This is a genomic window from Aminomonas paucivorans DSM 12260, assembly GCF_000165795.1.
GTDB lineage: Bacteria > Synergistota > Synergistia > Synergistales > Synergistaceae > Aminomonas > Aminomonas paucivorans.
On sequence record NZ_CM001022.1, the window covers coordinates 1512288 to 1627630 of the forward strand.

At 65.2% G+C, this 115343-nt stretch carries 103 protein-coding genes, 5 tRNA genes and 1 other RNA gene (2 of these 109 cut by a window edge); 54 read left to right on the top strand and 55 right to left on the bottom strand.

The genetic code is table 11. From position 1 onward, the window contains the following. From wecB to argF, 12 genes are all read left to right on the top strand, one after another. Nucleotides 1-973, top strand: partial view of a non-hydrolyzing UDP-N-acetylglucosamine 2-epimerase gene (gene wecB, locus APAU_RS07120; protein ID WP_006301034.1) — the 3' portion only. The gene continues 182 nt to the left of window position 1, outside the view; 973 of the gene's 1155 nt are visible here — the last part of the coding sequence; its start codon lies off the left edge, out of view; the stop codon is at nt 971-973. Nucleotides 974-1013: 40 nt separating this feature from the next. Continuing rightward, nucleotides 1014-2318, top strand: coding sequence for a UDP-N-acetylglucosamine 1-carboxyvinyltransferase (gene murA, locus APAU_RS07125; RefSeq protein WP_006301035.1), 1305 nt, complete (start codon nt 1014-1016; stop codon nt 2316-2318). A gap of 27 nt (nt 2319-2345) precedes the next feature. Beyond that, nucleotides 2346-3458, top strand: coding sequence for a histidinol-phosphate transaminase (gene hisC, locus APAU_RS07130; protein WP_006301036.1), 1113 nt, complete (start codon nt 2346-2348; stop codon nt 3456-3458). A 6-nt stretch (nt 3459-3464) separates the two neighbouring features. Continuing rightward, nucleotides 3465-4313 carry an Asp23/Gls24 family envelope stress response protein gene (locus APAU_RS07135; protein ID WP_006301037.1) on the top strand — a complete coding sequence of 283 codons (849 nt, stop codon included), beginning with the start codon at nt 3465-3467 and terminating at the stop codon, nt 4311-4313. Beyond that, nucleotides 4313-4999 carry a uracil-DNA glycosylase gene (locus APAU_RS07140; protein ID WP_006301038.1) on the top strand — a complete coding sequence of 229 codons (687 nt, stop codon included), beginning with the start codon at nt 4313-4315 and terminating at the stop codon, nt 4997-4999. Before APAU_RS07135 ends, APAU_RS07140 begins: the two co-directional genes overlap by 1 nt. Beyond that, nucleotides 4996-5715, top strand: coding sequence for a polyprenyl diphosphate synthase (gene uppS, locus APAU_RS07145; protein ID WP_006301039.1), 720 nt, complete (start codon nt 4996-4998; stop codon nt 5713-5715). Before APAU_RS07140 ends, uppS begins: the two co-directional genes overlap by 4 nt. Beyond that, nucleotides 5699-6526 (top strand): phosphatidate cytidylyltransferase, encoded by an 828-nt coding sequence (locus tag APAU_RS07150; RefSeq protein WP_006301040.1) that lies wholly within the window; start codon nt 5699-5701, stop codon nt 6524-6526. Before uppS ends, APAU_RS07150 begins: the two co-directional genes overlap by 17 nt. A gap of 22 nt (nt 6527-6548) precedes the next feature. Continuing rightward, nucleotides 6549-7706, top strand: a complete 1158-nt coding sequence (locus tag APAU_RS07155) for a 1-deoxy-D-xylulose-5-phosphate reductoisomerase (RefSeq protein ID WP_006301041.1) — start codon at nt 6549-6551, stop codon at nt 7704-7706. Next, nucleotides 7703-8734 (top strand): M50 family metallopeptidase, encoded by a 1032-nt coding sequence (locus tag APAU_RS07160; protein ID WP_006301042.1) that lies wholly within the window; start codon nt 7703-7705, stop codon nt 8732-8734. The genes APAU_RS07155 and APAU_RS07160 overlap by 4 nt, the downstream gene beginning before the upstream one ends. Nucleotides 8735-8755: 21 nt before the next feature. Further along, nucleotides 8756-9823, top strand: coding sequence for a (E)-4-hydroxy-3-methylbut-2-enyl-diphosphate synthase (ispG, locus tag APAU_RS07165; RefSeq protein WP_006301043.1), 1068 nt, complete (start codon nt 8756-8758; stop codon nt 9821-9823). Nucleotides 9824-9939: 116 nt separating this feature from the next. Next, the gene (locus tag APAU_RS07170; protein WP_232207703.1) at nt 9940-11151 is read left to right on the top strand and encodes an arginine deiminase; all 1212 of its coding nucleotides are present in this window, start codon (nt 9940-9942) and stop codon (nt 11149-11151) included. 95 nt (nt 11152-11246) lie between these two features. Beyond that, a complete protein-coding gene (gene argF, locus APAU_RS07175; protein WP_006301045.1) occupies nt 11247-12200 on the top strand; it encodes an ornithine carbamoyltransferase in 954 nt (317 codons plus the stop codon). Nucleotides 12201-12282: 82 nt separating this feature from the next. On the opposite strand, the gene nikR is transcribed toward argF, so the two are convergent. Then, on the bottom strand, nt 12283-12738 hold the full coding sequence (nikR, locus tag APAU_RS07180) for a nickel-responsive transcriptional regulator NikR (RefSeq protein WP_006301047.1): 456 nt from the start codon (nt 12736-12738) through the stop codon (nt 12283-12285). A gap of 100 nt (nt 12739-12838) precedes the next feature. Here nikR and APAU_RS07185 point away from each other — a divergent pair, with 100 nt between their 5' ends. The 22 genes from APAU_RS07185 to APAU_RS07290 all read left to right on the top strand — a co-directional run bounded on the left by APAU_RS07185 (nt 12839) and on the right by APAU_RS07290 (nt 33922). Further along, nucleotides 12839-14464: a M20/M25/M40 family metallo-hydrolase gene (locus APAU_RS07185; RefSeq protein WP_006301048.1), complete on the top strand. Its 1626-nt coding sequence runs from the start codon at nt 12839-12841 to the stop codon at nt 14462-14464. After that, on the top strand, nt 14461-15309 hold the full coding sequence (locus APAU_RS07190) for a carbon-nitrogen family hydrolase (RefSeq protein WP_006301049.1): 849 nt from the start codon (nt 14461-14463) through the stop codon (nt 15307-15309). The genes APAU_RS07185 and APAU_RS07190 overlap by 4 nt, the downstream gene beginning before the upstream one ends. Nucleotides 15310-15352: 43 nt before the next feature. Then, nucleotides 15353-16105, top strand: a complete 753-nt coding sequence (gene nadE, locus APAU_RS07195; protein WP_006301050.1) for an NAD(+) synthase — start codon at nt 15353-15355, stop codon at nt 16103-16105. Between the two features lie 76 nt (nt 16106-16181). Further along, entirely contained in the window at nt 16182-16934 is a 753-nt protein-coding gene (locus tag APAU_RS07200; protein ID WP_006301051.1) for a YebC/PmpR family DNA-binding transcriptional regulator, read from the top strand. After that, the gene (ruvC, locus tag APAU_RS07205) at nt 16927-17442 is read left to right on the top strand and encodes a crossover junction endodeoxyribonuclease RuvC (RefSeq protein ID WP_006301052.1); all 516 of its coding nucleotides are present in this window, start codon (nt 16927-16929) and stop codon (nt 17440-17442) included. The genes APAU_RS07200 and ruvC overlap by 8 nt, the downstream gene beginning before the upstream one ends. Continuing rightward, nucleotides 17439-18035: a Holliday junction branch migration protein RuvA gene (gene ruvA, locus APAU_RS07210; protein WP_006301053.1), complete on the top strand. Its 597-nt coding sequence runs from the start codon at nt 17439-17441 to the stop codon at nt 18033-18035. The genes ruvC and ruvA overlap by 4 nt, the downstream gene beginning before the upstream one ends. A 30-nt stretch (nt 18036-18065) precedes the next feature. Beyond that, nucleotides 18066-19103 carry a Holliday junction branch migration DNA helicase RuvB gene (gene ruvB, locus APAU_RS07215; RefSeq protein ID WP_040345846.1) on the top strand — a complete coding sequence of 346 codons (1038 nt, stop codon included), beginning with the start codon at nt 18066-18068 and terminating at the stop codon, nt 19101-19103. 2 nt (nt 19104-19105) lie between these two features. Next, on the top strand, nt 19106-19333 hold the full coding sequence (locus tag APAU_RS07220) for a DUF2905 domain-containing protein (RefSeq protein ID WP_006301055.1): 228 nt from the start codon (nt 19106-19108) through the stop codon (nt 19331-19333). 44 nt (nt 19334-19377) lie between these two features. Next, a complete protein-coding gene (locus APAU_RS07225; RefSeq protein WP_006301056.1) occupies nt 19378-20778 on the top strand; it encodes a SpoIID/LytB domain-containing protein in 1401 nt (466 codons plus the stop codon). Next, entirely contained in the window at nt 20775-21842 is a 1068-nt protein-coding gene (queA, locus tag APAU_RS07230) for a tRNA preQ1(34) S-adenosylmethionine ribosyltransferase-isomerase QueA (RefSeq protein WP_006301057.1), read from the top strand. The genes APAU_RS07225 and queA overlap by 4 nt, the downstream gene beginning before the upstream one ends. Nucleotides 21843-21913: 71 nt before the next feature. Next, nucleotides 21914-23239, top strand: a complete 1326-nt coding sequence (amrA, locus tag APAU_RS07235) for an AmmeMemoRadiSam system protein A (protein ID WP_006301058.1) — start codon at nt 21914-21916, stop codon at nt 23237-23239. An 11-nt stretch (nt 23240-23250) separates the two neighbouring features. Then, nucleotides 23251-24231 carry an AmmeMemoRadiSam system radical SAM enzyme gene (gene amrS / locus APAU_RS07240; RefSeq protein ID WP_006301059.1) on the top strand — a complete coding sequence of 327 codons (981 nt, stop codon included), beginning with the start codon at nt 23251-23253 and terminating at the stop codon, nt 24229-24231. 87 nt (nt 24232-24318) lie between these two features. Further along, nucleotides 24319-25851, top strand: a complete 1533-nt coding sequence (hutH, locus tag APAU_RS07245) for a histidine ammonia-lyase (RefSeq protein ID WP_006301060.1) — start codon at nt 24319-24321, stop codon at nt 25849-25851. A 134-nt stretch (nt 25852-25985) separates the two neighbouring features. Then, complete coding sequence (locus APAU_RS07250; protein WP_006301061.1) at nt 25986-26849, top strand: branched-chain amino acid ABC transporter permease; 864 nt, start codon at nt 25986-25988, stop codon at nt 26847-26849. Nucleotides 26850-26862: 13 nt separating this feature from the next. After that, nucleotides 26863-27747, top strand: a complete 885-nt coding sequence (locus tag APAU_RS07255; RefSeq protein ID WP_006301062.1) for a branched-chain amino acid ABC transporter permease — start codon at nt 26863-26865, stop codon at nt 27745-27747. Continuing rightward, nucleotides 27744-28514: an ABC transporter ATP-binding protein gene (locus tag APAU_RS07260; protein WP_006301063.1), complete on the top strand. Its 771-nt coding sequence runs from the start codon at nt 27744-27746 to the stop codon at nt 28512-28514. The genes APAU_RS07255 and APAU_RS07260 overlap by 4 nt, the downstream gene beginning before the upstream one ends. After that, nucleotides 28504-29214: an ABC transporter ATP-binding protein gene (locus APAU_RS07265; RefSeq protein WP_006301064.1), complete on the top strand. Its 711-nt coding sequence runs from the start codon at nt 28504-28506 to the stop codon at nt 29212-29214. The genes APAU_RS07260 and APAU_RS07265 overlap by 11 nt, the downstream gene beginning before the upstream one ends. Nucleotides 29215-29277: 63 nt before the next feature. Then, the gene (locus APAU_RS07270) at nt 29278-30426 is read left to right on the top strand and encodes an ABC transporter substrate-binding protein (RefSeq protein WP_006301065.1); all 1149 of its coding nucleotides are present in this window, start codon (nt 29278-29280) and stop codon (nt 30424-30426) included. Between the two features lie 127 nt (nt 30427-30553). After that, nucleotides 30554-31477 carry a glutamate formimidoyltransferase gene (ftcD, locus tag APAU_RS07275; RefSeq protein ID WP_006301066.1) on the top strand — a complete coding sequence of 308 codons (924 nt, stop codon included), beginning with the start codon at nt 30554-30556 and terminating at the stop codon, nt 31475-31477. Beyond that, on the top strand, nt 31474-32718 hold the full coding sequence (gene hutI / locus APAU_RS07280) for an imidazolonepropionase (protein ID WP_006301067.1): 1245 nt from the start codon (nt 31474-31476) through the stop codon (nt 32716-32718). Before ftcD ends, hutI begins: the two co-directional genes overlap by 4 nt. Nucleotides 32719-32743: 25 nt before the next feature. After that, complete coding sequence (locus tag APAU_RS07285) at nt 32744-33379, top strand: cyclodeaminase/cyclohydrolase family protein (RefSeq protein ID WP_006301068.1); 636 nt, start codon at nt 32744-32746, stop codon at nt 33377-33379. Between the two features lie 102 nt (nt 33380-33481). After that, nucleotides 33482-33922 (top strand): NUDIX domain-containing protein, encoded by a 441-nt coding sequence (locus APAU_RS07290; RefSeq protein ID WP_006301069.1) that lies wholly within the window; start codon nt 33482-33484, stop codon nt 33920-33922. On the opposite strand, the gene APAU_RS07295 is transcribed toward APAU_RS07290, so the two are convergent. Genes APAU_RS07295 through APAU_RS07305 form a run of 3 tightly spaced genes read right to left on the bottom strand, consistent with a single transcriptional unit; the run spans nt 33919 to nt 37366 of the window. After that, entirely contained in the window at nt 33919-34572 is a 654-nt protein-coding gene (locus APAU_RS07295; protein ID WP_006301070.1) for a histidine phosphatase family protein, read from the bottom strand. The genes APAU_RS07290 and APAU_RS07295 overlap by 4 nt on opposite strands. Then, the gene (gene serA, locus APAU_RS07300; protein WP_006301071.1) at nt 34572-36221 is read right to left on the bottom strand and encodes a phosphoglycerate dehydrogenase; all 1650 of its coding nucleotides are present in this window, start codon (nt 36219-36221) and stop codon (nt 34572-34574) included. Before serA ends, APAU_RS07295 begins: the two co-directional genes overlap by 1 nt. After that, nucleotides 36203-37366, bottom strand: coding sequence for a pyridoxal-phosphate-dependent aminotransferase family protein (locus APAU_RS07305; protein WP_006301072.1), 1164 nt, complete (start codon nt 37364-37366; stop codon nt 36203-36205). Before APAU_RS07305 ends, serA begins: the two co-directional genes overlap by 19 nt. 457 nt (nt 37367-37823) lie before the next feature. Between APAU_RS07305 and mltG the strand changes: the two genes are divergently transcribed. The 4 genes from mltG to APAU_RS07325 are packed head-to-tail and all read left to right on the top strand — an operon-like array spanning nt 37824 to nt 43177. After that, complete coding sequence (gene mltG / locus APAU_RS07310; RefSeq protein WP_232207704.1) at nt 37824-38888, top strand: endolytic transglycosylase MltG; 1065 nt, start codon at nt 37824-37826, stop codon at nt 38886-38888. Further along, complete coding sequence (locus APAU_RS07315; RefSeq protein ID WP_006301074.1) at nt 38885-40267, top strand: TldD/PmbA family protein; 1383 nt, start codon at nt 38885-38887, stop codon at nt 40265-40267. The genes mltG and APAU_RS07315 overlap by 4 nt, the downstream gene beginning before the upstream one ends. Further along, on the top strand, nt 40254-42464 hold the full coding sequence (locus APAU_RS07320) for a DNA translocase FtsK (protein WP_006301075.1): 2211 nt from the start codon (nt 40254-40256) through the stop codon (nt 42462-42464). The genes APAU_RS07315 and APAU_RS07320 overlap by 14 nt, the downstream gene beginning before the upstream one ends. A 2-nt stretch (nt 42465-42466) precedes the next feature. Further along, nucleotides 42467-43177 carry a thiamine diphosphokinase gene (locus APAU_RS07325; RefSeq protein ID WP_006301076.1) on the top strand — a complete coding sequence of 237 codons (711 nt, stop codon included), beginning with the start codon at nt 42467-42469 and terminating at the stop codon, nt 43175-43177. Nucleotides 43178-43209: 32 nt separating this feature from the next. Here the strand turns inward: APAU_RS07325 and rpmB are convergent, their stop codons facing one another. Continuing rightward, complete coding sequence (gene rpmB, locus APAU_RS13030) at nt 43210-43404, bottom strand: 50S ribosomal protein L28 (protein WP_006301077.1); 195 nt, start codon at nt 43402-43404, stop codon at nt 43210-43212. A 118-nt stretch (nt 43405-43522) separates the two neighbouring features. Between rpmB and xseB the strand changes: the two genes are divergently transcribed. From xseB to rsfS, 14 genes are all read left to right on the top strand, one after another. Further along, nucleotides 43523-43717: an exodeoxyribonuclease VII small subunit gene (gene xseB, locus APAU_RS07330; RefSeq protein ID WP_232207705.1), complete on the top strand. Its 195-nt coding sequence runs from the start codon at nt 43523-43525 to the stop codon at nt 43715-43717. A 15-nt stretch (nt 43718-43732) separates the two neighbouring features. Then, nucleotides 43733-44644, top strand: coding sequence for a polyprenyl synthetase family protein (locus APAU_RS07335; RefSeq protein ID WP_006301079.1), 912 nt, complete (start codon nt 43733-43735; stop codon nt 44642-44644). After that, nucleotides 44644-46539 carry a 1-deoxy-D-xylulose-5-phosphate synthase gene (gene dxs / locus APAU_RS07340; RefSeq protein WP_006301080.1) on the top strand — a complete coding sequence of 632 codons (1896 nt, stop codon included), beginning with the start codon at nt 44644-44646 and terminating at the stop codon, nt 46537-46539. The genes APAU_RS07335 and dxs overlap by 1 nt, the downstream gene beginning before the upstream one ends. Beyond that, nucleotides 46514-47326, top strand: coding sequence for a TlyA family RNA methyltransferase (locus APAU_RS07345; protein WP_006301081.1), 813 nt, complete (start codon nt 46514-46516; stop codon nt 47324-47326). The genes dxs and APAU_RS07345 overlap by 26 nt, the downstream gene beginning before the upstream one ends. 22 nt (nt 47327-47348) lie before the next feature. Continuing rightward, nucleotides 47349-48236, top strand: coding sequence for an NAD(+)/NADH kinase (locus APAU_RS07350; protein WP_006301082.1), 888 nt, complete (start codon nt 47349-47351; stop codon nt 48234-48236). Then, the gene (locus tag APAU_RS07355; protein ID WP_006301083.1) at nt 48233-49870 is read left to right on the top strand and encodes an AAA family ATPase; all 1638 of its coding nucleotides are present in this window, start codon (nt 48233-48235) and stop codon (nt 49868-49870) included. Before APAU_RS07350 ends, APAU_RS07355 begins: the two co-directional genes overlap by 4 nt. Before the next feature lie 143 nt (nt 49871-50013). Further along, a complete protein-coding gene (locus APAU_RS07360) occupies nt 50014-55821 on the top strand; it encodes a flagellin N-terminal helical domain-containing protein (protein ID WP_408626244.1) in 5808 nt (1935 codons plus the stop codon). Between the two features lie 185 nt (nt 55822-56006). Further along, nucleotides 56007-56318 (top strand): 50S ribosomal protein L21, encoded by a 312-nt coding sequence (gene rplU, locus APAU_RS07365; RefSeq protein WP_006301085.1) that lies wholly within the window; start codon nt 56007-56009, stop codon nt 56316-56318. An 18-nt stretch (nt 56319-56336) separates the two neighbouring features. Further along, nucleotides 56337-56678 (top strand): ribosomal-processing cysteine protease Prp, encoded by a 342-nt coding sequence (locus APAU_RS07370; RefSeq protein WP_006301086.1) that lies wholly within the window; start codon nt 56337-56339, stop codon nt 56676-56678. Next, nucleotides 56662-56946: a 50S ribosomal protein L27 gene (rpmA, locus tag APAU_RS07375; protein ID WP_006301087.1), complete on the top strand. Its 285-nt coding sequence runs from the start codon at nt 56662-56664 to the stop codon at nt 56944-56946. The genes APAU_RS07370 and rpmA overlap by 17 nt, the downstream gene beginning before the upstream one ends. A gap of 120 nt (nt 56947-57066) precedes the next feature. Continuing rightward, nucleotides 57067-58449, top strand: a complete 1383-nt coding sequence (gene obgE, locus APAU_RS07380; RefSeq protein WP_006301088.1) for a GTPase ObgE — start codon at nt 57067-57069, stop codon at nt 58447-58449. Next, the gene (gene nadD / locus APAU_RS07385) at nt 58446-59117 is read left to right on the top strand and encodes a nicotinate-nucleotide adenylyltransferase (RefSeq protein WP_006301089.1); all 672 of its coding nucleotides are present in this window, start codon (nt 58446-58448) and stop codon (nt 59115-59117) included. The genes obgE and nadD overlap by 4 nt, the downstream gene beginning before the upstream one ends. A 57-nt stretch (nt 59118-59174) precedes the next feature. Beyond that, nucleotides 59175-60557 (top strand): LCP family protein, encoded by a 1383-nt coding sequence (locus tag APAU_RS07390; protein WP_232207706.1) that lies wholly within the window; start codon nt 59175-59177, stop codon nt 60555-60557. Between the two features lie 104 nt (nt 60558-60661). Beyond that, complete coding sequence (gene rsfS / locus APAU_RS07395) at nt 60662-61072, top strand: ribosome silencing factor (protein ID WP_006301091.1); 411 nt, start codon at nt 60662-60664, stop codon at nt 61070-61072. Between the two features lie 141 nt (nt 61073-61213). On the opposite strand, the gene tpiA is transcribed toward rsfS, so the two are convergent. The 29 genes from tpiA to rnpB all read right to left on the bottom strand — a co-directional run bounded on the left by tpiA (nt 61214) and on the right by rnpB (nt 94446). Beyond that, on the bottom strand, nt 61214-62014 hold the full coding sequence (tpiA, locus tag APAU_RS07400) for a triose-phosphate isomerase (RefSeq protein ID WP_006301092.1): 801 nt from the start codon (nt 62012-62014) through the stop codon (nt 61214-61216). Nucleotides 62015-62165: 151 nt separating this feature from the next. After that, complete coding sequence (locus APAU_RS07405; RefSeq protein WP_006301093.1) at nt 62166-63356, bottom strand: phosphoglycerate kinase; 1191 nt, start codon at nt 63354-63356, stop codon at nt 62166-62168. A 2-nt stretch (nt 63357-63358) separates the two neighbouring features. Beyond that, nucleotides 63359-64381 (bottom strand): type I glyceraldehyde-3-phosphate dehydrogenase, encoded by a 1023-nt coding sequence (gap, locus tag APAU_RS07410; RefSeq protein WP_006301094.1) that lies wholly within the window; start codon nt 64379-64381, stop codon nt 63359-63361. A gap of 137 nt (nt 64382-64518) precedes the next feature. Further along, nucleotides 64519-66492 carry an amylo-alpha-1,6-glucosidase gene (locus APAU_RS07415; protein WP_006301095.1) on the bottom strand — a complete coding sequence of 658 codons (1974 nt, stop codon included), beginning with the start codon at nt 66490-66492 and terminating at the stop codon, nt 64519-64521. Continuing rightward, entirely contained in the window at nt 66455-67378 is a 924-nt protein-coding gene (gene whiA / locus APAU_RS07420; RefSeq protein ID WP_006301096.1) for a DNA-binding protein WhiA, read from the bottom strand. The genes APAU_RS07415 and whiA overlap by 38 nt, the downstream gene beginning before the upstream one ends. Further along, nucleotides 67366-68502, bottom strand: a complete 1137-nt coding sequence (locus APAU_RS07425) for a gluconeogenesis factor YvcK family protein (RefSeq protein ID WP_006301097.1) — start codon at nt 68500-68502, stop codon at nt 67366-67368. The genes whiA and APAU_RS07425 overlap by 13 nt, the downstream gene beginning before the upstream one ends. Continuing rightward, nucleotides 68502-69392 (bottom strand): RNase adapter RapZ, encoded by an 891-nt coding sequence (gene rapZ / locus APAU_RS07430; RefSeq protein ID WP_006301098.1) that lies wholly within the window; start codon nt 69390-69392, stop codon nt 68502-68504. Before rapZ ends, APAU_RS07425 begins: the two co-directional genes overlap by 1 nt. 45 nt (nt 69393-69437) lie before the next feature. Then, entirely contained in the window at nt 69438-70259 is an 822-nt protein-coding gene (locus APAU_RS12590) for a MogA/MoaB family molybdenum cofactor biosynthesis protein (RefSeq protein ID WP_006301099.1), read from the bottom strand. Then, nucleotides 70247-70765 (bottom strand): cyclic pyranopterin monophosphate synthase MoaC, encoded by a 519-nt coding sequence (moaC, locus tag APAU_RS07440; RefSeq protein ID WP_006301100.1) that lies wholly within the window; start codon nt 70763-70765, stop codon nt 70247-70249. Before moaC ends, APAU_RS12590 begins: the two co-directional genes overlap by 13 nt. A gap of 3 nt (nt 70766-70768) precedes the next feature. Next, entirely contained in the window at nt 70769-71707 is a 939-nt protein-coding gene (moaA, locus tag APAU_RS07445; protein ID WP_232207707.1) for a GTP 3',8-cyclase MoaA, read from the bottom strand. A 29-nt stretch (nt 71708-71736) separates the two neighbouring features. Beyond that, nucleotides 71737-73653 (bottom strand): substrate-binding domain-containing protein, encoded by a 1917-nt coding sequence (locus APAU_RS07450; RefSeq protein ID WP_006301102.1) that lies wholly within the window; start codon nt 73651-73653, stop codon nt 71737-71739. Then, nucleotides 73638-74879, bottom strand: a complete 1242-nt coding sequence (locus APAU_RS07455; protein ID WP_006301103.1) for a molybdopterin molybdotransferase MoeA — start codon at nt 74877-74879, stop codon at nt 73638-73640. Before APAU_RS07455 ends, APAU_RS07450 begins: the two co-directional genes overlap by 16 nt. Before the next feature lie 3 nt (nt 74880-74882). Beyond that, complete coding sequence (locus APAU_RS12595) at nt 74883-75578, bottom strand: SPOR domain-containing protein (protein ID WP_006301104.1); 696 nt, start codon at nt 75576-75578, stop codon at nt 74883-74885. Beyond that, entirely contained in the window at nt 75575-77119 is a 1545-nt protein-coding gene (locus tag APAU_RS07465) for a B12-binding domain-containing radical SAM protein (protein WP_006301105.1), read from the bottom strand. Before APAU_RS07465 ends, APAU_RS12595 begins: the two co-directional genes overlap by 4 nt. Nucleotides 77120-77160: 41 nt before the next feature. Next, the gene (gene ftsZ / locus APAU_RS07470) at nt 77161-78381 is read right to left on the bottom strand and encodes a cell division protein FtsZ (RefSeq protein WP_006301106.1); all 1221 of its coding nucleotides are present in this window, start codon (nt 78379-78381) and stop codon (nt 77161-77163) included. A gap of 26 nt (nt 78382-78407) precedes the next feature. Continuing rightward, on the bottom strand, nt 78408-79751 hold the full coding sequence (gene ftsA, locus APAU_RS07475; RefSeq protein ID WP_006301107.1) for a cell division protein FtsA: 1344 nt from the start codon (nt 79749-79751) through the stop codon (nt 78408-78410). A 22-nt stretch (nt 79752-79773) separates the two neighbouring features. Next, nucleotides 79774-80538: a hypothetical protein gene (locus tag APAU_RS07480; RefSeq protein ID WP_040344981.1), complete on the bottom strand. Its 765-nt coding sequence runs from the start codon at nt 80536-80538 to the stop codon at nt 79774-79776. A gap of 61 nt (nt 80539-80599) precedes the next feature. Continuing rightward, a complete protein-coding gene (gene murB / locus APAU_RS07485; protein WP_006301109.1) occupies nt 80600-81517 on the bottom strand; it encodes a UDP-N-acetylmuramate dehydrogenase in 918 nt (305 codons plus the stop codon). Continuing rightward, on the bottom strand, nt 81495-82919 hold the full coding sequence (gene murC, locus APAU_RS07490; RefSeq protein WP_040344983.1) for a UDP-N-acetylmuramate--L-alanine ligase: 1425 nt from the start codon (nt 82917-82919) through the stop codon (nt 81495-81497). Before murC ends, murB begins: the two co-directional genes overlap by 23 nt. A gap of 29 nt (nt 82920-82948) precedes the next feature. Beyond that, a complete protein-coding gene (locus tag APAU_RS07495; RefSeq protein WP_006301111.1) occupies nt 82949-84037 on the bottom strand; it encodes a UDP-N-acetylglucosamine--N-acetylmuramyl-(pentapeptide) pyrophosphoryl-undecaprenol N-acetylglucosamine transferase in 1089 nt (362 codons plus the stop codon). Further along, the gene (locus APAU_RS07500) at nt 84034-85188 is read right to left on the bottom strand and encodes an FtsW/RodA/SpoVE family cell cycle protein (protein ID WP_232207830.1); all 1155 of its coding nucleotides are present in this window, start codon (nt 85186-85188) and stop codon (nt 84034-84036) included. Before APAU_RS07500 ends, APAU_RS07495 begins: the two co-directional genes overlap by 4 nt. Further along, a complete protein-coding gene (gene murD, locus APAU_RS07505) occupies nt 85178-86566 on the bottom strand; it encodes a UDP-N-acetylmuramoyl-L-alanine--D-glutamate ligase (RefSeq protein ID WP_006301114.1) in 1389 nt (462 codons plus the stop codon). The genes APAU_RS07500 and murD overlap by 11 nt, the downstream gene beginning before the upstream one ends. Then, complete coding sequence (locus APAU_RS07510; protein WP_006301115.1) at nt 86563-87534, bottom strand: phospho-N-acetylmuramoyl-pentapeptide-transferase; 972 nt, start codon at nt 87532-87534, stop codon at nt 86563-86565. The genes murD and APAU_RS07510 overlap by 4 nt, the downstream gene beginning before the upstream one ends. Continuing rightward, the gene (locus APAU_RS07515; RefSeq protein WP_006301116.1) at nt 87534-88937 is read right to left on the bottom strand and encodes a UDP-N-acetylmuramoyl-tripeptide--D-alanyl-D-alanine ligase; all 1404 of its coding nucleotides are present in this window, start codon (nt 88935-88937) and stop codon (nt 87534-87536) included. Before APAU_RS07515 ends, APAU_RS07510 begins: the two co-directional genes overlap by 1 nt. Next, complete coding sequence (locus tag APAU_RS07520; protein ID WP_006301117.1) at nt 88927-90450, bottom strand: UDP-N-acetylmuramoyl-L-alanyl-D-glutamate--2,6-diaminopimelate ligase; 1524 nt, start codon at nt 90448-90450, stop codon at nt 88927-88929. Before APAU_RS07520 ends, APAU_RS07515 begins: the two co-directional genes overlap by 11 nt. Nucleotides 90451-90474: 24 nt before the next feature. Continuing rightward, entirely contained in the window at nt 90475-92106 is a 1632-nt protein-coding gene (locus APAU_RS07525) for a peptidoglycan D,D-transpeptidase FtsI family protein (protein WP_232207709.1), read from the bottom strand. Between the two features lie 440 nt (nt 92107-92546). Beyond that, complete coding sequence (gene rsmH / locus APAU_RS07535; protein ID WP_198003998.1) at nt 92547-93518, bottom strand: 16S rRNA (cytosine(1402)-N(4))-methyltransferase RsmH; 972 nt, start codon at nt 93516-93518, stop codon at nt 92547-92549. Beyond that, entirely contained in the window at nt 93518-93949 is a 432-nt protein-coding gene (gene mraZ / locus APAU_RS07540) for a division/cell wall cluster transcriptional repressor MraZ (RefSeq protein WP_408626245.1), read from the bottom strand. Before mraZ ends, rsmH begins: the two co-directional genes overlap by 1 nt. A 168-nt stretch (nt 93950-94117) precedes the next feature. Further along, an RNA gene (gene rnpB, locus APAU_RS12795) (RNase P RNA component class A) lies at nt 94118-94446 on the bottom strand. A gap of 99 nt (nt 94447-94545) precedes the next feature. Between rnpB and APAU_RS07545 the strand changes: the two genes are divergently transcribed. Next, the gene (locus APAU_RS07545) at nt 94546-95373 is read left to right on the top strand and encodes a CheR family methyltransferase (RefSeq protein WP_006301122.1); all 828 of its coding nucleotides are present in this window, start codon (nt 94546-94548) and stop codon (nt 95371-95373) included. Here APAU_RS07545 and APAU_RS07550 read toward each other — a convergent pair. From APAU_RS07550 to APAU_RS07650, 21 genes are all read right to left on the bottom strand, one after another. Continuing rightward, nucleotides 95355-95888: a gamma carbonic anhydrase family protein gene (locus APAU_RS07550; protein ID WP_006301123.1), complete on the bottom strand. Its 534-nt coding sequence runs from the start codon at nt 95886-95888 to the stop codon at nt 95355-95357. The two genes, APAU_RS07545 and APAU_RS07550, sit on opposite strands and share 19 nt — an antisense overlap. A 70-nt stretch (nt 95889-95958) precedes the next feature. Beyond that, nucleotides 95959-96585 (bottom strand): V-type ATP synthase subunit D, encoded by a 627-nt coding sequence (locus tag APAU_RS07555; RefSeq protein ID WP_006301124.1) that lies wholly within the window; start codon nt 96583-96585, stop codon nt 95959-95961. A gap of 12 nt (nt 96586-96597) precedes the next feature. Beyond that, nucleotides 96598-98013 carry a V-type ATP synthase subunit B gene (locus APAU_RS07560; RefSeq protein WP_006301125.1) on the bottom strand — a complete coding sequence of 472 codons (1416 nt, stop codon included), beginning with the start codon at nt 98011-98013 and terminating at the stop codon, nt 96598-96600. Continuing rightward, nucleotides 98003-99790: a V-type ATP synthase subunit A gene (locus APAU_RS07565; RefSeq protein WP_083806783.1), complete on the bottom strand. Its 1788-nt coding sequence runs from the start codon at nt 99788-99790 to the stop codon at nt 98003-98005. Before APAU_RS07565 ends, APAU_RS07560 begins: the two co-directional genes overlap by 11 nt. Nucleotides 99791-99840: 50 nt before the next feature. After that, the gene (locus APAU_RS07570; RefSeq protein ID WP_006301127.1) at nt 99841-100185 is read right to left on the bottom strand and encodes a V-type ATP synthase subunit F; all 345 of its coding nucleotides are present in this window, start codon (nt 100183-100185) and stop codon (nt 99841-99843) included. Beyond that, nucleotides 100172-101185 carry a V-type ATPase subunit gene (locus APAU_RS07575; protein WP_006301128.1) on the bottom strand — a complete coding sequence of 338 codons (1014 nt, stop codon included), beginning with the start codon at nt 101183-101185 and terminating at the stop codon, nt 100172-100174. The genes APAU_RS07570 and APAU_RS07575 overlap by 14 nt, the downstream gene beginning before the upstream one ends. A gap of 16 nt (nt 101186-101201) precedes the next feature. Then, on the bottom strand, nt 101202-101789 hold the full coding sequence (locus tag APAU_RS07580) for a V-type ATP synthase subunit E (protein ID WP_006301129.1): 588 nt from the start codon (nt 101787-101789) through the stop codon (nt 101202-101204). Nucleotides 101790-101804: 15 nt separating this feature from the next. Further along, nucleotides 101805-102308, bottom strand: a complete 504-nt coding sequence (locus tag APAU_RS07585; protein ID WP_006301130.1) for a V-type ATP synthase subunit K — start codon at nt 102306-102308, stop codon at nt 101805-101807. Nucleotides 102309-102378: 70 nt separating this feature from the next. Continuing rightward, on the bottom strand, nt 102379-104388 hold the full coding sequence (locus tag APAU_RS07590) for a V-type ATP synthase subunit I (protein WP_006301131.1): 2010 nt from the start codon (nt 104386-104388) through the stop codon (nt 102379-102381). Continuing rightward, nucleotides 104375-104701: a hypothetical protein gene (locus tag APAU_RS07595; protein ID WP_006301132.1), complete on the bottom strand. Its 327-nt coding sequence runs from the start codon at nt 104699-104701 to the stop codon at nt 104375-104377. The genes APAU_RS07590 and APAU_RS07595 overlap by 14 nt, the downstream gene beginning before the upstream one ends. 170 nt (nt 104702-104871) lie before the next feature. Then, nucleotides 104872-104947, bottom strand: a tRNA-Gly gene (locus tag APAU_RS07600). Nucleotides 104948-105076: 129 nt separating this feature from the next. After that, the gene (rlmB, locus tag APAU_RS07605) at nt 105077-105877 is read right to left on the bottom strand and encodes a 23S rRNA (guanosine(2251)-2'-O)-methyltransferase RlmB (RefSeq protein ID WP_232207711.1); all 801 of its coding nucleotides are present in this window, start codon (nt 105875-105877) and stop codon (nt 105077-105079) included. Beyond that, on the bottom strand, nt 105874-108741 hold the full coding sequence (gene uvrA, locus APAU_RS07610) for an excinuclease ABC subunit UvrA (RefSeq protein ID WP_083806784.1): 2868 nt from the start codon (nt 108739-108741) through the stop codon (nt 105874-105876). The genes rlmB and uvrA overlap by 4 nt, the downstream gene beginning before the upstream one ends. Further along, a complete protein-coding gene (gene uvrB / locus APAU_RS07615) occupies nt 108668-110686 on the bottom strand; it encodes an excinuclease ABC subunit UvrB (RefSeq protein WP_006301135.1) in 2019 nt (672 codons plus the stop codon). Before uvrB ends, uvrA begins: the two co-directional genes overlap by 74 nt. Before the next feature lie 97 nt (nt 110687-110783). Then, nucleotides 110784-112703 (bottom strand): ATP-dependent zinc metalloprotease FtsH, encoded by a 1920-nt coding sequence (gene ftsH, locus APAU_RS07620; RefSeq protein ID WP_006301136.1) that lies wholly within the window; start codon nt 112701-112703, stop codon nt 110784-110786. A gap of 82 nt (nt 112704-112785) precedes the next feature. Continuing rightward, nucleotides 112786-113322, bottom strand: coding sequence for a hypoxanthine phosphoribosyltransferase (hpt, locus tag APAU_RS07625; protein WP_006301137.1), 537 nt, complete (start codon nt 113320-113322; stop codon nt 112786-112788). Beyond that, complete coding sequence (gene tilS, locus APAU_RS14900) at nt 113312-114697, bottom strand: tRNA lysidine(34) synthetase TilS (RefSeq protein ID WP_083806785.1); 1386 nt, start codon at nt 114695-114697, stop codon at nt 113312-113314. The genes hpt and tilS overlap by 11 nt, the downstream gene beginning before the upstream one ends. A gap of 18 nt (nt 114698-114715) precedes the next feature. Continuing rightward, nucleotides 114716-114792: transfer RNA gene (locus APAU_RS07635), tRNA-Met, on the bottom strand. A gap of 1 nt (nt 114793) precedes the next feature. Then, a tRNA-Met gene (locus APAU_RS07640) sits at nt 114794-114870 on the bottom strand. A gap of 33 nt (nt 114871-114903) precedes the next feature. After that, nucleotides 114904-114980 (bottom strand) — tRNA-Met (locus APAU_RS07645). Between the two features lie 11 nt (nt 114981-114991). Further along, nucleotides 114992-115078, bottom strand: a tRNA-Leu gene (locus APAU_RS07650). 251 nt (nt 115079-115329) lie between these two features. Here APAU_RS07650 and APAU_RS07655 point away from each other — a divergent pair. Continuing rightward, nucleotides 115330-115343, top strand: the 5' end (the start) of a protein-coding gene (locus tag APAU_RS07655; RefSeq protein WP_269490168.1) for an aminotransferase class I/II-fold pyridoxal phosphate-dependent enzyme. Its footprint extends 1054 nt past the window's final position; 14 of the gene's 1068 nt are visible here — the first part of the coding sequence; its start codon is at nt 115330-115332; its stop codon lies beyond the right edge, outside the window.

Below are 115343 nucleotides of genomic sequence, written 5' to 3' on the forward strand. Positions count from 1 at the left end.
CGTGGACCTGCGGATCATGAAGGAGAAGCAATCCCTGGATTACGTGACCGCCTCGGTGCTGGAGAAGGTGGGGGAGGTCCTCGATCGCTGGACCCCCCGGGCGATCCTGGTTCATGGTGACACCACCACGACCATGGCGGCGACCCTTGCCGGATTCTATCGGCACCTTCCCGTGGGACACGTGGAGGCGGGACTGCGCAGCAGGGACATGGATAAACCCTTCCCCGAGGAGATGAACCGGGTCGTAACGGACCGCCTCTCCTCCCTGTGGTTCGCCCCCACGGAAGGGTCACGGGATAACCTCTTGGGGGAAGGGGTTCGGGAGGACCGCATCTGGGTCACGGGCAATACGGTGATCGACGCCCTCCTCTGGACCCGATCCCGCGTGGAGATCCCGGGGGAGCCGGCTCTGGGTCCAGTGCTGGGGAACGTTCCCTTCCTGCTGGTGACCGCCCATCGCCGAGAATCCTGGGGAGCCCCCCTGGAGAGCATCGCCCGTTCCGTCAAGGAACTCCTGGATCGCCACGGGGACCTCCACGCGGTGGTGCCCATGCACCGAAACCCGGAGGTGCGAGAAATCCTGAGGCGTCACCTGGGAAGTGAAGAAAGAGCCATCCTCTGCGATCCCCTGGATTATCCGGACTTCGTGTGGGCCATGTCCCGCGCCCGCCTGATCTTGAGCGACAGCGGAGGGGTCCAGGAGGAGGCTTCGGCCCTCCGGAAACCCGTGCTGATCCTCCGGGAAGTCACGGAACGCCCCGAGGCCCTGACATCCGGCAGCGGCATCCTGGTGGGCACTTCGGAAGAACGAATCCTCCAGACGGCGGGGGGGCTTCTGCAGGACTCCGCAGCCTATGAAACGTTGCAGCAGCGGTGCGGCACTCCCTTCGGGGACGGGAAGGCGTCGGAGCGCATTGCGGAAGCCTTGGGAACCTTTTTGACTCAATCGGGAATCAAGGGTTGCAGAGGATGAGGGACCACGCGGCTCTTCCCGAAGAAGGGATGAAAACCCGATGGAGAATGGAGTGAAGGACGTGACCAGCCGCCTGGTGATTCAAGGGGGTACCCCCTTGCGGGGAAGCCTGACCGCTCAGGGCGCGAAAAACGCGGCACTCCCTGTGATGGCCTCGGCGCTCCTGCTGAAAGGGCGGAGGCTGACCTTGGACCGGGTCCCCAACCTGCACGACATCCACACCATGGCAGACCTGCTCCGGCACCTGGGGGTACAGATCGAGTTCAAGGGACAGCGCATGACCTTGGACGTCCCGGAGGATCTGCAATGGGAGACGCCCTCGGCCCTGGTGCGCAAGATGCGCGCCTCCTCCCTGGTTCTGGGCCCCCTGATCGCCCGCTGCGGGAGGGCCATCCTCCCCCTGCCGGGAGGGTGCGCCATCGGCAGCCGCCCCATGGACTTCCACCTGAAGGGGCTGGCCAAGATGGGCGCTTCCTTCGACCTGGTCCACGGGGCGGTGCATGCGGAGACCCCTCGGCTTCGCCCGGGGCGGATCTACCTGGACTTCCCTTCCGTGGGGGCCACGGAAAACCTCCTCATGGCAGCGGTGCTCACGGAGGGGGAGACCATCATCGAAAACGCCGCGCGGGAACCGGAGATCGTCAACCTGGCGGAAACCCTCCGGGCCATGGGAGCCCAGGTGGAGGGGGAGGGAAGCGGCACCCTCCGCGTGGAGGGACAGAAAGACCTCCAGGATGCGGAGGTCCGGATCATTCCGGACCGCATCGAGGCCAGCACATACCTGCTGGCCGGGGTCATCACCCGTGGCCGCGTGACGGTGAAGGACATCGTACCCGACCACATCGAAGCCCTCCTCTCCAAATTGGAGGAAGCGGGGGTGGGGATCCAGATCCAAGGAGATAGCGTCACCGTCCAGGCCCCGGACCGATGGAAGGGCGTTTCCCTGAAGACCCTTCCCTACCCGGGTTTCCCTACGGACCTTCAGCCGCAGATCATGGCGACCCTCACCCTGGCGGAAGGAACCAGCGTCATCCACGAAAGCGTGTTCGACGCCCGCTTCCTGCACGTGGGAGAATTCAAGCGGATGGGCGCCAAAATCGAGCTGCAGGGGAACACGGCGGTGGTGACGGGGGTTTCGGAACTGGTGGGGGCGGACGTCCACGCCTCGGACCTGCGGGCCGGGGCCGCCCTGGTCCTTCTGGGCCTGGCGGCCCGAGATGAGACGACGATTCACGAATTGGGACACATCTGGAGAGGTTACGAAGGACTGGTGGAGAAACTGCGAGCGCTGGGAGCCAACGTGGTGGTCCTGGATGCCTCGGCCGATGATCCACGCCACCGCTGACCGGAAACGCAAAGGAGGCATGGCGCCATGACCTGGATGGAGCACCTGATCCGAAAACCCCTGGCAGAGCTGGAGCCGTACAAACCCGGGAAACCGGTGGGGGAGGTACAGCGGGAATACGGTCTTCGGGAGATCATCCGCCTCTGCTCCAACGAGAATCCCTGGCCGCTCCCGGAACGGGTCCTGCAGGCGATCCGCGAAGCAGCGGGGGACATCCACCGCTACCCCGATCCCGCGGCCTACCACCTGCGAAGGGCCATCGCGAGGCACCTGGGCGTTTCGCCCCAGGAGACCATCGTAGGAGGGGGCACGGAGGGCATCCTCTACGCCTTCTTCCAAGCCCTGATCGACGAAGGGGACGAAGTGGTCTACCCCGTCCCCACCTATCCGATCTACCGCCTGGCGGCCTGCGCCGCCGGAGCGCGCTGCGTCACCCATCCCCTTCGGGAGGACCACACCGTGGACGTGGACGGGCTGGTGGCCCTCTGCGGGGAGCGGACCAAGGCCCTGGTGCTCTGCAACCCCAACAACCCGACGGGCAACATCCTCCCCCGGGCAGACCTCCTTCAGATGGCATCGCAGCTGGAGGAGAAACAGGTCCTCCTGGTGGTGGACGAGGCCTACGCGGAGTACGTAACGGACCCCCGGTACGTCTCGGGGGTGGACCTCTTCCGCCAGCTGGGCAACATCGTGATCCTGCGGACCTTCTCCAAGATCTACGGCCTGGCGGGACTGCGGGTGGGGTACGCCATCGCTCCGAAACCCGTGGTGGAGGCCTTTGCCAAGGTCCGCCGGGTCTTCGGGGTCAACAGCATCGGCCAGGCCGCCGCACTGGCAGCCCTGGAAGGACAGGACTTCATCGCCCAGGTCCGGGAACGCACCCTGTTGGAAAAGGAAAAGATGGTTCGGGGCATCACGGAGACGGGAGTCAAGGTCTTCTCGACCCAGACGAACTTCGTGCTTCTGGAACTGCCCAACGCCCCGGCGGTCTACGAGAACCTCCTTCGCGCGGGGATCATCGTCCGCCTGGGGGAAGACCTGGGAATGCCTGGAACCCTCCGGGTCACCGTGGGGCTCCCGGAGGAGAACGACCGTTTCCTGAAGGAACTCCGCAGGGCCTTGCGACGTCTGGACCGGTAGCGCTTCATGGCTGACGATGCTCCCTTTCCCCCGGAGGGGAACCGACCGAACCAGCTCTTCGCCTTCGTGGGACCTGCCGGGACGGGAAAGAGCCAACGGGCCCAGATGGTCGCCTCCTTCCTGGAAGCGGAGTACATCGTGGACGACGGCCTGGTGATCCACCGCGGTCAGATCGTCTGCGGGAAGAGCGCCAAGTCGGAGCGCAACCAGGTGCGGGCCATCCGAAGAGCCCTGTTTGAGTTTGAAGACCACCGCAGGGCGGTGGCAGGCTTCTTCGAACAGGCCCGCCCCTGCACGATCCTTCTGATCTCCACCTCCGAGGGCATGGCCAAACGCATCGCCCGAAAACTGGGGCTGCCGGAGCCCTGCCGTTTCCTGCACATCGAGGAAGTGGCCACCACGGAAGAGATCGCCCGGGCCCGAAGGGAACGCACCAGCAAAGGGCAGCACGTGATCCCCGTGTCCCACGTGCAGGTGCGAAGGAACTTCACCGGGAAACTGGTGGGACGGTTGCGGGTTCTGTGGCGTCCCAAGGATCTCTACGAAGGGGAGAAGACCATCGTACGCCCTCCCTTCAACTTTTACGGGGAAGTGCACATCGAACCGGAGGCCATCGCCCAGCTGGTGGCCCATGTGGCCTTGATGACCGGCCAGGTGGGAAAGGTGGCGCAGGTCCGGGTTCGCCCGGAGGAAGACCAGCTTTCGGTGAGCATGGACCTGGCCCTGGAACCGGGAAGCCGCAACTTCACCGAGGTGGCCCGACAGGTCCGCCAGCGGGTGGCTTCCAGCGTCCGCTACTTCAGCGGCCTGGAGGTGCGGCAGGTGGACATCCAAATCAGCGAGGTGCTTGTTTGATGACGGACCCGAGCGAGACCCGCAGCGGAGAAGAGCCCCTCTTCCAGCTCTCCCCCTCAGAACGCCGTCACCAAGAGGCGATTCTGCTGGAGGAAGCCCGACACCGCGTGGAAAGGTGCCTCCGATGCCCCCTGGGGAAAACGAGGAACAAATCGGTCTTCGGAGAGGGGAACCTTTGGGGCAAACTCCTTTTCGTCGGGGAAGGTCCCGGCGCGGACGAAGACGAGCAGGGCATGCCCTTCGTGGGGCGGGCAGGCCAGCTTCTGACGCAGATTCTCCAGGCTGCGGGGATCCGAAGAGAGGACGTCTACATCACCAACGTGGTCAAATGCCGTCCCCCGGGAAACCGGGTCCCCACCTTCGAGGAGATGATGGCCTGCGACGAATACCTGCAGACCCAGATCGCCCTGGGACGTCCGTCCCTCCTGGTGCTGCTGGGGAACACCCCGACGAAGTGGATCCTCAAGACCACCGAGGGGATCTCCAAACTTCGGGGGCGCTGGTTCTCCTGGAAGGGCATGTCCGTGCTCCCCATGTTCCACCCCAGCTACCTTCTCCGCTACCCTTCCTCCACCGAGGGGAGCCCCAAACACCTCACCTGGCTGGACATCCAGGAGGTCAAACGGAAGTGGGACGAGGTCCGAGGGACAGACCTCTGCTCGGAAGGGGAAGGACAGCTCTCATGATGCCCCAGGAAGAGCTTCGCCTGGAAAGGCTGCCCGCCCATGTGGGGATGGTCATGGACGGCAACGGGCGCTGGGCCAAGGAAAGGGGCCTTCCCCGGGTCATGGGACACCACGCGGGGGTCAAGGCGGTGGAGCGGGTGGTCCAGGCCGCCAAGGACTGGGGCATCCGCACCCTCTCCCTCTACGCCTTCTCCACGGAAAACTGGAAGCGCCCCCAGGGGGAAGTCCTGGGGCTCATGGGCCTCTTCCGCTACTACCTTCGAAGCAAGCTGGACCGTCTCCGGGAGGAGCGGGCCCGGTTGCGCTTTGCGGGGAGGCTCGAGGACCTGCCCGAGGACATCCGGGAGATCCTGAGGGAGTCGGAGGAGGCTACCCGGGATAACGACGCCATCACCGTGGTCATCTGCATCAACTACGGAGGGCGGCAGGAGGTCCTGGACGCGGTGAACCGCATCCTGGCGCAGGGAACCCCGGGCCCCGTGGACGACCAGGCCTTCCGCAGGCACCTGTACCTTCCGGACCTTCCGGATCCGGACCTGCTCATCCGCAGCAGCGGGGAACTCCGGATGAGCAACTTCTGGCTCTACCAGGGAGCCTACAGCGAATACTACTTTTCTTCCCTCTACTGGCCCGATTTCGGCCCCGAGGAGTTCGAGAAGGCCCTGAGGGACTACGCAGGAAGAGAGAGGCGGTATGGTGATGCCCGGGCTCGGTGATTCCTTTCGGGAACAGTTGATCCTTCGCTCCATGAGCAGCGCGTTCATCGTCTTCCTGGTTCTGGGAGCCCTCTTCGCGGGAGGTTGGTTCTGGATCGCCGTGGCTTCCGCCGTGGCTCTGGTCTCCCTCTGGGAGTTCTACGCCCTCCTGAGCACCAAGTACAAGCTCTCCCGAGGTCTGGGGATGGCGGCGGGGGCCATCCTCCTCTGGGCGGCGGCGGCGGACCTGAGCCTTTCCGCGCTGCTTTCGGTGCTCTCCCTCATCGCCTTCCTGGTGCTCCTCATCGAGATCCTCCGCAGACAGACCACAGAGGAGAGCTTTGCCCTTTGGAACATGGGGGGCACCCTCGCGGGGATCGCCTACGTGGTGCTTCCCTGGAGCTTTATGATCCTCATCCGCGCCCAGACCTGGGGACATCTCTTCCTCCTCACCCTCTTCCTCTGCACCTGGAGCTGCGATGTGGCGGCCTACCTGGTGGGAAGCCGGTGGGGCAAGACCCCCCTCTGCGAACGAGTCAGCGCGAAGAAGACCTGGGAGGGTTTCGGGGGCGGGGTGCTGTGCAGCCTGCTCTGCGCGGGCATCCTGGCCTTCTGGTTCGAGTTCCCCCCCCTGCCCCTCATCCTCCTGGGGCTCCTTTGCGGCGTGGCGGGACAGCTCGGCGACCTGGGGGAATCGGTGCTGAAGCGGGAAGCGGGGGTCAAGGACAGCGGAAACCTCATTCCGGGGCACGGAGGCATGCTGGATCGCTTCGACAGCATCCTGGTGAACGCCGCCCTGGCCTTTCTGATCTTCGAAGTCATCGGAAGGTAGGCCCATGACAGGACAGGAACCCATGCGCGTCGGAATCTTGGGAGCCACGGGCAGCGTGGGATCGGCGACTCTGGACATCTGCCGTCGATTCCCCGACCGCTTCCGGGTCACCGCTCTGGCCGCCCGCAGCAACGGGAAGGCGCTGCTCGCCCTGGGAAGGGAACTGCAGGCGGAGGCTCTCTGCCTGACCGCCCCGGGGGAGGCTTTTTCTCCCGATCCGGAGACGCGCTTCTATCGCGGCACCCGAGGACTTCTCGACCTGGTAGAGACCGAACAGGTGGACCACTGGGTCTTCGCGTCCTCGGGGACCGACGCCATCGAGGCGTTGGTCCAGGCGATCCGTCTGGATCGGGACGTCTCTCTGGCCAACAAGGAGAGCATCGTGGTGGCGGGGCCCTGGGTTCTCCCGGAACTGAGGCGCCCGGACCAGCTCCGGCCGGTGGACAGCGAACACAGCGCCCTGTGGCAGTGTCTCCACGGAGAACCGACCCTCCGGCTTCGGCAGCTCTGGCTCACCGCCTCGGGAGGCCCCTTTCGGGACCTCCCCCTGGATCGTTTCGACGCCGTGACCCCTCAAACCGCCCTCGCCCACCCCGTCTGGCGCATGGGGCCCAAGATCACCGTGGACAGCGCCACCCTGGTAAACAAGGGGATCGAGTGCATCGAGGCGATGCGCCTCTTTGCCCAACCCATGGAAAAGGTGGGAGCCCTGATCCACCCCCGATCCCAGGTCCACGGGTTGGCGCTCTTCCAGGACGGTTCGTGCAAGCTGCTCCTTTCCTCCGCGGACATGAGGCTTCCCGCCGCCGCAGCCTTGGCTTATCCGGATCGCCTGCCCCTGCTGGACCAGGGTTTCGACTTTCCCGGCCCGGAGGTGTGGGACCTGCGCTTCGAGCCGGTGGATCCGATCCGCTTTCCCGGTTTCACCGTGGCATGCAGGGCAGGACAGGAGGACGGCCCCTACCCGGCCCTGCTGGTGGGGGCGGACGAGGTGGCCGTGGAGGCCTTTCTCTCGGAACGGATTCCCTTCTTCCGCATCGCCGCGGTGTTGGACCAGGTGCTCTCCTCCTACGACGGCCCTGCCCCCGCCTCCCTGGCGGACGCGGTGGACCTGGTGGAACAGGGCAGACGCAAGGCCCGAAGCCTCTGCGGCATGTCCGAGGAGGTACGCCCCCGTTGACCAGCCTTCTGGCCTTTCTTGTCGTCATCGGCATCAGCGTGGTGATCCACGAGTCGGGGCACTTCCTGGCCGCCCGGGCCTGCGGCGTCCGGGTGGACGAATTCGCCTTCGGCATGGGACCCGCCGTCCTTTCCCGTCAGGGAAAGGAAACCCGGTGGTCCTTGCGCCTCTTCCCCTTGGGAGGGTTCGTCCGCCTTGCGGGGATGGGGGAGCCGGGGGAGACCCCCTGTCCCCCGGAACGGAGCTTCGGGGGGAAGACGGCGGGACAGCGCTTCGTCATCCTGGCGGCAGGATCGGCCTTCAACCTCCTCCTGGCCTGGATCCTCACCGTCCTGCTTCTGATGGGCTACGGAATCCTGGACCTCCAGACCCCCCGTGTCGGGGAGGTGATGGCCGGATACCCCGCTCAGCAGGCGGGGATCGAGCCCGGAGACCGCATCGTGGGCATCAACAACCGCAAGGTGGAGGACTGGAAGGCCATGGCTTCGGCCATCCGTCGGGAGGCCCCCAAGGGACCCGTCCACCTGGAGGTGGAACGGGAGGGGGTTCTGCGTTTCCTCACCGTGGAGATCCCCACGGACCCCAAGGAAAAGGCCCCCCTCCTGGGGGTCCGACCGGCGAGGCGAACCATGGGCCTTCTGGAGGCCACGACCCAGGGGTGGGGGTACTCCTGGAGGATGGGCATGGAGATCCTCTCGGGCATCTGGCGGTGGGTCTTCCGGACCCAGAAGGTGGACCTCACGGGGCCCGTGGGCATCGCCTCCATGGCGGGAGAAGCGGCTCGACAGGGCTTTTGGGAATTCCTCTCCTTCCTGGCCATCCTCAACCTGCATCTGGGCCTCCTCAATCTCCTTCCCTTCCCCGCCCTGGACGGGGGGCGTCTGGTCTTCGTGGGACTGGAGGCGGTGCTGCGCCGCAAGGTGCCGGAGCGCTACGAGAACTACATCCACTACGCCGGTTTCGTCCTGCTTCTGACGATGATCCTCTTCGTGACCTGGAAGGATGTAAGCCGTCTTCTTCAGCATTAGGCCCAAGAAAGGAGAACGCTTATGGGAAGCCATGGATCCCTGCTTCTGGGAGGGTTGAGCATCGGGGCGGGGTCTCCGATCCGAGTGGAAAGCATGCTAAAGACCCCCCTTGCGGACCCGGAAGGGTGCATGGAGGAGTTGAACGCCCTGCACGCCAGTGGATGCGAGCTGGTGCGCACCGCCTACACGTCCTTGGACCAGGAACCGATCCTGGCCCGCGTCGTGGAGAAGAGCCCCATCCCCTTGATGGCGGACATCCACTTCAACCACCGCCTGGCCCTTTCCGCCCTGACCGCAGGCTGTCCCTCCGTGCGAGTCAACCCCGGGAACCTGGGAGGGGAGGGGCCCCTTCGGGAAGTTCTGGGGGAAGTGGAGAAAACGGGGGCGGTGTTGCGCATCGGGGCAAACGGAGGCTCCCTCAACCGGGGGCAGCTGGAGCGGGCAGGGGGCGACCGGGGGCTGGCCTTGGCCCAGGCGGTGGAGGAACAACTTCGGGTCCTCCTGGATCGGGGCTTCGAGCGGGTGCTCCTGTCCGCCAAGTCCTCCGACGTGGGGGAGACCGTCCGAGCGAACCAGCTTCTGAGCAGCCGCTACGGATACCCCATGCACGTGGGCATCACCGAGGCGGGCCCCCTGGAGGAGGGAACCGTGCGCAGCTCCGTGGGGTTGGGGATCCTCCTCTCCCAGGGGATCGGAGATACCCTTCGGGTCAGCCTCTCTGCCCCGGGGGTCCGGGAGGTTCGCGTGGGGTACGAGATCCTTCGCTCCCTGGGACTTCGGGAACGGGGAGCCCATTGGGTGAGCTGCCCCACCTGCGGGCGGCGACGCATCGAGGTCCTCCAATGGGTGGAACGGCTCCGCCCCCTGGCGGAGCGTCTTCCCGACGGATTCACCCTGGCGGTGATGGGCTGCGAAGTGAACGGTCCTCGAGAGGCGGCGGGGGCGGACCTGGGGGTGGCCGGAGCCCCAGGGGGTTTCCTCCTCTTCCGAAAAGGCGTCCCCCTGGGAACCTGGCCGGTGGAGGAGCTGGAGGAGCGGGTCCAAAAGGCGTTGGAGGACATCCTGATCCGGAGGTGCACCGACGCCTGACGGGGAATTGGCAAGGGAGAATCGCTGTGCTATGATCCTTCGCGTGAACTGAAAACGCAAGTTGGTTTATTTTCAAAGGGGAGGCCGGTCGGGTGTGCACGAATCGATCCTTTAGCGTGGGCTCGGAAGTCGGCAAACTGAGACGGGTGATGCTGCACCATCCCGGCAAGGAACTGGAACGCCTCACCATCGACAACAAGGACGAACTGCTCTTCGACGACATCCTCTGGGTGGAGGAAGCCCAGAAGGAACACGACGCCTTCGCGGACCTCCTGCGGGACAACGGCGTCGAGGTGGTGTACTTCAGCAACTGCCTGGCCCACGTCCTTCGGGAGAAGGAAATCCGCTCTCCCCTGCTGGACGAGGTTCTGGCCCTGGAGGCCCACGATCCGCTCCTTGCCTCGGGCCTCAAATCGGTGCTCATGGAGATGGACCCCGCCAGCCTTGCGGAAGTCCTCATCGCGGGACTCACCAAGAAGGAGGCGGTCTCCCTCCTGGGATCCTGCCGAAGCCTGGTCCTGAGGTCCTCGGGTGAGTACGACTTCTTCATCCGCCCCCTGCCCAACCTCTACTTCCAGCGGGATCCCTACATGTTCGTCAATCAGGGGGTCCTCGTGAGCGTCATGCACTACCCCGCCCGGCGCCGGGAACCCCTCTACGCCAAGCACATCTTCCAGCACCACCCCTACTTCGAAAACGTGCAGATCCTCTTCGGCGAGGAACCCCGAGACACCTACCCCTACACCATCGAGGGGGGGGACTTCCACGTCTTCTCTCCCACCTGCGTCGCCGTGGGGATGAGCGAACGCACCGCTTCGGGAACCGTCCAGCTCGTGGGACGCCGTCTCGCCCGGGATGCGGGGATTCGCACCGTCCTGGCGGTGGACATCCCGAAGCACCGCGCCTGCATGCACCTCGATACGGTGTTCACCATGGTGGACCGGGACGCCTTCACCATCTACCCGGGGGTCCAAAAACAGATGCGGATCTGGGAGCTGAACTACGACGAATCGGGGGACCTTCTCTCGGTGGAGGAAAGCTCCGACCTGGTGGACTGCCTGCGGAAGAACCTCTGCATCGACCGGGTGCGTCTGATCGAGACCGGCGGCGGGGATCCCATCGCCGCAGCCCGGGACCAGTGGAACGACGGGACCAACACCCTCTCCATCGCTCCGGGGGTGGTGGTGACCTATCGGCGCAACGTGGTCTCCAACGGCGTCCTGCGGGAGAACGGGATCAAGGTCTTCGAGATCAAGGGGGCGGAACTGGGCCGGGGTCGTGGCGGCCCCCGCTGCATGAGCATGCCCCTGTGGCGGGAATCCCTTTAGGGAAGAAACAACACGCATCCCCTCCCGCAAGGGATGGAGATAGAGCACCGCTTGAACCAACCCATTCCAAACCAATCCTGAAGGAGGAAACAACCATGGCTGTCAACCTGCGCGGTCGCCATCTGCTCACCCTGAAGCACCACACCCCCTACGAGATCCAGTTTCTCCTGGACCTTTCCCGGGACCTGAAGAACAAGAAGCGCGCCGGAATCCGGGGGGATCTGCTGGCGGGCAAGAACGTGGCCCTCATCTTCGAGAAGCCCTCCACCCGCACCCGCTGCGCCTTCACCGTGGCCACCATCGACGAGGGCGGCCACCCCGAGTACCTGGGCAAGAACGACATCCAGCTGGGACACAAGGAAGACGTGGCGGACACCGCCCGCGTGCTGGGCAGGATGTTCGACGGCATCGAGTTCCGGGGCTTCAAGCAGTCCGTGGTGGAGGATCTGGCCAAGTTCTCCGGCGTGCCCGTGTGGAACGGTCTGACCGACCAGTTCCACCCCACCCAGGTGCTGGCGGACTTCCTCACCATCCAGGAGGAGTTCGGCACCCTGAAGGGCATCAAGCTGGTCTACGTGGGGGACGGACGGAACAACATGGCCAACTCCCTCATGATCGGCGCCGCCAAGATGGGCATGCACTTCGTCATCGGTTCCCCCAAGTCCCTCTTCCCGGAGGATGGGCTGGTGGCGGAGTGCCGGAAGATCGCCCAGGACTGTCAGTCCGGAGCGGTCATCGAAGTCCTGGATGACCCCAAGGCGGCGGTGAAGGGCGCCCACGCAGTGTACACCGACGTGTGGGCCTCCATGGGCGAAGAGGACAAGCTGGCGGAGCGGAAGGCCCTGCTGCAGCCCTACCAGGTGAACAAGGAACTCATGGCCGCCATCGGCCGGGAGGAGGCCATCTTCCTGCACTGCCTCCCCGCGGTGAAGGGCTACGAAGTCATGGAGGACGTCTTCGAGTCCCGCTGCTCCCGGGTGTTCGACGAGGCGGAGAACCGCATGCACACCATCAAGGCCACCATGGTGGCCAGCATCGGGAACCTCTAGGTCTCTTCGACCCGTCCCGATCAAGACCCGAGAGGGGAGACGGCCCGCAGGGCCGTCTCCCCTCTCGCTTTATGCCGAAGGATCAGGAACGTCCCCAAAGGGATTCCTTGAGAGGAGTCAGGGAGGGGGCGGCGTAGAGGAGCCCCTTTTCCATCAGGGCCTCGGAGAACGCCCGGGCCCGGCAGGTCGGCCCCTTGAGGAGCACCGCCTCCAGACAGTGGTCGTGGTCCAGATGGATGTGGGTGGTGCAGACGATCACGTCCTCGAAGTCGTGTTCCAGTCTCGTCAGCTCCCCCACCGCGTCCCTGCTGTGGTGGTCGTAGAGGAGGGTCAAGGTGCCGCACACCTCGCCGCTTCGTTCCTCCCAGAGGGACTCGGAGATGAACCTTCGGATCAGCTTGCGCAGGGCTTCGGAGCGAGTCCCCAGGGACTGTCGCTGGATCCAGCGGTCAAAGGCCTCCAGAAGCTCCTCGGGAAGGGACACGCTGAAGCGCGCCAGAGCAGGGGTTTTCCCGTTTTCTTCTTCACTTGAGCTCACGAACCTCGCCTCGCTCTCAGGGTGGGGGCTACAATCCTGGAAAGGACACCCCCTCAGTATCGGGGGACCGTCCGGCCCAGGCAAGAGAAGGAGGATCAGGATGGATCGTTTCGACAAACTGCGGGCGACCACGTTGGAGCTGTGCCGCATTCCCAGCCCTTCCGCCGCGGGAGACGGCGAGAATCGGGTCATGGACGACCTGGAAAGGCGCCTGTCGGGAGCCCTGTCCCGCAAACCCGGGTGCTGCTCCCTGTTCCGCTACCCTCTGCCCCGGGACCCCTACGGGCGAAGCCACGTGGCGGCCCTCTGGAGGTGTCCTTCCGGAACGAAGGACACGGTGATCCTCATGGGGCACGTGGACGTGGTGGAGGCGGAGGGGTACGGCCCCCTGACCCCCTGGGCCTACGACCCCGAGGAACTGACCCGAAGGATGGCCTCTGCGGACCTGCCGGAGGAGGCCCGGCGGGACCTCCGTTCCGGACGCTTCCTCTTCGGGCGGGGCACCATGGACATGAAGGCGGGCATCGCCCTCCACCTGGACCTCTTCGAAGAGGCCCTGGAGAATCCGGAACGCTTCGGGGTGAACCTCCTCTTCTGCCCGGTGGTGGACGAGGAGAACGATTCGGCGGGCATGAGGGGCGCCATTCCCTTCCTGACGGACCTGGCCCGGAACGAGCGGCTGCGCTACCTGGCCTGTCTGAACGCGGAACCCTGCGATCTGGGGTCCGAAGGACCGGTCCGTCCCCTCTACGTGGGCACCATCGGCAAGATCATGCCCCTGGCCCTTCTGCAGGGTCGGGAGGCCCACGTGGGGGAGGTCGCCCTGGGAATCAACGCGGCCCTCCTGGCCTCCTCCCTGGTGGAGGCCCTGGACGGGGACCCCCAGACCTGCGAGCGGACCCCCGACGGGGTCTTCTCCCCGGCCATCTGCATGGGCCTGGAGATACGCCGTCGCGCCTATTCCGTGACGGTACCCGCCCGGGCGGCGGTCTACTTCAACCTCCTTACGGTAACCCGAACCCCCGCAGAGGTGCTGGATCTGTTCCGGGACCGGGCTTCGTCCGCCCTGGCGACGGCGCTGGAGAAACGACAGCGGGACCTGACGGCCTGCGGTCTGCTGCCCCAGGACGCCCCCACTCCGAGAGGGCAGGTTCTGGAGGCGGGAGACCTGCTGGAACAGGCCCGAAGAAAGGGGTTCGACCCGGAAGGGGTTCTGGCCCGCCTGGATCCCCACTTGGATGCGCGGGAAAAGTCCCTCCGCATCCTGGAAGCCGCCCTGGACGCGGTGGGGGTCCAGGGTCCCCTGGCGGTCCTGGGTTTTCTCCCCCCGTACTACCCCCAGCGGCTGAACCAAAACCGAACGGAAGGGGAGAAACACCTTCGGGAGGTGGCCCAGGACCTGGTGGGACACGCACAAAGGACCCACGGGGAGACCCTGGAGATCCGGGAGGTCTTCGGGGGGATCACGGACCTGAGCTTTTTGGGTTTCCAGGGCAGGAAAGAGGACCTGGAGGCCCTGGCGCGCAACCTGCCCGGCTGGGGAACGCTTTACGATCTGGACAGGGAACGGCTCCTGGAGCTGGACGTACCCATCCTCAACGTGGGAACCGCCGGCAAGGACGCCCACAAGTGGACGGAACGCCTGGACACGGAGTATTCCTTCCGGGTCACCCCGGACCTGCTGCGTTTCGTGGTGGACCGGCTGGCGGAGCAGGGAAGGCCGTGAAGACCCTGCGGGTGGCGCTGCTCCAGCTGGACGTCGCGTGGGGGAACCCTCAGGCCAACCGCGCGAAGGTCCGCCGAGCCCTGGACGGGCTGGCTCCCTGCGATCTGGCGATCCTGCCGGAGCTGTGGTCCGGTTCCTACGACAACCCCCGCATGGAGGCCCTGGCGGAGGAAAGCCCCGCCTGCCTGGAGGAGGTGGCGACCTGGTGCCGGGACACCGGGTCCTGGGCTCTGGCGGGTACTCTGCCCTGGCGAACTCCCGAGGGACTGGCCAACCGGGCCTTCCTCCTGGACGAGGCGGGGGGAGTGCGGGGCACCTACGACAAGGTCCACCTCTTCCCCCTCCTCGCGGAGCCGGAGCACTTCATCCCGGGAAAGGCCCCCCTCCTCGCTTCCCTTCGAGGGGTACGCTTCGCCGCGGCGGTCTGTTACGACATCCGTTTCCCCGAGTTTCTGCGCCGCATGGCTCTTGAGGGAGCGGAGGTGATCGGAGTCTGCGCCGAATGGCCCCTCTCCCGGATCGACGCCTGGAGAACCCTGCTTCGGGCCCGGGCCATGGAGAACCAACTTTTCGTGGTGGGGGTCAACCGGGCGGGCTGGGGAGGAACAGACCTATACGGAGGCCACTCCCTGGTGGTGGCTCCCGACGGGACGGTGCTCTACGAGGCGGGGGAGGAGGAGGAGATCGGGACGGCCGACCTGGAACTCTCCCTGGTGCCCCGAACCCGCAAGGCTCTCCCGGCGTTCCGGGATCGCCGACCGGACCTGTACGGTTTCTTAGGAGAAAACCGGGAAAGGGAGGACACCTCCGTCGCTCCAGGGGAGGAGGAAACGGAGATATGCTAAAATGGATTGCTCGAAGAAACCCGAAAAAGGACGGAGGCATCCCATGACGGACATCCCGGTTCGCAACCCCGAGGGTTTGGCATCGTTCCTGGAATCCTGGTTGACGGAACGGGCCCGGGAAGCGGGAGCCCGAGGGGGCATCGTGGGCCTGAGCGGGGGAGTGGACTCCGCGGTGGTGGCGGCGCTGCTTCGGCGCTGTTTCGGCAGGGACCGCATGTTGGCGGTGCTTCTGCCCTGCCACAGCCAGCCTGTGGACGCGGAACACGCCATGCTTGTGGCCCGGGCCCTGGACCTGCCCACCCGCACGGTGGACCTGGGACCGACTCACGACGCCCTCCTGGCGAGCCTGGAGGCCGCTTCCCCGGAGCCCCTGAGCCCCCTGTCCCGGGCCAACCTGAAACCTCGACTGCGCATGACTGCCCTCTACGCCCTGGCCCAGACCCTGGGCTACTTGGTGTGCGGCACAGGGAACCGGGCGGAGCTGGCCTACGGGTACTTCACGAAACACGGGGATTCGGGGGTAGACCTTCTGCCCCTGGGCAACCTCCTGAAGCACGAGGTCTGGGAACTGGCCCGCCACCTGGGGATCCCCCCGGAGGTGGTGGATAAGCCCCCCACGGCGGGGCTCTGGCCGGGGCAGACCGACGAGGGGGAGATGGGGCTTTCCTACCGGGAAATCGACACCTACCTCTCCGGAGGAGACGTCACCCAAGCGGTGCGGGAGCGCATCGAAAAGGCCCTCCTCTCCTCGGAACACAAGCGCTCCATGCCCCCCGTCGCCATCCCCGGAGCCTGACCCCCGCGTTTTCGGCATCGGCGGGGCCCTTTACGGGCTCCCTTTGAACCCTACTATACGGATGAGGTGATTCAACGTGTCCGGACATTCCAAATGGGCAAACATCAAGCACCGCAAGGCGGCTCAGGACGCCAAGAAGGGTGCGGCCTACCAGCGTCTGACCAAGGCGGTCATCGCCGCTGCCAAGGCGGGAGGGGGGGACCCCAACGCCAACTTCCGGCTGAAGGTCGCCATCGACCGGGCCCGGGAGGGCAACGTGCCCATGGACAACATCGAGCGGGCCATCAAGAAGGGTTCCGGGGAAATCGAAGGGGCCATCTACGACGAAGTGACCTACGAAGGTTACGGCCCCGCCGGGGTGGCCATCATGGTGGAGACCCTGACGGACAACCGGAACCGCACCGCCCCGGAAATGCGCTCCCTCTTCACCAAGAGCGGCGGGGCCATCGGGGAAGCGGGGTGCGTGGCGTGGAACTTCGAACGCCGCGGGGTCATCCGGGTGGAGGGCAAGGGCATCGACGAGGAGGCCCTCCTGGGCGTGGCCGCCGAGGCAGGAGCCGACGACCTCCAGGGGGACGACGAAGGATTCGACGTGTACTGCGACCCCTCTTCCCTTTCCGAAGTGGGCATCGCCCTGAAGGGAGCGGGGTACCCCGTGGAATCCATGGAGATCTCCATGGTTCCCAAGAACACCGTCTCCATCACCCGAAAGGACGAAGCCTCGAAGCTCCTCACCATGGTGGAGCGCTTCGAGGAACACGACGACGTGCAGAACGTCTACGCCAACTTCGACATCCCCGACGAGATCCTGGAGGAACTCGGTGACTGACCCCGCCTCCCCCCTCTGCCTGGGCCTGGACCCGGGCCTCGGCACCCTGGGTTACGGCCTGGTGCGCCAGAAGGGGGACCGCCTGCTGGCGGAGGAGTACGGGGTGGTACGCACCCCTCCCGGAGAACCTCTTCCCGACCGGCTTCGGATGCTCTACGAGGAACTGCGACGACGGACGGGAGCCTGGCACCCGTCCGTCGTCGCGGTGGAACGGCTCTACTTCGGCAAGAACGTCACCACCGCCGAGATGGTCTGGCAGGCCCGAGGGGTGGTGCTTCTGTTCGCCACCCAGCTGGGAGTCCCCCTCTTCGAACCCAAACCCTCGGAGGTCAAGCTGGCGGTCTGCGGGAACGGGGGGGCGGAGAAGCGGCAGGTTCAGGGGATGGTCCAATGCCTCCTGGGCCTGTCCGAGCTGCCCCGACCCGACGACGCGGCGGACGCCCTGGCAGTGGCGGTGGCGGGTCTCGCCCTCGCCTCCCTGGAGAGGAAGGAGGTCCTGTTCCCATGATCCGCAGCCTTTCGGGCGTCGTGGAATCCGCCCGGGACGGAGCGCTCTGGATCGACGTGAACGGCTTCGGCCTGGAGGTCTTCGCCTCCCGAACCGTCCTGGAGCAGGCGGAGGAAGGACATCCTCTGCGGCTTCTGGCCCAACTGATCCTCACCGACTCCGGTCCTTCCCTCTACGGTTTCGGGGGGGAGGAGGAGCGCAGGCTCTTCCAGGAACTGATCCAGGTGAAGAACATCGGGGGACGGATGGCCATGGCCCTCCTTCGGGTCTTCTCGGTGGCGGAACTGGTGGCGGCGATCCGCGCCCAGGACGTGGCCTCCCTGGGGCGAGCCCCCGGCGTGGGGGCCAAGCGGGCGGAGCGGATCTGCTTCGAGCTGCGTCCCAAGCTGGATCGGCTCTTCGGGACCGCGGCGGGAGAGACGGGCCCCCTGGAAGCGGGGGTGGAGTCCCTGGCGGACGCTCTGGAAGGGTTGGGCTTTTCCCGAAGCACCGCTCGATCCGCCCTGGAGGAGGCCCGTCGCTCCCTGGAAGGGGAGGAACCTGCGGAGGAGGACCTGCTCCGCCTGGCCCTGGCCCGGCTTCAGAAGCGGTAGGCCGCCGTGGAGAGCCGGGATCGCAAGCTCATGGAGACTCTGAGGCAGGGCAACGGGACCCCCCGGAAGGACGAGGAGGACCATCTGTCCCTGCGCCCGGAGACCCTGGACTCCTTCATCGGACAGGACTCTCTGAAGGAGAAGCTCCGCATCTTCGTGGCCGCCTCGCGGCAACGAGGGGAACCCCTGGACCACACCCTCTTCTACGGTCCCCCCGGCTTGGGGAAGACTACCTTGGCCAGCATCATCGCCCGGGAGATGGGGGGACAGCTCCGGATCACCACGGGCCCCGCCCTGGAACGGGCGGGGGACCTGGCGGCCATCCTCTCCAACCTTCAGCCCCACGACGTGCTCTTCATCGACGAGATCCACCGGCTGCCGGTGACGGTGGAGGAGATCCTGTACCCCGCCATGGAGGACTACAACCTCTGCATCGTGGTGGGCAAGGGACCTCTGGCGCGAAGCGTCCGCCTGCAGCTTCCCCGATTCACCCTGGTGGGAGCCACCACCCGGTTGGGCCTCATGACCTCCCCCTTGAGGGCACGCTTCGGCATCGTGGAACAGCTGGACCTGTACGACCCTCGGGACCTCACGAAGATCGTGACCCGAGGCGCGGAGGTGCTGGGCGTGCAGATCGAAGAGGACGCCTCCCTGGAGATCGGCCGTCGTTCCCGGGGAACCCCTCGGGTGGCCCTGCGGCTGCTCCGCCGGGTACGGGACGTGGCCGCCGTTTCCGGTGAAGCGGGCATCCGTCGGACCGTGGCCTGTTCCGCCCTGGACATGCTGGGGGTGGACCCGGAGGGCCTGGACGACGGGGACCGCAAGCTCCTTCGGGCAGTGGTGGAACTCTTCGACGGGGGCCCCGTGGGGCTCTCCACCCTGGCGGCGGCGCTGAACGAGGACGCCCAGACCATCGAGGACATCTACGAACCCTTCCTCATCCAGAAGGGCTTTCTGGAACGCACCCCCCGGGGCCGCAAGGCCACCCGGGGAACCTTCGCCTACCTGGGCTTCGAGCCCTCCTCCCGGTTCCGGCAGCTTTCCCTCCTGGAGGAACCGGAAGGGTAGCCGTGACGGCTTTCGGTCGAGCCCTGGCGGCCCTGGGCCTGGGGCTTCTGATCCTGGGAGGGGTGCTGCTCCTCCTCGCCCGGGTCCCCCTTCCCTGGGGACGGCTTCCCGGGGACGTGGTGGTGCACCGAAGAGGGTGGACCCTCTTTGCCCCCTTCGGCACAATGTTGTTGGTCAGCGTCCTCCTCACCCTGGGGGTCAACCTGCTGGCGCGGCTCTTCCGGCGGTGAGGCGGGGTCTCTTTGCCCCCGATTCGAGTTCGAGGAGGTCCATCATGTTCGGTTTCGGTGATCGTTTGGGAAGGTTCGTTCTGGCACTGGGGCTTCTGGCAGCCCTCAGGGCTTTCCCCGGGATCGGAGAGGCTCAGGAGCGGCTGTTGCGCGTGGGGGTCGCCCAAGGGGTTTCCTCGGGCATCCTGGAGGGGCAAGGCTGGGCTCAAGGAGCCGACGGAAGGAGGGTTGCCCTGGCGGGCCGGGCCGACGTGGTCCACCAGGGGGGAGCCCTCTACCTTCGGGGAGAAACCCTTCCCCTGCCCGTTCGGGTGGAGGGTGAGGGTCTTCGATGGGGACCCACGGGCTACCGGGGCTCCCTGTGCCTGATCCCCGCCTCCCGGGGCTTCACGGTGGTCAACGAGGTGGACCTGGAATCCTATCTCCGGGGGGTCCTCAAGATGGAGGCCAACCCCGCCTGGCCCCAGGAGGCGCTGAAGGCCCAAGCGATCATCGCCCGGACCTTCGCCGTGAAGAGCCAGGGAAGACACCGAGCCCAGGGCTTCGATCTCTGCGCCCTGCCTCACTGCCAGGCCTATCGGGGAAGGAACGCGGAGGATCCCGCCACGGACCGGGCCGTGGCCGCCACCAGGGGGCAGATCCTGGTCTACGGGGGCGTCCCGGCGTCCACCTTCTACCACGCCGACAGCGGGGGCGTCACCGCCGATGCCTCCCAGGTGTGGGGAGGTCGGGTGTCCTACCTCGTCTCCCGAGGGGAGCCGGTGTCCTACACGAGCCCCTACTCGTCCTGGCGGACGGTCCTGACGGCGGAGCAGCTGGAGAGGGTCCTCGGGAAGATGGGGCAAAACGTGGGCCGGGTCCGTTCCCTTCGCGCCGCCTCCCGGGACTCGGGAGGACGGGTGGTGCTCCTGGAGGTGACGGGAGACCGGGGAACCGTCCGGGTGAAGGGACACGCCTTCCGCATGGCTGCAGGAAGCAGCCTCGTGAAGAGCACCCGCTTCGAGATCCGGGGAGACCAGGGAGGAGAACCCCCTCTACCGCCGAACCTCCCGCCCCAGCCCGTCGTCCCGGTCTCCCGCCCCTCCTCCCAGGAGGACGTGCTGGTGCAGCTCACGGAACAGGGGGTCTTCTCCAAGGAGGAGCTGATGGACATGCTCCTTCATCCGGAAAAACGCAAGGCCTACCAGGATCTGGGCCTCTCCCGAAAGGGCGAGCCGAACCCGGTGCGTCCCGCCCCCCCCCTTCCCGTCACCCCCGCATCCCCCCGAACGGCCCCGACCTGGAACGCCGCAGGGGGGGACCGGTTCGTCCTGGAGGGACGGGGCTGGGGACATGGGGTCGGGCTTTCCCAGTGGGGAGCCAAGGCCCTGGCGGAGCAGGGCTGGTCCTGCCCTCGCATCCTGGAGCACTACTTCCCCGGGACCAGTCTGTGCACCCTCCCATGAATCCCCCTCAGAAGACGGCGGCTGTCGATCTGGCCTCCGTTTCGGCCTACCAGTACGACCTGCCGGAGGAACTGATCGCCCAGGACCCGGCGGAACCCCGGGATTCCTCTCGACTGCTGGTCCTGGAGCGAGGACGAGGGGTCGCAGCCCACCGGACCTTCCGCGACCTGGAGGAATACCTTCGGGAGGGAGACCTGTTGGTACTGAACGACACCCGGGTGCGGCCGGCCCGACTTCGGGCCCGCAAGACCTCCTCCGGCCGCGTGGAGATCCTGGTGCTCCGGCCCCTGGATCCCGCTTCGAATCTCTGGACGGCCTTGGTCCGCCCCGGGCGTCGGGTCCCCCCGGGAACCCCCCTTCTGTTGGAGGACGGGACGGAGGTCCGGGTGGAGGAACGCCTGGAGGATGGACTTCGAGCCCTCCGCCTGCCCCAAGAAACCGACCCGACACGGCTTTTCCGCCGCCTGGGAGAAGTCCCCCTGCCTCCTTACATCACCCGGAGCGTCGCCCCGGCAGAGAGGTACCAGACGGTCTACTCCCGACCGGACCGGGAGGGTTCCGCCGCCGCCCCCACGGCGGGGCTGCACTTCACCGCCCCCCTGCTGAAGCGTCTGGAGGCCAGGGGAATCGGGCAGGCCTTCGTCACCCTGGACGTGGGGCTGGGCACCTTCCGTCCCGTCCAGACGGAGCGGGCAGAGGACCACGTGATGCACCTGGAACGGTGCTCCCTGGGGGAAGAGACCGCCGAGGCGATCCGCCAGACCCGACGCCGAGGGGGACGAGTGGTAGCGGTGGGGACCACGGTGGTCCGCACCCTGGAGACCTTCGCCAACGAAGAGGGACAGGTCCTCCCGGGGGAGCGGGACACGAGACTCTACATCCGCCCGGGGTACCGTTTTCGGGTAGTGGACGGACTGATCACCAACTTCCATCTCCCTCGAAGCACCCTGCTCATGCTGGTGGCGGCCTTCGGAGGCTATGAGCCGGTCCTGGAGGCCTATCGGGAAGCGGTCCAGCTTCGCTATCGTTTTTTTTCCTTCGGAGATGCTATGATTCTTCTGTAAATTCCCCCACCCGGGGGAGCATTGAGTGTCCCCTTCGACAGACTCCGAACCGACCCTGGGAGGTGGTCTTCGTGTGGACTTGGGCTTGTCTGCTTCCCCATCCCCCCGTCCTCGTCCCCGAAGTGGGACGCGGACGGGAAGAGGAAGCCGAGGAAACCCTTCGGGGAATCCAGCGGCTTGTTCATGACCTCCCTATCCCCGCCCCCGAAGGGGTCCTGATCCTCTCCCCCCATTTCCGCTACGTTCCCGGCTCCCTGCTCTTGGGTGGAGCCCCTTCCTTCCGGGGACACCTGGGGGCTTTCGGCGCTCCGTCCGTAAGCCGCGACCTGGCGGGAGACCCCGAACAGGCCCGACACTTCGCCCGGTGCCTCTCCCCGGAGATCTCCTGCCGCATCGACACGGCCACGGAGACGTTGGACCACGCGAGCCTGGTTCCCCTTGCCCTTCTGGGACGAAAAGGGGCCTTTGCCCGAGGGGTGGTGGCCAACCCCATCGGGTTGGACCGCAAGGGAGCCTACGAGATGGGACGTCGCCTTCGAGCGAACCCTCCCGAGGGCTCCTGGGGCTTCCTCGCCAGCGGGGACCTCTCCCACCGCCTGTTTCCCGGCGCCCCGGCAGGCTACAGCCCCTTGGGACCTGCCTTGGACCAAAAGGTGGTCCAGGCCCTGCGCACCGGCGACCCCCGCCCCCTGCTGGACATGCCCGACTCGGAGACGGAGGCGGCGGGGGAGTGCGGCCTCCGCTCCGTCCTGGCCCTCCTGGGGCTGGCTCAGGGCCCCCTGGAGGTCTTCTCCTACGAGGGCCCCTTCGGGGTGGGGTACGCCACCGCCCTCTGGCTTCCCCCCACCTCCGACCCCGACGCCCCGACGATTCATCCCTACCCCCTCCTGGCGCGGAGGGCGCTGGAGGAGGGACTGAGGGGGAAGGCAGCCGATCCCGAGGCCCTTCTTCCCCAGAGGAGCGCACAGGCGGGCCTCTGGGACCGCCGGAGGGCCTGTTTCGTCTCCCTCCACCGACGGGACGGCTCCCTTCGGGGATGCATCGGGACCCTGGAACCGCTCTGCCCCTCCCTGGACCAGGAGATCATCCGCAACGCCCTGGCGGCGGCCACCCAGGACCCCCGGTTCCCCCCCGTCCGATCCGAGGAACTGGAGGACCTGCACCTTTCCGTGGACGTCCTCTCCACCCCGGAATCCACAAACCGCTCCGGGCTGGATCCCCGGATCTACGGGGTTCTCGTCCAGGCCCGAGGGCGCAGGGGAGTCCTGCTCCCGGACCTGGAAGGGGTGGACACGGTGGAGCAGCAGGTGGAGATCGCCGCCCGCAAGGCGGGATTGGATCCCCGGGAACCCCTGGAACTCCTGCGCTTTCGGGTAGAACGCTACCCGGAGCCGTGAGGGCCGTTCCCATGGAGGCCCATCACTGGGTTCCCGAAGGGGACGGGGTCCGCTGCGCCCTGTGCTTCCACCGGTGCTACCTGACCCGGGGCGCACGAGGGCTCTGCGGGGCTAGGAAGGAGGAGGGGGGAAGGCTGGTGTCCCCCTTCCTCGGTCGCTTCCCCTCGGTGGCGGTGGACCCGATCGAGAAGAAACCCCTCTACCACTGGAGGCCCGGCAGCCGGATCCTCTCCCTGGGAGGGTTGGGGTGCAACCTGGACTGCCCTTTCTGCCAGAACGACAGCCTCTCCCACCCCCTGGGTTGGATCGCCTCTCCCTTTCTGGAGCCGGAAGAACTGGTCGCTTTGGCGGAGGCGGGGGGGGAGGGGGCCGTAGCCTTTACCTACAACGAGCCGCTGATCCACCCGGAGTACCTGCTGGAGGCGGGCAGACAGCTGCACCGCAGGGGGATCCGGGTCGTCTGGATCACCAACGGCACCATCGAACCCGAGCCGCTGGAGGAGATCCTGGGGAAAGTGGACGCCGCCAACGTGGACCTGAAGGCCTTCACGCAAGAGGGGTACCGATCCCTGGGGGGAGATCTGGAGTCGGTCCTCCGAACCCTGAGGCGGATGAGGGAAGCGGGGGTCCACCTGGAGGTGACGCACCTGGTGGTTCCGGGCCTCAACGACGACCCCACGGACTTCTCCGGATTGGTGGACTGGCTTGCGGACCTTTCTCCCCGCATCCCCCTGCATCTCTCCCGGTATTTCCCCCGACGCAAGGCCACTGCCCCGGCCACTTCCCTTCGGACCCTGGAGGGATTCCGGGACATCGCGGAAAAGCGCCTGAAGCACGTCTACCTGGGAAACTGCGGCGGGAGTGCGGTCACCCGATGCGAGAAATGCGGACGAGACATTTTGGCGCGTTCGGAGTATAATATATTCCAGCGTCACATTGCTGCATCGGGAAATTGCGGTTTCTGCGGCCAGGACAACGGGATCGTTCCCTAGGAAGAACCCCACGAAGCTGCATCCTCCGCTTCGAGCCCCCGGCCCCCAAGTCCGATCTCCCGAAGTACGTCCAAGGAGGGGAAGAGGATGGGAAATCAGGTACTGGAACTCAACGGCCACAGTCTCACCCTGAACGACGTGGTGCGGGTTGCCCGGGAAGGTTGTCAGGTCGCCTTGGATCCCGCTGCGGTGGCCTTCGTGGAGCGGGGCGCCGAAGCGGTGGCAAGCTGGGTGCGGGAGGATCGGGTGGTCTACGGCATCACCACGGGCTTCGGCGACCTGGCCACGGTGGTCATCCCGGCGGAGAAGAGCCAGCTCCTCCAGCGCAACCTCCTCCTCAGCCACGCCTGCGGCGTGGGGGAACCCTTCCCCGAGGACCTGGTCCGGGCCATCATGCTCCTTCGGGTCAACACCCTGACCCGGGGCTTCTCCGGCATCAGCCTCCCCACCCTGAGCCAGCTGGTGAACTACCTGAACCTGGGCATCCACCCGGTGATCCCCTCCCAGGGTTCCGTGGGAGCCAGCGGGGACCTGTGCCCCCTTTCCCACCTGGCCATCAGCCTCCTGGGGGAGGGAGAGGTCTTCTTCCAGGGACGCCGCATGCCCACCGCGGAAGCCCTTCAGAAGACGGGGCTTTCCCCCATCGACCTCAAACCCAAGGAGGGGCTGGCCCTCAACAACGGCACCACCGTCATGACCGCCATCGCCGCCCTCTGCGTGGTGGACGCCCTTTCCCTGGGCAAGATGGCGGACGTGGCTTCCGCCCTGTCCCTGGAGGCCCTGCACGGAGTCCCCTACGCCTTTGACCCCCGAACTCACGATCTGCGTCCCCACACGGGGCAGCGCACCGTGGCGGGAAACCTCCGGAGGCTCATCGAGGGGAGCGAGATCGTGGCGGCTTACCAGGGGAAGCGGGTTCAGGACGCCTACTCCCTCCGCTGCGTCCCCCAGGTGCACGGGGCAAGCCGGGACGCGGTGGACTATGTGCGCCAGAAGGTGGAGATCGAGATCAACTCCGTCACCGACAACCCCCTCATCTTCCCGGCGGACGGGGAGGCCATCAGCGGGGGCAACTTCCACGGACAGCCCATGGCCATCGCCATGGACTTCTTCGGTATCGCCGCAGCGGAGTGGGCCAACATCTCCGAACGCCGCACCGCCCGGCTGGTGGACCACAAGCTCTCCGGGCTTCCCCCCTTCCTGATGAAGGAAAGCGGTGTGAACAGCGGCTTCATGATCCCCCAGTACACCGCCGCCGCCATCGTCTCGGAGAACAAGGTGTTGGCCCATCCCTCCTCCGTGGACTCCATCCCCACCTCCGCCAACCAGGAGGACCACGTCTCCATGGGGGCCTACTCCGCCCGCAAGGGAAGGCAGATCCTGGAAAACGCCCGAAAGGTCCTGTCCATCGAACTCCTAGCCGCCGCCCAGGGCCTGGAGTTCAGTCGCCCCCTGAAGGCGGGGAAGGGGACCGAGGCGATCCACCGGGCCCTTCGGGAAGAGGTCCCCTATCTGGAGGCGGACCGGTACCTGCACCCCCTGATCCAAAACGTCCTCGGGCGGGTGTGCGACGGCACCCTCCTCCGGAAGGTGGAGGACGCCATCGGGGAACTGGACTAAAGGCATATCGGGAGGAAGTGCTGCCGCGCCTAGGGGGCGCCCGACAGGGCGCCCCCTAGGCGCGGTTTTGATATATAATAGACGCATGGACCACCCGCGCCTGGGCGGTCACTTCGCGTCCGGGAGGTTGGTTCATGGAACTTCTGCTGGAGCAGATCCTGAACGGCATCGCCATCGGTTCCATCTACGCCCTCACAACCCTGGGGCTGGCGCTGGTGTACGGCATCCTGAAGATCCTTCACGTGGCCCACGCTTCCGTCTACACCGCCGGAGCCTACGTCGGGCTCTACCTCTTCGGCGTCACCGAAAGCCTGACCCTGGCCGTACTGGGAAGTATGGCCTTCTGCGCCCTTTTGGGAGTGGCCATTGAGCGGTTCGTGTATTTCCCCCTGTTGAAGTTCCCCCCCTACGTGCCCCTCATCAGCAGCATCGCCATCTTCCTGGGGCTGGAAGAGGTGTGCCGCCTCGTGGCGGGACCGGAGATCCTCACCTTCCCGGTGAAGCTCCCCTTCCCCTCCTTCCACGTGGGACACCTTCTCATCTCCTCCACCCTGACGGCGGTGTACGTCATCACCGCGGCGGTCCTGGGGATCCTCTGGTTCCTCTCCACCAAGACGGAGTTCGGCCTGGCCATGCGTGCCACCTCCCAGGACATGGAGACCGCCTCCTCCCTGGGGGTGAACAGCCACTGGGTGGTGAGCGCCACCTTCATGATCGGCTCCGCCACCGCCGCCATCGCGGGGATCCTGGTGGGGATCTACTACAACCAGGTCTATCCCACCATGGGAGCGGTCCCCGCCTATAAGACCCTGGCCCTCATCGTGGTGGGGGGCATGGGCTCCGTCCCCGGGGCGGTGCTGGCCTCCCTGCTTTTGGGAGTGGGGGAGACCCTGCTCATCGGCTATGCGGACATCCCCATGCCCCGGGACGCCCTGGCCTTCATCGCCATGATCGTGGTGCTCCTCTGGAGACCCCAGGGACTCTTGGGAAAGCGATAGGGAGGACGGAAGGATGAACGAGTACACCCTGAGCGTTGCCACCCTCATCGTCATCCAGGCCATCGCCGCCTCGGGCCTCAACGTCATCGTGGGCTACGCGGGGCAGATCTCTCTGGGTCATGCGGCCTTCTTCGGCATCGGCGCCTACACCTGCGCCCTCCTCACCACCTCGGGAAACCTCTCCTTCTGGGGTGCCCTGCCGGTGGTGCTCCTGGTGGCGGCAGGGGTAGGGGTCCTGCTGGGCCTGCCCAGCCTGCGTCTGAAGGAGGATTTCCTGGCCATCACCACCATCGGCATCAACTTCATCGTGGAGGCCCTGTTCCTCTACACTCCCTTCTTCGGAGGGGCACTAGGCATCGGGGGCATCCCCCGGGTGGTGCTCTTCGGGATCAAACTGAAGGGGCTGGGTTTTCTTCTCCTCTGTCTGGCCTTCCTGGCCCTGGCGCTCCTTCTCTGCTGGGCCTTCACCCGCTGCTGGTCCGGCCTGGCGTGCTTCGCCATCCGGGAGGACGAGACCGCCGCCGCAAGCATGGGCATCTCCCCGGTGCGCTTCAAACTCCTGGCCTTCGTCCTGGGCACGGTGCTCGCCGCCCTGGGAGGAGCCCTGTACGCCCACTTCATGCGGTTCATCAGCGCCGGGGACTTCAGCTTTCCCGTGTCGGTGATGCTCCTCTCCATGGTGGTGCTGGGAGGCATGGGGACCCTCTGGGGGCCCCTGGTGGGGGCGGTTGTCCTGGGGGTCCTTCCGGAGGTCTTCCGCCCCCTGACGGACTACCGCATGTTCCTCTACGCCGCCCTGCTGCTCCTGATGATCCGCTTCCAACCCGGAGGACTGTTGGGGGAACACAGTTTCGCCCGCAGATGTCTGATCGGTTCCAGGGGAGGGAAAGCCCGATGAGCGCGGAACTCCTTTCCGTGCGCGACCTGTCCATCCAGTTCGGGGGCCTCAAGGCGGTGGACGGGGTGGACTTCGACATGAACCAGGGAGAGATCCTGGGCCTCCTGGGCCCCAACGGGGCGGGGAAGACCACCTGTTTCAACATGATCTCCGGGGTCTACCGGCCCACTCGGGGAGAGATCCGCTTCCAGGGAGCCCGCACCGACGGACTTGCCCCCCACCAGATGGCGGCCCTGGGCATCGGTCGGACCTTCCAGATCGTCAAACCCTTCGCCACCCTGTCGGTGAGGGAGAACGTCTGCATCGCCCTGGGGGGAAACCGATACCGGGGAAACCTCCTGGGCAGCTTCCGCTTCTGGAGACGCCCCTCGGTGCTGGAGGAGGCGGAGCGCATCCTCCGGGACGTAGGCCTGGGGGATCGGATGGACCAACGGGCAGGGCTTCTGCCCATCGGGAACCTCCGCAAGCTGGAGATCGCCCGCTCCCTGGCCCTGCACCCCAAACTGCTTCTCCTGGACGAGTCCTTCTCCGGGCTGCGCCACGAGGAGATCGAACAGATTGAGGTGTTGGTCCGGCGGATCCGGGAGCAGGGCATCTCGATCCTCTTGATCGAGCACAACATGAAGGTGGCCATGGGGTTGAGCGACCGCATCGTGGTGCTGGACCACGGCCGCAAGCTCGCTGAAGGGTTGCCCCAGGAGATCAGCCGAAACCCGGAGGTCATCGAGGCCTATCTGGGGAAGGGGGCGAGCGGCCATGCTGCTTGAGGTGCAGGATCTGGTGGTGTCCTACGGGGAGGTGGAGGCGGTCCACGGCGTCTCCTTCCGCGTGGAGGAGGGGGAGCTGGTCTCCATCATCGGCGCCAACGGCGCCGGGAAAAGCAGCATCCTCCGCACCCTCATGGGCCTGCAGGCCCCCACGTCCGGAGCGGTGCGCTTCCTGGGGGAGGACGTGACGGGAGAGCCTGCCCATATCCGAGCCCGCCGGGGTATCCGCATGGTTCCCGAAAGGGCGCGGGTCTTCCCTCAACTCACGGTGAAGGAAAACCTCCTCATGGGGGTCTACGGCCTCCGCAAGGCCCTTCCCTACGAGGAACGCCTCCGGTGGCTCTACGGTCTCTTCCCCATCCTGGAGGAGCGGGGGGGGCAGTTCGCCAGCACCCTTTCGGGGGGGGAACAGCAGCAGCTGGCCATCGCCCGGGCTCTCGTCTCGAACCCCAAACTCCTGCTGGTGGACGAGGTCTCCATGGGACTCATGCCCAAACTGGTGGACCAGGTGTTCTCGGTCCTTCAACAACTGAACCGGGAGCAGGGACTCTCCATCCTCCTGGTGGAGCAGAATGCCCTGGCGTCCCTGCAGATCTCCCGAAGGGCCTACATCCTGGAGACGGGGCGTCTGGCCCTGGAGGGAGAGGCCCGGTCCCTCCTGGAGGATCCCCGAGTCCGGGAGGCCTACCTGGGGCTGTAACATCCGCGACGGAGCAGGACCCCTTCGGGGGAGATCCACACACTCAACGGGAGGTGGAAGGGAATGAAGGGTCTTCGGTTGGTGATGGGAGCGGCGTGCGGGGTATTGCTGCTTGCGGGAGCTGCCCTGGCGGCGGACACGGTGAAGATCGGGCTTCTGGCTCCGGTCACCGGGTTCGCGGCGGCGGACGGGGAGAGCATGGTCAACTCGGTGAAGTTGGCGGTGGAACAGGTCAACGCCCAGGGAGGCGTGCTGGGCAAGAAGGTGGAGCTGATCTGCTACGACGACGCGGCAGACCCCAAGCAGTCCGTGGCCCTGGCCCAGAAGCTGATCGGCCAGGACAAGGTAATCGCCATGGTGGGCGGTTCCTACAGCATGCCCACCCGAGCGATTGCCCCCATCTTCGACGACGAAGAGGTGCCCTTCGTGGCGGCCTACGCCATCCACCCCGACGTGACCAAGGGGGACTACACCTTCCGCAACGGCTTCCTGGGCATGGTGGAGGGACAGGCAGCGGCCTACACGGCGGTGAAGCTCCTGAAGGGTTCCAAGCTGGCGATCCTCACCAGCGACAACGACTTCGGTCGCACCCTGGCAGAAGGCTTCAAGGCCTACCTCAAGGAGTACGCCCCCCAGGCCAAACTGGTCCTGGCCCAGACCTATCCCATGAGCGAGAAGGACTTCAAAGCCTACCTCTCCAAGATCAAGGAAGCCAAGCCCGACGTGGTCTTTGCCAGCGGGTACTACTTCCAGACGGGCCCCATCCTGAAGCAGGCCCGGGAAATGGGCATCACCGCCCACTTCGTGGGTGAGGAGGGAGCGGACTCCCCCAAGACCATCGAGATCGCAGGAAAGGCCTCCGAGGGGCTGGTCATCGTCACGAACCTGAACCGGGACGACAAACGGCCGGTGGTCCAGAACTACCTCCAGCAGTACCGGAGCAAGTTCAAGCTGGAGCCCGACATGGTGGGCGCCTCGGGATACGACGCCTTCATGATCCTGGTAGATGCCATGAAGAGCGCCAAGAGTCTGGACCGGAAGGCCATCCGGGACGCGGTGGCCAAGACCTCCAACTACAACGGCCTCACCGGGATCATCAAGGGCTTCGACAAGGTGGGCGAGGTCATCAAGCCCGTGCAGGTTCAGATCGTGCGCAACGGGAAGTTCCGCTACTTTGGAGTGGTGGACGATCCCAAACTCGTGACCCCCTAGGGACGCCTGAACCGGACAGAACCAGTCGCGTAGACGGGAGGGGGAGCGCGACGGCGTTCCCCCTTTGTGTTAGCATCTAGGCGATCAGACAAATCGGAGGCCTTCGCCTCCCAAGGAGGACCGAAACATGGGCAAGCCGCTTATCGAATGCGTTCCCAACTTCAGCGAGGGTCGCCGCCCCGAGGTCATCGAGGCCATCGTGGCCCCCTTCAAGAACCGGCCGGGAGTCTACCTCTTCGACTACCGGGCCGACGAGGACCACAACCGCCTGGTGGTGAGCCTGGTGGGACACCCCGCAGAGATCCAGGAGTCCCTCCTGGAGGCCGCCAAGGTGGCCCGGGACCACATCGACATGAACACCCACCAGGGGGCCCACCCGCGCATCGGGGCGGTAGACGTGGTGCCCTTCACCCCCATCGCCAACATCACCATGGAAGAGTGCGTGGAGCTGGCCCGGAGCTTCGGGAAGCGCTACGTCGAGGAAACGGGGATCCCCGTGTACTACTACGAGGATGCGGCCCTGATCCCGGAACGCAAGCGTCTGGAGGTGGTGCGCAAGGGGCAGTACGAGGTGCTCAAGGACGAGGCCCGCACCGTCCCTGCCCGGCGCCCCGACGTGGGGGAGGCGGCCCTGCATCCCACCGCGGGGGGCACGGTGATCGGCGCCCGCAAGTTCCTCGTGGCCTTCAACGTCAACCTGGACACGGACAACCTGGACGTGGCCAAGGAGATCGCCAAGCACGTCCGGTCCTCCAGCGGAGGCTTCTGCCACGTCAAGGGCATCGGCGTGGCCCTGGAGGAGCGGGGACTGGTGCAGGTGAGCATGAACCTGGTGGACTACGAGAAGAACGCCCTCTACCGGGTCCTGGAGACCATCCGCATGGAGGCGAAACGCTACGGGGTATCGGTGGTGGAGACGGAGGTGTACGGCATGGTTCCCGCCGGAGCCGTCCTGGACAGCGCCGCCTACTACCTGCAGATCGCCGGCTTCGATCCCCAGCAGATCATCGAACTGCGGCTGCTCCAGATGATGGGAGAGGCGGCGCAGTGACCACCAAACTCTTCCGCAACGCCCGGATCGTCACGCCCCAGGACCCGGGGGCGCCCCTCCGGGGGGCGGACCAGGGAAAGGTGCGGGAGATCGAAGGAGGAGCCCTCCTCTGCCGCCACGGACTGGTGGACCGGGTGGGGGAAGAGGCGGAGGTCCGGGAGGCCGCCAAGGGGACGGAGATCCACGAGGAGGTCGACCTGGGGGGGCGCTGCGTCATCCCGGGTTTCGTGGACCCCCACACCCACCTGTGCTTCGCCGCTCGGCGGGAGGAGGAATTCCGTCTGCGCCTTGAGGGGACTCCCTACCTGGAGATCCTCCGTCGGGGAGGGGGCATCCTCTCCTCGGTGCGCTCCGTGCGAAGCGCCTCGGACGAAGAGCTTTTCGAGACCACCCTGGGCAACGCCATGAGCGCCCTGGAGCACGGCACCACCACCGTGGAGGTGAAAAGCGGCTACGGCCTGGACACGGAGACGGAACTGAGGATGCTCCGGGTCATCGACCGGCTGCGGCGGGAGACGCCCCTGGACGTGGCTGCCACCTTCATGGGGGGTCACGCGGTGGCGGAGGACTACCGGGACCGGCCGGACCAGTTTGTGGACCTGCTCTGCGGCGAGATGATCCCTGCGGTGGCGGAGCAGGGCATCGCCCGGTTCTGCGACGTCTTCTGCGAGGAAGGGGTCTTCTCGGTGGACCAGAGCCGCCGGATCCTCCTGGCGGCCCGGGCCGCGGGGCTGGAGCTGAAGATCCACGCCGACGAGGTGCACGACCTGGGCGGCGCGGGGCTGGCGGCGGAGCTGGGCACCGTCTCGGCGGAACACCTCCTGGCGGCCTCGGAGCCCAACCTGGAGGCCATGGCCGAGGCGGGGGTCATCGCCGCCCTGCTCCCCGCCACGGCCTACAGCCTTCGCAAGCCCTACGCTCCGGGACGGAGGATGGTGGAGCTGGGGGTACCCGTGGCGCTGGCCACGGACTGCAACCCCGGGTCCTGCTTCTGCGAGTCCATGCCCTTCGTCTTCGGCCTCGGGGTGATGCACATGGGCTTCTCCCTGGAGGAAGCCCTGGTGGCTTCCACCCTCAACGCCGCCTATGCCATCGGCCTGGGGCACCGGGTGGGGAGCCTGGATCCGGGCAAGTCCGCGGACTTCCTGGTGTTGGACGGCTCCACGCCCGCCATCCTGGCGTACCACGCGGGGGTGAACCCGGTGGCGGAGGTGTACAAGCGGGCCGAGTGGGTAGCCTGAAGAACGAAGAGAGAGGATGAACGACATGGCGCTGCAAAACCTGACGGTGGAAGGCTTCGTCCGAGAACTGGCCTCCGATTCTCCCGCCCCCGGCGGCGGAAGCGTTGCCGCCCTGTGCGGCTCCCTGGGGGCAGGGCTTTCCGCCATGGTGGCCCGCCTGACCCTGGGGAAGGAGAAGTACCGGGAGCACTGGGATGCCATGGAAGCCCTTCAGGCGGAGGGAGACCAACTGCTGGCCCGGTTCCTGAGCCTCATGGAGGAGGATACGGAATCCTTCAACGCCTTCATGGCCGCCCGCAAGCTCCCCAAGGAGACGGAGGGACAGAAGGCTGCTCGAGCCCAGGCCATCCAGGAGGCTTCCAAGAAGACCGCCCTGGTGCCCCTGGAAACCCTGAAGGCCTGCTCCGACCTGGTGCGTCTTGCAGGACAGGCGGTGGCCCACGGGAACCCCAACGCGGTGACCGACGCGGGCACCGCCGCTCTGCTGGCGGAAGCGGCCGGATGGGGTGCGGCCTACAACGTATCCATCAACCTCTCCGGGGTGGAGGACCAGACCTTCGTGGCCCGCTGTCGCCGGGAGGTGCAATCGGCCCTGGAGGAGATCGGGACCCGAGCCCGGGAGATCCGGGAGAAGCTCCGCAAGGACCTGGAAATGGCCTGAGAAACGGGGAAACCAAGCCAGCAAAAGGGGGGCGCCAAGCGCCCCCCTTTTTGTTACACTGGGATCGGGAGAACGAGTCAGCGCACGAAAGGGGGAGGCTCCATGAAGATCCGTCCCGCCGGGGTGATCGAAGAGCAAGGCAAGGTCCTGTTCCTTCGCTATGCCTACCCGCAGGGAGACGTCTACGGCATCCCCGGCGGAGGTGTGGAGGAGGGGGAGTCCCTCCGCCATGCCTTGGTCCGGGAGATGGAGGAGGAGCTGGGGATTGCCGTTCTGGTTGAGGACCTGCTCCTCAGCGCCGAAGCCCGTCCCGTGGGCCCCTTGGAGCACACCCTCCACCTATTCTTCCGCTGTCGCCGCCTGGGGGAAGGGACCCCCACGGTTCGGCGGGAACACACCAGCGCCGCTGGGCACGAATGGCTTCGCCTGGAGGACCTTCCCGAGAAGACCCTCTACCCCAACGTGGGAACCTTGCTGGCCCGGGCCCTCTTGCGCCCCGGGGTGCTCTACGTGGAGGAGCTTCCCTCCCGGGAATGGCGCTAAAGCCCCTTCTGCTCCTCCCGGTGGAACCCCTCTTCCAGGTGGGAGGCATCTCCCAGCAGCAGCAGGCGGGGAGGTTTGCCCGCCCTCAGTTCCACCAGGTTCAGCCCTCCGTTGGGGATCACAAAGCGCCAGAAGCTCCCCAGGGGAGCGCCCATCCAATGGCAGAGGAGCACCTTCAGCACCGCGTCGTGGCTGGCCAGGCACAGGTCCCCCTCCTCCGGGCAGGTCACCGCAAGCCGCTCCGCCGCTGCGACCGCTCGATCCCGGACCTCTTCCAGGGTCTCCCCTCCCGGCCCGGGCATGCGCACCTCCTCGGGCCTCTCGTGCCAACGATCCAGGAGGCTCGGCCACGTTGCCCGGACCTCCTGGGCCAGACGTCCCTCCCAATCCCCGTGATGGATCTCCGTGAGGCCCTCGTCCACCTGCAGGGGAACCGGAGAATCCGAGGCTCCGTGGATGGCGCGAGCGGTCTGGAGGGCCCGGGATAGGGGACTGGAAACCACCAGGGCGAAGGGGTGCCCCCGAAGGCGCTCCGCCACCCTGCGAGCCTGCTCCAGGCCCCGGAGGTTCAAGGGGGTGTCCTGCTGTCCCTGAAAACGTCCCTCCCGGTTCCAGTTCGTCTCCCCGTGGCGCACCAGAAAGAGGCGCATCACAGCCCTTCCTTCAGGCAGACCGTGGCCGCCCAGATGAGGTCCCCGTCGTGCCGGAGGGTGGAGAGCAGCTCCTCCCCCAGCTCCTGATCGATCTGAAGCGCCGCCAGGGCCAGACCGCTGCCGTTCTTCCGCCCCAGGGCGAAATTGGCGATGTTCACCCCCGCCTGCCCCAGCAGGGTTCCCACCTTGCCGATCACTCCCGGCCGGTCGTGGTTCTGGAAGAGGAGAAGGCGCCCCGAAGGGATCAGGTCCAGCCAGTAGTCGTCCAGGCGCACCACCCGCTGCCGCCCTTCTTCCGTCACGGTCCCCACCAGGCGCAGGGAGCCCCGCTCCGTGCCCACCTTCACGTCGATGACGTTCTGGTAGGTGCTGGACTCCCCGAAGCCCTCCTCCAGCTGGATGCCCTTCTCCTGGGCGATGAGGGGAGCCACCATGTAGTTCACCTCCGCTCCGTGGCGCACCTCCAGCAGCCCTTTGAGGAACGCCACAGTGTAGGGCTTGAGGCGGAAGGGAGCTTCAAAGCGGATGGGTTCCTCCTCGTCCTGGAAGAGGGGACCTCGGAGCATCACCTGACAGCTCGACACGGCCCCTTCGGTGCGCTCCGCCAGGTGGGTGGCCAGTACCCCCAGGTTTCGGGCCAGGGTGAGGAACGCCCGGCGCTGCCCCGTGAGGCGCTGTTCCATGAAGGGGAGGTTCACCGCATGCTCGTAGGGCTCCCCCCGAAGGGCGGCCAGGAGGTTGGTGGCGGCGATGCGAGCCACCGCAGACTGGGCCTCGTAGGTGTTGGCCCCCAGGTGAGGGGTGAGGACGATGTGGTCCTGCAGGTCCTCCGCCAGGAGAGGGTGCTCTAGCCCCGGGGGCTCCATGCTGTACACGTCGAAGGCCGCCCCGGCAAGCCGTCCCTCCCGAAGGGCCAGGGCACAGGCCTCCTCGTCCACCAGGCCTCCCCGGGCGCAGTTGATCAGGTAGGCCCCCCTCTTGATGGTGCGCACCAGCCGGTCGTCCAGCATCCCCCGGGTCTCCTCGGTGAGGGGCACGTGGAGGGTGATGACGTCCGCCATGGCCAGAGCGTCCGCCAGATCCGGCAACAGCTGCACCTTCAGGTTCTCCGCCTTCCCGGGAGAGACGTAGGGATCGTAGGCGGACACGTCCATGCCGAAGGCACGGCACCGGAGGGCCACCTGGGTCCCGATGCGCCCCAACCCCAACACCAACAGGCGCTTTCCGTTGAGCTGGTGTCCCATGAAGCGCTTCCGGTCCCACTCCCCCCGGCGCATGGAGGCGTTGGCCTGGGGGGTGCGCCGGATCAGCCCCAGCATCAGCGCCAGGGTCTGTTCCGCTGCGGAGAGGGTGTTACCCGTGGGGGCGTTGATGACCACGACACCCCGTCGGCTTGCCTCTGGCAGATCCACGTTGTCCACTCCCACCCCGGCCCGACCCACCACCTTCAGGACCGGGGCCGCCTCCAGCAGGGGCACGTCGATGCCCGTGCCGCTGCGGGTCAGGAGGGCGTCCGTGTCCTGCAGCTGGGCAAAGAGATCCTCCCGGGAAAGCCCGACCTTCTGCACCAGCTGCACATCCCGGGCCTCCCGCAGGATCGCCAGGCCCTCTTCATGAATCGATTCGGTCACCAGGACCTTCCACATGGGGTTTCCTCCTTCCACGTTTCATAGGCCCGCTCCAAGGCTTCCTTGGGGGAGGGAAGCTTGCCCTGGGCCCTGCAGGCCGCCCAGAAGCTCCCCAGGATCAGGGAGAGCTGGGGCCAGCCGAGATCGACGTAGTGTGCCACCCGAACCAGGTGCCCCTTCAGGGGGCCCTGGCCACCCGCCACCTCCACCCCCATGGAGCGCAGGGATTCCCTCAGGGAATCCGCCACCCCCGGGGATTCAAAGTACAGCGCCGTGACCCCCGGAGAACGGTGCTCCTCTCGGGTCACCAGAAGGGGAAGGCCCAACCCTTCCAGGCCGGAGGCCAGGGCCCGGGCGAAGCGACGCCGGGCGGCGAACCAGACGGGAGCCCCTTCCCGGAGGATCCCGTCCAACCCCGCGGAGACGGCGGCGTAAAGAGAGAGGGGGGGAGTGTAGGGCGTCTGGGAGTTCTTCTCCAGGTCCTTCCGGTAGAGGACCAGATCCAGGGAATAGGTGGGGCAGCGGTGCGACCGGGCCGCCTCCCATCCCCGGGAGGAAAGCCACAGGAAGGAAAGGCCGGGGGGACTCATCAACCCCTTCTGGGAGGAGGTGGCCAGACCATCCACCCCCCAGGCCTGGGGGAGACAGGACATGGCCCCGACGGAACTCACCCCGTCTAGCAGGACCAGAGGCCGGGGCTCTGGAAGGGCGGCCAGGATGGCCTCCACCGGATTGACCACCCCCGTGGAGGTCTCGTTGTGGGTCAGCAGCAGGGCCTTCGTCCCCGGGCGGGCCATCAAGGCCTCTCGGACCGAGGCCGGATCGACCGCTTCTCCCCAGGGGACGTCCAGAACATGGAGGTCCACCCCGCGTCGGGCGGCGATCTCCCGGAACCGATCCCCGAAGGCGCCGCAGGAGACGGACAGGACCTCGTCCCCCGGCTCCAGAAGGTTCTGACAGAGGGCGTCCAGGCCTCCCGTGCCCGATCCGGGAACGGGAAGGACGGGGTCTGAGGTCTCGAAAAGCCGGGCCAGTTTCTCCAGCAGCTCCCGATAGAGGACGGAAAAGGCCGGTTCCCGGTGGCTGATCATGGGGTTCCCGCCCGCAAGGCGCACCGGGTCGGGAAGCTCCACGGGTCCGGGGGTCAACAACACGCGCTGCATCCACACACCTCCTCATGGAGGAAGGGAAGAAAAAGGCGGGAGCCGTTGGAACCGGGCCCCCGCCTTCGCTTCGTCTTCCGTTGGATCCTGGGATCGAAACGCAGCTTCAGGGGCGCAGGGGAACGGGCCAACAACCTCCTCCGATGGAGGAAGAAGAGGATCCCATGGAAAAACGGGAGCGGGACGAGCCGAAACCGGCAAGGGAAAGGTCGCAGGTGGGGTTCACTTTTCTTCGCCTCCTCTCGGAAATTTCGTTGCTTATACCATGGGGGCCTCCTGGCGTCAAGAAAACCCGTCTCTATCGTCCTCCTCATGCCTTTCCTCTCCTTTCTCCGCGTCACCCCCGGAGGGGGACACAAAAACCGCTATAATGAGGCGGCGTCGCCTCTGGAGACGCACCGAAAGGCGGTCGAAACGTCAGGTGAATCGCTGCGAACGGATCGCGTTTGTCCTTTCTTTGCTGCTCTTCGCCCTCTGCATCCTGGGGCTGCCCCGGCTGGTTCCCGATCCCTTCCCCCCCGGGACATCGGGGGAAGAAGTCGAGGTCACCGTGCCTCCCGGAACCTCCGCATCCGGATTCGCCCGGCTCCTTCGAGAGAAGGGCATCGTGACGGAGGAAGCGGACCTCCTTGCCTGGATGGTCCGCATGGGCATCGACCGTTCCCTCCGAGCGGGGATCTACCGGCTGCACCCCGGTTCTCCCTGGGAGGTGGCGAAGGAGATCCGCGAGACCCGCCCTCGGGGGTTTCAACGGGCCCTCATCCCTGGGGCGGACTGGGTGGACCTGACCCGGGGGGTGTCCGAAGACGTCTGGAGGGACGCCCTTTCGGACCCATCCCTCTTCCCGCAACCCCTGCGCCCCCTCCTGCCCCCGAAACCCGAAGAGCGCCTGGCCTTCCTGCTGCCGGACACCTACGGGGTTCCCGAAGGGTCTGAGGGCATCCCCAACCTGGTCCGCGCGGCCTCCCTGGCCTGGTGGAACCGTCTGGGGGCAGCGGTCCAAAGGGGGAACTGGTCTCGGGACACGCTCCTCCAAAGGGGCATTCTGGCCTCTCTGGTGGAGAGGGAAGTCCGGTCGGACGAGGAAAGGCCCCGAGTGGCGGCGGTCTTTCTGAACCGACTGACCCGAGGGATGCCGTTGCAGTCCTGCGCCACGGTGGTCTACGCCTGGAAACTGCGGGGGGAGAAGCGGAGCACCCTCTCCTACCGGGACCTGGAGATCCGTTCTCCCTTCAACACTTACCGCCACAGGGGGCTGCCCCCGGGGCCCGTGGGGATCCCGGGCTTGGAATCCTGGAGGGCGGCCCTGGAGCCGGCGCGGGAGGAAGCGCTTTTCTTCTTCCTGGGAAAGGACGGCAAGCACGTCTTCAGCCGAACCTACCAGGAGCACCTTCGGGCACAAAACGCCCTCGCGCGAAAAGATGCCCCGTCCCAGGGGGCGTCGCGGCACACAGAACCCACGGCAGCCATGGGGCAGAAATCTGCTCCTCACCTTCAAGAAGGAGACCCGAACGATCCATGAACGAAAAGGGAATCGCCGATCTGCTCGAACAGCTCGCGGAACAGAAAAAACGGGGAGTAGACCACGGAGAAGTCTACCTTCAGACGGGGACGGGACACCTGATCCACTACGAAGACCGACGCATCGAGGAGATCTCCTCCTTTCGAGCCGACGGTGTGAGCGCCCGGCTGGTGCAGGGAGAAGCGACCTTTATGGCCCACGCCCCGGGGCTGCAGGCGGACACCGCAAGCCGGGTCCTCCGTCTGGCGGAGGCGGATGCGGGGCAAGCCCTCTCGGCTCCCCTGGGGGGAACCGATCCCCTCCTGGAACCCGAACCGGGGCTTCCCTCCCTGGAGGCGGACTGGCTGGCGGAGGTGGATCGGACGATCCGGGAGGGCAGTCCCTGGGTCAAGCAGGTGGGAATCCAGATCCGCTCCTCCTCCAAACAGGTGCTCGTCTTGGGATCCCACGGCCGAGCGGCCCAAGACAGGCGACGCTACACCAGCTTTTCCGTCCACGTGGTGGTGGAGCGGGACGGGGTCCTCCGCACGGGGTACGAGGCCCGGTCCTGTTCCTTCCCCATGGAACAGTTCTGGGGAGGGGAAGACCCCCTCGCCCTGGGACGGGAGGCGTTGCGCCGGGCGCTTTTGCAGCTGGAAGCGCGACCCTGTCCCGCCGGGGTCTTCCCGGTGGTAGTGTCCGGCTCCGCCGGAGGCACCCTGATCCACGAGGCCTGCGGCCACGGTCTGGAGGCGGACATCGTCCGCAAGGACTACTCCGCCTTTCGGGACCGCCTCGGCCAACCCGTGGCCAGCCCCCTGATCCACCTGGTGGACGACGCCACGTTGCCGGGGAACTACGGCTCCTACGCCGTGGACGACGAAGGGACCCCGGCAGGGAGGACGGTCCTCCTGGAGGCGGGGATCCTCAAGGGCTACCTCACCGACCTGACGAACGCCCGCCTGGGCGGATGGCCCGCCACAGGGAACGGACGGCGGGAATCTTACCGCTGCGCCCCCGTCCCCCGGATGAGCAACACCTTCGTCCTCCCCGGGGACATGGAGGAAGAGGAGATGCTGGACCGCATGGGGGAGGGGTTATACGTCCGCATGATGGGCGGCGGGGAGGTGGACCCCACCACGGGGGACTTCGTCTTCCACGTGAGCGAGGGCTACCGGGTGGAGGGAGGCGTAATCGCCTATCCCGTTCGAGGGGCCACCCTTACGGGAAACGGTCCGGAGGTGTTGCGCAACGTGCAGGCGGTGGGACGGGACCTTCACTTCGAACCGGGCATCTGCGGGAAGGCGGGACAGGGGGTCCCCGTCTCGGACGGGCAGCCGTCCCTCTGGATCCGGGAAATCCTGGTAGGGGGCAGCGACACGGGCGATGAAGACGCCTAGGACGAAGACGGCCCCCTCCAAACGGAATCCTCTCCTCCAGCTTCGCGAGGGACTGCCCTCCCTCGGGACGACGGTGGACTGGTTTGCCCTTGGCCTTCTGGGGCTCTCCCTCTTCGCCCTCTTCTCTATGGCCACCCCCTGGACGGGCTCCTTGGGCCGGCTTCTGGGGGATCTCCTGTTGGGGTCCGTCGGAACCGCCGCATGGATCCCCTTGGCCTTCTGCGTCTACGTGGGCACCCTGCGACTCTCCCGAAGGGAGATCCCGTCCCTTCTGCGTCAGTCCCTGGGGGTCCTGGGACTCACCCTCGGGAGCATCCTCTTCCTGGGCCTTCTGGAGGAGGTCTCCTCGCCCCTGGCGGCCTTCCTGCAAGCCGGGAGCTGGGGCAACCATTTGGCTCGGGGAGTCCTGGAGTTCCTGGGCCCCTTGGGAGCGGCCCTGTTGGGACTCCTCCTCTCGGCCGTCACGGCGGCGGCCTTTCGGGGAGACACCCCCCAGGACCTGACGGACCAGTTGCTCCACCTGTTCGAAGGGTTCCCGGCAGGCCTTTTCAAGAGGGGGAAGGGGGGAACGCAGGAACCCAACGCCTCCGTTCCCAAGACCCGTTCCCGCCCGGGCCGAGCCCTCCAGGAAGAGACACAAGAAGGAGAAAGCGCGGAACCCCTCGGGGAATCGGATCCTTTCTGCCGCATCGCCGTGGAGGACCTGGAAAGGGACGACCCGGAGGACGCCTTCTCCCTGCCCCCCGAGTTTCCCGAGGTTGAACCGGGCTGCTTCCCTCCTCCCGCAGACCTGCTGGGCCCTCCGGAGGACGGTTCGGACAGGCCGGGGGAGGAGACCATCCGCCCCCTGGGGGAGCGCATCGTCTCCTCCCTGGAGGAATTCGGCATCGAGGCGGAGCTGGGAGAGACCCAGGTCGGCCCCACGGTGATCCAATTCCGCATCCAGCCCGCCCCGGGGGTGAAGGTAAGCCGCGTGGCCTCCCTCACCAACGACCTGGCCCTGGCCCTGGCGGTGCCGAGCCTCCGGGTGGAGGCCCCCATCCCGGGCAAGCCCTACGTGGGCATCGAGATCCCCAACCCCCGGCGCCGATCCATCCCCCTGCGGACCCTCCTGGAGTCGGAGACCTTCATGGAGACGGAGGCGGACCTGCCCCTGCCCCTGGGGGTGGGTGTGGACGGGGAACCCCTGGTGACGGGACTGGAGGACCTTCCCCATCTCCTGGTGGCGGGAACCACCGGCTCGGGGAAGAGCGTCTTCGTCAACAGCTGCATCGTGGGACTCTGCTCCGCCCGGCGACCCGACGACCTGCGCCTGGTGCTGGTGGACCCCAAGCGGGTGGAGATGGCGGCCTACGAGCGGCTGCCCCACATCCTCACCCCCCCGGTGGTGGATCCCAAGAAGGCCATCCACGCCCTGGCCTGGGCCATCCGGGAGATGGAACAGCGCTACGAGCTCTTCGCCCGGGCCCGGGTGCGCAACCTCAAGGGCTACAACGAGGCGGCGATCCCCAAGGATCGGCTCCCTCACATCGTCATCGTGGTGGACGAACTGGCGGACCTGATGATGACCTCCCCCAAGGAGGTGGAGGACTACATCTGCCGCCTGGCCCAGATGGCCCGCGCCACGGGAATCCACCTCATCCTGGCCACCCAGCGCCCCTCGGTGAACGTCATCACCGGCCTCATCAAGGCCAACATCCCCGCCCGGGTGGCCTTCACCCTGCCCAGCCAGGCGGATTCCCGCACCATTCTGGACTGCGGGGGGGCGGAAAAGCTCCTGGGCAAGGGGGACATGCTCTTCCTTTCCTCCCGTCTGCCCAAACCCCTTCGACTCCAGGCGGCCTGGTTGGACGAAAAGGCCCTGTGCCGCTGGCTGGAGTACCTGGTCTCCCTCTTCGGGGAGCCCCAGTTCCAGGACCTGGAGGAGCAGGGCGGCGGGGGCTTCGACGGGGAGGCCAACCTGGACGACCCCCTGCTGGAGGAAGCGGTGGGGATCGTCCTCTCCACGGGAATCGCCTCCGCCAGCCGCCTCCAGAGGCAGCTTCGGGTGGGCTTCACCCGGGGAGCCCGGCTCATCGACATGATGGAGCAGTTGGGCATCGTGGGCCCTCCGGAGGGATCCAAGCCCCGGGAGATCCTGGTGGACGAGGAGGACGCCCAGTCCCTGCTGGAGCGAGCCCGAACCAGGGAGGCTTAGGTATGCGGTGGAAGGACGTGGAGCTTCTTTCCCCAGGGCTTCCCGAGGGAGGCCGAAGGGTGCTTCTGGTCCTGGGGGGGCGAGCACCCGACACCCCTTGGCTGGACTCCTTCCGCCAGGAGGGCTGGGAACTTTGGGCGGTGGACCGGGGAGTGGAGGCCTGTCGTCGAGCGGGGTGGCTGCCCCGCCTGGTGCTGGGAGACCGGGACAGCGCGTCCCCGGCGGACTGGGACTGGGCCGTGTCGGCGGGGGGGGAGGAAAGGCTGTTCTGCAAGGACAAGGATGCCACGGACTTCCAGCTGGCCCTCCAGGAACTTGCCGAAATCGACCCGAGACCTCAGGTCCTCCTGACGGGGGCTTTCGGTGGCCGTCTCGACCACCTCTGGAGCCTCCTGCACAGCTTCCTCCCTGGGACGGCCTGGACCCCCCTGGGGATGGCGGATCAGGAAGAGGGGGTGTACTTGCTCCCGGGACCGGGGAAAGTGGAGGTCCGGTTCGGTGACCCCATCCCCCAGGCGGTCTCCCTTCTGCCCCTCCGGGGAGACTGCGAAGGGGTGGGCATCTCCGGCGTTCGCTGGCCCCTGGTGGACACGCACCTGGCCCTCAGCCATCCCTACGCCGTAAGCAATCGTCTTGAGGGGGGAGAACGGGGGGTTCGTGCGGAGGTCCGAAGGGGGACCCTGGGAGTCTACTGGTGCCTCACCGGAGCGTGACGGGGAAGAGGGAAAAGAAAAGGGGCCGTCTTTCAGACGGCCCTGCGAATCTTACCGGAACGAAGACATTTGGTGCAGACGTGAAGCCGTTTCGTCTCGCCGCACCCCACGTCGACTCGGACGCTCTGAAGGTTGATCAGCCAGCGACGACGAGTATGGCGGACCGAATGGCTGACCGAGTTCCCCGTCTGGGGACCTCGACCGCAGCAATCGCAAACCCTGGACATGTTATCCCTCCTTTGCTGGCAGCGACAATTCAGCCAACGCATTGTAACATGGTCCGGAGGCGGTCGCAACCGCAGGCCTTCTGAGGGGGGAAACGGGAGCATGGCATTCACCGAGGACATGAACGAACTGGAACGAACCGTTCAACGGCTGGAAAAGGAAGAACTCCCCCTGGAGGAGGCGCTGGACCTCTATGAAGATGGATTGGGGCTGGTCCGCCGCTGCTCCGCCTTCCTTCGGGATGCGGAGCAGCGCATTGAGGTCCTGGACGAGGACGGAACGTGGAAACCCTGGACCGAAGAGGATCGCCCCTGAGAAGGAGGAACGAGTATGAACCCTGAACGCCAGCAGAGACTCAAGAACTTCCTGGAGGAGCGACGCCTTTGGATTGAAGACGCTCTTTCCTCCCAGTGCGAGGTCCCCTGGGAGGAGGTCCCCCCCAGACTTCAGGAGGCCATGGTCTACTCCCTCCAAGCTGGGGGAAAGAGGATCCGCCCCGTTCTGTGCCTGGCGGCGGCGGAACAGTGCGGCCTGGCGCCGAGGCGGGCCATGCCTCTGGCCTTGGCCCACGAATGGATCCACACCGCCTCCCTGATCCACGACGACCTCCCCTGCATGGACGACGACGACCTTCGCCGCGGCAAGCCCACGAACCACCGGGTTTTCGGCGAGGCGTTGGCCCTCCTGGCGGGAGATGCCCTTTTGGCCTGGGCCTTCGAGTTCGCCCTGGAGGGGCTCTGTCGCGAGGAACTCCCCGCGCCGCAGATCCTGAAGGCTCTACAGACTTTCGCCCGCGCCGTGGGTCCCCGGGGGATCTGCGGGGGACAGGTCCGGGACACGGACCCGCAGAGCCAAAGCGAGGACCCCGAAGACGTCTGGCTCATCGCCCGAACCAAGACCTCCGTGCTCCTGGAATCCGCCCTGGTGGGAGGAGCCCTTCTGGCTGGGGCGGAGCCTTCCGTCGTGTCGGCTTATGGACATTATGGGACACATTTGGGCACGGCCTTCCAGATCGTGGACGACGTGCTGGACGTCTTGGGAGATTCCGCCACCCTGGGCAAGACCGCAGGGAAAGACGCCCGCCAGGGCAAGAGGACCTTCGTCTCCGTCTACGGCCTGGAACGGGCAAAGGAACTGGCAGAGCAGGAATCCCGCCTCGCCGTGGCTTCCCTGGAGGGGATCTGCCCGGAGGACGACCCCCTGGTGGACCTGGTGGAATCCCTGGTGGAGCGGACCCGCTGATGGAAACCCCGCAGCGGCCCCCAACCCCCATCCTGGACCGGGTGGGCAGCTACCGAAAACTCCGAGAGCTCTCCCCGTCGGACCTGGAGGCTCTGTGCGGCGAGCTTCGAGGGGTGATTCAGGACGTGACCTGCCGAAATGGGGGACACCTGGCTTCCTCCCTGGGGGCAGTGGAACTCATCGTCTCCCTGCTTCGGGTCTTCGACCCGGGACGGGACCGCATCCTCTTCGACGTGGGACACCAGGCCTACGCCTACAAGCTCCTCACAGATCGGCGGGAACGCTTCTCCACCCTGCGCCGCAAGGGGGGCATTTCCGGTTTCCCCCGACGTCATGAGAGCCCCTTCGATGCCTTCGACGTGGGACACAGCAGCACCTCCATCTCCGCAGCCCTGGGGTTTGCCAAGGCCCGGGATCTGAAGCGGGAACGCCACGAGGTGGTGGCGGTGATCGGCGACGGGGCCCTTCTCAACGGTCTGGCCTTCGAGGGACTGAACAACGTCCGGTCCGCCGGCTCCAAGGTGCTCATCGTGCTCAACGACAACGAGATGTCCATCAACACCCGCATCGGCGGCATGGCGGAGCACCTGGCAAAACTCTCGGTGCATCCCACATATCGCCGATTCAAGCAGTTCATCAAGGAGCAGTGCCGCACCCTCCGCAGGGGGGACACGGTGGAGGAGGTGCTGGGACGCTGGAAGACCAAGCTCAAATCCCTCCTGCTTCCCCCCAACATCTTCGAGGAGATGGACATCACCTACTGGGGCCCCTTCGACGGTCACCGGCTGGACGAGCTGGAGGAGATCTTCGGCCTGGCCCGGGACTACCCGGAATCCCTGCTCATCCACGTCATCACCCGTAAGGGAAAGGGATGCCCCGAGGCGGAGGCACAGCCCGCCACCTTCCACGGAGTGGGTGCGGGCACGGTCCTGGGGGCCCCGTCGCAGAAGAAGGCCCCGGACTGGAGCCGGGTGGCCGCCCGGGTGGCGGAGCGCCTGGCGGAGGAGGACCCTCGAGTGGTGTGCTGCACCGCCGCCATGAAGGAGGGGACCAAGCTCCAGGAGTTCAGCCGTCGCTTCCCCCACCGTTTCTTCGACGTGGGGATCTCGGAGGGCCACCTCCTCACCTTCGCCGCGGGCATGGCCGCGGGAGGGTTGCGGCCCCTGGTGTGCATCTATTCCACCTTTCTTCAGCGGGCCATGGACCAATGGGTCCACGACATCTGCCTTCCCGGCCTGCCCGTCCTCCTCTGCGTGGACCGGGCGGGCCTGGTGGGGGAGGACGGGGAGACCCATCAGGGCCTGCTGGACCTGCCGTGGGGAAGGGTCATCCCGGGACTCACCTTCATGGCCCCCCGAGACCAGGCGGACCTGGAGTTCATGATGCGCGGATGGCTGGCCCGGGAGATTCCCGGGGCCATCCGTTACCCTCGGGGGACCGTCCCCCCCTCCCTCTACCGGAACGAGGGTTCCCCCCTCTCCGGGTGGGGAACCCCGGAGACCCTGCACCAAGGGGAGGAGACCTGCCTCGTGGGGGTGGGAAGCACCACGAAGCTCATGATGGACGCCCTCGCCCTCTCTCGCGAGCGGGGCGAGACTCTGCCCACGGTGGTAGACGCCCGCTTCCTGAAGCCCCTGGACGAAACCTTCTACCGGGACCTGCTGCGCACCCACCGTCAACTGGTGGTGGCGGAGGAGGCCTACGTCAGCGGCGGCTTCGGAGAATCCCTGGCGGCCTTCGCCCATCGGGAGGGATCCCCCTGTCTGGTCCGCACCCTGGGGGTGGGGGACCACTTCGTGGCCCACGCCAGCAGGGCGGAGCAGTGGCAGGAGGAGGGCCTGACCCCCGAGCACATCCTCTCCTTCCTTCATGTCTGGGCGACGGCGTCGGCTTGACCAGCTCCTCGCGGAGCGAGGCCTGGCGACATCCCGAACCGAGGCCCAGCGCTGGATTGAAGAGGGGAGGGTGCGGGTGGACGGCTTCGTGATCGTCAAGCCCGCCAGCCTGGTGGACCCGGACCAGGGCATACAGGTGGACACCCCCAAGGAGACCTGGGTCAGCCGAGGAGCCCACAAACTTCTGGGGGGCCTGGAGAGCTTTTCCCTGGACCCGGCGGACAAGGTCTGCGTGGACGTGGGGGCCTCCACGGGAGGCTTCACCCAGGTCCTCCTGCGTCGGGGAGCACGAAGGGTCTACGCCGTGGACGTGGGCTACGGTCAGCTTGCCTGGGAACTGCGCAACGATCCCCGGGTGGTGGTCCGGGAACGGACCAACGCCCGGTTCCTGGAACCGGCGACCTTGGGGGAACCCTGCGACCTGGCGGTGTGCGACGCTTCGTTCATCTCCCTGCGGCTGCTCCTCCTGCCCATGATCTCCGTGCTGCGCCCACAGGGAGATCTGGTGGCCCTGATCAAGCCCCAGTTCGAGGCGGGACGGGGAAGGGTGGGCAAACGGGGGGTGGTACAGGATCCCCGGGTGCACGAGGACGTGGTGCGGGAGATCTTTCGCTTCGTCGCGGAAAAGACCGCTTGGAACGTGTGGGGAGCCGCCCCCTCTCCCCTGCGGGGACCGGAGGGGAACCTGGAATTCCTGCTGCACCTTCGAGGCCCCGACCAGGAACCGCCCCCCCTGCCGGACCCCGCGGCCCTGGTGGAGCGGGGGCATCGGGAAATCCCCCAGTGACGGGACGAGGAAGGATGAACCCATGACCGTGCAATCCATCGGACTTCTCTTCAACACGCAGAAACGGGTGGCCATCGAGGTGGCCCAAAGGGTCCTGACCTGGGGACGGGAGCGAGGAGTCCCCATCCTGCTCCCCCCTCACGAGGCCACGGTCCTGGGAGCCCCGGAGACCTCCGACGAGGCGTGGCGCCAGATGGTGGGCTTCGCCATCGTAGTGGGGGGGGACGGGACGTTCCTGCGGGCCGCCCGGTACGTCCTGGGGCATCCCATCCCCCTCTACGGCATCAACGTGGGGCGCCTGGGCTTTTTGGCCATCGGAGACCCCGATTCGGCGGAGGCGGACATCCAGAGCATCCTGGACGGCCGTTACTCCATCCAGAACCGGGACTGCGTCCGAGGGGTGGTGCACCGGGGGAACCGACAGGTCCACGAACTCCACGCCCTGAACGACCTGGTGATCACCAAGGGCTCCTTTGCCCGATCCGTTGACCTGGAGCTGGCGGTGGCGGGACAGACGGTGAGCTACTTCCCCGCAGACGGCATGATCGTCTCCACCCCCACGGGGTCCACGGCCTACGCCCTTTCCGCAGGCGGCCCCATCGTCCCCCCCCACGTCCCCTGCCTCCTCCTGGCCCCCATCTGCGCCCATACCCTCTACGCCCGCCCCATGATCCTGGGGAAGGACGACGTGGCGCGCATCACCCCCCGGGGGGACCACCGGGAGCTGCTCCTCACCCAGGACGGACAGCTGGGCTACGAACTCCTCCCGGGGGATCACATCCAGGTTCGCCTGGACCCGGAGAAGACCGTCCAGACCATCTCCCTCCCCAACCGGACCTACTACGACCTCCTGCGCACCAAGCTCCAGTGGGGGCAGTGCGGCTTCGGGGGAGGAGGGAACGAGGGATGATCGAATCCCTGCGCATCCGCAACGTGGGGGGTGTCCGCTCTGCGGAGCTGGAGTTCCGGGGACGCTTCGTGGCGGTGACGGGGGAGAGCGGGGCGGGGAAGAGCAGCCTCGTCCGGGCACTGGAGCTTCTGGCGGGCAAGAGGGCACAGGGGACGATCCTGCGAGCCGGAGAGGACGCGGCGGAGGTGGAGGGCACCTTCCTCCCCGGACCGGACGAAAGGGACCGCGAGCCTCTGCGGGTGCGAAGGGTCCTCTCCAAGACGGGAAAAAACCGCCTTTACCTTCAGGACGAATGGGCCACCCTGGCGGACCTGGGGCGGACCCTTTCCCCCCGGCTTCAGATCCAGAGCCAGTTTGCCCAGCTGGAGCTGCTGGACCCCCAGGAGGCCCGGGACCTGCTGGACGCCTTCGCGGGGCCCGAGACGGAGTCCCGACGCGGGACCATGGAAACTCTCTACCGAGATGCCTTGGGGCAGGAGCGACGCCTTCGAGACCTGAAGGTACGACGAAGGGACGTCCTGGCCACCTTCGCCCCGGCCGAGGCGGCAGCCCAGGAGATCCGGGGGCTTCCCCTGGCCCCGGGCTGCGCCCGAACCTGGGAAGAGGAGCGGATCCGGCTCCAGGAAGGGGTCGCGGGGCTGCGAGCCCTCTCCCAGCAGACCTTCCTCCTGGCGGGGGACGACCAGGGGCTCCTCCTTCAGCTTCGCCGCTGTATCGACCTGCTGACGGCCCACGCCCCGGAGGAGGATCGGGCCCTCTGGTCCTCCCTGGCTGCGGAGGGGCTGGAGAAGCTGGAGATGCTGGCGGGGCGCTGCGAGAAGGCCCTTCTCGCCCGCAGCCCAGAGGCAGAAGAAGCGGCCCTGGAGGAGCTGGAAACCCGTCTGGGGACCCTCAAGGGGCTCCTTCGCCGCCTTCGCCTGAAGGACGAGGCGGCCCTCCTGGCATACCTGGAGGAGGCCCGGACGCAGGAGGCATGGCTCCACGAATCCGAATCCCTCCTGGCGGACCTGGAGACCCAGGTCCGCCAGCTGCGCCGGGAGGCCAACCGAGCCGCCTTGGACCTGCGGGAACACCGAACCGCCTCGGCCCGCCTCCTGGGGGAAGAGGTGCAACGTCACCTGGGGGAGCTGGGGATGGAGGGGTTCGCGTTCCAGGTGCACCTGTCCCCCCTGGACCGCCTGCACCCCTGGGGGGCGGACCAGGTGGAGTTTCTCCTGGGCACGGGAGAACTCCCCCCGGCGCCCATCCCCAAGCGCGCCTCGGGGGGAGAACTCAGCCGCATCCTCCTGGCCCTCCAGTGCGCCATCCGGGACCGACGGACCCCCGCGACGCTGGTCTTCGACGAGGTGGAGGCGGGGCTCGGGGGCAAGGCGGCCCTCCTGGCGGGGCTCAAGCTGCGGGAACTGGCCCGGTCGGGTCAGGTCATCCTGGTGACCCACGAGGCTTCCCTGGCAGCCTTGGCGGACCAGCACTTCCTGGTGCACCGCGAAGGGGACCGGACATTGGTGGAGGACCTCCGTGGGGAGCCCCGGGAGCGGGAAATCGCCCGGATGCTCTCGGGAAGCGAGGACGTGCCGGAGGCCCTGGAGCACGCCCGGGTCCTTCTCCGCTGCCCCCGTCCCGAAGAGAACTAGTTCCCGGGGCTCTCCCCGCAAGAGCCTTCGGGCGCAATCGCGCAAAATGAAGTTCCACAAGATACAGTGCACCCCTTTGGGAACCGAAAAGAAAGAGGGGAGCCTCGCAGGAAGGTGCTCCCCTCGTGTCTTGCCCTCGGGAGGTGTGGAGGTTGCGGATCTTCACGAACGTCAGCGCCCTGCTCTGTCTCAATACCGCCTCGAAACTGAACCGCCAGCTTTCCAAAGCCCTGAACCGTCTGTCCACGGGACTGCGCATCAACTCTGCCGCGGACGACGCGGCAGGCATGGCCATCTCCGAGAAGATGCGGGCCCAGACCCGGGGATTGGACCAGGCGGCCCGAAACGCCCAGGACGGTATGTCCCTCCTCCAGACTGCAGAGGGTGGGCTTCAGGAGATCCAGTCCATGCTCCAACGGATGAGGGAGCTCTCCGTCCAGGGGGCCAACGACACCCTCACCGCCGAGGACCGAGGACACATCCAGACGGAGATCGACCAGCTGGGGGAGCAGATCGACGCCATCGCCCGGCAGACCCAGTTCAACCGAAAGAAGCTCCTGGACGGAACCCAGGCCGCCCTGTGGAGCACCAGCACCCGGGACATCGGAGTGGTGCTCTCCGGACCGCTCACCTCCAAGGACTCCCTGGGGAACCTTCATTCCGCCGCGGGGAACTACAAGGTCACCTTCAGCGTCCTTCGGGAAGGACAGGAACAGGTCCAGAAGAGCCACATCCTCTCCCTCAAGCACGGAACCCATGAGAACAACGCCGCGGGCAACTGGTCGGGCTCTGGCCTCACCTCCATGTCCGCCTTGAACCTGGTGGAGGGGGTCTGGGGGCTGGAGACCCGGGAAACCCCCTTCGGGGGGATCTGGTACTACCAAGGGGCAGCCATCTCCACCGCCGCCGCCATCGGGGCCTCCGTCCAGGCCTCTCCCACCCCCAACATCCTGGCTCCGGGGTCCTACGACCTCCGGGTCTCCGACCGGGTTCCCATGATGGCCAGCTTCGACCACGCCCTGACCAACGGCATCGTCACGGGGGTGGACATGAGCAGCCGGGGGGCGGGGTCCAACTTCGACGCGGTCCTGGGCATCCGGGCGGACGAAGGGGCCATCGCCGCGGCATCCCAGACCTACCGCAACGACCTGACGGGGGGCAAATCCATCACCGCCGACGGGGCCGGGGGGAACGTGGCCTTCACCACCCGGGCGACCAATGACGTGAACCTCTTCACCCACTTCGCCGTGACCGCCACGGACCGACGGGACCTCATGGCGGGGGACGTCACCCTCACGGAATCCTACGTCACCCACCAGGCCGCCCAGATGACTGTGAACCTGGACTACCGTGGGACGGACGACACCTCCGCCACCGTCACCTACCGCACCTCCTCCGGGGGCAACACCCTGACCGCCACCTCCACCTGGCAGGCCGCAGCAGGGGCCACCCTGACCCTGGACATCGGGGGAGGCCCGGTGACCCTGAACATCGGCGGACGGAACATCGAGGAGATCGCCGCCGACATCAACGCCTCCGGCCTTGCGGGGGTCTCCGCAAGCGTCGTGACTTCCGGTTCCACCCGACGCATCGACCTGACCAACGCCTCCGGTTCTTCTTTGGACGTGGGCGAGACCGGGGTTGGGGGCGGCGGTCTCGGATTGGCGGGGACCGTGGCAGACGGGGCCACCGCTGCGGGAGCCTTCCGGGACTACGGCCGGGTCACGGTTCTGGGAGTCAACGGCCAGACCCTGGCCGACCTCGCTTCTGCCGTGGACGGCATCGCAGGTCTCAACGCCTCGGTGGTCGGCTCCGGGACGACGGCGGCCCAGGTCTCCATCGCCGGAGACGCCAACTACCACGTGGACCTCGTCTCGGGGGGCGACATTGCGGGGGAACTGGCCCTGGACCACACCTTTGATGGAGGGGGGACCCACACCTCCACCGCCCGGGCGCACAACTACGCCGTCACGGCGGCCACGGCGGGGCAGGATCTGGCGGGCATCGCCGCGGCCCTGCAGAACGTGGGGGGGACGGATCTGGGAGTGGCCACCACCTCCGCAGGCGCCCTGAACGGCCTCAGCTTCACCGGCGCCAGCCTCTACAGCGTGACCCTTTCCGGCGTAACCATGGGAGAACTCCGTAACGGCAGCTTCGCCAGCACCACGTTCACTGTGGGACGAGGCGCTGCCGTGACCACGGGCAACCGGGTCTACGTGAACCGCGACGTCACCGTGGCCGTGGGGGATCGGGACGCGGGACAGATCGCCTCGGCCCTCCAGACGGGCATCCAGACGGCCCTGGCAGCAGACGGCCTCACGGGCAACAACGCTGGCGCCACCGTTGCCTCCGTGGGAGGAGGGGTCACCCGGCAGCTGCAGCTGGGCAACCTGGCGGTTTCGGGATACCGGATCGCCCTCACCGGGGGCACCAACAACTCCCTGACGGAGGTCTGGGGGGGAGGGGTCTCCACAAACCGGGGCACCTCCGCCACGGGCACCCCCAACCTGGACTACGGCCGAACCACCACCGTCACCGTGGCCGGGGACAACATCGAACAGGCCTTTGCGACCCTCTCGGGGGTCCATGCGGGTTTACAGGTGACCTGGTCCCAACAGCCCGACCACACGACCCCGCAACACTACGGTCAGATCGCCTTCACCAACGTCTCCAGTGGGGCGGGGCGCCGGAGGTTGTCCATGACCCAATCCGGAGTCGATTCAGGCCCGGGGATCAACGCCAACCGCAAGCTCTTCGAAAGCACCGGCTCCCTCTGGTCCACCACGGAGAACACCGGAACCCACGGGGTGACCTCCAACATCCTTCAGGCCCACGACGCGGTCACCCTTCAGGTGACCGCAAACGGCAACGACGCAAACGCGGCCCACGTGGCGGCGGGAGGAGCGGTGACCCTCTACGAGGGCACGGGGGCGGCCACGGAAACCCAAAACGCCGGGATCCTCAACGCCGCCTTGGGCCACAGCGTGCTGGATTCCTTCGCCCTTCGGGACGACAACCCCAATGCGGCGGACTTTGCCGTCGGGGAGTCCTGGATGACCTACACCCGGGCCCGGGCGGCGGGAACCAGCGACCGGGTGGATCTGACCCTCTACGACGGCCTGTACCCCGACGCGGGGAACAACGGGGGCGTCACCAACGGGATCACCTACGTCTTCAACGACGGCGCCCTGGATGGAGGCAGCCGATCCCTCCACCAGCTGGTGCGCACCGGGGCGGGCATCGGCGGCTCCGCCGCCCTGAGCCATAACCTGACCTTCGGCACGGTGAACCAGGACACGTCCGTGAGCTACGGGGAACGGGCAGGGGCGGGGGCCTACTGGAACGATACCGCCGGCACCACCCCGTGGTACGCCCAGTCCTACTACGGGGAGGACACCACCTATTTCTTCGGCAACGGCAGCACCCCCGCCTCCGTGGTGACCGCCGCGGAGCTGTACCGACAGAACGAGGTGAACGCCTCCCTGATGTTCGAGTACGACGGCACGGACCTCACGGTGCGCGCCAAGGGCTTCCGCCGGGACGGTTCCACCCTCCCCGCCTCCTGCGACACGACCCCGGAGATCGTGGCGGCTAGCGGGGACGTGACCCTCTTCGGGGAGATCCATTTCACGAACCTCCAGATCGATCGAAGCCGCCTCACCGCAGGGGACAAGTTCGTCATCAACGTCTCCGCCGCAGCCCTGCTGGACGGGGTCAACGGAACCCCCGCGGACCCCACGGCCTTTCAGTCCACCGCCAACATCGCCGTGCAGGGGGACCCGTTCCGGCAGAACCGCCCCGACTGGGGCAGCTCCGCCCAGTACCGCCTGGCCCAGGGCGTGGAAAACGGCCACACCTTCAACCTGCTGGGCTACTTCGTGGATCCCCTCAACGGCAGCAGCGACATCCCCGGACTGGGCTACTACGAGGGGAGTGTCATCCTGGAAGGGGAAGCAGGAGGCTTCGCCGCGGGCAGCACCGTGGGGGCCCCGGACGGGACGGAGGCCAGCGCCCATCGGGCCCGCCTGGAGATCAACTACCAGGGAGATCTGCGGCCCTCCGCAGGGGCCCTGGTGACCAGCGTCTTCCTCCAGAGCATGGAGGCGGGGGGGAGCAAGAACATCAAGGACTACGTAGCCGGGGTGGGGTACTCCAACTACGAGTACGGCACCCGGACGGACGGCACCTACGGCCCCCTGAACGAGTTCCACAGCGAGCGGTACAACCCCTACAACGCCTCCCTGGTCTTTGACGTGCTGGAGGTGTACAACGGGTCCCTGAAGTTCCGCATCCAGGGTCGGGTCGTGGACCGGGACGGAAACCAGTGGTACGTGGAGGACAACGACTACCGCCTCAACCTGGGCCCCAACACCAGCAAGAACTCCTCCGCCCTGCCTCCGGTGGTCCCGGCGGAGGTGCTGAACCCGGTGGTGCTGTTTCGGGATTCCGCCTTCGGCGGCCTGGCCTTCGACGAATTCACCCTTTCCGACAAGGAGACCTGGCACGAGGGGGATCGATTCACCCTCGCCCTCACCGCCAGCGGCTTCGTCAACGGCCTGAGCGAAGCGGAACAGCAGGCCGACCCGGCCCTCCGGCCCAACACCGACGAGATCGACCTGTTCTCCGACAACCGGGGCACCAACATGCCCCACTCTTTCCGCTTCAACGAAGGGATCCTGGACCACCGGAAGCTGGATCTGGGGATCTACCAGCTGGCAAACAACATCGCCAAGCCCGACAGCGACCATTTCCACCGCGACCAGGTGATGGACGGCACCCTGTCTCTGGCCTTCGGGGACTACCATCCCGGAGGAGAACCGGTCCTGACGGACTCCCTTACCTTCGAGGTGCTCTACCAGCAGGGCATGGACGCGGGCAAGGCCCACTACTACAGCCGGGCGGAGGACATCGCCCAGTTTTACGGCAAGAACGGCCGTTTTCTCCTGGAGAACAACACGGAACAGCTCACCATCCGTCAGGGAGACCGGGAGATCCACGTCCCCCTGGGGTCCCTTTCGGAGATGGGCAAGCTGGGGGAGCAGATCTCCGAACAGATCTGGCTGCACCTGCTCATGCAGCACGACGGGGTTCTCCGGGGGGAGGACGACATCCTGCCCTACGGCTACAACCCCGACCTGATGGAGGAAAAGGACAAACGGGAGATCTTCCAGTTCGTGAACAACGTCCCCGGGGAAAGCGGAAATGAAGCCGTCATGGCCACCTTCCTTGCCCACTCCGTGTTGCCCGGGGAGGAGGGAAAGCTCCACTTCTACGGCAGCGAGGACCTTCTGAAGGCCCTGGGGTTTGCCACCATCCAGGAGGCCCAAGACACGGAGTTCCGAGTGCGCGCTGCGGACGCCCACTCGGGAAAGCAGGCGGGGCAGGGAGGGAACGTTCTGGCGGGAAAGCGCCTCTACGGACTTCTGGGGGACAACGTGGCTCTGGACATCGGGAGCACCCTCGGCCTGAGCCGGATCACCTTCGACCACAAGCGGGGCACCTTCGATGCGGGGCTCAAGTCCTCCTTCGACCAATTCGTCCACCTGGCGGACAGCACCGCCCAGCTTCAGGTAGGGGCCAACGAGGGGGAAGACCTGTCCCTCATTCTGGGGGACGTGCAGGTTCGAGCCCTGGACGTGGACAACCTGGACGTGCGGAGCCAGGAGGCGGCGGCGCGCAGCATCACCCGGCTGGACAATGCCCTGGACCGGGTCTCCACCCAGCGGGCCGCCATCGGGGCACAGATCAACCGGTTGGAGCACACCGTCCCGCAGCTCCAGACGGCCTCGGCACACCTGAACGCCGCCCGGTCCCGGATCCTGGACGCGGACATGGCCCGGGAGATGATGGAGTTCACCAAGCTGAACATCCTCATGCAGGCCAACAACATGGTCACCTCCCAGGCCAACCAGCTTCCCTCGCAGGTCCTGAGCCTGCTGAACCAGAGATAAGCCCCCTCTCTCCACAAAAGAACAGCATCACCGAGAAGAAAGCACGTCAAGGCGGCTGCAGAGGATCCGCAGCCGCCTTGACGTGTCCCCCTTAGCGCGAGTACTATGGGTCGGCATTTGTATCGCTTGGGGCAGGTACTCAAGGGCAACGCCCACCTGAACCCGCAGCGGAAGGAGAGGTAAATATGTACGCAATCGTCGAGGCCGGTGGCAAGCAGTACCGCGTTCAGTCCGGGGACCGCATCCGGGTGGAACAGCTCCACGTGGAGCCGGGCTCCCTGGTGGAGCTGGATCGGGTCCTCCTGGTGGGGAAGGACGACGCCCCGCTGGTGGGGGATCCCTACGTTTCCGGCGCTTCCGTGACCGCCAAGGTGCGCAACCACGGCAAAGAGGACAAGGTCATCGTCTTCAAGTACCGGAGGAAGAAGAACTACCGCCGTTTCCGGGGACACCGGCAGCCCTACACGGAGCTGGTGATCGAGGACATCCGCGCGTAGTCGCGGCGCGAAGGCCCCTTGACGTCCGTTCGGCTCTTTCTGGAAGCCGGGGAGCTGGTGGGCCTGGAGGCGCAGGGACACGCGGGCTTCGCGCCCCGGGGACGGGATATTGTCTGTGCCGCCGTGTCGGTTCTGGTGCAGACCCTGGAGCTGGGGATGGAGGACGTGATCCGGGAACCGAGCCTCCGGATTCAGTGCGATCCGCGCAAGGCCCTTCGCCGGGTGATCTGGAAACGAAGCGACGACCCGCGGGTCACAGCCTTGGGGGAGACGATCCGCTTGGCCCTGAAGGCCGTGGCGGAAGCCCATCCGAAACAGGTTTGCATCGTGGAGGTGGAACGAGATGAAGCGAATTCTTGACTTGCAGTTCTTCGCCCACAAGAAGGGGCAGGGAAGCAGCTCCAACGGTCGGGACAGCAACCCCCAGTTCCTGGGGATCAAGCGCAGCGACGGCCAGTGCGTCACCGCAGGTACCATCATCGTGCGGCAGCGGGGGACGAAGTACCACCCCGGACGCAACGTGGGACGGGGAAAGGACGACACCCTCTTCGCCCTCTCGGAGGGCGTGGTGCGCTTCGAGACCAAGGCGAACCGCAAGTTCGTCAACATCGTCGCGGCGCAGCAGTAGGCGAGAGGTCCGGCTGCATGAGCCGCCGGGTGTCTGGTATGTGCAGGGGCCTGAGGGGATTCCTGGGCCCCTGTTTTGTGTTGGAGGGAGAAGGCCCCTTGGGGGCCGGTGCGTGAACCCATGAAATTTCTCGATACGGTGGAGATTCAGGTCCTCGGAGGCGCCGGCGGCAACGGATGCATGAGCTTCCGGCGCGAGAAGTTCGTTGCCAAGGGCGGTCCCGACGGCGGAAACGGGGGCCGGGGGGGGAGCGTCTGGCTGGTGGCGGACCAGAACCTCCAGACCCTGGCGGATTTCGAGTACGCCCGACGCTATAGTGCCGAACCAGGCCGCGCGGGCAGCGGCTCGAACCGCAACGGAAGAGGCGGCTCGGATCGGGAACTACGGGTCCCCTGTGGAACCCTGATCTACGACGCCGAGACGGGGGAGGGTTTTGCGGACCTGGTGGAACCGGGAGACCGCCTTCTGGTGGCCCGGGGAGGCCGAGGAGGCCGGGGCAACCGGGCCTTTTCCAGTTCCCAGAGGAAGGCTCCCCGGTTCGCCGAAAAGGGGATGCCCGGGGAATCTCGCCCCCTGCGACTGGAGCTTCGCCTGATCGCGGATTTCGGTTTCGTGGGCTGCCCCAATGCGGGCAAATCCAGCCTGCTTCAGGCTCTGAGCCAGGCCAGGCCCAAGATCGCCGCCTACCCCTTCACCACCCTTTCCCCCAACCTGGGGGTTCTGTCCACGGAGTCCGAACGGGTCGTCCTGGCGGACATCCCCGGACTCATTGAGGGAGCCCACGAGAACCGAGGGCTGGGGATCGCCTTTTTGCGCCACGTCCAGAGGACCCGCCTTCTCCTGCATGTGCTGGATCTGTCGGAGGGAGACGGGGAGACTCTCGTGCAGCAGTGGAGCCTGGTGCGCAAGGAAATGGAAGCCCACGACCCAGAGCTGACGGAGCGTCCCTGCCTCGTCATCGGCAACAAGACGGACCTGTTGGATCCGGAGGCCCGGGAACGACTGCTGCCCCTTCTGCGAAGCACCTTCAAGGAATGGGGCTTCGGCTTTCTGGCGGTGAGTGCCCAATCGGGGGAAGGGATTCCTGCCCTGGCGGAGCATCTGCTGGCCTTCGCGGCGGAGCACCCCCGCCCCAAAGGGACGGCTCGGCTCTTTGCTCCCGTCCTGGAGGAGGCGGAACCTCTCCCTGCGGGGCGCAGACGTCGGGGGCGGGTGGAGGTACTGCACCTTCCCGATGGTGCCTTCCGGGTGGTCCATCCCCAACTGGAGGAAGCGGCAATCCGCTACGACTTCGACTACGAGGAGAACCTCACCCGGTTCTCCCGGCTTCTTCGAAAGTACCGGGTGGAAGAGTTGCTGGTGGCAGCGGGGGCAGAGGAGGGGGACACGGTGTTCATCGGTCCCACAAGCTTCGATTTTTCACCGGACCCCACCGCCGATGCGGTGGAGGAGGACCGGGATTTCGAGGAATCGACGCGCGGCGAGGGGGAGAACCCAGCTTGAACACCGGCGTCTCTTCCCGGGAAGAGGGTCACACGAACCCTCCCGTCCCGCCCGAAAGGGCGAGGAGGCGAATCGGGATCATGGGCGGGACCTTCGATCCCATCCACTACGGGCATCTCCTGGCGGCGGAGGAGGCTTATTCCGCCTTCCATCTGGACGAGGTCATCTTCGTCCCCACGGGGTTGCCCCCCCACAAGCAGGCAGACCGGGTGACCTCCCCGGAGGACCGTTATGCCATGACCCTTCTGGCAACCTTGGACAACGCCCACAGCCGGGTCTCCCGCCTGGAGATCGAACGTCGAGGCTCCAGCCACACAGTGGACACGCTGCGGGAGATGCGCCACTGGTACCCTCCGGATTCGGTGGAGTTCTTCTTCATCACGGGGTTGGACGCGGTGCTGGAAATCCTCTCCTGGAAGAACCCCCAGGAGGTCAGCGGCCTGTGTCACCTCGTGGCGGTGAGTCGGCCAGGATACAACCCGAAGAAGATGGAGGACCTCCCCGAGGCGGTTCGAAGGGCCATCTTGCCCTTGGAGATCCCCCTTCTGGCCATCTCCAGCACGGAAATCCGGCAGCGCGTGACCCAGGGGCGAAGCATCCGCTACCTGGTACCCACCCCCGTGGCCCAGTATATTGAGAAGAAGGGCCTCTACCGGGGCAAGCCCTGACCACGATGCGAACGATGCGAGGGAGGTTCTGAGGAGCCGGTGAAAAAGGGCGTATTGTTGCTTGGAATCCTGATTGCCTGCATCTCCGCGGGAACGGGCGTCTACTTCCGCCTCCAGAGGATGGCCCATACCCCCGTGGCGGTCATCAAGGAAACGGTGCTCCACGACGCCATGACAGGAAAGGTGAACATCCTCCTGCTCGGGGAGGACAACGTGGAGGGCTCCCATCGTACCGACAGCATCGCCCTCGCGGCGGTGGACCTGGACGCAAAGAGCGCCCGAGTTCTGTCCCTTCCTCGGGACACCCGGGTGGAGATCCCCGGACACGGGTGGCAGAAGCTGAACCACTCCTACGCCTTCGGGGGAGTGGACCTGCTCCGCTCCACGGTGAGCAAGAACCTGGGGGTCCCCATCCACTACTACATCCTCTTGGACTACGGGACCTTTCCCCGCATGGTGGACATCATCGGGGGGGTGGATCTTCACGTGCCGAAGAGGCTTCGCTACGTGGATCGAGCGGGGCATCTGAATATCGACATCCCTGCGGGAGAGCAGCACCTGGACGGGGAACGGGCGCTTCATTTCGTCCGTTTCCGTCACGACGCCCTGGGCGACATCGGCCGGGTGCAGCGACAGCAGCAATTCATCAAGGCAGCCCTGGCAAAACTCAAGCAACCGGAGTACCTGACCCGAATCCCGGACCTTGCCAAGGAGATCGTCGCCTTCATCCGAACGGATCTGACCGCATCCCAGTCCGTCCAGCTGGGGGGATTCGTCAAGGAACTGGACCGGGAACGCATCCTCTTTGCCGTCCTCCCCGGAAAACCGGACTACTTGAAGGGTATCAGCTACTGGATTCCCGACAGCGAGGGAGCCAGAACGTTCTTCGCCCTTCCCATGGAAGCACTCCTGTCGGCAGATCAGGGAACGGCAAGGAGCACGCCCTCCATGAACCCGGGCATCAGCACGGCGGGAGACGGGGCCGCCAACCCCGCCTCCTCGGGGGGGACCAAGGAGGCGGCTCCCCCGGACACGGAGCAGATGACCCCCGAAGAGGTCCTGGCCCTGATCCGAGCCATCCCCGAACCCGTGTCGGTACTGAACGGGGTGGGGAAGGCCGGTCTGAGCCAGACGGCGGCGGAGCACCTCCAGCGCATGGGGGTGGACGTGGTCTACACCGGCAACGCCAAGCATTACGACTATCGTTTCAGCAATGTGGTGTATCCTGAGAAGGCCAGCGCCACGGTGCATCGGACCGCCGAAACCCTGGCCCGCCTTTGCGGCATCCGGCCTGCCCTGGTCCGCCCGGGAAGGCAGGCCGTATCGGCAACCTTGGTTCTGGGGCGGGATTACAAGACCATCTTCGAGCGTCTATCGCTGAATCAGGGGACGGGAGTGGGAGGATCAGTCCCCGATTCCGGGAAGACCTCGGCTCCCTAAATCTCCTCGGTGCCCCGGTGCGAAAGGCAGACGGAACCGTGGAAAACGGGAAAAATATGTTCCGAAGCTAATCAAACGAGAAACAAGAAGGAGGGAAGGCCAAGGTGGCCCATTCGGAGACACCCCAGGGACGGGACCTAGAGGAAACACAGGAGAATGCGCGGGAACTCTTCAAGAAATATCGAGGGCTTGGGCTTCGCCTGACGGACAAACACGCCAAGGACGTGGACTTCATCGACGTTCGCGGGACATTGGGAGTCACGGACCTCTTCGTCCTGGCAACGGCTCGGTCGGATGTCCACCTCAAGACCCTCCAGGAGGAAGCGCTGGAATACCTGGAGGACCATTTCCCTTCGGTGCGTCGGGAGGGCGAAACCAGCACCCGTTGGAGGCTCCTGGATGCGGGTGACGTGGTGGTCCATCTCTTTTCCGCCCAGGCAAGGGATTTCTACCGCATCGAACGCATCTGGGGCGATGCCCCCACGGAGCGCTTTCAGGATCCCGACGAAGCATAGAAGCACAGGCAACGGGTCGGCCCCCCGGAAGAGGGGAGCCGACCCGTTCTTTCAGGGAAAAGTTATGTCCTATAATATATCTTATGTTGCATTGGCCGGAGTTCGAGGTTCGGCGAATGCCTTGATTCGCGTTTTGGGCCCCTATGGCCGGAGGATCCCGAGGGCTGCTTCCAGGATCCCCACGAAGGACGGGACCTCCAGAGACGCACCACCCACAAGGAGCCCGTCAATATCCCCCTGAACCATCAGCCCTGCGGTGTTGCCAGGTTTGACGCTCCCTCCGTATAGCACCTGCAGGTGTTGTGCGGTCTCCTGGCCGTAGCGGTCCGCCACCAAGTGACGAATGTACCCGCATCCTTCTTCCGCATCCCCGTCGCTGGCGGTCTTGCCGGTCCCGATGGCCCAGACGGGCTCGTAGGCCACCGCAAACCGATCCGTCAGATCCGGGATCGTCACGCCTTCCAGCGCCCCAAGCAGCTGTCGCTCCAGGACCTGATGGGTCTTTCCCGCTTCCCGTTCCTCCAACAGCTCTCCCACACAGAACAGGCACCGGGCCGAGGTGGACAGGACCGCCCGCAGCTTTCGGGCCAATTCAACCTCCGTCTCGTGGAAGAGATGGCGTCGCTCGCTATGTCCTATAAGAATGTAAGCGCATCCAAAATCGGCCAGCATGGGAGCCCCGATCTCTCCCGTGAAGGCCCCATGGTCCTCCCAGTGGGCGTTCTGCGCCCCTAGGGAAACGGGGAGATCCCCCAGGGCGTCCTGAACCGCCGCAAGGCTCAAGGCCGTGGGGAAAAGCACCGCCTCCGCCACCCCCTCCTTCAGGGGACCGTACAGCTCGTTTCGAGCCCAGAGTACCCGACCCAGCTCCTCCACGAATGCCCGGGCCTCCTGGGGCCGATGGTGCATCTTCCAGTTTCCCGCGATCATCTTCGTACGCATGGTGATTCCTCCTCTTTGTGATGCCTTCGCCGCCCCACAGCTTACGGATATAACCCATAGGGGCCTTTGACCTCAAGAAGAAAGGCGGGGGAAAGGGAAGACGCTCTCCCCTCCTCCCCCGCCTCCGGAACTCTCCTGCTCGACTTTTCCTTCAGGAGCGAAGCAGCGGTTCCACTCCCGGGAGCATGCGCCCTTCGAAGAACTCCAGGCTGGCACCCCCACCGGTGGAAACGTGCCCCACCTGATCCTCCAGGCCGAAGAGAGCCACCGCCGCCGCGCTATCTCCCCCTCCCACCACGGTGACGGCCCCGCGTGCCCGGGCGGCTACCAGGTCCTGGGCGACGCTTCGGGACCCCTGCGCAAAGGCCTCCATTTCGAAGACTCCCATGGGGCCATTCCACAGGATCGTCCGGGCTTCCCGCAGGGTCTCGCGAAAACGCGCCTGCGTAGCCGGTCCGATGTCCAGTCCCATGGTTCCAGAGGGGATCCGGTCCGCGGGGACGACCGAGGAGGGGACCCCTTCGCGGATCTCCTCCGCCACCACCACGTCCTCCGGCAACAGGATGGGCAGGCCGCGTTCCGCCGCCACCGCCAACATCTCCCGGGAGAAGTCGAGCTTGTCCTCTTCGCAGAGGGACCGTCCGATCTCTCTTCCCTGCGCCTTGAGGAAGGTGAAGGCCATGCCGCCTCCCACGAGGATCCCCGAGACACGGTCCAACATGTTCTCGATGACCCCGATCTTGTCGGAAACCTTCGCCCCTCCCAGGATGAGAAAGAACGGGGGTTCCGGATGATCCCGGACCTGGCTTAGGGCCTGCACCTCCCCCACCATCAGGGAACCGGCGAAGGAGGGGAGCAGGTCCGCCACTCCCCGCGTGGAGGCGTGGGCCCGGTGGGCGGCGCTGAAGGCATCCATCACGAAAACGTCAAAGGGGGCCGCCAGCTGCCTGGAAAAGGCGGGGTCGTTCTTCTCCTCCTCGGGGTAAAAACGGACGTTCTCCAGGAGGAGCAATCCCCCCGCAGGAAGGGCTTCCACGGCCCGAGCCACCTCGGGACCGATGCAGTCCTCCGCCATGCCCACTTCCCATCCCGTGATGCGGCGCAGTTCCTCCGCCACGGGGGCCAAGCTGTAATCGGGGTTGCGTTTTCCCTTGGGGCGCCCCAGGTGGGAGACCAAAGCCACCCGCGCCCCCGCTGACCGGAGGGCGTTCAGGGTCTCCAGGTGCGCTCGGATGCGGGTCCCATCGGTCACCCGCCCATCCTTCATGGGGACGTTGAAGTCCACACGCAGGAGAACCCGCTTCCCGCGCACGTCTTCGGGAGAGAAGGTGCGCAGGTCCATGGTCAGGCGATGCCCTTCCGGACCACGTAGTTCACCAGGTCCACCACCCGGCTGCTGTACCCCCATTCGTTGTCGTACCAGGCCAGGATCTTCACCATGTTGTCGATGACCTGGGTGTGCATGGGGGCAAAGATGGAGGAGTGGCTGTCCTGCACGAAATCCATGGAAACCAGGTCTTCCGGCTCGTAGGCCAGAATCCCCTTGAGGCAGCCTTCGGCGTACTCCTTCATCGCCCCGTTGACCTCTTCCGCCGTAGTGTTTCGCTGAAGCTCCACCACCAGGTCCACCACCGACACGTCCGGGGTGGGAACCCGCAGGGCGAAGCCGTTCATCTTGCCCTTAAGCTCCGGCATCACCTTTCCGATGGCCTTGGCGGCTCCGGTGCTGGTGGGGATGATGGAGAGGGCTGCGGCACGCCCTCGGGAGTAGTTCTTGTGGGGAAAGTCCAGGGTCTTCTGGTCGTTGGTATAGGCGTGAGCGGTGGTCATCAGACCCTTGACGATGCCGAAGCGCTCCTGGAGCACCTTGGCCACGGGGGCCAGGCAGTTGGTGGTGCAGGAGGCGTTGGAGAGGATCCGGTGCTTCTCGGGGTCGTAGGTCTCCTCGTTGACCCCCATAACCACCGTGACGTCCTCGTTGCTGGCTGGCGCGGTGATCAGGACCTTCTTAGCCCCCGCCTCCAGGTGCGCCTTGGCCTTCTCCCCGTCTGTGAAACGCCCCGTGGACTCGATGACCAGGTCCACCCCCATGTTCTTCCAGGGAAGTTTCGTGGGATCCGGCTCCGCCAGGGCGCGGATGGTCTGTCCCTGGATGACCAGGTTGTCCCCGTCCACGTCCACGGTGCCGGGAAAGCGCCGGAACACCGAATCGTACCGGAACAGATAGGCCAGGGACGGCGGGGGGGTCAGGTCGTTGACCGCCACCACCTCGAACTGGTTCGCCTCCATCTTCTGGAAAAACGCCCGCAGGGAGAGCCGCCCGATCCGTCCGAAACCGTTGATCGCCACCCGTGTCTTTTTCACCATGCCGATGACCTCCTTCGCCGTTCACCAGGGGAGGGTAAGGATTTCTGCTCGTCTCTGGACGCTTACGCTTCCCGTGCCCTGAGGCAGCAACCAAGAGGCTGCCTCGAACCCATGACGCCGTTATCGTAAGGAGAAACCTACACCGACGGTTTCAGAAGGTCCTCCTGAAGGACCCGGAGGATTTCCCCCAAGCTGGCGGCGGAAAGGACGTCCCCGTGGGGCTTGTAGGGCATGATGCCGTCGAAGAACTCTGCCACGCCTCCCAGGCAGCCGTGACGCATGTGGGCGTTGAAGGGACGCAGGAATGTCCATCCGATATCCCTTCGGTTCGGGTTGAACCGCAGGTAGGCGCTCACGAAATGCCCCAGAAGCCAGGGCCAGGCCATGCCCCGGAACCGAGCCTTCAGCCGCTGGTCCGGCCGCCCTTCCTGACGCCCCTTGAACTTCTCGTGTCGGGGATCCAGGGTACGGAGGCCGTAGGTAGTATAGAGCTCGTTCCAGCAGGTCTCCACCACGGACCGCCCCATCACCGGGTCCAGGGGGCTGCTGGGGAGGGAGACCGCCAGGATCTGGTTCGGGCGGATGGACAGGTCCTCCTGGTCGTTCTGCGGGTCGGACCAATCCACCAGGGCTCCCTGCTCCCCTTTCCAGAACACCTTGAGAAAACTCTCGCGGCACCGGTCCGCAAGGGCCCCGTAGCATGCCGCCTTTTCCCCATCCCCGAAGAACTCGCCCAGCTGTTCCCCGAAGCGCAGGGCGTTGTACCACAGAGCTCCGAACTCCACCAGATAGCCCTGGCGCCGAACCACCGGCTCTCCCTGGGTGGTTCCGTCCATCCAGTGACGCCCGGGGTGCGGGTGGGTGAGGTACAGGAGGGCGTTTTCATGGCATTCCAGATCCAGAGAGGGGATCCCCTGGGCATAACGATCCAGGACGGGAATCAGTCCCTTCCAGAGATCCGCAGCTCCGTCGGGATTCTCCATGAACTCGAAGGTCTTCTGGGCCGCGTAGAGAAGCCAGAGTCCGCTGTCCGCTCCCTCAAAGGATGCAATCCCGCAGGGGTCAATGTAGCTGGGGACGACCCCCTCGTGCTGGTTCGCCAAGCCCACCCAGTGCCGCAGCAGATCAAGGGCCATCCTTTCCCTTCCGGTGCTGAGCAACAGTCCCGGAAGGGCCACGAAGGTCTCCCGTGCCCGGTTCTGCACCGAGGGGTAGCCCGAATAGACGGCGGGAGTTCCCTTGCTGCCTTCGTCCACCAGGTGGTAGGAGGCGTGGATCAGGTCCTGCAGGAGGCTGGAACGAGGCTGAAGCGGGACGTCTGCGGCGATGGACTGCAGCCGGTGGAGGGTTTCCTTCTCCAGATCTACAGACTCCTTGTCGGTCAACGGGGCAAGATCCTTGGACAGGACGAGGTAGATCGAATCCCCTTCCTCCAGCTCCACCTGAAGCTGGCCGGGGGACCACAGGTCCTCCAGAGCCACGTCGGAGGCGTTATCCTCCTGTTCGTAGAGCAGGTGGTCGAACCAGAGGGGTTTGAGGTTCCATTCCCCACGGGTCGCGTGGACGTGGCTCACCAGGTCCCGTCCCTCCACCCTCAGCCCCGAGGCAACCTCCCGAGCTTCGAAGAGGGGGCGCTCTCCCTCCTGGGGAAGCTCGGTGTTCAGGCGGTGGGCGAAGAGCGGGCGAAGCTCCATGCGGACCCGTTCCGGGCTGGCCAGAAGCTCGTACTTCACGATGGTGCAGCCTTTTCCCTGGGGCATGAAGAGGGATTTGCGGATCAGGATGCTGTGGACCACGAGCAACATGCTGGGGATCGGAGAGGCTTGGTATTCCTGGAGGTAGCGAAACCCATCGGGGTAGATGAGGTCCTTGTAGCGATTGGTGGAGAGTTGGTATTTTTTCCCGTGGGCGAACAGGGTCTCCTCGACCTTGCTGGCCAGAACCTGGTGGAGAGACTGACCTTCCGGGCGGACCACGAGCAGCCCGTGGGCTTTTCTCGTGTTGGCTCCGATGACAGTGGAGAATCCGTAGCTGCCTTGGCCATCGGAAATCAGGACCTCGCGGCCCGCCCCCTTATCGTAGGTGTTGACATCCGCCTTTCCCAAGTACATGCTCACCATCCCCCTTCAACAGGCTCGAGAACATCCCCTCTAACTTCCTCCACCTGTATTCTACCGTACTCTTGGACACCGGATGAGGGAGAATCTGACCTAATTCCCTCAAAGAGAGGCTGGGATTGTCCCGACGCGCCTCCACCAGCTCCCTCAGGGGGAGGGGAAGAGACTCCTCCAGGCAGCGCTCCTCCAGGGCACGCACCATCCTAAGCTGCTGTGCCGCCGCATCCAGGCTCTTGGCGATGTTGGCGGCGTCGCAGTTCACCAGTTTGTTCGCCCGGTCCCGCAGGGAGCGGACGATGGCCGTCTCCTCCAGGCGGAGCACCGACTGCATGAGCCCCATCCGGGCAAGGAAATCCGCGATCTTGCCCTGGTCTCGAAGGGTGATCTCCTGGCGTCCGTCCCGTTCCCTCCGGGACGAAGGGATCCGGCGCCGTCGAAAGAACCCCCGGAGGCGCAGAAGGACTTCCTCGTCCCGAGGCGGTCGGAAGACGAGGTGGTACCCCGTCTTGGGAAGGTAGAGGGCGCCGCAGGCCCCGAAAAGCCCCCGGACCCAAGCCCCTTCCTCCTCCGGGGTCGATCCGGCGCCTCGGCGCACCAGGGTCTCCAGGACTCGGGGGTCCAGAAGCAGGGAAACCCGGGTGCCGCTCTCGGATCGTTGGGGAAACAACCGGGGGGGAAGAGCATGCTCCTCCTGGTTCCATCGGCTCCACAGGCGAAAGAACCGACGAAGGACAAATCGACGGGGAGTCCTGAGCACCACCCCGTCCTGCCCTTGCGCAGGCTCCAACCCCTGCACGAGTCCCGCCAGTTCCGCCTCCCCGTGTCGCTCCAGGGAGAAGGCGCTCCACTCCTCCCAGATGGCGACCTTCAGGTCCGCCACGATCCACCCTCCTTCGCGTCCCGGGAGAACCGGACCAGGGCCTCGGAAAGCCGTTGGGTGTGGTGGCGCAGATACCCCCCCGCAGGCTGCAACCCCACGAAGTCCCCTTGAAGCACCAGGGTCCCCGCATCGTTCAGGAACCGTTCCTCTTCGGCGCTCAGGCGGAGGGGTTGCGCCCCCTGCTGCCGGTAGCGGTCCAGGATGTCCGGAGGGATAGGGGCCTGATTGGCCACCACCACGTCCGGGAGGCTGCCCAGGACGCTGGTGATCCAGTCCACGTGTTCCAGCAGGGAGAGGCCCTCCGTCTCACCCGGCTGGGTCATCAGGTTGGCCACGTAGATCTTCGGCGCCGCCGCCGCCCGGACTTCCAGAGCGACCTTTTCCAGCAACAGGTTGGGAAGGATGCTGGTGAAGAGGCTCCCGGGGCCCAGGACGATGATCTCCGCCCCCCGAATCGCCTGCAAAACCTCCGACAGGGGTTCCGCATGACGGGGTTCCAGCCAGAGGCGGTTCAGCTCGCTCCCGTGTGCGGAAACGTCCAGCTCCCCCTTCACGCGAAGGCCCGAGTTCGTCTCCCCCACCAGGACCACCGACTCCGTGGTGACGGGGAGGACCTTCCCCCGGATGGCCAAGAGCTTGTTCAGCTCCTCCACCGCCCGCTGGAAGTCCCCCGCCAGCTCCGTGGTGGCCAGGAGGATCAGGTTGCCCAGGCTGTGCCCCGCCAGTTCCCCCCGATCGAACCGGAAGGACAGGATCCGCTGCAGGGCGTTGTCGTTCTCCGCCAAGGCCACCAGGCAGTTGCGCACGTCCCCGGGGGGCAGAACCCCCCACTCCTGACGAAGGCGCCCGGAGCTGCCTCCCTCATCTGTGACCGTGACCACCGCCGTCAGGTTCCGGGTGAATCCCTTGAGCCCGGAAAGCAGGGTGGAGAGCCCCGTACCCCCCCCGATGGCCACGATGCGCGGCCCCATGGAGAGTCGGTACTCGATGGCGCTTGCCATCACATCCTGCCTTCTCGCCCCTCCGGTTCGGGTTCCCCTCTCCCGTTCCAGGAGGAGGCGGGTTCCCCACGCCGCAAAGGCTCCCGCAAAAAAACCCAGCCCCGCACCCAGAAGGGGATCCATCACCCTACGGATTCCTTGTCCATATCTCGATGGCAGAGGTTCACGTCGTAGCCTTCCGAGCGAAGGGCCTGGTACAGGGACTCCGCAACCGCCACGGAACGATGACGTCCCCCCGTGCATCCCACCGCCAGATGCAGGCGCATCCTCCCCGTCTGCCGGTACAGGGGAAGGACGAAGCGGACCAAGCCCCCTGTCAGCTCCAGAAAACGGTTCATTTCCGGAAGAGGGGCCAAATAGGCCTGAACCTCCCGGTCCACACCGGAAAGGGAACACAGGTCCGGTTCGTAATTCGGGTTCGGGAGGAAACGGACGTCGAAGACCAGATCCGCATCCTGGGGAAGGCCGTACTTGAAACCGAAGGAGGTCAACCGGACGAGAAAGGAGGCGGGGGTCAACCCCAGATCCTCCAGCAAACGCTGGCGGAGGACGTGATGCTGCAGATCCGAGGTGTCCAGGATCACGTCCGCCAAGGATCGAAGCCGCTGGAGAAGCTGTCTTTCCCTTTGGATTCCCTCCAGGGGAGTCCCGTCGGACCCGACGGGGTGTTTGCGCCGCGTGGTCTCGAAGCGTCGCACCAGGGCCGAATCAGAGGCGTCCAGGAAGACCAGGGTCAGGGAGTCCAGGTGTCTCCTCAGGGTTCCCAGCACCACTTCCAGATCGTCCAACAGGTGCTCCCCCCGCACGTCCACCACCGCCGCGATGCCCTGGGTCACCGCAGAGTGGTGCCCTCCCAAAACGTCCAGGAGCTGAGGGAGGAGCGCCGGCGGAAGGTTGTCGATGGCATAAAACCCCTGGTCCTCCAGGATCCGGAGCGCCGTGGTCTTCCCGCTTCCGGAGAGCCCGGTGAGGATGATGCCCCGTCGCACCTGGGTGGGCAAAGGTTCGTTCAACGGATCCACCTCCTCCTGCGGTTCGGTCGGTTCCACGAAAAACGGTCAGTGGGCGTGAGTTCCTCCACACTCCGAGGCCATCCCTGCAAGGGTCTCCACCCCATGACGCAGCCCCGGGACGATGGCCTCGAAGCACTGACGGGCTCCCCGCTCGCTGCCGGGGAAGGCCACCACCAGCGTGGTCCCCCGCGTCACCGCCAACCCTCGGGTGAGGAAAGCCCGGGGCGTATGAGCCAGGGTCCGAAGCCGCATGGTCTCCCCGAACCCGGGAACGACCCGGTCCGCCAACTCCAGCAGCGCCTCGGGGGTCCGGTCCCGAGGACCGATCCCCGTCCCCCCGGTGCACAGCACCAGGTGAAGCCGCTCCTGCTCACACCAGCGTACCACCGTATCTCGAATCCGGCCCGGATCGTCGGGGACCACCTCCCGCTGCAGGACCACCGCCCCCTGGGCTTCCACCAGTTCGGCCAAGGCGGGACCTGCCGTGTCCTCCCGTTCCCCCCGAGCCCCCTTGTCGCTGATGGTGAGCACCCCGGCTCGAAGGCACGGCCAGAGCTCCACATCGCAGGAGATGGAGGCAAACCCCGGGCTCTTCAGCTCCAGGGCCCCGTCCCCCACCCCCTCGGGCATCCGTAGGAGGCACTGCCCCCCCGCCAGGGCCAGGAAATCCCCCGGTGCCGGAGAGGCGTAGGGAGCCAGGGTGAGAAAGAGCCGTCCCTCTCCCTCTACCCCGGCCTGTCCCGGGGCAAGAAGGCTCACTTGCCGGGGAGACCCGTTGCAGAGCGTCCTGCCCTGGCGATCCCGGTGCAAGTAAGCAAGGGGCAGCTCCTGCCCCTGCTCTCCGTCGAAGAGCCTCAGGAGGCGCATGATTCGGCCGCCTCTCCAGAAAACGGAGCGCCCTCTCCATCGCAGCTCCAAGTTCCGCTCTTCCCGCCGGTCTTTCTCAGGAGGCGGATCGATTCCAGCACCATCCCCTTGTCCAGCCCCTTGCACATGTCGTAAAGGGTCAGGGCGGCAACGGAGACCGCCATGAGGGCTTCCATCTCCACCCCCGTGGCTTCCGTGGCCACGGAGTGGGAAAGGATGCGGACGGAGCATCGATGGGGAACCAGCTCGCAGCGCACCTCCACCTGGTCCAGCCTCAGGGGGTGGCAAAGGGGGATCAGGGACCAGGTCTGCTTTGCCCCTTGAATTCCCGCCAGCTCCGCCACGGGGAAGGGATCCCCTTTCTTCAGGGTGTGGCCCTGCAGGGCTTCCAGGATGGGAACCGTGACGCGAACCCACCCCTCTGCCCAGGCCTCTCGAAGATTGGGAGCCTTCCCGCTCACGTCCACCATCTGCGGACGTCCCTCCTCGTCAAAATGGGTCCACATGCTTTAACCTCCTATGTGGGACATGTGCAGTTTCCCGTCTTGGACATCCTCCCAACAACGGGGTTTTTCCAGAACCGATCGACGCAGGGCTTTCTCGAGTCCCTCTTTGTCCTGTGCCGCAAGAAAGGGGCGCAGGTTCGTGCCTTCTTGGGCAAAGAGACACGTCCGGAGTTCCCCCGTGGCGGTGATCCGAAGCCGATTGCACTGAGAGCAGAAGTGGTGGGAGACCGCCGCGATGATCCCCAAACGCTGGGCGGTGACGCGGTTGCGGAAATAGCGGGCGGGTCCCTTGACCACTCCCGCCTCCGCCTCCTCTTCTTCGATCCAGTCTCCTGGCCCCGGGAGACTCCGGAGGATCTCGTCGGCCCCGATGAAGGCGTCGGAACTCCAACGCTGGTCTTCCAGCGGCATGAACTCGATGAGCCGCAGCAGGTGGCCTCGCCGATGCGCGAAATCCAACAGGGCAGGGATCTCGTGATCGTTCTCCCCTCGGATGAGGACCGTGTTCAGCTTGATGGGAGCCACGCCAGCCCTGGAAACGGCATCCAGTCCGCCCAGAACATCCTGAAGGCACCCCAAACGGGTCAGCTGACGAAAACGCTCTGGATCCAGGGTATCGAGGCTGACGTTCAAACTGTCCAGGTCCAGGGCGGCAAGGTCCTGAGCGTAGGGCTTCAGGAGAGAACCGTTGGTGGTCAAGGCCACGCGAAGGGAAGGGAAACGCTCCCGCAGTTCCTTAAGAAAGGGAAGCACCCCCTTGCGCACCAGGGGTTCGCCTCCCGTGAAGCGCACTCGCCGGACCCCCATGGCCACCAAGGCCTCGCAGAGAAACAGGATCTCCTCGTAACGAAGGATCCGGTGGTGCTCCAACGCGGGAATCCCCTCGGGAGGCATGCAGTAGACGCAGCGGTAGTTGCACCGATCGGTGATCGAGATCCTCACGTAATTCAGTTTTCTGGCGAAGCGATCCGTCAAAGACTCCATCGATATCCTCCCAAGGCCTCAATCTGCAGCCTCCACGCCGGATCCTCCAGGCAGGACATTAGGGCTTCTAAGGCTGGATGCCCCTCGAACTCCCTAGGTCCGACAATCTCAAAGGGTTCCACCGCCAAGGAGATGAAATCCAGCCCCAACGCCTCCGCTGCGGCTCGGATGCCCAAAGTCACATCCGCCTGACCGCTTGCCACCCGATTGGCCGCCTCCATGTGGGAGACGCACTGGATATCGTAGCCTTCCAGTCCCGCAGGAGGGATCCCCTCCCGCCCCAGAAGGTGGTCCAGGAGCACCCGAGTCCCCGCCCCAGGTTGACGGTTGGCCAGCCGAATCCCCCGCGCCGCCAAGTCTCGGATGGTCCGAAGACCCAGAGGGTTCCCCGAAGGCACGATGAGCCCCTGTTCCCGGTAATAGAGGCGTCGACGCCACCACTGTCTCTGGGGGTCGAACTGAGCCAGAAAGGAATCGTTGTAGATTCCGGTCTGGGGATCCAGAAGATGGCAGGCCGCCAGGTGGGCCTCCCCCCGAGCCAACGCCGCAAGCCCCCCCAGGCTTCCCACGGTGCGGATCGCCACCTGCGCCCCCCGAAGGCGGACACGGCTGGCAAGCCTCTGGAAGGCCGGGTCGTCGGACCCCTGGAACAGGACGGTCCTGTCCAGGTCCATACGTTTCAGGGTGTAGAAGGATAACGGGCTACCCTTGGGCAGTTCCAGGGTTTCCCGGGGCAGGACCCCCAGGGCATCACACTCTGCCAGGGCGAAGAGGGAGCTCGCCCCGGTGGAGAGCGGCCAGGCCACGACCTGATCCCGGATCCTGGCACACTTGAGCCGCACCCAATCCTCCATCCCCTGGGCCGAGGAAAGGGGGACCAGAAGACGACATTCCTGCGGCTCCCCGCATCCCAGGGAGGAGCAAAGCTCTTCCCCCGACGGGACGGACGAGGAGGCGAGGTGTTCCAAAAAAGGATGGACCAGCCCCCAGGCCACCACCGCGGTGGACATGGGGAAACCGGGCAGGACGAGGACCGGCTTGCCCTTCCAGGCTCCCCCCATGGCGGGTCGCCCCGGCTTCATCAAAAGCCAGCGAAAGAGGAGCCCACCCCCTTCCCGAAGGACTGAGGCGGAATGATCCCTTTTGCCCTTGGCCGACCCTGCTCCGAGGAGGACCACGTCGTAGCTCTCCGCTCCCTCGTCCAGGGCCTGCCGGATCTGGACGGGGTCGTCCGGCACAAGGGGGTGGACATGAAGGTCCATCCCCCACCCACGGAACAACCCCCGCAGGAGGAGGGAGTTGCTCTCCACCACGGTTCCCGGCGGAGGAGTCGCTCCGCTTCGGAACCATTCCTCCACGGAGAGGATCTCATCCCCCGTGGGGATGAAGAGAACCCGGGGTTTCGGGAGGGCGGGGATCTCTCGAACCCCCGCGCAGAGGAGCAGCGCCTGCAGGGCTGGGGTCACGGGATCCCCGGGGCGGGCCAGAACCTGTCCGGCCAGGACGTCCTCCCCCACGGGGCGGACGTTCTGCCCCCGAGGGGTTGCCCGAACCACCACCAGCCCGTCCGGTCCCTCGGAGGTATCCTCCACCATCACCACCGCATCGCAGGAAGGAGGGACCGCCCCCCCCGTGTTGACCCAGCAGAACCGGTCCCGCGACAAAAGCACCGGCCTGGCGGGACTGGCCTGGGCGGTGTCCTCGGAGGCAAGGGCATACCCGTCCACCGCCGCAGCAGGATAGTGGGGCACGTTTCGAGCCCCCACCACCTCCTCCGCCAACACCTCCCCGGAGGCCTGCTCCAGGGGGACGGGCCGCGCAGGAAGGGGGGCAAAACGGTCCCGAAGGATCTGAAGAGCCTCTTCCCTGGGAAGATGCTCCCGACAACTCAGCGCGGAATCCACCAGAACTCCACCTCCTCGCCGGATCGGGCCGTCTCGCGCTCCTGGGGGAACCGGAGGAACCCGTCCGCTTCACGAAGCGCCGCCACATAGCCCGAAGCGGAGGGAAGCGGGACCACGCCTTGGGGCGTCCATCGCCCCGGGACGAACTCCTCCACCCCCGCGCGGGCGACGAGATCTCGAAGCAGGGTGACCCTTTCCTTCCTGCAGGTCCAGGTTTCCGGAGATCCCATCCAGGCCCCCAAGAGGGGGAGGAGCACCGTGTAGGCCACGGTGGCGCAGGCGAGGGGGTGTCCGGGAAAACCCACCACCAACCGGCGGGGGACAAGGGAACCCGCAAGGTGGGTGGGCTTTCCGGGCTGGATGTTGACCCCCCGGACCATCAGCCCCGGAGCGGGGATCTGCGACAGGATCTCCTCACAGTGATCCCGAACGCTCACCGAAGAGCCCCCGCTCAGAAGGATCAGGTCGCTCTCCTCGAAGGCCCGCTGGAACCCTGTCGCAAGGGCTTCCGGGTCATCCCGAAGGATGCCCCCGTGGCGCACACGAAACCCCCTTCGGCGGAGGAACCCCGTCAGAAACCACCCGTTGACGTCCCGAACGCAGCCCTGGGGCACGGGGTCCGTCTCCAGGGGGACCACCTCATCTCCCGTGCTCAGCACCGTGGCAGAGAGGTCGACCCCGGGCACCACGCCTTTCCCCAGCGCCGCGAAAATCCCCACGTGGCGTTCGTCCAGACGGGAGCCCGCGGTCAGGAGAGAGTCTCCTCTGCGGTATTCCTCCCCCTGGAAGACCACGTTTTCGCCCCGCTGCAGGGCTTTTCGAGCCTCCACCCACCCGGCGGTGACCGTGGCATCCTCCAGCATCAGCACCCCATCCGCCCCGGGGGGAAGCATCCCCCCCGTGTGGATGGACAGGACTTCCCCCCGGCGAAGGGGCTCCGAGGCAGGACCTCCCATGGGGACCTCCCCCGCAAGGCGCAGGAAGGCGGGAGTTCCCGGAGACGCTCCGGCGGTCTCCTCACAGCGGACCGCAAAGCCGTCTCGCAGACTTCGGGAAAAGGGCGGGTGGTCCTGAGACGCCACAAGGGTCTCCCCCAGGGGGAACCCAGCGGCATCCTCCAGGGCCAAGGGCGTCTCCCGGGGAGGAAGCTCCCAGGGGAACCCAAGCTCTCGGATGACCTTCGTCAGGACTTCCTCCCGAGGCGCCACTTCCCTAAGGACGTTCACGGGTCATTCCCCCTGGGGCTTGGCACGAGGCGGGACGATCTGGGTGGGGAATCCCTTGGCCCCCAGGGAAGCCGCCACCGCCTCCGCCGCCTCCCGGCTGTTTCCGCCGGGGACGCGGACGCGGAAGAACGTCCCCTCCCCCACCTTGGCCTCCTGCATCTGGGGACGGAATCCCTCCTTCTGGAGCCGATCCGTCAGAGCCTGCGCCGCCTCCCGGGAGGAGAACGCTCCCGCCTGAACCCAAAAGCCCGGCGCACCCGTCCCCGGAGAGGGGGGAACCCGAGAAGGCTGTACCGTGGGGTGAGGTTTCGGAGTCGTCAAAAGCCTAGGGGTAGGGGCCGCCGAAGGGGTCTTCTTCCGGACCGCCGTGGGAAGGGGCTTTCGGGTCGGTTTGGCCTCCACCTCCGGCTCCGCCTTGGGAACCCTGACCACCCCAGGAGTGACCACGGCCTTGCGCTTTGGGGCAGGGGTGGGAGTGAGGGAGACCTCTACGACCTCCGGCTCCGCCGTCGGGGAGGGCTCCTGGGAGACCTGTGCCGGAGGAGGGGCATCCGGGGACGGTGTCTGGGGTTGGAAGAACAGACGGACTCCCAGCACCAGGATTCCCACCGCCACCAGTGCCGCCAGGGGAAGGGCAAGCTGCCCGAAAGCGGAGAGAGAATGCTTCTGCTTGTAGGATCGGGACCGGCGTTGGCTCAAGGAAAGCACCTCCCATGATCTGCGGGGTTCTCACGATGCGGGGAACGGAAAAATCCCAGCCTTTCCAGCTCCCTCCGGGCTTGGTCGCGCCGTGGAGGGGTCGGCGCCCTTTCTCCCGCCAAAAAACGGTCCAACGTTTCCTCGCTGTCCTCGGAGGAGGACCAGCCAAGAGCATACTCCAGCGCGGCCTCCCTGTGGCTTGCAAAGCGGAAGGAGATCCGGCGCCGTCTCCCCCGGGAAAGCAGGCTCTCCCGGAGAAACGACGTCCGTCTCTCGTAGACCTCCGCAGAGAGGAAGGCTTCCTCCCCCCATGGGGTCCCCGGCTTGGGGACGAAAGGGTTCACCGAAAGCACCAAGGAGAGGCGTGTCTCCTGAAGCAGGGACTCCGTCAGGGATGCCATCCCGGCCACGTCCTCCTCCTCCTCCCCTGGAAGCCCTAACATGAAATAGAGCTTCGCCTGACGCAGCCCTCTCTCAGCGGCCAGCCTTGCCTTCTGCAGGATCAGTTCGTCCGTGAAGGGCTTGCCGCAGCTCCTTCGTAGGGCCTCCGTACCCGCCTCGGGGGCGAGGGTCAGGGCCGTTCTGCCCCCTCGGTGCAGAGAGTCGACCATGAAGGCATCCAGAGAATCCAGGCGAAGCGAGGCAAAGGAGACGCTCTTGCGCAACGCCGTCAGCCGCTCCAGGAGGCCCCGGATCTCCGGATAATCCCCCGCCTCGGGAGTGATGAGTCCCACCTGCTCGAAGGAGGTACCCCGGGCCGCTTTCTCCAAAAGCGAGAGCGCCTCGGGAAACGGAAGACGCCTCAAGGGAGTAAAACAGCGAGGAAGTGTGCAGAAGCGGCAACCCCTCCGACAGCCCCTCTGAAGCTCCACCAGCAGGGTCTTCCCAAAGGTACACCTTGGGGTCACCCAGGCGCTGGCGGCATTTGGGGGCTCCAGCGCCTGGGCCTTTCCCGGGCCGGAAGAGGGCCCCCCCCTTCGGCCCCACAGGGGAGGCACCAGCACGTGGGGAAGCTCCGACAAAGCCTCCCACTGATCTTCCCGCCCCCCCCTCCCCCGCCGAAGACGGGCCACCACATCGGCCAGAGAAACCTCCCCGTCCCCCAACACGATGAAATCGCAAAGGGCATACAGGGACAGGGGATTGATGGACGTGAGGCTTCCTCCTACCCCCACCAAAGGAGCCCCCCTGCACTGCCCCCGCTCTTTCCAGGAAAGGGGGATGGAGGCCCCCTGAAGCCAGGCCATCAGGGACCAAACGTCGTTCTCGTAGGCGATTCCTGCGGTGATGATCGGAAATCGTTCCAGAAGGGTGTCGCTTTCTACGGATCGGTAGGGCGACTGGGGGCCGAGGAAGAACCGCTCCACCCCCACTCCCGAGCGGCGCAGCGCCCGGTAGACGTGGTGCATCCCCAGGTTGGCGCTGCCGACCTCGTAAGAGGCGGGGTAAAACAGAGCCCAAGGCAAGTCCCCCCCCTTGGGGAGCGGCTCCACCCAGGACTCGTCCTCTCTGTAGGTCTTCCAGCTCTTCCAACCCGTCACTCCACCCCGAGGGGCGCAGGGAGTCTTGGAGGCTCTCCCCTTCAGGAGGGTTTTCTCCTGCGGACGAATGCGGGGACATCCAACTGATTCGTGGGAACGCCGCTGAGCTTGAAGAGGTCCTCCTCCGTGTTTCCTCCCGCCGTGCGCACCTCCGACTCCTCCAGCTCCAGGCAGACCCTCCCGGGAGTGGCGGCCGGTCTCTCCTTCGCCGAAGTGCCGGGAGAGGAATACCCGGAGGAGCGAACTGCAGCGGGCCCGGAAGCGGGATGGCGCAGCGCCGCGGGACTCGCCTTGGCAGATTCGGAGAACCCCGTGGCAATGACGATGATCTGGATGCGATCCTCCATGCCCGGCTCCAGGACGTGCCCCCAAATGAGGGTGGCATCTTCGTCCGCCGCCTCGTTGATGACCCGAGCGGCCTCCTGGATCTCGTGGATGCCCACGTTGGCTCCCCCGGTGACGTTGAAGAGGACGCCCTTCGCCCCCGCCATGGGGTTTTCCATAAGGGGGCTCTGGATGGCGTTTCGGGCCGCGACGGTGGCCCGGTTCTCTCCGTGCCCCTCCCCGATGCCCATGATGGCGGAGCCCGCGTTGCTCATGACGGTGCGCAGGTCCGCGAAGTCCACGTTCACCAGTCCCGGCCGCAGGATCAGGCTCGTGACCCCTTCCACAGCCTGGCGAAGGACCTCGTCGGCCAGCTTGAACGCCTCCGCCAGGGAGGTCTTCTTTTCCGTGAGTTCCAGGAGACGGTCGTTGGGGATCACGATCAGCGCGTCCACCTGTTCTCGGAGACGCTCGATGCCCAGCTGAGCCTGCTGGATCCTCCGTTTTCCTTCGAAGAGAAACGGACGGGTCACCACGGCCACCACCAGGGCCCCTGTCTCCTTGGCCACGCTGGCGATGACCGGTGTGGCTCCGGTACCGGTCCCCCCCCCCATCCCGGCGGTGAGGAACACCATGTCGGCCCCTTCCAGGACCGCTCGGATTTCCTCCCGGGATTCCTGGGCGGCCTTGAGGCCGATCTCCGGATTGGCCCCCGCCCCCAGTCCTCGAGTCAACTCGCGGCCCAGAACGATCCTCGCATGGGCCTCGGACATCTCCATATGCGCCACATCGGTGTTGGCAGAGATGAACTCCACCCCTCCGACTCCGTTTCGGATGATGTGGTTCAAGGCGTTGTTTCCGCCGCCTCCGACTCCCACAACCTTGATGACTTCCCGGTAGGGCCGCTCGGGTTTTTCGATCTGAAAGACTTCAGACATGGTGGGATACCTCCTGCGGCCTTAAGTTAAAAAAGTTCCCGAAAGGACTTCTTGAGGGTGTCCAGCATCTGCTCCAGCCCCGAGGGACCAGCGGGCTTCTTCGGCACCTGCTTGGGCCTCTCGTCGCCCCCCCTCAGGGTGGGCCCCTGTCGCTTGATCTGGTCCAGGGAGGGCTCCATGTACCGGAACGGATTCCGCTCCCGCTCCAGCATGTACCGGATGATCCCCGCCGCGCAGGCATACTCGAACCCGTTACGCCCGGGAGGCATCCTGCCCGAATCCAGGGGGAAAGCGGCCCGAGCGGGCATGTCCAGGACCTCGGAGACGAAGCCGTCCAGGTCGTTGGTCTTTGCCACTCCCCCGGTGAGGACAAGCCCGGCAGGGAGCATCGGCAATCCCGCCTCGGCGACCTCGGACTTCACCAACACCCCGTAAAGCTCCTCGATGCGGCACTTGACGATGTCCGCCACGTCCCGAACGGGGCAGGAATAATTCCTCCCCCGGATCTCGAAATCGATGGTCTCGTCCTGAGCTTCCGGATCGCCGAAGAGGGAGATCTCCCGCTTGATCTCCTCGGCCTTGCTCAGGGGGATGCGCAGCACGCAGGCCACATCGTTGGTGAGATGGTCCCCCCCTACGGGGATGATGGAAAGCCTTCGGGGACGCCCTTCGGAGAAGACCGCCACCCCCGTGGTGCCCCCTCCCACGTCCACCGCCACGGCCCCCGCCATGGCTTCCTCGGGAGAAAGAGAACCCAGGGCGGACGCCAGGGGCTTGATGACCAGCCCCGTCACCTCCAGCCCCGCCTTCTCCACGCAGTTCAGCACGTTCTGCAGAGCCGCCGTGGGGACGATCACGGATTGGAGATCGATCTCTAACCGCATGCCCGTCATCCCGAGGGGATCGTCGATCCCTCCATGGCCGTCCAGGGAGTACTCCACGGGGATGGTATGAAGGACCGATTGGTTTGCCGGAACAGCCACCTCCGTCTGGGCAGCCTCAATGACCCGCTCCACGTCCAACTGCATCACCGGCCGGGGGGAACGTCCCAGAGACACCATGCCCTTGGACCGGACACTCAGCACATCGCTGCCGCTGAAGGCAACCGTGGCCTCGTCCAGTTCCAGGCCCACCATGTTCTGGGCATCCGCCACCGCCTGCTTGACCGAACGGATAGCCTGATCCAGGTTGACGATCAAGCCCTTTCGAATTCCCTGGGATGGGGAGTGTCCGATGCCGATGATCTGGGCCTCTCCCGTGCGGCTTTCCCTTTCAGCGACCACCACCGCTACCTTGCTCGTCCCAAGGTCGAGTCCCACCAGCAGTTCCGGGTCTCTCTGGGCCGCGGAGGTTGAACCTTTTTTGAACAAGAGAAGCCCCCCCGACTGGAATTCAGTTCGTTTTCCCTGTCACGTCTTCGCTCCTGACAATGATTCTATCCTTATACGTGGCATCCACCAAGAGGTGCCCTCCTCCAGGAGGAGACTGGCTCCACAGGGTTTCCAGCGCCGCAAGCAGCTGGGGCCACGCATGGTCCTCCGTGGGAAGGAGGAGACGAACCCGCAGGTCTCCTCGTCGAAAGGAGGCGAGAAGCCGAGTCGTGCCGTCCTCTCGACGCACCGAGAGGGCATCCAAAACCCCCAGCCAGGACAAACCCTCCAATGCCTGCAACCAGCCTTGGATTTGCGCCACCGAAACGGAGGACGAGGAAACGTCCCCGCGAAGCTCCGCCCCCGAAAGGGGAGGGGGCATTCCCGCCCCCCAGTATACCAAAGGGCCTTGGGGGATCCGGAGCCCTCGCACCTGCGTATTCTGATGAAGGTTGGCCTTCCAGATGCGCCCGTCCGCATCCACCAGCCACACCTGATCCTGCCAGTGAAGCCGAAGCTGGGGCTGCAGGGGGGTCACCTGAACCGAGAACTCCCCCCAACCGGAAAGGCGCATCCGTGCAGTCACGGGATACCGCTCGCCCAGGGATCGCTCGATGTCCCCGCGATGAAGCAGAAGAAGAGGCCAGAATCTCTGGGCGCTGCCGGGAACGATCTCCCAGGCGAGAGCCTCGGGGAGCACCCCGCTGGGCACGGTCCTCAGGGCCAGCAGCCGAAAGGCATGGGTCTTGCCCTCCAGAGCGTAGAACAGCCCGCAGAGAAGCCCCAAAAGAAGGAGACGACGTTTCCAACGACGAGCCCTTTCCCTCTGCTTCGGATCGGGGAAGACCCTATGGGGTCGGTCCAAGAAGCCTCACCTCGAACTCCAAGTTGACCCCATGAGCGTTCGCCACTCGCTCCCGGCACTGCAAGGCCAGCTCCAGGATATCGCTGGCGGAGGCGTCTTGAACGTTCTCAATAAAGTTGGCGTGTCGGGGGGACACGCGCGCCCCTCCTCGCACCAACCCCTTGCAGCCCGCCAAGTCCAAAAGTCGACCTGCGCTGAAGCCCGGGGGATTTCGGAACACGCACCCTGCGGTCTTGCACATCCGAGGTTGGTTACGCCGCAGGTCTCCGAAGGCTCGAGCCCGCCGCCTCAGTTCCGCCTCTTCCGTCGGGGCCAGGAGAAGACCTGCACTCAGGATGAGGGTTTTCTCCTTCTGGAAGGGAGAGGTGCGGTAGGCAAAGGAGAGGTCGCTCCGGGCACACCTCCGCACAACCCCGTCCTCCTCCTGGATCTCCAAGAAGCTCACATGGTCCCCGATGGAATCTCCCTGGGCGCCCGCATTCCCCGCGAGGGCCCCTCCAAGGGTCCCAGGAATGCCCAGAGCAAATTCCAGCCCCGAAAGCCCCCTCCTCAGGGACCAGGAAACCAGCCTCCTCAAAGAAACGCCGCCGGGGACGCGAAACTCCCGGAGGGGACCCCGCGTACCCAGCAAAGCAGGAGGGGTCGGATCATCACGAAGAAGCAACACCCACCCGGGAAGCCCTTCGTCCGGGACGAGCACGTTGCTCCCCTCCCCGAGGAGGTGCAGAGGGACACCCTCCTGCTTTGCGGCGACGCAGATGTCCCGAAGGACTGGGAAGGTGCGAGGGCGCAGGACCAAGGGAGCCACTCCCCCCACGCCCCAGGTGTTCCAGTGCTTCAAGGACTCCCGGGAAAGGACCGAACACAGTCCTTTTCGGTCAAGCTCCCACAGCCACCGCATGAGCGAGGGAGCTTTCCCGCTTGAGGGAATCGAGAATCCTCTCCCCAAGGAGACAGACGTTCCCAGCACCCACGGTCAGGACGACGTCCTGATCCCTTCTCTCCCGCAGGACCACTTCCACCGCCTCCGAAAAGGAACCGCAGAGATCCAGCCTGGTGGGACCCTCTTTCGGGAAGGCCTCTGCGATGAGGTGGGATCCCACGCCGGGGATGGGGGTTTCGTCTGCTCCATAAACGGGCAAAAGGAGGACCCGGTCCGCGCCGGTCAGCACAGTCGCAAACTCCCGGAACATGGCAGCCGTCCGGGTAAAGCGATGAGGTTGGAAGAGGACAAGAAGCCTACGATGGGGAAAGGCGCCCCGCAGGGCACGGAGGGTCGCATGGATTTCCCGGGGATGGTGCCCGTAGTCGTCGTATACCTCCACTCCTTCCGCCGCCCCAACCCTCTGAAGGCGCCGCTTGGCCCCTTTGAAGGTGCTCAAGGCACGGCAAGAAACCTCGAAGGGAATCCCGACGATGGAGCAGGCCGCGCAGGCGGCCAGGGCGTTGAGGACGTTGTGCTCCCCCGAAACGCGAAGGGATAAGGTGCCAAGAGGCGTACCCCGGAAGTGGACCAAGCAGCGGATCCCCCCCCCCGGGAGAGGGGTCACGTCCGTGGCTCCCCAGGTCCAGGAAGTTCCCCAACCGTACGTATAAAGGGTCTCGGACGCCAGGCCGTCCTCATGGAGACGCTCCGCCAGTCTCCTCGTCCCGGCGTCTTCGGCGCAGAGAACCAGGGATCCAGCAGGTTTCTTCCCGAGAGCGAAGCGATGAAACGCATCGCCCACGCTTTCGTAGGTCGGGTAGTGGTCCACGTGATCCCAATCGATGTTGGTGACCACCGCAATCTCCGGGGAGAACAGCTCGAAGCTGCCGTCGCTCTCGTCCAGCTCCGCTACCATGGTCTCTCCGGAACCCAATTTGGCGTTGCATCCGATGTCGCATAATTCCCCGCCCAACGCCACGGTAGGGGAAATCCCCGCGTTCTCCGCGATGAGGGCGATCATGGAGGACGTGGTCGTCTTCCCGTGGGTTCCCGCCACTCCAATCCCCCTCCGGCGATTGAACAGGTCGCTCAGGACCTCGGCCCGTCGCGCCACGGGGATGCCTCGCTCCCGGGCTGCACGGATCTCCGGGTGTTCTTCGGAAATGGCGCTGGTGTAGACCAGCAGGTCCGGGGAAAACCGCTCCAGATGATCCTGGTGATGTCCCAGAACAAGTTCGATCTTGTGCTGGACCACCTTCTCCGCATAGGAAGTGTGGACCATGTCGCAACCGCTCACGGCAAAGCCCATATCCTTCAGAAGGAGGGCCAACCCGCTCATACCGGCACCACCGATGCCCATGAGATGAATGTGATGCATGGATTGTAGCCGGAGCGGAAAAGCCTTATTCACAAGAGACCTCTCCTTTCGCCTAGAGGGGCGATGAGAACACGCCATAGGTCGGAACTGATTCTTTCTGCCGCATTATACATGTCTCGTCCCGATCTGGGGTGTTCCTGCCTGCTCGCCTCCAACCGTTTCAATTGTGTGGCTAATTCTTCCTCCGTGCCTGTCGTTTCATCCCAAATCTGCCCGACGTTGTCTCGACAAAACTGCAGAGCATTCGCCCTCTGGTGGTCTCCCGTCGCATGTCTCCAGGGGACCACCAGCGCCGGGAGCCCCGCGAGGCGAACCTCCGTCAGGGTAGAGGCCCCCGCACGAAGGACAGCCAAATCCGCCACGGAATAGAGGAACTCCACATCCCACCGCCTCGGCAGGAGGATTCGGTTCCCTTGGCGATCCAGGCAACTGCTGGCACCCAAAAAGAGGAAGGTCCAGGAGGCAAAGGCATCTTCCCGCGCCAGATTCTGTACCTGAAGGAACAGGGGGTGGCTTGCGAGAGACCCGGCCATCACGGCCACGATGGGCGCCGACGGGGCTTCCCCCTCCAAACCCAGGCGTTGCCAGGCTTCCTGCCGGGAGACCAGATGGAAGGAACGCACCGGGACCCCCACGGGCGTGAATCGCCCTTCCGCGAAGGGGGCACATCGATCCCACCCCGAGGCCACGGGAACCCCCATGCGGGAAGCGAGCCTGGCGGTCTTTCCCGCCCAGGCGTTCTGCTCGTGCACCAGAGCGGAAATCCCCCTCATTTTTGCCACCAACAGAGAAGGAAAACAGAGATACCCCCCGAAGAGGACGCAGGCATCGGGGCGCTCCTCCCGGAAGCATTCCGCAGACTGGGAAAGACCCTGAAACTGCTGGCGCCAACGTCGCAGTCGCTGCCCGCGGGGGGCCCCCAACGGCGACCCCTCCAGGGAGATGATGTGGGGGTCCAACCCGGCGCTTCGGTACATCTCCAGCTCCAGGGAGCGCATCCCCGTGAGGTAGCCCAGGTGGACCTCCGGATGATGCCTCTTTACCCAATCCCCAAAGGCGATGGCGGGCCAGACGTGCCCCCCCGTTCCCCCGGCCACCAGCAGGATGCGACGAATCATGATGTCCTCTCCTCCACTTCCATCGGTTCTTCCCTGCATAGACGAAGAAGGAGCCCGATTCGAAACCACATGGTGACAAGGGAACTTCCTCCGTAGCTGAGGAAGGGAAGGGGCATGCCCGTGAGGGGCATCATCTTCGTGACCCCTCCCAGATTGATGAACAGGGGAAGGATCACCGTCAGGGTCAGTCCCCAAAACAGAGACGCCCGAAGGGGATCCTCGGTTCTCATATAAAGACGATAAAGCCGCAGAGTCCAACAACCATAAAGGGCAAGCACCCCCAGCGTTCCCAGTAGACCCAGCTCCTCCCCCAGGGCCGCGTAGAGGAAGTCGGTGTACGCGGCGGGAAGATACTGCAGTTTTTGGAAGCCATGCCCCAAACCCGTGCCGAAACCGCCCCCGTTGTTGAAGGCGATGAGTCCCTGGATCGCCTGAAACCCCGTGTCCAGTGGATCCTTCCAGGGATCCAGAAAGGCAGAGATGCGCCGGAGGCGGTAGGGCGCAAGGAGGATCAGGGGAATCAGCGCCGCCAACCCTCCAAAGGAGGTCAGGAGCGGAAGCTTCCACCCGTATTTCTCCACGAACAGCCCCATGCAGACGGAGAACACCAGGATCGTGGTCCCCAGATCGGGTTGCAGAAGCAGAGGGATCGAGGAGAGGGAAAGGAGGATCAAGGTCTTGACGAAAGCCCGGACGGTGTCCTGCTGGTCCCGGTACAAGATCTTCGTCAGATGAACCGTCAGGGCCAGGAAAAGCAGCTCCCCCGCCTGGATGGAAAGCCCTCCCAGACGGATCCAACGCCGAGCCCCACCAACGGATGCCCCAACTCCCGGGATCAGGGTTGCAAAGGTTAGTAGGAGAGCACAAAACCACCAGAGCCCGCTGGTCCGAAGCCAGAAACGGGTGGGGACCAACCATGCGAAAAGGAGACCCAGGATCCCCACCAGGAGCCACCGAAACTGGCGCAATCCCACAGAGAAGGGCGTCCCCTCGTTGGCGAAGGCCAAGGGGCTGGTGGTGGAGGTGATGACCAACACCCCCAGTCCGGTGAGAAACAGAGGGATCAGCCAGATCAGGGGATCCGGCCGGACTCCGGACGCCCCTTCCTGGCTCAAGGTTCCTTCCCCGTAGCTGTTCGGCTCAGGAAACACCAAGCTCAGGTCTCTCCTTCAGGGAACAGGCCAGATCTCGAAAATGATCGCCCCGCTCCTTGTAGTTTCGGTACTGGTCCCAACTCGTGCAGGCAGGAGAAAGCAGCACCGAGTCTCCGGCCTCCGCCTTGTCGTAGGCCAACGGGACCGCCTCGTTCAGGCTCCTGACCAAAGACCAGCGATGGTAGCCCGCATCATCCAGAGCCTTCCCGATTCTCTCTCCTTCCTCTCCGAAAAGAACCGCGAAGCGGGCCCATTCCGTGACGGCTTTGGCAAGGGAACCGTAGCTCTCTCCCTTGCCCTGTCCCCCCAGGAGGATGACCTTCGTGCCCGGGAGGCTGGTCAGGGCGGTCATCGTGGCCGCCACGTTGGTCCCCTTGGAATCGTCCACGAATCGGACCTTCCCCAGTTCCCGAACCAGCTGGCAACGATGGGGAGGAGCGACGAAACGGGTCAGGGCCTCCTCCACGTGCTTCGGTGCATCCTTCAGGACCAGAGTTGTCGCCGTCGCCGCCATGGCCGCGTTCTCCAGGTTGTGGTCCCCCAGCAGGGAAAGAGCGTCGAAGGAGAACAACCGGCGTTTTCCCAAGCCGGGGAAAGAAAGGAGGGCCTCGCGACGGGAACGGATCAAGGTCACCCCCCCCTCCTCCCCTTCCCCATCCTCTGTCCAGGAAAGGGGGATGGTCTGGGAAACGGGAGGCAGGAGGGGAAGCTCCGAACGCTGCACGATGGCCATGCCGGTCGTGGGATCCAACGCCCGAACCAGGTTGGCCTTGGCATCCACATAGGCCTCGTAGGAGCCGTGCCAATCGATGTGGTCCGGCGCCAGGTTCGTCACCACGGCAAGGGAACAACGAAGCCGCCGGGCCCAGTGAAGCTGGAAGCTGCTGAGTTCCGCCACCACCCATTCCGCTTCCTCGCGGACTGCGGAGGCAAGAGGATTTCCGATATTTCCCGCCACGGAAACCCGGACCCCTTCTTCCCGCAGCAGATGCCCGATCAGAGAGGTGGTGGTGGTCTTCCCGTTGCTCCCCGTAACCCCGAGGAGCGAACCGCGCAGGAAGGGGGAGACGAAATCCAGTTCCCCCATCACCTCCACCCCTTGACTCAGGGCCTGCTGGATCTGGGGCACCCGAGGGGCGATCCCGGATCCCAACAGGAAGAGGTCCGTTTCAAAGACACGGGGCGTATGCCCCCCCTCCTCGAAGCCGATGCCCCTGGAACGCAGCCGCTCCCGGGCTCCCTCTTCCAAAGGCCTCTGTTCGGTCACGAAGACCTCCATGCCCAAATCCTTTGCCAGTTCTGCCAGGGCAAGGCCGCTGACCCCGGCTCCGAACACCGTCGCCCGTTTGCCCTCCCATTGCCGGAGGTTCTTCATCCGTTCGCCCCTCCCCAAAAACGTTGGAACAAAACCCAGATCCCGCCCATGCCCAACAGATGGACCAACCAAAACCGCGTGACGATGCGGGTCTCCGGCCAACCGATCAACTCGAAATGATGGTGCAGGGGACTCATCCGAAAAAGCCGCCTCCCAAAGCGGTGGATCGCCACCAACTGAAGGGAGACGGACAGGATCTCCACCCCGAACAGAAAGCCCAGCGGAACCACCAGAACCAAGGCGCGGGCGGCCACGCAAAGGCTCAGCAGAAGCCCCGCCAGGAAATGGGCTCCCCCATCGCCCATGAAGACCCGGGCAGGATGCCCGTTGTGCCAAAGGAAGGCGGCACACAGGGCCCAACCCCCGACGGCGGCCTCCCGAACCCCTCCCTGCACGAAGGGAAGCAGTGCCGTCAGGGACAGGACCATGGCTCCGGCGGCCAACCCGTCCAACCCGTCGGTGACGTTGACGGCATTCTGGATTCCCGTGCTTACGAAGAGAAGCAGCGGAAGAGCCAGGGGAAAGGGCACGGTCCATCCGGGCCACAGGTCCACCCCTGCCCACGAGACGGCGACGCACCAGGGAAGGGAGAACAGAAGCTGCAGCACCAGTTTTTGGAGGCTGCGAAGGCCTTCGCTGGAACGGCGCCACTGCTTGAGAAAGTCATCCCAGTACCCTACGAACCCCACGCACAGGGGCAGGGACCACAGCACCCAGTCACTGGAAGAAAAGGGCTCGCCCCGGCAGACCCGGACGCCCGCCAGCATCAGGGGAACCGCCAGAAACACCACCCCCCCCATGGAGGGGGTCTTACCCTTCTCCAGGATGTGCCGTTCCGGGCCGTAGGCCTTCTGGACCTGGCTCATGCGACGGCGCAGGGAAAAGCGGATCCAGCATTCCTGCAACAGCACCTCCACCCCAAACACCCCGAGGGCCAGCAGGATCAGTCCAACGGCAGGGGGGGCCATCAGGCTGCGTCCCCCCGGAACAAGGGCAAGAGACGCTCCAGACCGTAGGAACGGGACCCCTTGAGCAGGAGGAGGGCGTGTTTCGGCAGAACGGGCCCCCCTTCCTCCAAGAGAACCGCCGTGTCGGGGACCCACCGGACCTGATCGGGAAGGTCGGACCGAAGGGGAGCCCACTCCTCCCCCACCAAGACGGCACCATCCACCCCTCGCAGCTTTCCCAGGATCTCCCGGTGCCAGTGCGGGCTGGTCTCCCCCAGTTCCCTCATGCCCCCCAGAATGGCCCAGGACACCCCGGCTCCCTGGGAGGACAGGAGATGGAGGTTTTCCAAGGCAACCCCCATGGAGGCGGGGTTGGCGTTGTAGGTCTCGTCGAGAATCCACAATCCCTCCCGATCCGACAGGACTCTTCCTCGTCCCGGAAGGGGCAGGGAGGTCTCCGCCACCTCCCGGAGTGCCTCCTCCCCGACGCCGCGTCGGAGGGCCACGGACCAGGCAAAGGCCCAGGCATAGGCATGCTGCCGTCCCCAAAGGCGGGAGGCAAAGCTCCAGCTCCGCCCCGCCTCGCGCAGATGCAGGTCCAGAACGGGACCCTTTGAGGTCCAACGCGGCTCCGCACGCTCGATCCTCACCTCCCCCCCCGACACCCCAACTCCCAGGGATCGCTCCGCGGAGAAGGAGGCATGAAGGGCGTCCCGAAGAAGTGCATTATCAAAGTTATAGGTCACTCGTTCCGCCTGACGGGATTCCAAGAGCTCCAACTTCGCCGCCAGAACCCCCTGAACGTCCCCCAACCCCTCCAGGTGGGCCGGGCAGACCTCCGTGAGGAACAGCTCCTGAGGGGGGAAGGACGCCACCAGCGCTGAGATCTCCCCCGGGTGGTTCGTCCCGTACTCCAAAACCAGGTTACGGGTGTCCGGGGGCATCCCCAGGACCGTGGACGCGCACCCGATCCGGGTGTTGTAACTCTTGGGCGCACCATGGGAAGGCTCCACGGAAGCCAGCACCCGCAGGATCAGGTCCCGGGTGGTGGTCTTCCCCACGGATCCGGTGATGCCGTACACCTTCGGGGCAACCCGCTCCCTCCATTGACGGGCCAGGGTCACCAGGGCATCCTCCACGGAGTCCACAAACACCCACGCGACATCGGCAGACCCGGGAAGGGAAGCCCTCGCCTCCCTCCCCGGTCCGCGAAGGGCCAGAACGGCCGAGGCTCCCCCGGCCACCGCGTCCCCCACGAACCGATGCCCATCGGTGCGCTCCCCCGGCAGAGCTGCGAAGACGCAGCCCGGGGTCACTTCGCGGCTGTCGTAGCAGACGGAGAAGGGGAAGGGACGATCCGGACCCTCTGCCCCTCCCCCGAAGAGGGCGGCTACCTCATGAGTACGGAAGCGCTCAGCAGTCATGAGGGTCCTGTTCTCCCCCTACGGAGGGGTGGCCCTGCATCCACTCCAGGACGACGGCGCGGTCCTCGAAGGGGACGAGACGGTCCGCAAAGATGATGTTCCGCTCGGGCCCCTTCCCGGACACGAGGACCACATCCCCCGGCTGGGCTCCGTCGAGGGCGAACCGGATAGCCTCTCCCCTGTCGAGACGCACTTCCCAGGGGGTGGCGGCTCCGGAACCCTGGATCCCCCCCACGATCTGCTCGGCGATGGCCCCGGGGTCCTCGCTGCGGGGGTTGTCCATGGTCACCACCACGCGGTCCGCCAAGCGCCCCGCGTGCTCTCCCAAGGCCTTCCTGTGGCTTGTCGTCCTCTCTCCCCCATGGCCGAAAACCGACCAGAGCTGGCCTCGGCAGACATGCCTCAGGGTGGACAGAACCTTCTCGAGACCGTCGGGGGTGTGGGCATAGTCGATGACGCAGGTGACCCCGCCCGGAAGGGAATAGCGCTCCAGCCGTCCCGGGACCTGAGGCATGGAAGCAAGCCCTCGCCGGATGGTCTCTCCGTCGATGTCCAGAGTTCGCGCCAGGGCGGCGCAGGCCAGGGCGTTCTCCACGTTGTAGGTCCCGATGAGGGGAAGGTGCACCTCCGGTAGAACCCGGCCATCCGGCAGGGTCAGGTCCAGACACATCCCCGTCAGATCGAAGCTCTTCAAAGTCGCTCCCAGATCTCCGGGACGCGGCTCTTCTCGGGTGTACCCCACCAGGTTCTCGGGGTAGGCTTCGAGAAGACGGCGTCCATAGGCATCGTCCCGGTTGGACGCTCCTTTCCAGGAAGGTTTCATGTATTCCTCGAACAGGAGCTTCTTCGCCTGGAAATAGGCCTCCTCCGTTCCGTGGTAGTCCAGGTGCTCCGGGGAAAGGTTGGTGAACCCGCCTCGGTCGAAGCGGCAGCCTTCGATGCGTCCCTGTTCCAGCCCATGTGAAGAGGTCTCCATGACACAGGCTCCGCAGCCGTTGGACACCATCCGGGCCAGAAAGGATTGGATGTCGGTGTTCTCCGGCGTGGTTCGGTCCGCCTCCAGCTCCTTGTCCCCGTCGTGGTAGACGATGGTGCCCAGAAGCCCCGTCTTGACTCCGGCGCTCTGAAGGACGGAACGGAGCATGTAGGTCGTGGTGCTCTTCCCGTTGGTTCCGGTGATGCCCACATGGGTCAGCCGCTGCGCGGGCTCGCCGTAGAGAACCGCTGCAAGGCGTCCCATGAAACGTCGCACGTCCGGCACCACGACCTGCGGAACGGGAAGATCCAAGGCCCGTTCGACACAGAGAGCCACGGCGCCGCGGTCGAGGGCGGAGGCTGCAAAACGATGCCCGTCCGCCTTCCCTCCCGAGACGCAAGCGAACAGACTTCCCGGCGCCACGTTGCCGCTGTGGTGCACCACCCTATCGATCCAAGGGTTGTCCCCCCTCGGGGAAAGGAGCTTGGGAGAGGAAGGATCTTCATGAAGCCGAGCCAGAAGATCGTTCAGATACATGGCCACACCTTCTTCTGCCGTAGATTAGGATGTCTTCCCCAAGGGAAGCTGCACCAGATCCTCCACGATCTGGCGGAACAGGGGGGCCGCCAGCTCGCCGCCGTAGTACCTGGCCCCTTGGGGCTCCCCCAACACCACCAGGAGCACGTACTGCGGCCTCGAAGCGGGCCAGAACCCCACAAAGGAAGCCACATGCCCTCCCTTGGAGTACTCCCCCCCCGAGGCGATCTGGGCGGTCCCGGTCTTGCCCGCCACCTCCGCAAGCGGGGTATTCGCACCCTTGCCCGTCCCCTCGGAGACGACTCGCCTCATGGCTTTGCGAAGCCACGCGGCGGTGCTTTCGGAAAAGACCGTCGCCCGCTCCCTCCGCTTGCCCTGGTGGATCGTCTCTCCCTTGCCGTTCCGGACGTCCGAGACGACATAAGGCTTCAGAAGGTGTCCCCCGTTGGCGATGGCGGAGATGGCCGTAGCCAACTGAAGGGGCGACACGGCAATCCCCTGGCCGATGGCGATGTTCGCCGGCACCGTCCCCAGCCACTGCTCCGGAGGTTTGAGGAGCCCTTCCTCCTCTCCCGCCAGGTCCACCCCGGAGCGCTCTCCAAAGCCTAGTGCCCGAAGCAGCCCGTAGGTGCGGAAGGGGGTCAGCCGCATCCCTACCATGGCCATGCCCACGTTGCAGGAATTGACGAGCACCTGCGCGGGATCCTGCACCCCATGCCCACCCCGCTTCACATCCCGCATCACCTTGTCGGCCACCGCGATGCTGCCGGTACAGAAGAAACGATCCGAAAGCCCTACCACGCCTTCCTCCAGAGCCAAACCCATGACGAGAGGTTTAAACGTCGATCCGGGCTCGTAAACTCGCCCCAGGACGTTGTTCCGCAAAGCCTCTTGGTTCTGGAAGTGCCCTCTCTGGTTCAGGTCGAACCCTGGAAAACTGGCCACGGCCAGAAGCGCGCCCGTGTGCGGATCCATGCACACCGCCGCGGCCCAGCGGGCGTTCACGTCCTTGGCACCCTGCGCCAGGCGGGACTCCACGACCTGCTGGATGCGAGCATCCAGGGTCAGGCGGAGGCTACCGACTCCCGCGCGAATCTCCCCCGTGTTGCAGCCGATCATGTCCAGCAGTCGCCCCCGGGCGTCCCGCGCCAAGAGACGCGTCTGGGGGGGGGAGAAGAGCACGTTGTTCCAAGCCAGCTCCAGTCCCGAAAGCCCGTTGTCGTCGATGTCGCAAAATCCGAGCACGTGGGACGCCAAGCTCCCGTGGGGGTACACCCGGGCCTTTTCCCGAAGGGCGAACAGCCCGGGAATCTCCTTTTTTTCCAGAAGCGAGGCCCGGTCCCGAGGAAGCTTGCGGGCCACCCACTGAAAGCGGCCGGACAGGGGGCGCTTGAAGCGCCGTGCCTCCCCGGGGTCCAGAATCCCCACCAGAGCATCCGCCCCTTGGGGATCCCAGTACTGCGGATCGATAAACAGGCTGGTGGCAGGGATGGATAGGGCCAAAGCGATCCCGTTGCGATCCCGGATATCCCCCCGGGAAGTGCTCACCGGAACCTGGGCCCAATACTGCCTTCGGGCCTGGCTGACCACGCGAGGATCGGGAAACAGATGCACCTTCACGGTCTGGATCGCCAGAATGAAAAAGACGAAAAACACAGAAGCCCAGGCGCTCCGGCTTTTCCAGCGGGCGTCTGGGCGTTTCGGCCTAATCCTGGGCATTGGCCTGATTGACGAACAACCGCAACGATTTTTCCATGAAGGACTCTCTTCGATTGGGCGATCTGGAACTGCCTGTGGCGAGCCGGGACCTCCCCTCTTTCGGGACGAGGACCACGGAAAGGCGGGTCATCTTCTGAGGAGGCAGCATCCCTAACTGAACCCGCGCAACACTATACACCCTCTGCGGGGAGAGTAAAGAAGACAGCTTCCTCTCCAGCTCCGCGTTCCGGTCCAGGGTTTTTTCGATCCTCAGGCTAACCTCCGAAAGGCGATGCTCCAGGTACAGACTGTAAAGCCGCACCCCCCCCAACCCCAGAGCCGTGCAAAGCAGGGCGACGAACCCCAAGAGGAACGAGGGGGAAAGGCGCCGGGACATCTCATGCCGAGGGAAGCCCACCGGAACGCCCCTCCTTTCTCCTCGCCGCACGCCGCTCCTCCCTGGTGGGGACGGGGCCGAACCGAAAGACCCGCAGTTTCGCGCTTCTGGAACGTTTGTTCTCTCGAATCTCCTCCTCCCGAGGCACCAGGGGCTTCTTGGTCACCAAAAGCCCCTTTCCCTCGGCAGCCCACGTCTTCATGTGTTGCTTGACCAACCGATCCTCCAGGGAGTGGTAGGTGATGAACACCACCGTGGAGGGATCCCCGCAGAACGAGGGCAGGGATTCCAACGTCTCCCGAAGGGCCTCCATTTCGTCGTTCACGGCGATCCGCAAGGCCTGGAAGATCCGCCGGGCCGGGTGCGTCCCCGCCTTTCTCTGAGCCGGCGCGGGCAACGTCCGACGGATCAGGGCCACCAGGCTTTCGGTAGTCATGAGAGGGCCGTAGCGTTCCCGATGCATCACGATGGCTCGGGCGATGGGCACCGCGAAGGGGTCTTCCCCGTAGCGTCGGAAGAGTCCGATCAGGTCCCCCAGTTCCCAGGAATTCACGATGTCCGCGGCGGTGACGCCCCGAGAGAGGGTTCCCGAATCCATGCGCATGTCTAGAGGCCCCTCCCCGTGGAAGGAAAAACCTCTTTCCTCCCGATCGATCTGCATGGAGGAAACCCCCAGATCGAAGAGAAAGGCGCTGCAGACCTTTATTTCGTAGCGGGGAAGCAGGGTGGACAAATCACGGAAATTCCCGGGAATCAGGGTCACCCGATCCCCGTAGGGGGCCAGGTTCAGACGGGCTTCGTCCAAGGCGGAAGGGTCTTGATCGATCCCCACCAACCGACAGCGGGGGCAATTCGCCAAGATGGCCCGGGCATGGCCGGCAGCCCCCAGGGTCCCATCCACCACACAGACCTGCTCCTCCCAAGGGCGCAGGGCCTCAAGCACCTCCTGAAGCATGACGGGGACGTGGAGCATCACAGGCCTTCGACCTCCTCGGCAATGGACGGCAACGCCTCCAGGATCTCTCCGCGATGGATCGTCCAGTTGCTGCTGTCCCAGATCTCCAAGTGGTCTCCCACCCCGATGACCGCGACTTCCTGCTTGATGTCCCCATGCTGCCGAAGGAACTGGGGCAAGAGAATCCGGCCCATGGAATCGAAGTCCATCTCCGTGGCGGAAGCCAAAAGGACCCGGAGAAAATCGCGGGTCCTCCCCTTGGACATGGGGAGGTTCTGCAGCTTCTCCAGGAGACGGTGCCAGTTGGGCAGGGAGTAGAGGGCGACGCAACGATCGATGCCGATGGTTGCTACCACCTGGTTTCCCAGTTCCTCCCGAAAGCGTGCGGGGAGAACCATGCGACCCTTGCTGTCCATTCGGTGGTCGAAGGTTCCCACAAGCACGCCCATCCCCCCCATACTTTGCCACTTCCTGCCACTTTTTACCACCCTAGCATGGACAGGACACGCCCCATGGGCCTTTAGTCCCAATTCTTCCGGGACCAAGGGGAGTCGCTGTCGGGATGGTTTGCACGAAATGGGTTTGCATGACAGATGGGAAGTGTTGGATGGTGGGAGCGGGGGAGCATCCCATAAGCCGGGTTTTGTCGTGCCCAGTCATTTCTCTGGTCCCCTTCTCGCGAAGGGGATCGAGCGATCGTACCCGGGAGTCGGCGGGCCGCCTCATCCTCCCCTATTCGATCTTGCTCCGGATGGGGCTTGCCGTAGCCCAACGGTCACCCGTTGGCTGGTGGGCCCTTACCCCACCTTTTCACCCTTACCCGTAGGCGGTTTGATTTCTGTGGCGCTATCCTTGGGCTTGCGCCCACTGGAATTTCTCCAGCATCCTGCCCTGCGGAGCCCGGACTTTCCTCTGCCGTGGCGACAGCGACTGGGAAGGATGCTCCCCCGGGAACAGTATAGGGAGAGTTTCCCGTCTGTCCAGCGTTGGTCGCTTGCTGGGGAGCCCCTTCATTCCGTAGAATGGCAGGAGCAGACGGTCCAGGATGAAGGGAGAGGATGCCGTGTCCATCGAAGAAAAGGCCTACCCCGCACCACCTGAATACGAGGTCTTCAAGAAACGCATTCAGGAGCTTACGGGAATTGACCTGAACGCTTACAAGTTTCAAATCCACCGGCGTGTCCACATGCTGATGCAGCGGTGGAACGTGACAAGTTACGACGAATACTATAAAGTCATCTCCACCCGGGAGGATAAACTTCGGGAGTTCCTGGACTACCTGACCATCAACGTTTCCGAGTTCTTCCGGAACGCAAACCGCTGGTGGGAGCTGAAAGACAAGGTTTTCCCCTTGATCTTCAAGGAAACGGGACAGAAGAAGCTCAAGCTCTGGAGCGCCGGATGTGCCACGGGAGAGGAACCCTATTCTTTGGGCGTCCTGGCCCTGGAAACGGGCCTGACCAACCCCCAACCCGTTCTGGCCACGGACATCGACCGGGGAGCCCTGGCAAAGGCGCAGGCGGGGATCTTCCAGAAGCGCCAGCTGGTGAACGCCCCCCCGGAATGGATCTCCAAGTACTTTTCGGAAATCGACGCCAACACCGTCCAGGTCAAAAACGTGGTCAAGGAAAAGGTCAACTTCCGTCAGCAGAACCTCATCAAGGACCCCTTCGATTCGGGGATGGACGTCATCCTCTGCCGCAACGTGGTGATCTACTTTTCCCCGGAGACCAAAAGCGCCCTGTACGAGAAATTCTTTAACGCCCTGCGCCCCGGAGGCTATCTGATGACGGGGTCCACGGAGCAGATCTTCGAGTACAAGAAAATCGGCTTTGAGTCTGCCGGCCCCTTCCTCTACCGCAAACCCCGGTAACGAAGCGCCAGCTCCACGTAGGACGAGGCAAGCTCCGCCAGTTTTTCCCTGTCCGCCTCCCGGGTCTGACGAACCACCCGCCCCGGGAGGCCCATGACGAGGCTCCCTGGTGGGATCACGGCCCCTTCGGGGACCAGGGCACCTGCCGCAACGATGGAGCCCTCCCCCACCACGGCTCCGTCCAGCACCGTAGCCCTCATGGCGATCAGGCATCGGTTTTCGACGCGACATCCATGAAGGATCGCCCCATGCCCCACGGTGACGTCCTCTCCCACCCAGACTTCCAGATCCTCCGTCACGTGGAGGATACAACCGTCCTGGATGTTGCTTCGAGCCCCCAGGACGATGCGGTTGATGTCCCCTCGCAGTACCGCATGGTGCCACACGCTGGCCTGTTCCCCCAACTCCACCCGCCCTACAAGGGCCGCAGTGGGGGCGACGAAGGCCGAAGGGGCAATCTTCGGGAAGGTTCCCTCGAAGGGATAAAGCGGAAGGTCCTGGCATCCCAAGGTCACGGCATTCCACCCCTTTCCAAAAAAGAGGGCGCCCCGTGCTGCAGGAGCGCCCCGCGTTTCGAGTTTGCCGTCAGTGGGACCGGACGATTTCCTTGATCCGCATGAGGCGGCCCAGGTTCGCCCGCTCCATCTCGTCCAGCTTCATGGAAATCCCTCGGATCGTCTCGATGAACGACGGGATCAGGACGTGTTCCAAGGCGTTGACCCGGCGTCGCGTCCGTTCGATCTCCGTGGCCATGAGCCGAAGGGCCTTCTCCGCCGCAGCCAGCTGGATCAGCTTGGGCAACAGCCGAACGAACCGTTCCAAGGCAACGTCCAGGCTGCCGGGGGACGTCAAAAGCCCGTAGCTCAGGCGGGATTCCTGCGCCTGGAGCTGGTACTCCGGGATGTTGACGCTCATGACGTTCCGACTTGTCCCGCGGACCTCCAGTCGGCCGCTCGCAAGCAGAAGCGCCTGTTCCAACATGGAGGGCAGCGTCTGGGCCCGGGCAAGGAGAAAGCTCTGGTAGCAGAGCTTCAGCTCCTCCTCCACCGCTTCCCGGAGGGCCTTCACATCCCGCGCCCGCTGCAGGAATTCCTTGATCAGTGCGTCCTGCTTGTCTTTCAGGAGCTTGTGTCCCCGCTTCGCCACCACGAGGCGGCGCTTCAGCCGGGACAGCTCCATGCGGTTGGGATTGACGTTCAGGGACTTCGCCATGCAGCTCCCTCCCTACGCTTCTTCGGCGACGGGTTCCGGGGAGCGTTCCGCCAACAGAGGCTTCAGGTAGGTCTCGATGTAGGCATCCCGAACCCGCTTCAGCTCCTTCACGGGGATCAGGGCCAGCAGCTCCCAGCCCAAGGCGAGGGTTTCCTGAATCGTCCGGTTCTCGTACTCTCCCTGCCGGACATATCGATCCTCGAAGGCGTCGGCGAACTTGGCGAAGGCCTTGTCCTCCTCCGTCAGGGCTCCCTCCCCCAGGATCACCGCCAATTCCTTGGCCTCCTTGCCCCGGGCGTAGGCCGCGAAAAGCTGATTCATCAGGTCCGCATGGTCCTCCCGGGTCTTCCCCTTCCCGATCCCCTTGTCCTTCAAGCGAGACAGGGAGGGCATGACGTCCACGGGAGGATAGATCCCCTTGCGGTGCAGCCCTCGGCTGAGGATGATCTGCCCTTCGGTGATGTACCCCGTGAGGTCTGGGATCGGATGGGTCTTGTCGTCCTCCGGCATGGTGAGGATGGGGAACTGGGTGATGGAACCGCTCTTTCCCCGAAGACGACCGGCCCGCTCGTACATGGTGGCCAAGTCGGTGTAGAGGTAACCCGGGTATCCCCGACGCCCCGGAACCTCCTTGCGAGCCGCGGAGATCTCCCGCAGGGCCTCGCAGTAGTTCGTGAGGTCCGTGAGGATGACCAGCACGTGCATGTCCTTCTCGAAGGCCAGATACTCCGCGCAGGTGAGGGCCAGGCGAGGGGTGGTGATCCGCTCGATGGCCGGGTCGTCCGCCAAATTGACGAACATGACCGTGCGTTCGATGGCCCCGGTTTTACGGAAGTCCTCCATGAAGAAGGAAGCCTCCTCGAAGGTGATCCCCATGGCCGCGAAGACCACCGCAAAGGCCGCATGCCCACTGATGACCGTCGCCTGCCGGGCGATCTGGGCGGCCATGCGGTTATGAGGCAATCCGCTTCCGGAGAAGATGGGCAGCTTCTGCCCCCGGACCAGGGGGTTCATCCCGTCGATGGTGGAAATCCCCGTCTGGATGAACTCCGAGGGGTAGTCCCGGGAGAAGGGGTTCATGGGAAAGCCGTTGATGTCCAGGGCGGTCTCGGGAATGATGGCGGCCCCTCCGTCGATGGGCTCACCCCGGCCGTTGAAGATGCGCCCCAGCATGTCGCCGCTCACCGGGAGGGTGAGCACCTTCCCGAGGAACCGCACCTGGGTGGTGTCCACATCAATCCCCGTGGTCCCTTCGAAGACCTGGACCAGCGCCTTGTCCGCGGTGATCTCCAGGACGCGGCCCCGCCGCTTCTCGCCGCTGGCTAGGGAAATTTCCACCAGCTCGTCGTAGCGCACGTCCCGGACCTTCTCCACCACCAGAAGGGGTCCTGAAAGATCGCTGATGGTGCGATACTCCTTAGGCAGCATCCTCGTCGCCTCCCGTGGTGGCCAGGTTCCCCAGGACCGTCTTGATGGTGTCCTCCAGACCGTCGAGCTGGGCTAGTTCCTTCTCGTCGATGTAGCGCATCCGGGCGATCTCCTCCCGGATGGGAAGCTCGATGACGTCCTTCAGCAGCGCCCCTCGCCTAAGGGCCTCCATGGCGAGGTGGTGGAAGGAGAGGATGTTGCGCAGCATCCGAAACTGCTTGTCCATGGAGGCGTAAGTGTCCACCTCGTGGAAGGCGTTCTGGTGCAGGAAGTCCTCCCGAAGGGACTTGGCGGTCTCCAGGATCATCCGCTCATCCTTGGAAAGGGAGTCGATCCCCACAAGGCGGACGATCTCCTTGAGCCGATCCTCGTCCTCCAGAAGCCCCATGGCCTCGGTGCGGAACCCGCTCCACTCCCCGTCGTAGATGTTGTCCCAGTACTCCCCCAGCTTCTCCGCGTAGAGAGAATAGCTGGTAAGCCAGTTGATGGCGGGGAAATGGCGCTGGTAGGCCAGGCTGGCGTCGAGTCCCCAGAAGACCTTGGTGACCCGAAGGGTGTTCTGGGTCACCGGCTCCGAGAGGTCCCCGCCGGGGGGAGAGACGGCGCCGATGATGGAGACCGCCCCCTCGCGCCCGTCCTCTCCCATGCAGATGGCCCGCCCCGCCCGCTCGTAGAAGGAGGCCAGGCGGGTTCCCAGGTAGGCCGGATACCCCTCCTCGCCGGGCATTTCTTCCAGACGCCCCGAGATCTCCCGCAACGCTTCCGCCCAACGGCTGGTGGAATCCGCCATGAGGGCCACAGAATAGCCCATGTCCCGGTAGTATTCCGCGATGGTGATACCCGTGTAGATGGAGGCCTCCCGGGCAGCCACAGGCATGTTGGAGGTGTTGGCGATGAGCACAGTACGCTTCATCAAGGGCTGTCCGGAGCGGGGATCCTCCAGTTCCGGGAACTCCAGGAGCACGTCGGTCATCTCGTTGCCCCGTTCCCCGCAGCCGATGTAGACCACGATCTCCGCATCCGCCCACTTGGCCAGCTGGTGCTGGATCACCGTCTTGCCGGAGCCGAAGGGACCCGGGACGCAAGCTGTCCCCCCCCGAGCGATGAGGAAGAAGGTGTCCACCACCCGCTGTCCCGTGGTGAGAGGGGTATCCGGGGAAAGCCGTTTGGCCACGGGGCGGGGAATCCGGACGGGCCAGCGCTGAAGCAGGGAAACCCGCTTCTCTTCCCCTTCGGGAGTCCGGATGGTCGCCACGGTCTCCTCCACGGTCACGTCTCCCCCCCGGATCTGGGTGAGGGTGCCTCGGACTCCATGAGGCACCAAGACGCGATGCTCCACCAGCACCGTCTCCTGTACCACCCCGAGGACGTCACCGGGCAGGACCTGGTCCCCCTCCGCCTTGCGAGGCTCGAAGGACCAGCGCCGCTTGCGGTCCACCGCGGGAACGGCGATTCCCCTAGAAATGTAGGGACTCTGCGCCACATCTTCGATGGCCTTCAGGGGACGCTGGACTCCATCGTAAAACTGCTCGATGAGTCCCGGCCCCAGCTCCACGCTGAGGGGTTCTCCCGTGCTCACCACGGGTTCGCCGGGCATCAGCCCGGAGGTTTCCTCGTAGACCTGAATGGAAGCCGTATCGCCTTTGAGCTCGATGATCTCCCCGACGAGGCCTATGCTGCCCACGCGGACCACATCGTACATACAGGCCCCGGACATGCCCCCTGCCACCACCAGGGGGCCCGAGATCTTCGCGATGGTTCCTTGAATCGTTCGCATCTCAGCCACTCACATCGCCTCCGTAAGGAATCCGCAGGGGACGCCTGCCTTCACTGGACAGCAAAGATGTCCATGCCCACGGCTTTTTCCACGCATTTGCGGACAGACTCCATGCCGATGCCCGCCGTTCCGGACTGATCGGGGATGGGGATGACCGTCATGGACGTCTGTTCGTTGAGTTCATCCACCACATCCCGATGGCGGGCGAAGAGGTCTTCCGTGAGAAAAAGGATGCCCACCTGTTCTCGGCGGACTCGCAGAAGGGCGGCGCGAACCGTCTCCTCTGTCGCGTCTGCCTCCACCACCACCGTCTCCACTCCAATGGCCTGAAAGGGCAGCACGCTCTCGTAGTCCCCCAGCGCAGCGACCCGAACGGAGGAGCTATGGGTATCCATGGCGCAACAGCCTCCTCACCTTGTCACGGTCCGAACGGCTGGCTTTGGAGACCAGGACGATCCGCAGATTCTTGACCTCCATCTCCTTGCCCCAGAGAAAGGCCAACACGTTTTCCGGCGCATCCGCCTGATAGCGGAAGGAGGCCCAATAGACGCTGGCATGGTCGTCCAGGGCTTTCTCCATCCCGGGGATCACCTCGTCTGGATGAGGCTGTTCCTGAAGGATCCACGCCGCCTGGGAAAAGGCGGAGAAAGAAAGGAGGCGCGGCCAGGATTCCAACGGCTCCGTCAGGAGGGAAAGCAGCAGGGGGATACGCAGGGTTCCTCCCTCATGCAGGAAGGGAAGCGTTCGGTTTGCGTCGAAGCCGAAACGGCGCAAGCGGAGGACCACTCGAAGGTTCTCCGCGTCGATCCGCTGACGAGCCCACATCCGAATCCCCTCATACCCCAGGGAATCCACCAGTTCCGTCAGGGCGACAAAATACTGTCCATCCAGCAGACGGTCAACCTCCAAAAGATCCCGACACTGCTCCCAGCACGCCATGCACTGCGGCACCACGCGGCTGAGACCATAGGGGAGAAGCCGGTAGTCCTCCGCATCCACGTTGGCGATGAGATCGTCCAAGGGAATCGACCCCAGGGACGTGAGGAGATCCCAACGCTTCTTTCCTCCTTGCCGAAGGCTGAAGGCGCTTTTCAGAAGAACCTTCACGTTGTGAAAATCGTACAGGAGCCGTGCAATTTCCAACACCGCCGGCTCGGGCACAAACCCCTGAACCTCACGGTAGGTCTCCAGGAGAGCCGATTCCAGGGCCTCGTCAAACCGTCCGGTCCGGTTTCCCGCCAGCGCGGGGCCGTAGACCGTCTCGGACAAGAGCTTGTAGGCCCCCGCTAGGTCCTCCGCGTCCACCATGCGTTGCAACAGGGCGGGATCAAGGAAGCGGTGTTCCATCGCACGGAGGCGAGCAACGACATATCCATAGGCCTCCCGGGTAGCCACGGCCCCACCTCCTCGATCAATCGTTGGCGAAGAGTTGCTTCACCACGTCCGCTTCCCGATCCTCCTGGAAGGTCCGAAGGAGCATCTCCCACGTGCAGTTCGTCTGGACCCGATCCCGAGCCAGGAGAAAACCACCCCGAATCCGAACATCCCGTTCAGGGCAAAGGGAATGCCGCTTCCCGTGGCGAGCATTGAAGTCCTGCAGCCAAGCCTCGTCCAACACCTTTTCCTGCGGACCTACGTGGACCGTTTCGTCTCCCGTCTCGGCAGCCTCCAGCAAGAGGACCTCCGTCAAACGGGCGATGGTATCCCGATCCTGAGAAAGCAGGGACCGAAGGGCTTCGTCGAAACACCGGGCGATGGCAGCCCGACGGGCGTTCAGTTTTTCCCTGCGCACATCCAGCTTGGCCACCGTCTCCCGCCGACGAAGGATCTCGGGACGCTCCTTCTGGAATCGATCATCGAAGGACGCCTCCAGCTCCCGGATCTCCCGCTCCGTCGCCGTCTTCAGCGAGCGGATCTGTTCCTGGGCCTTAGCCCGATGCTCCTCGGCCTGCTGTTTCGCATCGGCCTCAATCTTCGCGGTGATGTCCGCCAGTGCCATGTCCGGGGACCCCGCTCATCCGATCTTGATGCTGTTGAGGAGGATGATGCTCATCAACAGGGCCAGCACCGCGTAGGTCTCCACCATGGCGGGCAGGATGACCGCCTTCCCGATCTCCTCGGGACGCTTGGCGATCATGAGGATGGTGGCAGCGGAAGATTTTCCCTGGTAGATGGCGGAATAGTACCCCGCCACCGCGATGGGGAGGCAGGCGAAGAAAATTCCCAGTCCCTGCCAGACCGAGACGTGGACTCCCGCCCCGCCCAGCAGCCCGGCCTTCTGGATGGCAAAAAACGCGGTGAGGAGCCCGTAGATACCCTGCGTCCCCGGAAGCGCCAGAAGGATCAGGGCAAGCCCGAACTTCTTGGGGTCCTCCGTCATGATCCCCGCTGCCGCCTCGTTGGCAATCCCGATCCCCATGGCCGATCCGGAGCCCGCATACCCCGCCGCCAGCGCCGCACCCAACATGGCCAGCACCGGTCCCAACTGATCCGCCATCGTCGCAAGAATCGATTCCATCGTTTCTCATGCCTCCTTGTCGATATATGTGAGAAACACCGAACCTGAAAACCTCACCGGCACCCCACAGTTACGGGAGGGGATCCGCTTTCTCCGCGAGACGCACAAATTGTGTCTCGCACCGGAACGGAGCAAAGGGACGCCCGTTGGCTTCGTAGAACTTGCTGAAGAACTCCACGTACTGAAGCCGCAGGGAGTGGATGAACGCCCCCAGGATGTTCACGGCGATGCTGAAGATGTGCCCCCCCACGAAGATCAGGACGGCCAGAGGGATCCCCACGTAGGGCACTCCCACCACCAGGGTGCAGAGCAGGTTCACGATCATCCCGATGGCCGCCGAGGAAAGGCCCAGGGCAAGCAGTCGGCTGTAGCTGAGGGTATCGCCCAGATAGGCGGTGACGTTGTAGAGGCTCAGGACGCCCGACAGGAGCCGCCCGAAAAGCGTGGGCTTGCCTCTGCCCTGAGTTGCCACCAGGACGAGAGCCCCCGCCGCGGCAACCACCTTGCTGAACCCGGAAAGAGACGACGGCAGGATCCCGGAACTGGTCCCCCCAAAAAACACAAGCCCCACCAGGAAGAGGATCCACCCGCCCTTGTCCGCGAAGGCCCCCATGTAGTCCTTCCTGCGAAGTGAATCCGCCATGCCCACCAGGAGTCCGAAGATCAGCTGCAGGAAGCCCAGGGCCAGGGAGATGGCCAGGAAGGTCATGGGATCGTTCATGGGATCCAGGATCTGCAGCGCATCCTTGGCAGGCTTCAGGAAACGCAGAAAGGGAAAGGCGTCCACGGTGTTGCCCAGCCAGGACCCTGTGAGTGCCCCCACGAAGACCGTGGAGATGCTCCCCCCCGCCAGGACGAGGAAGAACTTCCGGGCATTCCCCGTGAGCTGGTGCCGCACCAGGAAGTAGAGGAACAGGGCCGAAAGGACCAGCCCATACCCCGCGTCTCCGAAGCACATCCCGAAGAACAGGAAGAAAAACGGGGCCATGAGGGCCGTGGGATCCACCCCCCCATAGCTGGGGGTCCCGTACATGTTGGTCAGGGGCTCGTAGGGCGCGGCCCATCGGGGGTTCTCCAGCAACGTGGGAGGGACATCCCCTTCTTCGAGCTCGGTTCGCCGAAGATCCACTCCCTCCTCGAAGGGACGAAGGGTCCGACGCAGGTCTTCCTCTCGGGAGACGGGCATCCAGAAATCCGCCAACCGAGTGGCTGCCGTAGCTTCCGTTTCCCCGAGGGATTCGAGCCGTGATCGGAGGATGCTCCAATGGTCGGACAGAAGAAGGGCATCCTGAAAACGATGATCTGCCCCTTCCTTGGCTCGTTCCAGGAGAGCCGCTTCCTCGGTGCGGATTTCCTCCAGCCGGGCGGAAAGGACCGTCACCTCCTGCTGGGGGGACCCGGAAAGCTCGCGGGGAAGGTCGATCCGCGCAAAGTCGTGCTCCTCCGCGATCTTCAGAAAAGTCGCTGCCTCGGAGCGGAAGACCAGAACCGCCACGGTGCGGACCGGATCCTTGTCCTGCGGGGGAGGGGTGAAGAGATCGAATCGATCCTGGAGGTGTCCACGAAGGGCCTGGGTGAAGGCGAACAGGTTCTCCTCCGCCAGTCGCCCCAGATGGGCCTCCAGGAGCCCCGTGCCCGCGTTGAAGAGTTCCAGCGGGAAGGGAAGGGCGCAAAGGGGTTCCATTTGAGAAAGGAGCGCCCGCAATCGGGCGCCTTCGGTCCGAAGTTCCGAAAGCCTTCTGTCGAGATCCCGCAGTTCGCCAGACACGGCGGTCAGATCCTTGGAAGTCGCCTGCTTTTCCAGGTCAGCCAAGGAGAAGGCGGGAGTTTTTCCCAACACCCGATCTATCGCACTCGGTTTGTTCTCCACCAAGGGATCCAGGAAACGGGCCACGAAACGCGCCTCGCCCAGAGACTCATCCACCTCGTGAAGCGGGGACCCGGGGCACGCCATCTTCCCCTCCTCCGCGGAAGGGGAGAGAAACTCACACTCGCCAAAACCCTGGAGCGCTCGGAAGACCGCCTCGGCCACGGAAGCGTGGACCACCAGACGGTATTTTCCCATCTCAGCTAAGGCCATGGGTACCCATCACCTCTTTGAGGATCCACGCCGCCGTGGACGACACTTTGGCCCTGCTCTCCTCAAGGTACTGTTCCGACTCCTTCTTCCCCAACGCGAAAATGCTCTGCGCCGCGGAATCAGCCTCCCGCTCCACCTCCTGGATCTTGGAACGATACTCCCTGTGAAGACGCTGACGGGCTTCCTTGATCGACCGTTCTGCCTCTGCCCTCGCATCCGCGAGGCTTTTCGCAGCCGTCCCCTTTGCCTCGACCACCAAGGCCCGGGCGTGTTCCTCATGCAACCGAATCTCCTGCGCAAGGTTCTCTGCCACCGATTCCACCTCCCTCCGGCTGCAAATGAGATGCCTGAAGAAAGAGAAAAATTCCTCGTTATTCTAAGGGCATGAAGGGGGCATCGTCAATTGTGGAAACAAGCACGAGTTCGTTAAGACCGGGGGGCGGTACGAAAAACGGCCCGTCTCAGGGACGGGCCGGGGATATCTGGAGCGGACAACGGGATTCGGACCCGCGACCCTCGGCTTGGGAAGCCGATGCTCTACCAGCTGAGCTATGTCCGCGCCACAGCGGAGATTATAACCAGGGTTCCGGGGTTTCGCAAGGGGGCTCCCCTGGATGCCTTCCTGCGACAGGGAAAGCGGTTTCTCAAAGAGAGCGGAGGTTCCTCATACCCCCCTTTGCCCAGCCCTTCAGGCCCTACCCGGGAAGGTGGACGAAGGGGTCACGGATCGGAACCACTCGTAGAGGCCCAAGGCTGCGGCAACGCTCCCGTTGAGAGACCCCGATTCTCCCCTCATGGGGATGTGGAGCACCTCATCACACCCCTGCAGGGTGGTGCGTCCTAAGCCCTTGCCCTCCGACCCCACAACCAAGGCCATACGGGGGGACAAGGGAGTCTCGAAGAGCGATCGCTCCCCCTGGGCTTCCAATCCCACCACCCAAAGCCCTGCCTCCTGAAGCAACCGCAGATCCTGTCCCACGTTACCGATTCGCCCCAGGGGGAGCCTCAGGGCCGCCCCCGTGCTGGCCTTCACCATGGCCCCCGTGGGAAGCGCCCCCCGGCGCAGGGGCAAAAGGGCAGCCAGCGCGCCCACCGCTTCGGCGCTCCTCACGATCGCCCCGGCGTTGTGTGGATCCTCCAGGTGGTCCAACACCACCACCAAAACCGGCTCCGGCGCTGGGGGGATGCGAGCAAGCACCTCCCGCAGTTCCAGCAGTTCCACCCCTGCGGTCCTCGCGGCCACCCCCTGGTGCACCTTACCCGGAAGCATGCGTTCCAACCCCTTGCCATCCAGTTCCTGTAGGGGGATTCCCGCCTCCCGACAACGATCCAGGATCCGGCTGCGGAAGGGGTCCCGGGTTCCCTTGGCGAGCCATACTTTCAAGCACCGTCGGGGTTGGGATTCCAGCAGGGCCCAGACGGCATTGCGCCCGTAAAGCAGATCCTCTTGTTCCTTCTGCGGGGCATCCCCCACGGTTTCTTCCCTCAACGGTGATCCCGTCCTTTCGGCGATGCGACCCGGCAGCAAGGGGAAAGGTCCGTCCCGGGCAACAGGGGGGCAAGGAAACGGGCTGTGTGCCCCAAACCATTGGCCACCACCTCTTCCGGGGTCCCTGCCGCCACCAAACGCCCTCCCCCGACCCCCCCCTCCGGTCCCAGGTCGACCAGATAGTCCGCCGAGGCCAGAACATCCAGGTTGTGTTCGATCATCCACACCGAGTTCCCCTGCTCCACCAGGCGATGAAGCAGAAGCAGCAGCTTCCTGACGTCGGAATAATGCAGTCCCGTGGTGGGTTCATCCAAGAGGTACAGGGTCTGCCCCCGGAAGCGCTTGCCCAACTCACTGGCCAGCTTCACCCGCTGGGCCTCCCCGCCGCTTAGGGTGGGAGCAGGTTGCCCGAGTCGGATGTAACCTAGCCCTGCCTCCTGAAGCACCTTCAGCTTCCCGGCGATACGGGGGAGATCCCGGAAATGCTCCACCGCCTCGTCCACGGAGAGGTCCAGGACATCGGCCACCGAAAGCCCCCGATGCCGCACCTCCAGGGTTTCCCGATTGTAGCGTTTTCCCTTGCACACCTCGCACTGCACGAACACGTCGGGCAGGAAGAGCATGGCAACCCGAAGAACCCCGTCCCCCCCGCAGGCCTCGCAGCGCCCCCCCTTCACGTTGAAGCTGAAGCGTCCGGGGCCGTAGCCCCGCAGCTTCGACTCCGGGAGCTGGGCAAAGAACTCCCGAATGGGGGTGAAGACCCCCGTATAGGTGGCGGGGTTGGAGCGGGGTGTTCTCCCAATGGGGCTCTGGTCCACCAGCACCACGTTGCGCACCTGCTCCATCCCCTCCAGGCCGTCGAAGGCCCCCGGGCGCTCCCGAAATTCCACGTCCAGGGCGCTCCGCAACCCCTTGTAGAGGATTTCGTAAAGGAGGGTGCTCTTTCCGGAACCCGAAACCCCGCTGATGGCTCCCAGCACGTGAAGGGGAAGCTCCACTTCCAGCTCCTGCAGATTGTTCTCCCGACACCCCTTCAGGCGAAGCCTCCCCTCGGGAAGACGGCGGTCCCCTCCCGGGGCACGGACGATCCCGTCGACCTCTCCCCGGAGGTACGCCGCCGTGGAGGATCGGGCGGTCTCCAGGGCCTCCGGCGGTCCCGCAGCGATGATCGAACCCCCATGTTCCCCTGCCCCGGGTCCCAGCTCCACCAGGTAGTCCGCTGCCTGCATGGTTTCCCGATCGTGCTCCACCACCAGCACCGTGTTCCCCAGGTCCCGGATGGCCTTCAGAGTCGTCAGAAGCCGGTCCGTGTCCCGGGGATGCAGCCCGATGGTGGGTTCGTCCAGCACGTAGAGGACCCCGGTCAGTTGGGAACCGATCTGAGTGGCCAGGCGAATCCTCTGGCTCTCTCCCCCGCTCAGGGTGTCCGCCCGGCGATGCAGGGATAGATACCCCGCCCCGACGTCACACAGGAAGGAAAGGCGTTTGCGGATCTCCTCCAGGGCAAGCCCCACGATGCTTCTCTGTTCCGAGGAAAGCTCCAGTCGGTCCAGAAGGGGAAGCAGTCGGTCCACCGGCAGCTCCGTGAGCTCCCCGATCCCGTACCCTCCCAACCGCACCGCCAGTGCCTCGGGACGAAGGCGTTTCCCTCCGCAGGTCTGACAGCGGGTCTCCTCCCGATACATGGAAAGCTCTTCCCGGACCGACTCGGATTCCGTCTGGTTCCAGCGCCTTTCCAACCAGGGGATCAGGCCTTCGTACCGTCCCTGATACTCCGTCTCCCCGTCCCGGTCCTTGAACACCAGGGGGATGCGATCCGGAGACCCCTCCAGGACGGCTCGGCGAACCTCTTCGGGGAGTTCTCCGAAGGGGGGGAGCAGGTCCCACCCCTTCTGCTCCGCCAGCTTCTCCAGTTTGGTCGACATGTAGTGGTGGTTCTTCCAGGGAAGGAGCGCTCCCGCCAGGGCGGGAAGCTCCGGGAGCACCGCCCTCTCCGGGGAGAAGTACTCGTGACTCCCCAGCCCCGAACAGTCCGGGCAGGCCCCGTAGGGGTTGTTGAAGGAAAACAGCCGAGGCTCGATCTCCGGAAGCCCGGTCTGACACTCTGGACACACGTACTTCTCCGTCAACTCCAGAGGGGCAAGACCCTCGGAGTGGAAGAGGACGAACCCCTCCGAAAGCCTCATGGCGGCCTCCACCGCCTCGGAAAGTCGACTGCGCTGCTCCTCCCGGACCCGGAATCGATCCACCAGGGCCTCCACGTGATGCTTCTTGGCCTTGTCCAGAGGAATCTCCTCCTCCAGCCAGAGAAGCGTCCCGTCCACCCTCGCTCGAAGGTATCCCTGCCGACGGAGGGATTCGAAGAGGTTCCGGTGCTCCCCCTTCTTGCCCCGCACCAGGGGTGCGTAGACCTCCACGGGGAGCTGGTCATAGCGCTGCAGCACCAGATCCACCATCTCGTCCACGCTGTGTTTCACCACGGGGCGGCCGCAGGAAGGGCAATGAGGCACTCCGGCCCTCCCAAACAGGAGCCGCAGGTAGTCGTAGATCTCCGTGACGGTGCCCACGGTGGACCGGGGGTTGTGGCTTGTGCCCTTCTGTTCGATGGAGATGGCGGGAGACAGCCCCTGGATTTCGTCCACGTCCGGCTTGTCCTGCATCCCCAGAAACTGCCGCGCGTAGGCGGAGAGGGATTCCACGTAGCGCCTCTGCCCCTCCGCGTAGAGGGTATCGAAGGCCAGGGATGACTTGCCCGATCCGGAGGGACCGGTAACCACCACCAACCGGTTCTTAGGAAGGTCGACGTCGACGTTTCTTAGATTGTGCTGCCTTGCGCCTCGTATCCGAATGCTCTCCCACGCCATGGTGTCCCTCCACGTTGGTGATTTGGTCCCTCAAAGCGGCGGCCTCCTCGAAATCCAGGCGTTCCACCGCCGCCCACATCATTCGCTCCAGCTCCTTGCGATCCACGGAGCCCTTCCGCTGCGGCGTCCGTTCCTCCTGATCCTCCAGAAGTTCCTGGGGCAGGAGGGACTTGATCTCCTTGCGCACCGTGGTGGGGACAATGCCCCTCTCTCGGTTGAAGGTCTCCTGGACTCGACGTCTGCGCTGCGTCTCCTCCACGGCAAGCCTCATGCTGTCCGTGACCCGGTCCCCGTAGAGGATCACCTTGCCCGCCTCGTTGCGCGCCGCCCGGCCGATCATCTGGATCAGGGAGCGATGGGACCGCAGGTACCCCTCCCGATCCGCCTCCAGGATAGCCACCAGGGAGACCTCCGGCAGGTCCAATCCCTCCCGCAGCAGGTTCACCCCCACGAGGACCCCGAACACGCCCTGACGGAGATCCTTGAGGAGCGCCGCCCGCTCGAAGGTGTCCAGCTCCGAGTGGATGTAACGGACCTGGATCCCCAGTTCCGCGAAGTACTCCGCCAGGTCCTCGGCGGAACGCTTCGTCAGGGTGGTGACCAGGGCCCGATCCCCCCGCTCCGCCACCAGACGGAGTTCTTCCAGCAGGTCGTCCACCTGCCCCGTGGCGGGACGCACCTCCACCTGCGGCTCCAGGACCCCTGTAGGGCGGACGAGCTGTTCCACCACCCGAGCGCTGGTCTGGATCTCGTAATCCCCGGGAGTGGCGGAAACGAACAGGGCCTGTCCCATGAAGGACTCGAACTCCTCGAACCGAAGGGGGCGGTTGTCCAGACAGGAGGGAAGACGGAAACCGTGCTCCACCAGGACTTCCTTCCGCGCCCGGTCCCCGTTGTACATGCCCCGAATCTGGGGGATGGTGATGTGGGATTCGTCCAGGAAGAGCAGGTAATCCTGGGGGAAGAAGTCCATGAGGGTACCCGGCGTTTCCCCCACCTCCCGGCCGTCCAGAAACCGGGAGTAGTTTTCGATGCCCGAGCAGTATCCCACCTCCTGGAGCATTTCCATGTCGTATCGGGTCCGGGATTCCAGACGTTGCGCCTCCAGCAGCCGCCCCCGAGACCGCAGGTCCTCCAGGTGGGCCTTCAGCTCCTGTTCGATCTTCTCCATGGCCTGGGCGATGGCATCGGGACTGGTGACATAGTGCTGGGCAGGGAAGACCGCTCCCCGGTCCTTCCGGAGAAGGGTTTTGCCGGAGACGGGGTCGATCTCGTCGATGCGGTCGATCTCGTCGTCCAAGAATGAGACCCGGAGGGCCGTATCGCTGTAGGCGGGATAGATCTCCAGAAGGTCCCCCCGCACCCGGAAGACCCCGGGAGTGAAGGCCACGTCGTTGCGTTCGTAGTAGTTCGCCAGGAGACGCTCCAGGAAGCGTTTGCGGGGCCAGGTCTCCCCCACCTGAAAGCGGAAGATGGCCTCCTCGTAGTTCTTCCTCTTGCCCAGGCCGTAGATGCAGGAGACGCTCGCCACCACCAACACGTCCCGTCGCTCCAGGAGGGCCTTGGTGGTGGACAGGCGAAGCTTCTCGATGCGTTCGTTGATGGAGGCGTCCTTCTCGATGTAGAGGTCCTGGGCGGGCATGTAGGCTTCAGGCTGGTAGTAGTCATAGTAGCTCACGAAGTACTGCACGGCGTTTTCCGGGAAGAACCCCTTGAACTCGCTGTAAAGCTGGGCGGCCAGAGTCTTGTTGTGAGCCATCACGAGGGTGGGACGCTGAAGACGCTGCACCACCTGCGCCATGGTGTAGGTCTTGCCGCTACCCGTGACCCCCAGAAGGGTCTGTCGGCTCAACCCTCCCTCAAAGCCGCGCACCAAGGCCTCGATGGCCTCCGGCTGGTCCCCCGCCGGGTCCCAGTCCGCCACCAGGCGAAAGACCCCTTCCAAGACCACCCCTCCTCGCGGACCACGCACAAGACGCCCGGGAAACCCTCCGGGCGTCTTGTTTCTTTTTCACTACGAACGAAACTCAGGACCGGAAAGCTCAGGCCGGTTCGGGGTCGACGGCCAGCCCGCGCCTGGGGGCCGCGGGGGAGGGCTCTTCGGAGGGCGATGCTCCCGTCTCCGGGAGGTCCTCCTTCTCCGGAGACTCGGCGACTACCTCGTCTCCGTTGCCCAGAACCCGGTCCAGATCTTCTCCCTCCAGGACCTCCTGCTCCAGAAGAAGCTGGGTGATCTCCTCCAGTTTTTCCCGGTGCTCTTCCAGCATGCCCTTCACCCGGGCATAGCACTCGTCCACGATCCTTCGGACCTCCTGGTCGATGGCGTAGGCGATTTCTTCGCTGTAGTTCCGATCCTCCACGATGTCCCGCCCCAGGAAGACCTCGTGCTGCTTCCGGCCCAGGGTGACCGGGCCCAGGCGTTCGCTCATGCCGAACTCCGTCACCATCTGCCGAGCCATCTGGGTGGCCCGTTCCAGGTCGTTTTGCGCCCCGGTGGTCACATCCCCGAAGACCAGGGATTCCGCCACCCGTCCTCCCAGGAGGACGCAGATTCGCTGCATCATTTCCTCCCGGGAGACCAGGAACCGATCCTCCTCCGGGAGCTGCAGGGTGTACCCCAAAGCCTTGTGCCCCCGGGGGATGATGGAGATCTTGTGGACCCGGTCGCTTCCCGGGGTCAGCTTGGCAATCAGCGCATGACCGGACTCATGGTAGGCGATGATCTCCCGTTCCTTCTTGCTGATGACCCGGGACTTTCTCTCCGGACCCGCGATGACCCGGTCGATGGCCTCCTCAAACTCAGGCATTCCCAGAAGCTCCTTGCCCCTCCTGCCGGCAAGGAGGGCCGCTTCGTTCACCAGGTTCGCCAAATCCGCCCCCACGAAACCGGGGGTCCTTCGGGCAATGACGTCCAGGTTCACCTGCTCGTCAAGCTTCTTGTCCTTGATGTGGACCTTGAGGATCCCCAACCGACCGTTCACGTCCGGCCTATCCACAACGATGTGGCGATCGAAGCGTCCGGGGCGAAGAAGCGCCGGGTCCAGGATGTCCGGCCGGTTGGTGGCGGCGATGAGGATGATCCCGGAACCAGCCTCGAAGCCGTCCATCTCCACCAGCAACTGGTTCAGGGTCTGTTCCCTTTCGTCGTGTCCTCCCCCCAGCCCCGCGCCCCGATGGCGCCCCACCGCGTCAATCTCGTCGATGAAGACGATGCAGGGCTGGTAGCGCCGGGCCTGCTCGAAGAGATCCCGCACCCGCGCGGCGCCGACCCCCACGAACATCTCCACGAAGTCGGAACCGCTGATGCTGAAGAAGGGGACATCCGCCTCCCCGGCCACCGCCCGAGAGAGCAGGGTCTTCCCCGTTCCCGGGGCTCCCAGGAGGAGAACCCCTCTGGGGACCTTGGCACCCAGCCTGGCAAAACGCCCGGGGTCCTTGAGGAAACCCACCACTTCCTGAAGTTCTTCCTTCGCCTCGTCGCATCCCGCCACATCGCCGAAGTTCACCTTCGGCCGATTATCCAAAAACAGCTTCGCCTTGCTCTTGGCGAAGTTCATCACCTTGCTGCCTCCACCCTGCATGTTGTAGAGGATGAAGATCCAGGCGCCGATGAGAAGCAGCGTGGGGAACAGAGAGGACATCAGGTTGGCCCACCAGGGGGTCTTCTGGGGAGGGACCACTTCCACCTGTACGCCCTTCTCCACCAGGCGCGGGGCCAACTCCCCCGTGCCCACCGCGTAGGAGCGGAACTCCTTGCCGTCCTTGAGAACTCCGCGGAGCGTGTTGTCTTCGATGGAAACCCGGTTCACCCGTCCAGCCTCGACGGCCTTGATGAAATCGCTGTACGGCAGCGATTCCGCCTGATTGCTACTGGGGTTCGGGGTCAGAAACACATTTACCAGGCTCACCACAAGCACGATCGGCACCAGGTAGAGCCCTAGGTTCTTGGCTAACTTGCCCAAAGCGTCTCAGCGCCTCGCTTTCTTCGATTGGTTGGTCGCACCAGGCAGCCCCCGAAGACCGACGTCCCGGGGCAGCCATACATCACGAGCGGGAAACCACCGTATGGATCTCGGGAAGGTGCCGCCATTTCCCCGCCGCGTCCAGGCCATAGCCCACCACATAGGCATCGGGGATCACAAAACCGCGAAAATCGATGGGGACTTCCACGCGCCTCCGCTCGGGCTTGTCCAGAAGGGCACAAACTCCCAAGCTTGCGGGCTTGCGTTGACGCAGAAGCTGCAAGAGGTAGGCCAAGGTCAAGCCGCTATCCACGATGTCTTCCACAATGAGGACGTGTTTGCCCCGCACGTCCGAGTCCAGATCCTTGAGGATGCGGACGACCCCGCTGGATTCCGTGGCGGATCCGTAGGAAGAAACGGACATGAAATCAAAGGAGACGTCCAGCTCCGGCTCCAGTGCCCTCGCAAGGTCGGACAGAAAAAACACCGCCCCCTTCAGGATGCCCACCACCACCAGCTCCTGGCCGCGATATCGCTCGTTGATCTCGGCTCCAAGCTGAAGGACCTTCTCTCGGATCTGTTCTTGGGAGATCAGGACGGAAGAAATCTCAAGGGGCACAGGGGTCAACCTCCCTGGACAGAATTGGCCGAATCGAAACCCTCGCTATCATAGCACACCCACCCGGGCTCCCCCTTTTCGAGGCATCCATCCCCGGATACCAACACTCCTCTCCGCAGCGGACGCTCGGATAGGCACGTCGGGCCCACCAGGGGATGGAGCTGCTTTCGTCTTCCCCCATGGGCACAAGCGTCAGATCCTCCCCCGAGCACCCAAGCCACCCGCTGCGTTCGCCCCAGGACAGGAACCCCTGACTCTTCTTCGTTTGGATTCCCACTTCCCAACAGCCCCATCGGCAAACAACTCGCACCCCCTCGCCGGGAGGGGGCAGGCGAAGAGATTCCTCCGCTTTGTTCCCTACCACTCGAAAACCGAGCAGTTCGGTGGAGGCGCAGACTTCAACCCTTCCCCTCCAGGGAAAACGGAAACGCCCTGGCTGGCCGATCCTTTGAGCCAACTCTTCGCAACGTCGGCACTCCAGCGTCGGCAACCCCAGAATCCGCCCTTGAAGCCGCAAGGCTTCCATCCGGAGGGGCAGAGGCAGGGAGGAGGCGGACCGACGATCCCAACAGGCCAGCACGGGAAATGCCTCTCTGGCGAGCCAGCGCAGGCACTGCTCCGCCTCCCCCGCCAACCGTTCCCGCACCTGCCTTGCCTCCGCCGCCAAGGCTTGAGCGCGAAGAGAGAAGGCGGGGTTCAAGTGGGTCTCAAACCAAGGGATGAGATCGTGGCGCACTCGATTTCGCAAAAACATACGGTCCTGGTTGGACAGATCCTCCACCCAGGAAATTCCCTCCTCCCGAAGGAAGGAGCGCAGCTCTTCCCTGCGGAAAGTCGCCAGAGGGCGGACCCAGTTTCCTCTCCGTTCCGGCATCCCCGCCAACCCCCAGATTCCCGTCCCCCGAGCAAGGTGGAGCAACAGCGTCTCCGCTTGATCATCCGCCGTGTGGGCAAGGGCAATGAAAGCAAGGGAAGCGTTCGAAGCCGTCCGCTCCAAAAAACCGTAGCGAACGCGGCGCCCCGCCATCTCCAAGGACTCCCCTCGCTCGCGCAGGGCGGGAAGGGAGACCCGCTCCACCACACAGGGGATACCCCATCGGGAGGCCAGCTCGGATACGAAGAGAGCATCCCGGGAGGATTCCTTCCGGATTCCGTGATCCAGGTGCGCCCATACCTGCCGGCCTCGCCAGTACCGACGCAGCAAACCCGCAAGGGCCACCGAATCCCCACCCCCGGAGATCGCAATCAGCATTTCGGGCTGTCCCCACCAGCCCTGGCGACAGCCCGCAGCACGCAATCGAGAGAACAGGCTCCCCATCTCCCTCGCTCCTTCCACACCCTGCTGCGAACCACCAAACACGAAAAAGCCCCCCATGCGGGGGGCTATGACATCTGGTGGCGGTGACTGGAATCGAACCAGTGACACTGCGGGTATGAACCGCATGCTCTAGCCAACTGAGCTACACCGCCCTGGTTGCGGGGGCAGGATTTGAACCTGCGACCTTCGGGTTATGAGCCCGACGAGCTTCCGGACTGCTCCACCCCGCGATCAGAATTACAAGCCGAGCCGATGAGGAAAAATGGTTGCGGGGGCAGGATTTGAACCTGCGACCTTCGGGTTATGAGCCCGACGAGCTTCCGGACTGCTCCACCCCGCGATGTCACCCCATGGTGCCGAGAGCGGGGATCGAACCCGCACGGACTTTCGTCCACAGGATTTTAAGTCCCATGCGTCTACCAATTCCGCCATCCCGGCCAGCAGGGAACATTATAGCACGGCTCCCCTGCCCGTCAACTAAGACGCTGGGGCACTTCAGCCCCCTTGCTCCCCCTACGCTGCTTTTGGAAAGAGACGTTTTCGTTGCCTTCGAATCGCTTTTTGTATTTTCCTATTGACAGGGGGCGGAGCCGATGCTAAGCTCTGCAATCAAGAAAGCATGGTAGCGCTTTATCGTACTAGATCGATCAGGAGGGATACCCTTGAACACACTCGCAGCATCTGAAACCTTGAGGCTTGATCG

What these genes read in the sequence shown, in the direction of transcription:
- murA (WP_006301035.1), top strand. Translation starts at nt 1,014, where the DNA reads ATGGAGAATGGAGTGAAGGACGTGACCAGCCGCCTGGTGATTCAAGGG.
- hisC (WP_006301036.1), top strand. Translation starts at nt 2,346, where the DNA reads ATGACCTGGATGGAGCACCTGATCCGAAAACCCCTGGCAGAGCTGGAG.
- APAU_RS07135 (WP_006301037.1), top strand. Translation starts at nt 3,465, where the DNA reads ATGGCTGACGATGCTCCCTTTCCCCCGGAGGGGAACCGACCGAACCAG.
- APAU_RS07140 (WP_006301038.1), top strand. Translation starts at nt 4,313, where the DNA reads ATGACGGACCCGAGCGAGACCCGCAGCGGAGAAGAGCCCCTCTTCCAG.
- uppS (WP_006301039.1), top strand. Translation starts at nt 4,996, where the DNA reads ATGATGCCCCAGGAAGAGCTTCGCCTGGAAAGGCTGCCCGCCCATGTG.
- APAU_RS07150 (WP_006301040.1), top strand. Translation starts at nt 5,699, where the DNA reads ATGCCCGGGCTCGGTGATTCCTTTCGGGAACAGTTGATCCTTCGCTCC.
- APAU_RS07155 (WP_006301041.1), top strand. Translation starts at nt 6,549, where the DNA reads ATGCGCGTCGGAATCTTGGGAGCCACGGGCAGCGTGGGATCGGCGACT.
- ispG (WP_006301043.1), top strand. Translation starts at nt 8,756, where the DNA reads ATGGGAAGCCATGGATCCCTGCTTCTGGGAGGGTTGAGCATCGGGGCG.
- argF (WP_006301045.1), top strand. Translation starts at nt 11,247, where the DNA reads ATGGCTGTCAACCTGCGCGGTCGCCATCTGCTCACCCTGAAGCACCAC.
- APAU_RS07185 (WP_006301048.1), top strand. Translation starts at nt 12,839, where the DNA reads ATGGATCGTTTCGACAAACTGCGGGCGACCACGTTGGAGCTGTGCCGC.
- nadE (WP_006301050.1), top strand. Translation starts at nt 15,353, where the DNA reads ATGACGGACATCCCGGTTCGCAACCCCGAGGGTTTGGCATCGTTCCTG.
- ruvA (WP_006301053.1), top strand. Translation starts at nt 17,439, where the DNA reads ATGATCCGCAGCCTTTCGGGCGTCGTGGAATCCGCCCGGGACGGAGCG.
- ruvB (WP_040345846.1), top strand. Translation starts at nt 18,066, where the DNA reads ATGGAGACTCTGAGGCAGGGCAACGGGACCCCCCGGAAGGACGAGGAG.
- APAU_RS07225 (WP_006301056.1), top strand. Translation starts at nt 19,378, where the DNA reads ATGTTCGGTTTCGGTGATCGTTTGGGAAGGTTCGTTCTGGCACTGGGG.
- queA (WP_006301057.1), top strand. Translation starts at nt 20,775, where the DNA reads ATGAATCCCCCTCAGAAGACGGCGGCTGTCGATCTGGCCTCCGTTTCG.
- amrS (WP_006301059.1), top strand. Translation starts at nt 23,251, where the DNA reads ATGGAGGCCCATCACTGGGTTCCCGAAGGGGACGGGGTCCGCTGCGCC.
- hutH (WP_006301060.1), top strand. Translation starts at nt 24,319, where the DNA reads ATGGGAAATCAGGTACTGGAACTCAACGGCCACAGTCTCACCCTGAAC.
- APAU_RS07250 (WP_006301061.1), top strand. Translation starts at nt 25,986, where the DNA reads ATGGAACTTCTGCTGGAGCAGATCCTGAACGGCATCGCCATCGGTTCC.
- APAU_RS07255 (WP_006301062.1), top strand. Translation starts at nt 26,863, where the DNA reads ATGAACGAGTACACCCTGAGCGTTGCCACCCTCATCGTCATCCAGGCC.
- APAU_RS07260 (WP_006301063.1), top strand. Translation starts at nt 27,744, where the DNA reads ATGAGCGCGGAACTCCTTTCCGTGCGCGACCTGTCCATCCAGTTCGGG.
- APAU_RS07265 (WP_006301064.1), top strand. Translation starts at nt 28,504, where the DNA reads ATGCTGCTTGAGGTGCAGGATCTGGTGGTGTCCTACGGGGAGGTGGAG.
- APAU_RS07270 (WP_006301065.1), top strand. Translation starts at nt 29,278, where the DNA reads ATGAAGGGTCTTCGGTTGGTGATGGGAGCGGCGTGCGGGGTATTGCTG.
- ftcD (WP_006301066.1), top strand. Translation starts at nt 30,554, where the DNA reads ATGGGCAAGCCGCTTATCGAATGCGTTCCCAACTTCAGCGAGGGTCGC.
- APAU_RS07285 (WP_006301068.1), top strand. Translation starts at nt 32,744, where the DNA reads ATGGCGCTGCAAAACCTGACGGTGGAAGGCTTCGTCCGAGAACTGGCC.
- APAU_RS07290 (WP_006301069.1), top strand. Translation starts at nt 33,482, where the DNA reads ATGAAGATCCGTCCCGCCGGGGTGATCGAAGAGCAAGGCAAGGTCCTG.
- APAU_RS07295 (WP_006301070.1), bottom strand. Translation starts at nt 34,572, where the DNA reads ATGCGCCTCTTTCTGGTGCGCCACGGGGAGACGAACTGGAACCGGGAG.
- serA (WP_006301071.1), bottom strand. Translation starts at nt 36,221, where the DNA reads ATGTGGAAGGTCCTGGTGACCGAATCGATTCATGAAGAGGGCCTGGCG.
- APAU_RS07305 (WP_006301072.1), bottom strand. Translation starts at nt 37,366, where the DNA reads ATGCAGCGCGTGTTGTTGACCCCCGGACCCGTGGAGCTTCCCGACCCG.
- APAU_RS07315 (WP_006301074.1), top strand. Translation starts at nt 38,885, where the DNA reads ATGAACGAAAAGGGAATCGCCGATCTGCTCGAACAGCTCGCGGAACAG.
- APAU_RS07320 (WP_006301075.1), top strand. Translation starts at nt 40,254, where the DNA reads ATGAAGACGCCTAGGACGAAGACGGCCCCCTCCAAACGGAATCCTCTC.
- APAU_RS07325 (WP_006301076.1), top strand. Translation starts at nt 42,467, where the DNA reads ATGCGGTGGAAGGACGTGGAGCTTCTTTCCCCAGGGCTTCCCGAGGGA.
- rpmB (WP_006301077.1), bottom strand. Translation starts at nt 43,404, where the DNA reads ATGTCCAGGGTTTGCGATTGCTGCGGTCGAGGTCCCCAGACGGGGAAC.
- xseB (WP_232207705.1), top strand. Translation starts at nt 43,523, where the DNA reads ATGAACGAACTGGAACGAACCGTTCAACGGCTGGAAAAGGAAGAACTC.
- APAU_RS07335 (WP_006301079.1), top strand. Translation starts at nt 43,733, where the DNA reads ATGAACCCTGAACGCCAGCAGAGACTCAAGAACTTCCTGGAGGAGCGA.
- dxs (WP_006301080.1), top strand. Translation starts at nt 44,644, where the DNA reads ATGGAAACCCCGCAGCGGCCCCCAACCCCCATCCTGGACCGGGTGGGC.
- APAU_RS07345 (WP_006301081.1), top strand. Translation starts at nt 46,514, where the DNA reads ATGTCTGGGCGACGGCGTCGGCTTGACCAGCTCCTCGCGGAGCGAGGC.
- APAU_RS07350 (WP_006301082.1), top strand. Translation starts at nt 47,349, where the DNA reads ATGACCGTGCAATCCATCGGACTTCTCTTCAACACGCAGAAACGGGTG.
- APAU_RS07355 (WP_006301083.1), top strand. Translation starts at nt 48,233, where the DNA reads ATGATCGAATCCCTGCGCATCCGCAACGTGGGGGGTGTCCGCTCTGCG.
- rplU (WP_006301085.1), top strand. Translation starts at nt 56,007, where the DNA reads ATGTACGCAATCGTCGAGGCCGGTGGCAAGCAGTACCGCGTTCAGTCC.
- rpmA (WP_006301087.1), top strand. Translation starts at nt 56,662, where the DNA reads ATGAAGCGAATTCTTGACTTGCAGTTCTTCGCCCACAAGAAGGGGCAG.
- obgE (WP_006301088.1), top strand. Translation starts at nt 57,067, where the DNA reads ATGAAATTTCTCGATACGGTGGAGATTCAGGTCCTCGGAGGCGCCGGC.
- tpiA (WP_006301092.1), bottom strand. Translation starts at nt 62,014, where the DNA reads ATGCGTACGAAGATGATCGCGGGAAACTGGAAGATGCACCATCGGCCC.
- APAU_RS07405 (WP_006301093.1), bottom strand. Translation starts at nt 63,356, where the DNA reads ATGGACCTGCGCACCTTCTCTCCCGAAGACGTGCGCGGGAAGCGGGTT.
- gap (WP_006301094.1), bottom strand. Translation starts at nt 64,381, where the DNA reads ATGGTGAAAAAGACACGGGTGGCGATCAACGGTTTCGGACGGATCGGG.
- APAU_RS07415 (WP_006301095.1), bottom strand. Translation starts at nt 66,492, where the DNA reads ATGTACTTGGGAAAGGCGGATGTCAACACCTACGATAAGGGGGCGGGC.
- APAU_RS07425 (WP_006301097.1), bottom strand. Translation starts at nt 68,502, where the DNA reads ATGGATCCCCTTCTGGGTGCGGGGCTGGGTTTTTTTGCGGGAGCCTTT.
- APAU_RS12590 (WP_006301099.1), bottom strand. Translation starts at nt 70,259, where the DNA reads ATGCGCCTCCTGAGGCTCTTCGACGGAGAGCAGGGGCAGGAGCTGCCC.
- moaC (WP_006301100.1), bottom strand. Translation starts at nt 70,765, where the DNA reads ATGTGGACCCATTTTGACGAGGAGGGACGTCCGCAGATGGTGGACGTG.
- ftsZ (WP_006301106.1), bottom strand. Translation starts at nt 78,381, where the DNA reads ATGTCTGAAGTCTTTCAGATCGAAAAACCCGAGCGGCCCTACCGGGAA.
- murB (WP_006301109.1), bottom strand. Translation starts at nt 81,517, where the DNA reads ATGCGGTGGCTGTGGGAGCTTGACCGAAAAGGACTGTGTTCGGTCCTT.
- murC (WP_040344983.1), bottom strand. Translation starts at nt 82,919, where the DNA reads ATGCATCACATTCATCTCATGGGCATCGGTGGTGCCGGTATGAGCGGG.
- APAU_RS07495 (WP_006301111.1), bottom strand. Translation starts at nt 84,037, where the DNA reads ATGATTCGTCGCATCCTGCTGGTGGCCGGGGGAACGGGGGGGCACGTC.
- murD (WP_006301114.1), bottom strand. Translation starts at nt 86,566, where the DNA reads ATGAAGAACCTCCGGCAATGGGAGGGCAAACGGGCGACGGTGTTCGGA.
- APAU_RS07510 (WP_006301115.1), bottom strand. Translation starts at nt 87,534, where the DNA reads ATGGCCCCCCCTGCCGTTGGACTGATCCTGCTGGCCCTCGGGGTGTTT.
- APAU_RS07515 (WP_006301116.1), bottom strand. Translation starts at nt 88,937, where the DNA reads ATGACTGCTGAGCGCTTCCGTACTCATGAGGTAGCCGCCCTCTTCGGG.
- APAU_RS07520 (WP_006301117.1), bottom strand. Translation starts at nt 90,450, where the DNA reads ATGTATCTGAACGATCTTCTGGCTCGGCTTCATGAAGATCCTTCCTCT.
- rsmH (WP_198003998.1), bottom strand. Translation starts at nt 93,518, where the DNA reads ATGCTCCACGTCCCCGTCATGCTTCAGGAGGTGCTTGAGGCCCTGCGC.
- mraZ (WP_408626245.1), bottom strand. Translation starts at nt 93,949, where the DNA reads ATGGGCGTGCTTGTGGGAACCTTCGACCACCGAATGGACAGCAAGGGT.
- APAU_RS07545 (WP_006301122.1), top strand. Translation starts at nt 94,546, where the DNA reads ATGAAGGGAGAGGATGCCGTGTCCATCGAAGAAAAGGCCTACCCCGCA.
- APAU_RS07555 (WP_006301124.1), bottom strand. Translation starts at nt 96,585, where the DNA reads ATGGCGAAGTCCCTGAACGTCAATCCCAACCGCATGGAGCTGTCCCGG.
- APAU_RS07560 (WP_006301125.1), bottom strand. Translation starts at nt 98,013, where the DNA reads ATGCTGCCTAAGGAGTATCGCACCATCAGCGATCTTTCAGGACCCCTT.
- APAU_RS07565 (WP_083806783.1), bottom strand. Translation starts at nt 99,790, where the DNA reads ATGCGAACGATTCAAGGAACCATCGCGAAGATCTCGGGCCCCCTGGTG.
- APAU_RS07570 (WP_006301127.1), bottom strand. Translation starts at nt 100,185, where the DNA reads ATGGATACCCATAGCTCCTCCGTTCGGGTCGCTGCGCTGGGGGACTAC.
- APAU_RS07580 (WP_006301129.1), bottom strand. Translation starts at nt 101,789, where the DNA reads ATGGCACTGGCGGACATCACCGCGAAGATTGAGGCCGATGCGAAACAG.
- APAU_RS07585 (WP_006301130.1), bottom strand. Translation starts at nt 102,308, where the DNA reads ATGGAATCGATTCTTGCGACGATGGCGGATCAGTTGGGACCGGTGCTG.
- APAU_RS07590 (WP_006301131.1), bottom strand. Translation starts at nt 104,388, where the DNA reads ATGGCCTTAGCTGAGATGGGAAAATACCGTCTGGTGGTCCACGCTTCC.
- uvrA (WP_083806784.1), bottom strand. Translation starts at nt 108,741, where the DNA reads ATGGCGTGGGAGAGCATTCGGATACGAGGCGCAAGGCAGCACAATCTA.
- tilS (WP_083806785.1), bottom strand. Translation starts at nt 114,697, where the DNA reads ATGGGGGGCTTTTTCGTGTTTGGTGGTTCGCAGCAGGGTGTGGAAGGA.